106 protein-coding genes, 2 tRNA genes, 3 rRNA genes, 1 pseudogene and 1 riboswitch (1 of these 113 cut by a window edge) are annotated in these 112,422 nt (G+C 46.6%); of the genes and pseudogenes, 48 read left to right on the forward strand and 64 right to left on the reverse strand.

Features of this window, described 5'->3' with window-relative positions:
• The 3 genes from AC2T15_RS11545 to glmS form a co-directional block, all read right to left on the reverse strand.
• On the reverse strand, positions 1 to 303 hold the 5' portion of the coding sequence (locus AC2T15_RS11545) for a Mu transposase C-terminal domain-containing protein (RefSeq protein WP_486778364.1). 1,773 nt of this gene lie to the left of the window's left edge; only the first 303 of its 2,076 coding nucleotides appear in the window; it begins with the start codon at positions 301 to 303; its stop codon lies off the left edge, out of view.
• Entirely contained in the window at positions 287 to 1,105 is an 819-nt protein-coding gene (locus tag AC2T15_RS11550) for a TnsA endonuclease N-terminal domain-containing protein (RefSeq protein WP_286594622.1), read from the reverse strand. Before AC2T15_RS11550 ends, AC2T15_RS11545 begins: the two co-directional genes overlap by 17 nt.
• Positions 1,106 to 1,235: 130 nt before the next feature.
• Complete coding sequence (glmS, locus tag AC2T15_RS11555) at positions 1,236 to 3,080, reverse strand: glutamine--fructose-6-phosphate transaminase (isomerizing) (protein WP_486778365.1); 1,845 nt, start codon at positions 3,078 to 3,080, stop codon at positions 1,236 to 1,238.
• A 290-nt stretch (positions 3,081 to 3,370) separates the two neighbouring features.
• Between glmS and ilvD the strand changes: the two genes are divergently transcribed.
• Positions 3,371 to 5,215 carry a dihydroxy-acid dehydratase gene (gene ilvD, locus AC2T15_RS11560; RefSeq protein ID WP_486778366.1) on the forward strand — a complete coding sequence of 615 codons (1,845 nt, stop codon included), beginning with the start codon at positions 3,371 to 3,373 and terminating at the stop codon, positions 5,213 to 5,215.
• A 110-nt stretch (positions 5,216 to 5,325) separates the two neighbouring features.
• Here ilvD and AC2T15_RS11565 read toward each other — a convergent pair whose 3' ends face one another.
• The 3 genes from AC2T15_RS11565 to AC2T15_RS11575 are packed head-to-tail and all read right to left on the reverse strand — an operon-like array spanning position 5,326 to position 8,066.
• Positions 5,326 to 6,534, reverse strand: coding sequence for an IS256 family transposase (locus AC2T15_RS11565; protein ID WP_486777816.1), 1,209 nt, complete (start codon positions 6,532 to 6,534; stop codon positions 5,326 to 5,328).
• Positions 6,535 to 6,574: 40 nt separating this feature from the next.
• Positions 6,575 to 6,970, reverse strand: a complete 396-nt coding sequence (locus tag AC2T15_RS11570) for a hypothetical protein (RefSeq protein WP_486778367.1) — start codon at positions 6,968 to 6,970, stop codon at positions 6,575 to 6,577.
• 34 nt (positions 6,971 to 7,004) lie between these two features.
• Entirely contained in the window at positions 7,005 to 8,066 is a 1,062-nt protein-coding gene (locus AC2T15_RS11575) for a hypothetical protein (RefSeq protein ID WP_486778368.1), read from the reverse strand.
• A gap of 107 nt (positions 8,067 to 8,173) precedes the next feature.
• On the opposite strand from AC2T15_RS11575, the gene AC2T15_RS11580 reads away from it, so the two are divergent.
• From AC2T15_RS11580 to gcvH, 4 genes are all read left to right on the forward strand, one after another.
• Entirely contained in the window at positions 8,174 to 9,349 is a 1,176-nt protein-coding gene (locus AC2T15_RS11580) for a benzoate/H(+) symporter BenE family transporter (protein ID WP_486778369.1), read from the forward strand.
• 107 nt (positions 9,350 to 9,456) lie between these two features.
• Positions 9,457 to 11,073: an ABC transporter permease gene (locus AC2T15_RS11585; protein ID WP_486779048.1), complete on the forward strand. Its 1,617-nt coding sequence runs from the start codon at positions 9,457 to 9,459 to the stop codon at positions 11,071 to 11,073.
• A gap of 187 nt (positions 11,074 to 11,260) precedes the next feature.
• Positions 11,261 to 12,343, forward strand: coding sequence for a glycine cleavage system aminomethyltransferase GcvT (gene gcvT / locus AC2T15_RS11590; RefSeq protein WP_486778370.1), 1,083 nt, complete (start codon positions 11,261 to 11,263; stop codon positions 12,341 to 12,343).
• An 88-nt stretch (positions 12,344 to 12,431) separates the two neighbouring features.
• Complete coding sequence (gene gcvH, locus AC2T15_RS11595; protein ID WP_053100736.1) at positions 12,432 to 12,809, forward strand: glycine cleavage system protein GcvH; 378 nt, start codon at positions 12,432 to 12,434, stop codon at positions 12,807 to 12,809.
• Positions 12,810 to 12,919: 110 nt separating this feature from the next.
• Here gcvH and AC2T15_RS11600 read toward each other — a convergent pair whose 3' ends face one another.
• The 8 genes from AC2T15_RS11600 to AC2T15_RS11635 all read right to left on the reverse strand — a co-directional run bounded on the left by AC2T15_RS11600 (position 12,920) and on the right by AC2T15_RS11635 (position 21,015).
• Positions 12,920 to 14,224, reverse strand: coding sequence for a TRAP transporter large permease (locus AC2T15_RS11600; RefSeq protein WP_486778371.1), 1,305 nt, complete (start codon positions 14,222 to 14,224; stop codon positions 12,920 to 12,922).
• On the reverse strand, positions 14,221 to 14,721 hold the full coding sequence (locus tag AC2T15_RS11605; RefSeq protein WP_486778372.1) for a TRAP transporter small permease: 501 nt from the start codon (positions 14,719 to 14,721) through the stop codon (positions 14,221 to 14,223). The genes AC2T15_RS11600 and AC2T15_RS11605 overlap by 4 nt, the downstream gene beginning before the upstream one ends.
• Positions 14,722 to 14,773: 52 nt before the next feature.
• Positions 14,774 to 15,775 carry a DctP family TRAP transporter solute-binding subunit gene (locus tag AC2T15_RS11610; protein WP_486778373.1) on the reverse strand — a complete coding sequence of 334 codons (1,002 nt, stop codon included), beginning with the start codon at positions 15,773 to 15,775 and terminating at the stop codon, positions 14,774 to 14,776.
• 253 nt (positions 15,776 to 16,028) lie between these two features.
• Complete coding sequence (locus tag AC2T15_RS11615; RefSeq protein WP_486778374.1) at positions 16,029 to 17,060, reverse strand: amidohydrolase family protein; 1,032 nt, start codon at positions 17,058 to 17,060, stop codon at positions 16,029 to 16,031.
• Positions 17,061 to 17,130: 70 nt separating this feature from the next.
• Positions 17,131 to 17,580: a c-type cytochrome gene (locus AC2T15_RS11620; protein ID WP_486778375.1), complete on the reverse strand. Its 450-nt coding sequence runs from the start codon at positions 17,578 to 17,580 to the stop codon at positions 17,131 to 17,133.
• A complete protein-coding gene (rsmD, locus tag AC2T15_RS11625; RefSeq protein WP_486778376.1) occupies positions 17,577 to 18,203 on the reverse strand; it encodes a 16S rRNA (guanine(966)-N(2))-methyltransferase RsmD in 627 nt (208 codons plus the stop codon). The genes AC2T15_RS11620 and rsmD overlap by 4 nt, the downstream gene beginning before the upstream one ends.
• On the reverse strand, positions 18,203 to 19,648 hold the full coding sequence (locus AC2T15_RS11630) for a M16 family metallopeptidase (RefSeq protein WP_486778377.1): 1,446 nt from the start codon (positions 19,646 to 19,648) through the stop codon (positions 18,203 to 18,205). Before AC2T15_RS11630 ends, rsmD begins: the two co-directional genes overlap by 1 nt.
• A gap of 8 nt (positions 19,649 to 19,656) precedes the next feature.
• Positions 19,657 to 21,015, reverse strand: a complete 1,359-nt coding sequence (locus AC2T15_RS11635; protein ID WP_486778378.1) for a M16 family metallopeptidase — start codon at positions 21,013 to 21,015, stop codon at positions 19,657 to 19,659.
• Between the two features lie 213 nt (positions 21,016 to 21,228).
• On the opposite strand from AC2T15_RS11635, the gene ftsY reads away from it, so the two are divergent.
• From ftsY to rpoH, 4 genes are all read left to right on the forward strand, one after another.
• Positions 21,229 to 22,605, forward strand: coding sequence for a signal recognition particle-docking protein FtsY (gene ftsY / locus AC2T15_RS11640; protein ID WP_486778379.1), 1,377 nt, complete (start codon positions 21,229 to 21,231; stop codon positions 22,603 to 22,605).
• Positions 22,602 to 23,267 (forward strand): cell division ATP-binding protein FtsE, encoded by a 666-nt coding sequence (gene ftsE, locus AC2T15_RS11645; RefSeq protein WP_053106136.1) that lies wholly within the window; start codon positions 22,602 to 22,604, stop codon positions 23,265 to 23,267. The genes ftsY and ftsE overlap by 4 nt, the downstream gene beginning before the upstream one ends.
• Complete coding sequence (ftsX, locus tag AC2T15_RS11650; RefSeq protein WP_486778380.1) at positions 23,267 to 24,283, forward strand: permease-like cell division protein FtsX; 1,017 nt, start codon at positions 23,267 to 23,269, stop codon at positions 24,281 to 24,283. Before ftsE ends, ftsX begins: the two co-directional genes overlap by 1 nt.
• A 156-nt stretch (positions 24,284 to 24,439) precedes the next feature.
• On the forward strand, positions 24,440 to 25,303 hold the full coding sequence (rpoH, locus tag AC2T15_RS11655; RefSeq protein ID WP_053100747.1) for an RNA polymerase sigma factor RpoH: 864 nt from the start codon (positions 24,440 to 24,442) through the stop codon (positions 25,301 to 25,303).
• 93 nt (positions 25,304 to 25,396) lie between these two features.
• Here the strand turns inward: rpoH and AC2T15_RS11660 are convergent, their stop codons facing one another.
• The 7 genes from AC2T15_RS11660 to ahcY all read right to left on the reverse strand — a co-directional run bounded on the left by AC2T15_RS11660 (position 25,397) and on the right by ahcY (position 36,618).
• On the reverse strand, positions 25,397 to 26,323 hold the full coding sequence (locus AC2T15_RS11660) for a LysO family transporter (RefSeq protein WP_053106134.1): 927 nt from the start codon (positions 26,321 to 26,323) through the stop codon (positions 25,397 to 25,399).
• Positions 26,324 to 26,404: 81 nt separating this feature from the next.
• Positions 26,405 to 27,904 (reverse strand): amino acid permease, encoded by a 1,500-nt coding sequence (locus tag AC2T15_RS11665; RefSeq protein WP_486778381.1) that lies wholly within the window; start codon positions 27,902 to 27,904, stop codon positions 26,405 to 26,407.
• Positions 27,905 to 27,918: 14 nt separating this feature from the next.
• Entirely contained in the window at positions 27,919 to 29,928 is a 2,010-nt protein-coding gene (gene rep, locus AC2T15_RS11670; protein WP_053100750.1) for a DNA helicase Rep, read from the reverse strand.
• An 87-nt stretch (positions 29,929 to 30,015) separates the two neighbouring features.
• On the reverse strand, positions 30,016 to 31,980 hold the full coding sequence (locus tag AC2T15_RS11675) for a BCCT family transporter (RefSeq protein ID WP_486778382.1): 1,965 nt from the start codon (positions 31,978 to 31,980) through the stop codon (positions 30,016 to 30,018).
• Between the two features lie 155 nt (positions 31,981 to 32,135).
• The gene (gene rhlE2, locus AC2T15_RS11680) at positions 32,136 to 34,118 is read right to left on the reverse strand and encodes an RNA helicase RhlE2 (RefSeq protein ID WP_286594429.1); all 1,983 of its coding nucleotides are present in this window, start codon (positions 34,116 to 34,118) and stop codon (positions 32,136 to 32,138) included.
• Between the two features lie 139 nt (positions 34,119 to 34,257).
• Positions 34,258 to 35,109, reverse strand: a complete 852-nt coding sequence (metF, locus tag AC2T15_RS11685; protein ID WP_053100753.1) for a methylenetetrahydrofolate reductase [NAD(P)H] — start codon at positions 35,107 to 35,109, stop codon at positions 34,258 to 34,260.
• Between the two features lie 102 nt (positions 35,110 to 35,211).
• Positions 35,212 to 36,618, reverse strand: a complete 1,407-nt coding sequence (gene ahcY, locus AC2T15_RS11690) for an adenosylhomocysteinase (protein WP_486778383.1) — start codon at positions 36,616 to 36,618, stop codon at positions 35,212 to 35,214.
• Positions 36,619 to 36,651: 33 nt separating this feature from the next.
• Positions 36,652 to 36,742, reverse strand: a riboswitch (S-adenosyl-L-homocysteine riboswitch).
• A gap of 111 nt (positions 36,743 to 36,853) precedes the next feature.
• Between ahcY and AC2T15_RS11695 the strand changes: the two genes are divergently transcribed.
• Positions 36,854 to 37,237: an MAPEG family protein gene (locus AC2T15_RS11695; RefSeq protein WP_486778384.1), complete on the forward strand. Its 384-nt coding sequence runs from the start codon at positions 36,854 to 36,856 to the stop codon at positions 37,235 to 37,237.
• A gap of 46 nt (positions 37,238 to 37,283) precedes the next feature.
• On the opposite strand, the gene AC2T15_RS11700 is transcribed toward AC2T15_RS11695, so the two are convergent.
• The 9 genes from AC2T15_RS11700 to AC2T15_RS11740 form a co-directional block, all read right to left on the reverse strand.
• On the reverse strand, positions 37,284 to 38,243 hold the full coding sequence (locus AC2T15_RS11700) for a hypothetical protein (RefSeq protein ID WP_053100756.1): 960 nt from the start codon (positions 38,241 to 38,243) through the stop codon (positions 37,284 to 37,286).
• A 201-nt stretch (positions 38,244 to 38,444) separates the two neighbouring features.
• Positions 38,445 to 38,560 (reverse strand): 5S ribosomal RNA (gene rrf / locus AC2T15_RS11705).
• Between the two features lie 156 nt (positions 38,561 to 38,716).
• Positions 38,717 to 41,608 (reverse strand): 23S ribosomal RNA (locus tag AC2T15_RS11710).
• 265 nt (positions 41,609 to 41,873) lie between these two features.
• Positions 41,874 to 41,949 (reverse strand) — tRNA-Ala (locus AC2T15_RS11715).
• Positions 41,950 to 42,111: 162 nt separating this feature from the next.
• Positions 42,112 to 42,188: transfer RNA gene (locus AC2T15_RS11720), tRNA-Ile, on the reverse strand.
• 89 nt (positions 42,189 to 42,277) lie between these two features.
• Positions 42,278 to 43,823 (reverse strand): 16S ribosomal RNA (locus tag AC2T15_RS11725).
• The 16S, 23S and 5S rRNA genes sit together here with 2 tRNA genes alongside, the layout of an rRNA operon.
• 424 nt (positions 43,824 to 44,247) lie before the next feature.
• Positions 44,248 to 44,655 (reverse strand): PA0061/PA0062 family lipoprotein, encoded by a 408-nt coding sequence (locus AC2T15_RS11730; RefSeq protein WP_486778385.1) that lies wholly within the window; start codon positions 44,653 to 44,655, stop codon positions 44,248 to 44,250.
• Positions 44,655 to 45,881, reverse strand: coding sequence for a nucleoside recognition domain-containing protein (locus AC2T15_RS11735; protein ID WP_053100758.1), 1,227 nt, complete (start codon positions 45,879 to 45,881; stop codon positions 44,655 to 44,657). The genes AC2T15_RS11730 and AC2T15_RS11735 overlap by 1 nt, the downstream gene beginning before the upstream one ends.
• Positions 45,882 to 45,884: 3 nt before the next feature.
• Positions 45,885 to 46,661: an N-acetylmuramoyl-L-alanine amidase gene (locus AC2T15_RS11740; RefSeq protein ID WP_486778386.1), complete on the reverse strand. Its 777-nt coding sequence runs from the start codon at positions 46,659 to 46,661 to the stop codon at positions 45,885 to 45,887.
• 109 nt (positions 46,662 to 46,770) lie between these two features.
• Here AC2T15_RS11740 and AC2T15_RS11745 point away from each other — a divergent pair.
• Positions 46,771 to 47,174 (forward strand): annotated as a pseudogene (locus tag AC2T15_RS11745) (NINE protein).
• Positions 47,175 to 47,224: 50 nt separating this feature from the next.
• Here the strand turns inward: AC2T15_RS11745 and glmU are convergent.
• The 19 genes from glmU to rpmH form a co-directional block, all read right to left on the reverse strand.
• Entirely contained in the window at positions 47,225 to 48,586 is a 1,362-nt protein-coding gene (glmU, locus tag AC2T15_RS11750) for a bifunctional UDP-N-acetylglucosamine diphosphorylase/glucosamine-1-phosphate N-acetyltransferase GlmU (protein ID WP_486778387.1), read from the reverse strand.
• A gap of 93 nt (positions 48,587 to 48,679) precedes the next feature.
• The gene (locus AC2T15_RS11755) at positions 48,680 to 49,105 is read right to left on the reverse strand and encodes a F0F1 ATP synthase subunit epsilon (RefSeq protein ID WP_486778388.1); all 426 of its coding nucleotides are present in this window, start codon (positions 49,103 to 49,105) and stop codon (positions 48,680 to 48,682) included.
• A 79-nt stretch (positions 49,106 to 49,184) separates the two neighbouring features.
• Positions 49,185 to 50,561 carry a F0F1 ATP synthase subunit beta gene (gene atpD / locus AC2T15_RS11760; RefSeq protein WP_053100763.1) on the reverse strand — a complete coding sequence of 459 codons (1,377 nt, stop codon included), beginning with the start codon at positions 50,559 to 50,561 and terminating at the stop codon, positions 49,185 to 49,187.
• Between the two features lie 30 nt (positions 50,562 to 50,591).
• Positions 50,592 to 51,470 carry a F0F1 ATP synthase subunit gamma gene (gene atpG / locus AC2T15_RS11765; protein WP_053103187.1) on the reverse strand — a complete coding sequence of 293 codons (879 nt, stop codon included), beginning with the start codon at positions 51,468 to 51,470 and terminating at the stop codon, positions 50,592 to 50,594.
• 49 nt (positions 51,471 to 51,519) lie between these two features.
• The gene (gene atpA / locus AC2T15_RS11770) at positions 51,520 to 53,064 is read right to left on the reverse strand and encodes a F0F1 ATP synthase subunit alpha (RefSeq protein WP_053100765.1); all 1,545 of its coding nucleotides are present in this window, start codon (positions 53,062 to 53,064) and stop codon (positions 51,520 to 51,522) included.
• Between the two features lie 17 nt (positions 53,065 to 53,081).
• The gene (locus AC2T15_RS11775; RefSeq protein WP_053100766.1) at positions 53,082 to 53,618 is read right to left on the reverse strand and encodes a F0F1 ATP synthase subunit delta; all 537 of its coding nucleotides are present in this window, start codon (positions 53,616 to 53,618) and stop codon (positions 53,082 to 53,084) included.
• A 12-nt stretch (positions 53,619 to 53,630) separates the two neighbouring features.
• Positions 53,631 to 54,101, reverse strand: a complete 471-nt coding sequence (locus tag AC2T15_RS11780) for a F0F1 ATP synthase subunit B (RefSeq protein ID WP_053100767.1) — start codon at positions 54,099 to 54,101, stop codon at positions 53,631 to 53,633.
• Positions 54,102 to 54,184: 83 nt separating this feature from the next.
• On the reverse strand, positions 54,185 to 54,424 hold the full coding sequence (gene atpE, locus AC2T15_RS11785; RefSeq protein ID WP_053100768.1) for a F0F1 ATP synthase subunit C: 240 nt from the start codon (positions 54,422 to 54,424) through the stop codon (positions 54,185 to 54,187).
• Between the two features lie 71 nt (positions 54,425 to 54,495).
• Complete coding sequence (gene atpB / locus AC2T15_RS11790; RefSeq protein ID WP_053100769.1) at positions 54,496 to 55,308, reverse strand: F0F1 ATP synthase subunit A; 813 nt, start codon at positions 55,306 to 55,308, stop codon at positions 54,496 to 54,498.
• A gap of 15 nt (positions 55,309 to 55,323) precedes the next feature.
• Positions 55,324 to 55,722: a F0F1 ATP synthase subunit I gene (locus AC2T15_RS11795; protein WP_080995546.1), complete on the reverse strand. Its 399-nt coding sequence runs from the start codon at positions 55,720 to 55,722 to the stop codon at positions 55,324 to 55,326.
• A gap of 125 nt (positions 55,723 to 55,847) precedes the next feature.
• Positions 55,848 to 56,735 (reverse strand): ParB/RepB/Spo0J family partition protein, encoded by an 888-nt coding sequence (locus AC2T15_RS11800; RefSeq protein ID WP_486778389.1) that lies wholly within the window; start codon positions 56,733 to 56,735, stop codon positions 55,848 to 55,850.
• Positions 56,736 to 56,737: 2 nt separating this feature from the next.
• Positions 56,738 to 57,532: a ParA family protein gene (locus tag AC2T15_RS11805; protein WP_053100771.1), complete on the reverse strand. Its 795-nt coding sequence runs from the start codon at positions 57,530 to 57,532 to the stop codon at positions 56,738 to 56,740.
• Between the two features lie 9 nt (positions 57,533 to 57,541).
• Complete coding sequence (gene rsmG / locus AC2T15_RS11810; RefSeq protein WP_486778390.1) at positions 57,542 to 58,195, reverse strand: 16S rRNA (guanine(527)-N(7))-methyltransferase RsmG; 654 nt, start codon at positions 58,193 to 58,195, stop codon at positions 57,542 to 57,544.
• Entirely contained in the window at positions 58,195 to 60,093 is a 1,899-nt protein-coding gene (gene mnmG, locus AC2T15_RS11815) for a tRNA uridine-5-carboxymethylaminomethyl(34) synthesis enzyme MnmG (RefSeq protein WP_486778391.1), read from the reverse strand. The genes rsmG and mnmG overlap by 1 nt, the downstream gene beginning before the upstream one ends.
• A 475-nt stretch (positions 60,094 to 60,568) precedes the next feature.
• A complete protein-coding gene (gene mnmE / locus AC2T15_RS11820) occupies positions 60,569 to 61,936 on the reverse strand; it encodes a tRNA uridine-5-carboxymethylaminomethyl(34) synthesis GTPase MnmE (protein WP_486778392.1) in 1,368 nt (455 codons plus the stop codon).
• A gap of 95 nt (positions 61,937 to 62,031) precedes the next feature.
• The gene (gene yidC, locus AC2T15_RS11825; protein ID WP_486778393.1) at positions 62,032 to 63,786 is read right to left on the reverse strand and encodes a membrane protein insertase YidC; all 1,755 of its coding nucleotides are present in this window, start codon (positions 63,784 to 63,786) and stop codon (positions 62,032 to 62,034) included.
• Between the two features lie 2 nt (positions 63,787 to 63,788).
• The gene (gene yidD, locus AC2T15_RS11830) at positions 63,789 to 64,025 is read right to left on the reverse strand and encodes a membrane protein insertion efficiency factor YidD (protein WP_486778394.1); all 237 of its coding nucleotides are present in this window, start codon (positions 64,023 to 64,025) and stop codon (positions 63,789 to 63,791) included.
• A complete protein-coding gene (gene rnpA / locus AC2T15_RS11835; RefSeq protein WP_053100777.1) occupies positions 64,022 to 64,396 on the reverse strand; it encodes a ribonuclease P protein component in 375 nt (124 codons plus the stop codon). The genes yidD and rnpA overlap by 4 nt, the downstream gene beginning before the upstream one ends.
• A gap of 21 nt (positions 64,397 to 64,417) precedes the next feature.
• On the reverse strand, positions 64,418 to 64,552 hold the full coding sequence (rpmH, locus tag AC2T15_RS11840) for a 50S ribosomal protein L34 (RefSeq protein ID WP_486778395.1): 135 nt from the start codon (positions 64,550 to 64,552) through the stop codon (positions 64,418 to 64,420).
• Positions 64,553 to 65,103: 551 nt separating this feature from the next.
• Here rpmH and AC2T15_RS11845 point away from each other — a divergent pair.
• The 21 genes from AC2T15_RS11845 to AC2T15_RS11945 all read left to right on the forward strand — a co-directional run bounded on the left by AC2T15_RS11845 (position 65,104) and on the right by AC2T15_RS11945 (position 83,590).
• Positions 65,104 to 65,835: a beta-ketoacyl synthase chain length factor gene (locus tag AC2T15_RS11845; protein ID WP_053100779.1), complete on the forward strand. Its 732-nt coding sequence runs from the start codon at positions 65,104 to 65,106 to the stop codon at positions 65,833 to 65,835.
• Positions 65,822 to 66,610 (forward strand): lysophospholipid acyltransferase family protein, encoded by a 789-nt coding sequence (locus AC2T15_RS11850; protein ID WP_053100780.1) that lies wholly within the window; start codon positions 65,822 to 65,824, stop codon positions 66,608 to 66,610. The genes AC2T15_RS11845 and AC2T15_RS11850 overlap by 14 nt, the downstream gene beginning before the upstream one ends.
• Positions 66,603 to 66,866: a phosphopantetheine-binding protein gene (locus tag AC2T15_RS11855; RefSeq protein ID WP_486778396.1), complete on the forward strand. Its 264-nt coding sequence runs from the start codon at positions 66,603 to 66,605 to the stop codon at positions 66,864 to 66,866. The genes AC2T15_RS11850 and AC2T15_RS11855 overlap by 8 nt, the downstream gene beginning before the upstream one ends.
• 12 nt (positions 66,867 to 66,878) lie before the next feature.
• Positions 66,879 to 67,136, forward strand: a complete 258-nt coding sequence (locus AC2T15_RS11860) for an acyl carrier protein (protein ID WP_486778397.1) — start codon at positions 66,879 to 66,881, stop codon at positions 67,134 to 67,136.
• Positions 67,133 to 67,687, forward strand: coding sequence for a COG4648 family protein (locus AC2T15_RS11865; RefSeq protein WP_486778398.1), 555 nt, complete (start codon positions 67,133 to 67,135; stop codon positions 67,685 to 67,687). Before AC2T15_RS11860 ends, AC2T15_RS11865 begins: the two co-directional genes overlap by 4 nt.
• Positions 67,674 to 69,332, forward strand: coding sequence for an ApeI family dehydratase (locus AC2T15_RS11870; RefSeq protein WP_486779049.1), 1,659 nt, complete (start codon positions 67,674 to 67,676; stop codon positions 69,330 to 69,332). Before AC2T15_RS11865 ends, AC2T15_RS11870 begins: the two co-directional genes overlap by 14 nt.
• Positions 69,333 to 69,338: 6 nt before the next feature.
• Positions 69,339 to 70,085 carry a glycosyltransferase family 2 protein gene (locus tag AC2T15_RS11875; RefSeq protein ID WP_486778399.1) on the forward strand — a complete coding sequence of 249 codons (747 nt, stop codon included), beginning with the start codon at positions 69,339 to 69,341 and terminating at the stop codon, positions 70,083 to 70,085.
• On the forward strand, positions 70,075 to 71,022 hold the full coding sequence (locus AC2T15_RS11880) for a lysophospholipid acyltransferase family protein (RefSeq protein ID WP_486778400.1): 948 nt from the start codon (positions 70,075 to 70,077) through the stop codon (positions 71,020 to 71,022). Before AC2T15_RS11875 ends, AC2T15_RS11880 begins: the two co-directional genes overlap by 11 nt.
• Positions 71,015 to 72,550 (forward strand): HAL/PAL/TAL family ammonia-lyase, encoded by a 1,536-nt coding sequence (locus AC2T15_RS11885; RefSeq protein WP_486779050.1) that lies wholly within the window; start codon positions 71,015 to 71,017, stop codon positions 72,548 to 72,550. The genes AC2T15_RS11880 and AC2T15_RS11885 overlap by 8 nt, the downstream gene beginning before the upstream one ends.
• Positions 72,543 to 72,977 carry an acyl-CoA thioesterase gene (locus AC2T15_RS11890; RefSeq protein ID WP_486778401.1) on the forward strand — a complete coding sequence of 145 codons (435 nt, stop codon included), beginning with the start codon at positions 72,543 to 72,545 and terminating at the stop codon, positions 72,975 to 72,977. The genes AC2T15_RS11885 and AC2T15_RS11890 overlap by 8 nt, the downstream gene beginning before the upstream one ends.
• On the forward strand, positions 72,956 to 73,582 hold the full coding sequence (locus AC2T15_RS11895) for an outer membrane lipoprotein carrier protein LolA (RefSeq protein WP_053100789.1): 627 nt from the start codon (positions 72,956 to 72,958) through the stop codon (positions 73,580 to 73,582). Before AC2T15_RS11890 ends, AC2T15_RS11895 begins: the two co-directional genes overlap by 22 nt.
• On the forward strand, positions 73,566 to 75,920 hold the full coding sequence (locus AC2T15_RS11900; protein ID WP_486778402.1) for an MMPL family transporter: 2,355 nt from the start codon (positions 73,566 to 73,568) through the stop codon (positions 75,918 to 75,920). Before AC2T15_RS11895 ends, AC2T15_RS11900 begins: the two co-directional genes overlap by 17 nt.
• A complete protein-coding gene (locus AC2T15_RS11905) occupies positions 75,898 to 77,148 on the forward strand; it encodes an NAD(P)/FAD-dependent oxidoreductase (protein WP_486778403.1) in 1,251 nt (416 codons plus the stop codon). The genes AC2T15_RS11900 and AC2T15_RS11905 overlap by 23 nt, the downstream gene beginning before the upstream one ends.
• A gap of 5 nt (positions 77,149 to 77,153) precedes the next feature.
• Positions 77,154 to 77,666 (forward strand): hypothetical protein, encoded by a 513-nt coding sequence (locus tag AC2T15_RS11910; RefSeq protein ID WP_148561900.1) that lies wholly within the window; start codon positions 77,154 to 77,156, stop codon positions 77,664 to 77,666.
• Entirely contained in the window at positions 77,667 to 78,854 is a 1,188-nt protein-coding gene (locus AC2T15_RS11915; protein WP_486779051.1) for a beta-ketoacyl-[acyl-carrier-protein] synthase family protein, read from the forward strand.
• Complete coding sequence (locus AC2T15_RS11920; RefSeq protein WP_082238149.1) at positions 78,851 to 79,306, forward strand: hotdog family protein; 456 nt, start codon at positions 78,851 to 78,853, stop codon at positions 79,304 to 79,306. Before AC2T15_RS11915 ends, AC2T15_RS11920 begins: the two co-directional genes overlap by 4 nt.
• Positions 79,303 to 80,031 carry a 3-oxoacyl-ACP reductase FabG gene (gene fabG, locus AC2T15_RS11925; RefSeq protein WP_053100795.1) on the forward strand — a complete coding sequence of 243 codons (729 nt, stop codon included), beginning with the start codon at positions 79,303 to 79,305 and terminating at the stop codon, positions 80,029 to 80,031. Before AC2T15_RS11920 ends, fabG begins: the two co-directional genes overlap by 4 nt.
• Positions 80,031 to 81,266, forward strand: coding sequence for a beta-ketoacyl-ACP synthase (locus AC2T15_RS11930; protein WP_053100796.1), 1,236 nt, complete (start codon positions 80,031 to 80,033; stop codon positions 81,264 to 81,266). The genes fabG and AC2T15_RS11930 overlap by 1 nt, the downstream gene beginning before the upstream one ends.
• Positions 81,267 to 81,294: 28 nt before the next feature.
• A complete protein-coding gene (locus AC2T15_RS11935) occupies positions 81,295 to 81,738 on the forward strand; it encodes a hypothetical protein (protein WP_053100797.1) in 444 nt (147 codons plus the stop codon).
• Positions 81,735 to 82,166: an excinuclease gene (locus AC2T15_RS11940; RefSeq protein WP_486778404.1), complete on the forward strand. Its 432-nt coding sequence runs from the start codon at positions 81,735 to 81,737 to the stop codon at positions 82,164 to 82,166. Before AC2T15_RS11935 ends, AC2T15_RS11940 begins: the two co-directional genes overlap by 4 nt.
• Positions 82,167 to 82,300: 134 nt before the next feature.
• Complete coding sequence (locus tag AC2T15_RS11945; protein ID WP_486778405.1) at positions 82,301 to 83,590, forward strand: DUF2254 domain-containing protein; 1,290 nt, start codon at positions 82,301 to 82,303, stop codon at positions 83,588 to 83,590.
• Here the strand turns inward: AC2T15_RS11945 and cueR are convergent.
• From cueR to AC2T15_RS11960, 3 genes are read right to left on the reverse strand one after another with little or no spacing between them, the layout of a single operon-like run.
• Positions 83,587 to 83,985: a Cu(I)-responsive transcriptional regulator gene (gene cueR / locus AC2T15_RS11950; protein ID WP_053100800.1), complete on the reverse strand. Its 399-nt coding sequence runs from the start codon at positions 83,983 to 83,985 to the stop codon at positions 83,587 to 83,589. The genes AC2T15_RS11945 and cueR overlap by 4 nt on opposite strands.
• Positions 83,986 to 84,000: 15 nt before the next feature.
• The gene (locus tag AC2T15_RS11955; RefSeq protein WP_486778406.1) at positions 84,001 to 86,472 is read right to left on the reverse strand and encodes a heavy metal translocating P-type ATPase; all 2,472 of its coding nucleotides are present in this window, start codon (positions 86,470 to 86,472) and stop codon (positions 84,001 to 84,003) included.
• Positions 86,473 to 86,528: 56 nt separating this feature from the next.
• The gene (locus AC2T15_RS11960) at positions 86,529 to 87,062 is read right to left on the reverse strand and encodes a 2OG-Fe(II) oxygenase (protein ID WP_486778407.1); all 534 of its coding nucleotides are present in this window, start codon (positions 87,060 to 87,062) and stop codon (positions 86,529 to 86,531) included.
• 110 nt (positions 87,063 to 87,172) lie between these two features.
• Between AC2T15_RS11960 and AC2T15_RS11965 the strand changes: the two genes are divergently transcribed.
• Positions 87,173 to 87,862: a DUF2059 domain-containing protein gene (locus tag AC2T15_RS11965; protein ID WP_053103665.1), complete on the forward strand. Its 690-nt coding sequence runs from the start codon at positions 87,173 to 87,175 to the stop codon at positions 87,860 to 87,862.
• A 1-nt stretch (position 87,863) separates the two neighbouring features.
• Here the strand turns inward: AC2T15_RS11965 and AC2T15_RS11970 are convergent, their stop codons facing one another.
• Genes AC2T15_RS11970 through AC2T15_RS11980 form a run of 3 tightly spaced genes read right to left on the reverse strand, consistent with a single transcriptional unit; the run spans position 87,864 to position 89,615 of the window.
• Positions 87,864 to 88,058, reverse strand: a complete 195-nt coding sequence (locus AC2T15_RS11970; protein WP_053100803.1) for a hypothetical protein — start codon at positions 88,056 to 88,058, stop codon at positions 87,864 to 87,866.
• A gap of 29 nt (positions 88,059 to 88,087) precedes the next feature.
• Positions 88,088 to 89,002 carry an EamA family transporter RarD gene (gene rarD / locus AC2T15_RS11975; protein ID WP_053100804.1) on the reverse strand — a complete coding sequence of 305 codons (915 nt, stop codon included), beginning with the start codon at positions 89,000 to 89,002 and terminating at the stop codon, positions 88,088 to 88,090.
• Positions 89,003 to 89,060: 58 nt separating this feature from the next.
• The gene (locus AC2T15_RS11980) at positions 89,061 to 89,615 is read right to left on the reverse strand and encodes a gamma carbonic anhydrase family protein (protein WP_486778408.1); all 555 of its coding nucleotides are present in this window, start codon (positions 89,613 to 89,615) and stop codon (positions 89,061 to 89,063) included.
• 106 nt (positions 89,616 to 89,721) lie between these two features.
• Here AC2T15_RS11980 and prlC point away from each other — a divergent pair, with 106 nt between their 5' ends.
• The 5 genes from prlC to AC2T15_RS12005 all read left to right on the forward strand — a co-directional run bounded on the left by prlC (position 89,722) and on the right by AC2T15_RS12005 (position 95,057).
• Complete coding sequence (gene prlC / locus AC2T15_RS11985) at positions 89,722 to 91,767, forward strand: oligopeptidase A (protein WP_486778409.1); 2,046 nt, start codon at positions 89,722 to 89,724, stop codon at positions 91,765 to 91,767.
• Between the two features lie 23 nt (positions 91,768 to 91,790).
• Positions 91,791 to 92,063 (forward strand): YheV family putative zinc ribbon protein, encoded by a 273-nt coding sequence (locus tag AC2T15_RS11990; protein WP_053101951.1) that lies wholly within the window; start codon positions 91,791 to 91,793, stop codon positions 92,061 to 92,063.
• A gap of 128 nt (positions 92,064 to 92,191) precedes the next feature.
• Positions 92,192 to 92,446 carry a DNA-directed RNA polymerase subunit omega gene (rpoZ, locus tag AC2T15_RS11995; RefSeq protein WP_053103199.1) on the forward strand — a complete coding sequence of 85 codons (255 nt, stop codon included), beginning with the start codon at positions 92,192 to 92,194 and terminating at the stop codon, positions 92,444 to 92,446.
• Positions 92,447 to 92,493: 47 nt separating this feature from the next.
• On the forward strand, positions 92,494 to 94,608 hold the full coding sequence (spoT, locus tag AC2T15_RS12000) for a bifunctional GTP diphosphokinase/guanosine-3',5'-bis pyrophosphate 3'-pyrophosphohydrolase (protein ID WP_286594000.1): 2,115 nt from the start codon (positions 92,494 to 92,496) through the stop codon (positions 94,606 to 94,608).
• A 65-nt stretch (positions 94,609 to 94,673) separates the two neighbouring features.
• A complete protein-coding gene (locus AC2T15_RS12005) occupies positions 94,674 to 95,057 on the forward strand; it encodes a RidA family protein (protein ID WP_053100809.1) in 384 nt (127 codons plus the stop codon).
• Between the two features lie 58 nt (positions 95,058 to 95,115).
• Here the strand turns inward: AC2T15_RS12005 and AC2T15_RS12010 are convergent, their stop codons facing one another.
• Positions 95,116 to 95,418, reverse strand: a complete 303-nt coding sequence (locus AC2T15_RS12010; protein WP_286594002.1) for a c-type cytochrome — start codon at positions 95,416 to 95,418, stop codon at positions 95,116 to 95,118.
• Positions 95,419 to 95,529: 111 nt separating this feature from the next.
• Positions 95,530 to 96,165: an SCO family protein gene (locus AC2T15_RS12015; RefSeq protein WP_053100811.1), complete on the reverse strand. Its 636-nt coding sequence runs from the start codon at positions 96,163 to 96,165 to the stop codon at positions 95,530 to 95,532.
• A 136-nt stretch (positions 96,166 to 96,301) separates the two neighbouring features.
• On the opposite strand from AC2T15_RS12015, the gene AC2T15_RS12020 reads away from it, so the two are divergent.
• On the forward strand, positions 96,302 to 97,282 hold the full coding sequence (locus AC2T15_RS12020; RefSeq protein WP_486778410.1) for a serine/threonine protein kinase: 981 nt from the start codon (positions 96,302 to 96,304) through the stop codon (positions 97,280 to 97,282).
• A gap of 6 nt (positions 97,283 to 97,288) precedes the next feature.
• On the opposite strand, the gene mtgA is transcribed toward AC2T15_RS12020, so the two are convergent.
• Positions 97,289 to 98,071 (reverse strand): monofunctional biosynthetic peptidoglycan transglycosylase, encoded by a 783-nt coding sequence (gene mtgA / locus AC2T15_RS12025; protein WP_486778411.1) that lies wholly within the window; start codon positions 98,069 to 98,071, stop codon positions 97,289 to 97,291.
• An 80-nt stretch (positions 98,072 to 98,151) separates the two neighbouring features.
• On the opposite strand from mtgA, the gene AC2T15_RS12030 reads away from it, so the two are divergent.
• The 4 genes from AC2T15_RS12030 to trmB all read left to right on the forward strand — a co-directional run bounded on the left by AC2T15_RS12030 (position 98,152) and on the right by trmB (position 100,450).
• Complete coding sequence (locus AC2T15_RS12030; RefSeq protein WP_053100813.1) at positions 98,152 to 98,538, forward strand: DUF423 domain-containing protein; 387 nt, start codon at positions 98,152 to 98,154, stop codon at positions 98,536 to 98,538.
• Positions 98,539 to 98,630: 92 nt separating this feature from the next.
• A complete protein-coding gene (gene thiS, locus AC2T15_RS12035; protein WP_053100814.1) occupies positions 98,631 to 98,831 on the forward strand; it encodes a sulfur carrier protein ThiS in 201 nt (66 codons plus the stop codon).
• Between the two features lie 54 nt (positions 98,832 to 98,885).
• Positions 98,886 to 99,680, forward strand: coding sequence for a thiazole synthase (locus tag AC2T15_RS12040; protein WP_053100815.1), 795 nt, complete (start codon positions 98,886 to 98,888; stop codon positions 99,678 to 99,680).
• A 71-nt stretch (positions 99,681 to 99,751) separates the two neighbouring features.
• Positions 99,752 to 100,450, forward strand: coding sequence for a tRNA (guanosine(46)-N7)-methyltransferase TrmB (trmB, locus tag AC2T15_RS12045; protein ID WP_053100816.1), 699 nt, complete (start codon positions 99,752 to 99,754; stop codon positions 100,448 to 100,450).
• 51 nt (positions 100,451 to 100,501) lie between these two features.
• Here trmB and gmk read toward each other — a convergent pair whose 3' ends face one another.
• Entirely contained in the window at positions 100,502 to 101,128 is a 627-nt protein-coding gene (gene gmk, locus AC2T15_RS12050) for a guanylate kinase (RefSeq protein ID WP_053100817.1), read from the reverse strand.
• A 137-nt stretch (positions 101,129 to 101,265) separates the two neighbouring features.
• Between gmk and AC2T15_RS12055 the strand changes: the two genes are divergently transcribed.
• From AC2T15_RS12055 to nhaD, 4 genes are all read left to right on the forward strand, one after another.
• Positions 101,266 to 101,646 (forward strand): tetratricopeptide repeat protein, encoded by a 381-nt coding sequence (locus AC2T15_RS12055; protein WP_486778412.1) that lies wholly within the window; start codon positions 101,266 to 101,268, stop codon positions 101,644 to 101,646.
• Between the two features lie 85 nt (positions 101,647 to 101,731).
• Entirely contained in the window at positions 101,732 to 102,844 is a 1,113-nt protein-coding gene (locus tag AC2T15_RS12060) for a YcjF family protein (RefSeq protein WP_486778413.1), read from the forward strand.
• On the forward strand, positions 102,834 to 104,348 hold the full coding sequence (locus tag AC2T15_RS12065) for a GTPase family protein (protein WP_486778414.1): 1,515 nt from the start codon (positions 102,834 to 102,836) through the stop codon (positions 104,346 to 104,348). The genes AC2T15_RS12060 and AC2T15_RS12065 overlap by 11 nt, the downstream gene beginning before the upstream one ends.
• 52 nt (positions 104,349 to 104,400) lie before the next feature.
• Positions 104,401 to 105,630: a sodium:proton antiporter NhaD gene (nhaD, locus tag AC2T15_RS12070; RefSeq protein ID WP_486778415.1), complete on the forward strand. Its 1,230-nt coding sequence runs from the start codon at positions 104,401 to 104,403 to the stop codon at positions 105,628 to 105,630.
• A 68-nt stretch (positions 105,631 to 105,698) separates the two neighbouring features.
• On the opposite strand, the gene AC2T15_RS12075 is transcribed toward nhaD, so the two are convergent.
• The 4 genes from AC2T15_RS12075 to trxA form a co-directional block, all read right to left on the reverse strand.
• The gene (locus AC2T15_RS12075) at positions 105,699 to 106,673 is read right to left on the reverse strand and encodes a 2Fe-2S iron-sulfur cluster-binding protein (protein ID WP_486778416.1); all 975 of its coding nucleotides are present in this window, start codon (positions 106,671 to 106,673) and stop codon (positions 105,699 to 105,701) included.
• 28 nt (positions 106,674 to 106,701) lie between these two features.
• A complete protein-coding gene (ubiD, locus tag AC2T15_RS12080) occupies positions 106,702 to 108,168 on the reverse strand; it encodes a 4-hydroxy-3-polyprenylbenzoate decarboxylase (protein WP_486778417.1) in 1,467 nt (488 codons plus the stop codon).
• Positions 108,169 to 108,252: 84 nt separating this feature from the next.
• Positions 108,253 to 109,515 carry a transcription termination factor Rho gene (gene rho / locus AC2T15_RS12085; protein ID WP_053100824.1) on the reverse strand — a complete coding sequence of 421 codons (1,263 nt, stop codon included), beginning with the start codon at positions 109,513 to 109,515 and terminating at the stop codon, positions 108,253 to 108,255.
• Positions 109,516 to 109,777: 262 nt separating this feature from the next.
• Complete coding sequence (trxA, locus tag AC2T15_RS12090; protein ID WP_053100825.1) at positions 109,778 to 110,104, reverse strand: thioredoxin TrxA; 327 nt, start codon at positions 110,102 to 110,104, stop codon at positions 109,778 to 109,780.
• 194 nt (positions 110,105 to 110,298) lie between these two features.
• Between trxA and ppx the strand changes: the two genes are divergently transcribed.
• A complete protein-coding gene (ppx, locus tag AC2T15_RS12095; protein WP_286594010.1) occupies positions 110,299 to 111,801 on the forward strand; it encodes an exopolyphosphatase in 1,503 nt (500 codons plus the stop codon).
• 34 nt (positions 111,802 to 111,835) lie between these two features.
• On the opposite strand, the gene AC2T15_RS12100 is transcribed toward ppx, so the two are convergent.
• Positions 111,836 to 112,267: a DUF3301 domain-containing protein gene (locus AC2T15_RS12100; protein WP_286594011.1), complete on the reverse strand. Its 432-nt coding sequence runs from the start codon at positions 112,265 to 112,267 to the stop codon at positions 111,836 to 111,838.
• Between the last annotated feature and the right edge of the window lie 155 nt (positions 112,268 to 112,422).

Genomic DNA, 112,422 nt, shown 5'->3' on the forward strand with positions numbered 1-112,422 from the left:
TCTACCCGATCTATAATAAATATTAGGATGATTTATTAGTGTCTCAATGGCAGCAAGGCGCTTATCACGGACTTTCTGCGCAGCTGAACCCTGTTCTGGTAATTGTGCCGCAAGATACAAAAAAGGGTCCTCAACTCTTCTTAAGGTTTCAGATAATATTTCTGTGTCAACTTCTGATAAAGGTATTTGCTCTGGAAAAGCTTTATCAGAGTCAATATCTATCCAAGTATATTGAGTATCGGAGACGACAAGAATTCGATAGCGAATATCTGCATACATGACAACATCATTGATTCGCAGCATAGCGCTCCCTCAATGAATGTATGTCGGATGAGGCTTGCAGCTCACTAACGCATAAAGATGACCAGTGCTTGGTAATATCAAATAAGAAAACTCGTAAAGCTAATAGCGAGCGAATTTTTTGTAGTGATTCGCCGGGTGCCAGTGAGTATGCTTGGTCAAGGATCATTGCTGCTTGTGAAATCTGTAGGGTTGGATTCTGCAGGAAAAAATTTAAATAGAATGCCGCCATAGCTAATGTGCTTTCAAGTTCATCGAGGGCAACCTGCGCGGGATAAAGCCAAGCAATATTTTGTATGACTATCTTGGGTATTTGTTGTTCTGTTAGTAAATACCATGGGATATTTTTCTTAGCCCAATACCGTCGCTCAAGCTCTAGCTTCTCTATCGTTCTGGGGTTGTATAGTTCAGCTGATGTTTTAACTTGTATAGCTATTCTTGGTTGGCGCAACATATTCGTATCAATGAGAAAGTCACTAGACATAATCTGCACTTGCCCTTTAAGCGCGGGGTGGCGAATACCTGCTTGTTCTGCAAGCTCAAGGGTGTCTTCTAACCTGAGAGGATATTGCTCACGTATATCGGTAGCGAATGGGTTCCAGTCAAACAAAAAGAAAGCTGCTAACTCTAAATCTGAAAGCAGGTGGTGGGTACGCTGCGTTTGAAATCCCCAGATGCGATGGGAGCGGCCAGAAGAGGGTAAATCTCTGACCGTTAGCCAAGGTTGATAGTCTTTACCGGAGCCAGCTCCACGCCCTTGTTTTATCCATTTCAAAGAACGTGAGTCAAGTGTGCTGCTTGTCATGCTCCACACCTCAATTTTGAGCATTAAATGTATGGAGCAAGTTACCAATTATATTGTCAAGTTACCAACTTTATTGTTCAGTTACTAACTTTATTGTCATGCCACAGCCACCAAACAGCATAAAAACCTCCTACTCCACCGTCACACTTTTGGCTAAGTTTCTTGGCTGGTCGACATCAGTGCCTTTAATCACGGCAACGTGGTACGACAGTAGTTGCAAAGGAATAGTGTAAAGAATAGGCGCCAGTACTGGATGAATGCTGGGCATATTGATCTGCAGGGTGTTGGGTTCATTAGCGAGTTGGGTGCTGGCGTCGGCGAAAATCACCAGCTCACCGCCCCGAGCGCGAACTTCTTGCAGGTTGGATTTTAGCTTTTCTAACAGCTGATTATTGGGCGCTACCGTAACGACGGGCATAGTGCTATCGACCAGCGCCAGTGGGCCATGCTTTAACTCACCTGCTGGATAAGCTTCGGCATGGATATAAGAAATCTCTTTTAATTTCAGCGCTCCCTCTAAGGCAATCGGAAACTGCTCACCACGCCCCAAGAACAAACAGTGCTGTTTATCGGCAAAAAGCGCTGATAATTGCTCAATTTCGCTATTTAAGGCCAACGCTTCGTACAGCTTACTGGGTAGTTGGTGCAGCTCTTCGACGATTTCCTGCTCTTGCTCAGACAATAAACTGCCACGCGCACGGCCAATGGCTAACGTAAGCAACAATAAGCTAACTAACTGCGTGGTAAAGGCTTTAGTGGAAGCCACACCAATTTCCGGACCGGCTTTTGTCAGTAAGGCCAAATCTGACTCACGCACTAAGGAACTGCTCGCGACGTTACAAATCGTTAAGCTAGCCAAATAATGGGCTGAATCTAAATGGCGCAGGGCGGCCAAAGTATCCGCCGTTTCGCCCGACTGCGAAATACTCACAAATAAGGTATCCGGCTGTACCGCTACCTTTCGGTATCTAAACTCGCTGGCCACCTCGACTTGGCACGGGGTATTGGTTAATTCTTCTAACCAATACTTAGCCACTAATCCCGCGTGGTAACTGGTACCACAGGCGACAATTTGAATGTTTTTCACCCTAGAGAAAATCTGCTCCGCCCTTGCGCCAAAGCATCCTGTCTGCACCTGGGTTGCGCTAATTCGCTCAGCCAATGCTTGCTGCACCACCTTGGGCTGCTCATCTATTTCTTTTAGCATAAAGTGCCGATAACTGCCCTTTTCTGCTGCTTCCGCCGTTTCTTGTGCCTGCTCAATTGGGCGCTGTACTGAGCTAAAACTTGCATCCCAAATTTGATAGGACTCTTGCCTAATTTCGGCGATATCGCCTTCTGCCAAGTAAACAAAGCGATCAGTGACTTGGCGCAGTGCCAGCGGATCAGAGGCAATAAAGTGCTCGCCAATTCCCACCCCAATCACCAACGGACTGCCGCTGCGGGTGGCTAAAATTCGATCCGGTTGATCACTACTAATCACAGCTAAACCATAGGCGCCATGCAAACGTGGCAAGGCCTGTTGCAGTGCACTACGTAAATCAGGGGTGGACTGGCTTAAATAGTGCAATAAATGAGCGATGGTTTCAGTATCGGTCTCAGAACTAAAAACATAGCCCAAAGCTTCTAGCTCGGAGCGCAACTGAGCATGATTTTCAATAATCCCGTTATGTACCACCGCAATACTAGGCTGCGAGGAGGCTCTTGAAGTGTGGGGGTGAGCATTAGCTTCACTAGGAATCCCGTGCGTGGCCCAACGTGTGTGGGCAATGCCCAGCTGGCCAATTAAAGGCTCGGTATCTAGGGCATGGGCTAATTCCGCCACCTTGCCCACACGCCGACAACGTTCAAGCCCGCGCTCTGTTATCAGCGCCACACCTGCACTGTCATAGCCGCGGTACTCTAGTCGTTTTAAACCTTCAATTAAAATTGCAGCAACTGGACGCTGTGCAATAGCTCCAACAATTCCACACATATTGGCCCCATTAGGTATTGATTCGATACGCGATTTGCGCCGCATAATTATGCGGTAAAAGAGTGAAATTTCGCTTTTTCAGTTCAAAAAAAATGTAAAAAAATTAGATAACGGCAAACTCTGTGCCCGAAGCCCTGCAGCCTTTGCCGTGACTGCTAAGCTGGCGTATGATCAAAGCATTATTCGCCACTACCCAAGGCGGCCTTAGCAGCTTTATGCTGTCGCGGACATCCCGCCCACAGCCATAACTGTGCTTAATCCTGTTTGAATTATTTTTGCTGGAAACCGTCATGCCTAATTATCGCTCTAAAACTTCTACGTTCGGCCGCAATATGGCCGGTGCCCGTGCTCTGTGGCGCGCCACCGGAATGAAAGATGAAGACTTTCAAAAACCAATTATTGCTGTTGCCAACTCCTTTACCCAGTTTGTACCAGGACACGTGCACCTAAAAGATATGGGCCAATTAGTCGCACGTGAAATCGAACGGGCCGGCGGTGTTGCTAAAGAATTCAACACCATCGCGGTAGATGATGGAATTGCCATGGGTCACGATGGCATGCTGTACTCGCTTCCCAGCCGGGAAATCATCGCAGACTCAGTGGAATACATGGTCAATGCCCACTGCGCCGATGCGTTAGTCTGTATTTCTAACTGCGATAAAATCACCCCCGGTATGCTAATGGCTGCCCTGCGCCTGAATATTCCTGTGGTGTTTGTTTCAGGCGGCCCCATGGAAGCGGGTAAAACCAAACTAGCTAATCACGGCTTAGATCTAGTAGATGCCATGGTGGCAGCCGCAGATGATAGTTGCTCTGATGAGAAAGTCGCCGAATACGAGCGTAGCGCCTGCCCAACCTGCGGCTCTTGCTCGGGTATGTTTACCGCTAACTCAATGAACTGCCTCACCGAGGCCTTGGGTTTATCACTACCGGGCAATGGTTCGATGCTCGCCACCCACGCTGACCGCGAGCAGCTCTTTTTACAAGCGGGCCGCACCATTGTGGAACTGTGCAAACAGTATTACGAGCACAATAACGAAGCAGTACTACCACGCAGTATTGCTAACTTTAAAGCCTTCGAAAATGCCATGACGCTCGACATTGCCATGGGTGGTTCGACCAATACCATTTTGCACTTATTAGCTGCAGCCCAAGAAGCAGGCGTTGATTTTGATTTGCGTGATATTGATCGTCTGTCACGCCATGTACCACAGTTGTGTAAAGTAGCGCCGAATATTCAGAAATATCACATGGAAGACGTGCACCGTGCGGGTGGTATCTTCAGTATTTTAGGCTCCCTCGCCCGTGGTGGTTTGTTACATACCGATGTTTCAACCGTCCATGCCCCTACCATGGCTGATGCGATTGCCCAGTGGGATATTACCCAAACCACTGATCCAGCAGTGCACACCTTCTTTAAGGCAGGTCCTGCGGGTATTCCAACCCAAACCGCCTTTAGCCAAGCTACTCGCTGGGATTCTTTAGACGATGACCGCGAACAAGGCTGTATTCGTAGCGTAGAACATGCTTACTCCAGTGAAGGCGGTTTAGCCGTATTATACGGCAATATCGCCGAAGATGGCTGCGTAGTTAAAACCGCTGGAGTTGATGAATCAATCCTTGTCTTTGAGGGCAGCGCGAAAATCTTTGAAAGCCAAGATTCTGCAGTAAAAGGCATTTTGGCCGATGAAGTAAAAGCGGGCGATATCGTGATTATTCGCTATGAAGGCCCTAAAGGTGGCCCGGGCATGCAAGAGATGCTTTACCCAACCTCTTATCTAAAATCTAAAGGCTTAGGTAAGGAGTGCGCTCTGTTAACCGATGGCCGTTTCTCTGGCGGTACTTCAGGCTTATCCATTGGCCACGCCTCACCTGAAGCAGCTTCAGGCGGTGCGATTGGTTTAGTGCAAGAAGGGGATAAAATCCTGATTGATATCCCTAACCGCAGCATCAACCTGCTGATCAGCGATGAAGAGCTAGCCGCGCGCCGCGTGGAGCAAGATAAAAAAGGCTGGAAACCGGTCGAGCAGCGCACCCGTAAAGTTACCTCAGCGCTCAAAGCCTACGCCATGCTCGCCACTAGCGCCGACAAAGGTGCCGTGCGTGATACCAAGCTGTTAGATGAGATGATGTAACGGAAGCTAAGGAAAACCAAAGGCTTCTAGCACAAAATGCTAGAAGCCTTTTTTTATTAGTTAAGATTATTTATCGCGACCCTGTAAATGATTCTGTGTAACTGCCAAGGTTAAATATAATCTTTTAAGCGGTCTTCAAACTCAATCATAAATCGATTCAATGCCGGTTTCCAATCTCTGATCGGCATGGTCCACTTCTTGGACGCATTTTGGATTGCCAAATAGATGACTTTCTTAGCCGAGTCATCGGTTGGGAACAATTTACGTTTTTTGATGGCTTTGCGGATCACGCTATTCAGCGATTCAATGGCGTTGGTGGTGTAAATCACCTTTCTGATATCAGCAGGATAATTGAACAGGGTATTGAGGTTATGCCAGTGCGTCCGCCATGACTTGCTGATTTGTGGGTACTTGTCGTCCCAGTGCTCAGCAAATTGGTTCAGGGCGAGCAAGGCTTCTTCTTCGGTGACTGATTGGTATATTTGCTTTAACTCGGCGGTGACGGCCTTGTAGTCCTTCCAGGGCACATATTTGACTGAGTTGCGTACCATGTGAACGATACAAAGCTGAATTTGAGTCTCAGGGAAGACCGCATTAATGGCATCAGGGAAGCCTTTTAGCCCGTCAACACAGGCAATTAATATATCTTTTACGCCCCGATTTTGAAGCTCAGTGAGCACATTAAGCCAGAACTTAGCGCCTTCATTTTCAGACAGCCATAAGCCTAATAGCTCTTTTTGGCCTTCCATATTCACGCCTAGAGCAAGATAAACGGCTTTGTTGATAACATGCTTATCTTGGCGGATTTTAACCACAATGCAGTCCAGATAAACGATGGGGTAAACCGCATCCAGTGGCCGTGACTGCCACTCAACTACCTGATCAATAACGGCATCAGTGACTTTAGATATGAGGCTTGCAGACACATCTGCGCCGTACATTTCTTTGAAGGTATCGACAATTTCTCGTGTCGTCATGCCTTGGGCATAGAGAAAAAGGATTTTATCATCCATCGAGGTAAAGCGAGTTTGGTGCTTTTTCACCAGCTGCGGTTCAAAATCACCTTGTCGGTCACGTGGCGTATCCAGCTCAAACTGGCCGTCTTCAGTGCGCACGGTTTTGCGCGTGACACCGTTGCGGCTGTTTTCTGAGCTGGACTGCTCGTGCTTGCGATAGCCTAAATGTTCATCAAGCTCAACGCTAAGCGCTGCTTCAACCATCACTTTGGTGAGCATGGCTCGCATGTCTGTCAGGTCTTTTTCAGTTTTAATACCTTTTGCCGCTTCGCGTGCAAAGGCTTCGAGGTCTTTTTTGTTCATCGTCTGTTTATCCTTCCCGTTAGGGGTCAATGATAAACAGTTACACAGATTTAATTACAGTCTCTTTATCGCAGCGGACTAATCGCGAACCTGGTTCATAATTTTCGTAAGTAATAACTAAAAACTGTCCATCATAAAGCTTTAAGTTATCTGTTCTTTTATATTCTCCCTCTGCTTCAGAGCACATTAAATTCACAGTAACTTCATTCACGCCAACTTGGGTAACTTTTTCGACAGAACAACTGGCTTCGTAGCCACTGATGCTATCACTATCAATAATTGCCCCTGTATCTGGAACACCTATCTCCATAGCTGTTTCACACATTTCTGCTTTTTCCCAAAAGCCATGAAACTGACTGGGTATTTTATCTGCAGCCAATACTGGTGCACTTAAGCCAATGACGGCTAACCCTAAAGCCAAGGTTAACTGTTTCATTCTATTGCTCCTTGTTAATCTAACCTGTCTTACACTACCTAAAAACATGGCGTCCTAATTTAAACATATTCCACAACAGCAGTACGCTCCACAGCAAAGCATTGAGCAGGCTGGCCACTAACTCCAACATAACGCCAGATAACCAAGCCAGTTTTTTACCTAATCGAGGTAATAATTTCAGCGCTCCTACATAACCTTGTTTAAACTTTTGCGAAATTTTAGCTAAACGACTGACTTGTGCTACCGATTCAGCTCTATTTAAAGTTTCCAGCATGCCGCGCAAACCACTGTGCGTACTGATCGTACCGATATTGTTGCTCACTTTTTTAAAGTGCTTAACTACTTGTGGTTGAACTAGCTGGCCCAAAGGGGCTTTTAACTCTTTGAAGCTCGCCGTATTCAACTGGGTAAGCTTGAGTTGTTGCCACTGTTGCTTTATCGCCTGCACTGCAGCTGGGTTGATACTATTTTCACCCATACGGGTTAATTGCTGCATTAGTTTCTTATTCAGCTTTCCTGCTTTTTTAGCTGCTTTAATACTAGAAGCCCCTGCTGCGGCAATTGCACTGCTGCCACCACTAACAACAGTTCCAACAGATAAGCCAATACCTACGGCTGATAATCCTAGTACCAATTGATCAGAATCTGGCCAATTAGCTAACTCACGGCCTAAATCACGCACATCACCTATCAATAAAAAGTCACTCACAGTGCTGGCCGCCAAGCTATTAGCAGAGTGCACCTCACCTAACCAAAAACCGCGCCATAGCTCACTGCTTGTTCGCTGTGTAGCTGCCCACCAAGAGTTAGCTTGCGCCAGTTTAAGCTCAAGCTGCGACTGATTACTTAATCTAACTGCTTGCTGCTGGGCTAACTCAAACAGTGAATTGGCTAACTCAACATCTTCTTGTTCAAGTGCTGCTAAAATCGCTTGGGTATAGGTTTCTGGACTCACTTTACTTAGCTCAAATGCGGTTAAGTGCAGACTATCTTGATCAAAGCAAAAAATACTCGCGGCATCCAAAGCTTTACTGAGAAAAGGCAAGCTAACGACTAAATAGCTAACTAATAGCAGCCTGCTCATCCATCGATACATTCCTTAATTTCCTTTTAAGTTAAATCCAAACAAACGAAAAGCCTGTCGCAGTTAACGTAGTAAATTTGTTATAAACACTGACTTTAATTGTTCGGTCAGTGTACATCATGTCTTTTATTCGCCGCCTCCAACAAGACTTTAGCTTTTCTAGCCTAGTGGCTGGGTTTATTGCGGTGCTAACCGGTTATAGCAGCGCGGCGGTGATTGTGTTTCAGGCGGCGGAAGCGGCGGGTGCCAGTAGCAGCCAAATTAGTTCGTGGATGTGGGCCTTAGGCATTAGCATGGGGCTGACGACCCTTGGCTTATCTTGGCGTTACAAAATGCCCATTATCACCGCTTGGTCAACACCAGGTGCGGCGCTGTTGGTCACTAGCCTGCCTGGCCTCAGTATGCCGCAAGCCATTGGGGCATTTTTGTTTTCTGCATTGCTAATTACCCTTTGCGGCGTTACGGGGTTATTTGCACGCTTAATGCATAAGATTCCGGCGTCACTGGCGGCAGCGATGCTCGCTGGAATTTTACTGCAATTTGGCCTCAACTTATTTATCAGTCTTGAGCAACAACTCCTGCTTCCGTTGGCCATGATGGCGACCTACTTAATCAGTAAACGCTACCTGCCGCGCTACGCCATTGCGTTAAGTTTAGTGCTCGGAGTTGTACTCGCTGCCGCGCAACAACAAGTGCAGCTAGCGCAATTAACTCTCACCTGGGGCAAGCCGGAATGGATAACGCCTGAGCTACACTGGGCCAGTTTATTAAGCGTGGGATTACCGCTCTTTATCGTCACTATGGCCTCGCAAAACTTACCAGGAGTTGCAGTGCTGCAGTCTGCCGGCTATCGCCCACCGGTTTCAGCGATTGTAAGCTGGACCGGCTTAAGCAATCTATTACTAGCGCCCTTTGGTGCTTATGCTCTTAACTTAGCCGCTATTAGTGCTGCAGTTTGCACCAGCCAAGAAGCCCACGATGACCCTAGCAAACGTTATATGGCCGGCGTATTTGCTGGCTTATTTTATTTAGCTCTCGGCATTTTAGGCGGCACGGTGGCTGGACTTTTCGCTGCCTTACCTAAAGTACTGGTGATGGTGATTGCCGGCTTAGCACTGCTCAATACCATTGCTAATGGCTTAGTTGCTGCCTTACAGCAGCCACATCAACGCGAAGCGGCAGCCGTTACTTTTTTACTCACTGCCTCAGGGATCACCTTATTTGGCATCGGCGCCGCCTTTTGGGGGTTAATCGCGGGAGTGATTACTTTGATCTGGCTTAAAGCAAAAGATTAACATTTACATTGACTGCTGTAACCTAAGCCGCTGCCCGTTATACTGTGTCACTCGTGCTAGCGCACCTCTCGCTGGCAGCTTTATTGAATCCTGATCCCGAGGTTGCTGTGGCTCATCCTGCTCAACGCCGCTGGTATCCTATTACCAGTTTTTTTGCCATTTTAGTGTTACTGCCCATTACTGTTCTGCTGCTTAGCTGGCATCAGGTTGACACTGAAATTTGGACGCACCTATGGGATACCCAAATGCTTCGCCTGCTCGGCAATACTGCCACCCTGATGTTAGGCGTGGGACTAGGCGTTACCCTATTAGGCGTGAGCTTGGCTTGGCTGACCAGTTTGTGTGAATTTCCTGGCCGCAAATGGTTAGACTGGGCTTTAATGTTGCCGTTTGCAATTCCCGCTTATGTGCTGGCCTTTGTATTTGTAGGACTGTTGGATTTTTCAGGGCCAGTACAAAGTTTCTTACGTAACACCTTAGAGTTAAATCTCAACTTTCCTCGCATTCGCTCAACGGGCGGGGTGATTACCGTATTTGTCCTAGTGTTTTATCCCTATGTTTACCTACTCGCCCGCACAGCCTTTATGGTCCAAGGCAAAGGCTTAATGGAAGCCTCGCGAGTACTCGGCTGCTCTCCTTGGCAAGCTTTTTGGCGGGTAGCGCTACCGGTGGCACGGCCAGCGATTGGCGCCGGTGTCGCCTTAGCATTAATGGAGTCCTTAGCCGATTTTGGCGCGGTATCCGTATTTAATTTTGATACCTTTACCACCGCAATTTACAAAACCTGGTATGGCTTTTTTAGTCTATCCAGCGCGACCCAACTCGCTAGTTTGTTGCTGTTATTTGTTGCTTTACTCATTTTTGCCGAGCACAAAGCCAGAGGCGCGATCCGCCCTGCTAATGAACGAGCTCGGCGCACAGCCTTATATCGTTTACGTGGCTGGAAAGCCTGGGCAGCCAGCTGTTGGTGCCTGTTAGTCTTTGCCTGTGCCTTTGTAATACCAGTGTTACAGCTACTGGCTTGGCTCTGGCAGCGAGGACGTTTTGATCTAGATGAGCGCTACGCTGCCTTAATTACCCATACCCTATACCTAGGCTTAGCTGCCGCAGCACTCACAGTCAGCGGCGCTTTATTGCTGGCCTTTGCTAAGCGCTTAGCAGCTAATCGCTTTAACCGCGCCACTGTTGGTTTAGCTAATCTCGGCTATGCTCTGCCCGGCTCAGTGTTAGCGGTCGCGATCATGCTGGCTTTTAGTTACCTAGATAATGAGTGGATAGTACCACTTTCCAAGTGGCTCGGTGGAGCTGGTAAACCACTGCTGCTCGGTAGTTTAGGTGCCTTATTATTAGCCTATGTGATACGTTTTATGGCGGTCGCTTTTGGCCCACTCGAAACTGCTTTAGCTCGAATCAAGCCCTCACTGCCAGAAGCAGCGCGCAGCTTAGGTGTTAGCGGCAGTGGCTTATTTCGTCGCGTGTATCTGCCATTATTGCTGCCAGGTACTTTAACTGCCGCTTTATTGGTGTTTGTGGATGTGCTTAAAGAAATGCCAGCGACTTTAATTATGCGTCCCTTTGGCTGGGATACCTTAGCCGTACGTATTTTTGAAATGACCAGTGAAGGCGAATGGGCCCGAGCTTCATTACCCGCACTCACCTTAGTATTGGTTGGCCTACTGCCGGTTATTTTGCTCATTAGACGATCCGCCAAAACGACTTATTAATTGTTTAAGCTAGGTATAATTCACAGCCTGAGACAGTTCTAATCTGCTTTTTAGTTAAAAATCGTTTATTTTATTAGCGTTTTTGTAGCATCACCGACAACTTATCTGCGGTGGTTTACGTTTTTCAGCAAGCTGCGTCCTTGCTGCCTAGTCCAAGCTAACGCTCGTTAGCCTGTGAGGAGATCCTATGGGATTGCGCACTCCAATGTATGACATACATCTGGCTTTAGGTGCCAAGATGGTTGATTTTCGCGGTTGGGATATGCCGCTACATTACGGTTCTCAAGTTGAAGAACACCATCAAGTTCGTAATGATTGTGGTGTTTTTGATATCTCCCATGTGGCGGTTACCGATATTACAGGTGCCGATGCCAGCACCCTACTACGCACTGTACTGTGCAATGATGTTGCTCAACTAGCAACCGTCGGCAATGGTCACTACAGCGCCCTACTCAATGAACAAGGCGGAATTATTGATGAAGTGCTGGTATTTAAAAGTGCTAACGGCTTTCGCTGTCTAACCAATGCCGCTACTCGAGATCGGGTGCAAGATTGGCTGCAAAACCACGCCCAGTCGCTGGCAGTTGAGCTAAATTTTCACCGTGATTTGTGTGTGTTAGCGATCCAAGGCCCGCAGACCTTTGAACATCTTGCCCGTATTTTTAGCTCTAGCCGTATGGCTCAGTTGCAGCAATTAGACGCTAACTGTAGCTTTTTTGAAGAGCAGTGGTTCTTTTCGCGCACCGGTTATACTGGCGAAGAAGGCATTGAAATTATTCTGCCCCATGAACAAGCAGTCGCGTTATTTAATGAAATTGTGGGTGCTGGCATTGCGCCAATCGGCTTAGGCGCCCGCGACACGCTACGCCTAGAGGCAGGATTTTGCTTACAAGGTAATGACATGGATGAAAGCACCACGCCATTAGTTTGTGGCCTTGCTTCACGCGTATGCTTTGCTGATCAGCAACGCCAATTTATTGGCAAGGCCGCCTTACAAGCCCAACAAGCGGCTGGTAATTTGGATCGTATGGTGGGCTTGGTCTTAGAAGAACGCGGCGTCTTACGGGCCCAACAACCGGTGCGAATTAGCGGTTACCCCGATGGCATCATTACCAGTGGTAGCTTTTCCCCCACCTTAGGTAAAGCCATTGCCTTAGCTAGGGTGGCAGCCTGTGCAGATGAGCGTGGCGAAGTTGAAATTCGTAATAAATGGCATCCGGTACGGGTAGTTAAACCCTGCTTTGTAAAACACGGCGAAATTCTTATTTAACTCTCAGCATTCGATGCTATGTTATTAATCATCGAATGCTTATCGACCATCACTGATTAGCCTGTCCAGCTGCTGAGGAACTCATAATATGAATAACACCCCTGATCACCTGCGCTATGCCACCAGCCATGAATGGGCACTATTAAATGCAGACGGTACGGTTTCTGTCGGGATTACTGATCATGCCCAAGAAGCTCTAGGAGACATTGTTTACCTAGAACTGCCAGCACTTAATAGTCGCTTAGAGCGTGGTCAACAAGCCGGCATTGTGGAGTCAGTAAAAGCCGCGTCAGATATTTATGCCCCTATCAGCGGTACCGTCATCGAGGTGAATGATACCCTCACAGAGGCCCCAGAAGGCATTAATAGTCATCCTTACGACAGCTGGTTTTACAAACTACAGCCTACAGACGTAAAAGAGCTAGACCTGCTGCTTGATGCCGCCGGTTATCAAGCCAGCGTCTAGTTTCCTGCCTCTTCGAGGGTGCCAGGCTTAACGCTATTTACAATCTTGCACAAGCAAGCCTCGCTTCCCCAATCACTGCCCCTAGCCAATCAGGGGCAGTACAGCCTGTATTAGTCCAGCGCAAAGCCAAGATAACGCGGCAACCAGAGCGCAATTTCCGGGAAAATCATAACTAAAAGCAAGGCACTAAACATAGTTACCATAAATAGCATGGCCCAGCCAAAGGTGTGTTCTAAGCGAATATCGGCCACCTTAGTGGTCACCATCAGGTTGACCGCCACCGGTGGCGTAAACTGACCAATCGCAATATTCATTGCCAGTAAGATCCCAAACCACACAGGATTCCAGCCAAAGTGTTGAATCAGTGGCACCAATACTGGGGTTAAAATCAGATAGATAGACACCGCATCCAACAACATGCCGGCCAATAACACCAGCAGCATGACTAATAATAATAAGGTAATTGGGTTATCTGAAATCGACAACATAGCTTCGGCAAGACTGGTGAAAGTGCCTAAGGTAGTGCCTGCCCAAGCAAAAATTCCGGCTAAAGAGATAATTAACAACACAATGCCTGAGATTTTGGTGGCTTCGACAAACATATCCACTAACCCAGACCAGGTCAGCTGGCGATAGACTAAACTCCCAATCAGCAGACCATAGGTCACCGCAACCACAGCCGCTTCAGTTGGAGTAAACAATCCAGAACGTAAGCCACCCAAAATTAATACCGGAGCAAATAACGCCGGCAGTGCTTCAATAAAGCTTTTACGAATCGAGGGACGTTGCTCCTCATCCTCTTGTGGATTTTCCCAGTTATTTTTCTTGGCTAAAAAGTATGCTGGCACTAAGAGTGAACAACCGGCCAAAATCCCCGGAAATAATCCCGCTGCAAATAATGCCCGTAAATCAACGCCTGGCATCATCACTGAATATAAGATCAGCGCAATCGACGGTGGAATCAGAATCGCCGTCGATGAAGCCGCAGCAATCAAAGATGCCGAAAAAGGTCGTGGATAACCTGCTTTAGTCATACTGGGCAACATCACCATCGCTACCGCGGCCGCATCGGCTGGGCCGGAGCCACTCATGCCACCCATAATTAAGCAGACTAAAACTGCCACTAAGGCTAATCCACCATGGCGCCGCCCAATTAAGGACTGGGCGAACTTAACTAAGCTGGCTGCCACTCCTGCCCGCTCAAAAATAATGCCGGTTAAAATAAACAGCGGAATCGCGATCAGGGGGTATTTAGCAATGCTGTTATAGGTATTGCTACCTAAGGTCGCCAGCATATCTGGCGATAATCCTAAAACAATTCCAGCGGCGCCGCCTAAACCTAAGGCAAAGGCCACCGGCATACCAATCAATAAACAAATGCCGAAGATAATCAGCATCCACACATCAGGACTCATGCTGATTTTTCCTCAGTTGTGCTAGCAGGGGTTAAACGGTTATCACGAATCCTTTCCACTAAGTTTTGGGTGCTGCGCCAGACAATAAATAGGCTCAAAAAAGGTAGCCAAATCTGGTAAATCCAGGTGGGATAGCCCAATCCAGCAGAGGTCGACTCCCACTCGTATTCCTCATAGGTCAACACCCCGCCATACCAAATAATCAATCCTAAAACGACTAAACCACCCAGCCACTGCGCCACATATAACATGGGCCGTAAACGTGGGCTGAGCTTTTCTTCAAGTAGGGTAATTCGGATATGCTCATTGCTACGCGCGGCCACTGCAGCGCCAGCAAAGGCTAAAATCACCATAAACACCACAGAAAATTCTTCAGTAAAGGCAAAAGAAGCATTGGTGGTATAACGCACAATAACGTTACCTAAACTGATCAAACAGATTCCAGCTAAGGCGGCAACACCTAACCAAGACTCAAAACGTGCTTTAGGCTTAGACATAACACTCTCTGACCTAGCCCTGAGTAGGGCTAGGTATTACGGGCAGAATAAATTAACGGTTTTGGATCGCTGACTGTGCTTTTTCAACTAGGTCAGCACCAATTTTTGAGGTCCACTTTTTGTATACGCTCTGGGTTGCCTCAACAAAAGCTGCCCGTTGTTCTTCGCTCAGCTCGGTAATCTCTACATCACGCTCACGAATGCGCGCCAAGGTATCGGTTAATTCAGCCCGTGATTTTTTCACCTCCCACTGACCCGCTTCAATCGCGGTTTCAGTCAGTAACTGCTGATCTTCTTTGGATAACGTACGCCATAGACGTTGGTTAACACCAAAAATTAGTGGGTCATTCATATAGTGCCACAGAGTTAAATGGCTCTGACTGGCACGATCTGCGCGGGCTGCATCAAACACCGATAATGGGTTTTCTTGACCATCAACGGCACCAGTGGTTAATGCTGGTTGAGCATCGGTCCAGCTCATTTGCGTTGGATTAGCGCCTAGTGCATTAAAGGTATCTAAAAATAAAGGCGAACCTACTACTCGAATCTTTAAACCTTTGAGGTCTTCTGGCTGCGTAATGGGTTTACGCGAGTTAGAAATTTCCCGAAAACCATTTTCTCCCCACGCCAATGGCATCACGCCACGCTTTTCAATCGCGGCAAATACTTGTTTACCCGCTTCACCTTGAGTAATTGCATCAACCGCTGCATCATCAGGCATTAAAAAAGGTAAAGAGAACAAGTTAAGTTCAGGCACCTGCGTTGACCAGTTAATGGTAGAACCGACAGCCATATCAATCAGGCCGCTACGCATCGCAGAAAACTCACGAGTTTGGTCACCAGACACCAGTTGCGCATTGGGGTAAATTTTAAGTTTGATCTTACCTTCTGAACGCTCTTCAACCAGCTCCGCCCACTTCACCGCAGCCTGCCCCCAAGGATAGGCATCTGAGAGTACGGTCGATACTGAATACTCTTTGACTTCAGCAAAGCTCGTCGCTGCACCCATTGCCACAGTCGCTAAGCCAGCTAAGAACAGGTTCTTTAACTTCATGTAATAAACCTCAAAACATTTAATAATTATTGGTGCACGTTGCCCCTTTATTAACAGCCTTAGGCAAACGTGTGTGCTAAACAGAAGAGATGAGCGAATGAAAACAGCTCGCTTAAGCTCACTATTTTAGCCCAGCAAACCCAATAGTTATTGCTAATATTATTAGCAAGCTTTTTATATTTAGCGTTTTTAGCTGTTTAAACGATGATAAATGGCGATAGTTAATCGCCATTTGCAAATAATTACCCTGTTTTTAGTGTTTTTTTGCTTGACTGACCCACTGCGGCAATAAGTTTAAAAAGTTATCAGTCGCTACTTTCTGCGCAGTTTCTTCGCTTAAGGCATCAAGAAAGGGGGTAAAACTCGCAAGGGTTTTCTCTAGGCTGCCAAACTTACCCACCAAATCGCTGCCCAGCACAAAGCGCTCAGGGTATTGCTCAACTAGCTGTACCCACTGTTCATTAGGCAACCCTGTTGACTGATCAATTAAATAAGGGTCAACCAAGCTCCACGACAGATCCAAGGTAAGATTTGGATAGTTAGCTAACAGCTTACTTAAGGTTTCAGGCAAAAACTCTAGCTGTTGTTGACGTCGATGAATCTCTAAGCTCGTACCTGCATGAGCCCAAATAAAACGTACTCGTGGATGATCCTTTAAGACTTGTTCCATTTCCGTTAAATAAATAGGTTCTGGCTCTCGCTTAGAGGTGATATTGGAGTGCAACAACACAGGCAGATCATACTCTTCAGCCACTCGATACACTTTATACATGGCCTCATTATTGGCCCGTGGGGTACGCCCAAGGGTCAGTGCAGTCACATCATCATGGCGTAAAAATACCTCGCCAATGCCTTGCCAAAACTTAGAATGAGTATCTAGTAAATTACGAATATGCTGAGCAGCATTTTTATCGCTAGGATTAAAGCCTGATAAAAAAGGATGTAACCGCTGTTGTTGCTTAGGCGGCAACTGCTGGATCGCTTCGGCTAGGATAAAATCAGTAGCACTGTACCAATACACATCGCCATCATCGCCAGCATAGTAACGCGGCTGTTTGGGCTCATCCTCATCCCACTTTTTAGCAACTGGAATGCCCGATAACATTGCTTGCTGCACCTTGGCTTGATCCATGGCGCTAAATAATTTGGCCATACCCTCGGTTTCTTGAAAAAAATCGAGATAATGCAAATGAGCATCGGTAAATTGATAGTCTCGGGCCCAGCTTTGGCCGCTTAATAACAAGCTACAGGTTAAAACTAGGGTACTTAGACTCGATTTGCGCATGGTCACTCCTACTGATTTCTGAAGTAGAGGTGACCATTAATTGCCGTAAAAGTTGGCCTTGAATAGCGACTTAGTAAGCGCGGAATGCCTGATGGCAAGATTCGCAGCTATCTTCTACCGCTTGCATCCGTTGCTTTAACGCACTGCTGATAATAGGCGTGGCTTGGGTTGATGCGACTAAGTTCGCAGTGGCCTGTTCCATTTCACGCGCCAGCTGTTTAAACTTTTCTTGCTGCTCCCAAACATCGGCTTTAGCTGAGCTTTTATCCGCTTCAGGCAATTCGGGAAAGTACTGCCAAGGCGTGCGTCCAAGCTGGTCTAAATGCGCAGCTTGCTCAATAAACAGCGCTTCATCGTAGGGAACTCGGCCGCGTAACATCCCCCCTAAGTTTTCACTGACATTCAACATTTCTTTGAAAATCGCTTTACGCTTACCAACCGGCGAGTTCGGGTCAATGCCACTATCGCAGGCGACTAACGCCGATACGCTAAGAGCCAATAGCCCTAACTTTAACTTCATGATTGCTCCCCATCTATTGGCTGACGTTGCCAAAGTGCGTAATAAACTTGTCCTGTATGTTTTTCTCGATGTAAGCGCCAGTGGCTCGGCAGCCCTGCTTGCGAAGGCGCTTGCTCACTTTCGGTATACACCCAAGCAGCAGCCGTTAACCATTGCTGCTGTTCTAGTAAATGACAGGCATCAGCCAACAGGTTTTGATGAAATGGCGGATCTAGCAGCACAATATCAAACGGCTGCGCAGGTGACTGCTGCAGCAATTGTAATGCATTCCCTAGGCGAACGGCAGCCTGGGTGCAACCTAAAACCTGTAAGTTTTGCTGCACATTAGTCACCGCTGGCGGATGCAAATCAAAGGCTAGACCACTGGCAGCCCCACGAGAAAGCCCCTCAAGAAATAACGCGCCACTGCCCACAAAAGGATCAAGTAAACGTGCACCTTCAATATAAGGCGCCAGCCAGTTATACAGCGTTTCCCGCACCCGATCGGGGGTGGGTCTTAAACCCGGTGCATCAGGAAAAGTTAAACGCCGTGAACGCCATTGCCCGCCAATAATTCTTAACTGTCCAGTCCCCGCAAAGCCATTCGTTTTAGCTTTGCCGGCTGGTTTTATTGTCCGCGCCATCAGTGCTGACGCTCACTAGTAGTTGATGAAGCACGCTCAACCGCTGGTGGTAATGGTTGTTGCGCCACCTTAGGACCTGCAGTAACAATCACCCACTGCTCTGGTTGTAAATGACGCTGCATTGCCTCGGTCACCTGTTCTACGGTCAATGCTTGTACCTCTTGGGTAAAGTCTTGCAACCAGGTTAGAGGTAAATCATAAAAACCAATGGCTCCCAACTGCCCTACCACGGCTGCATTATTAGCTGCAGTGAGGGGAAAACTGCCTACAATCTCTTGCTTAGCGTCCGCCAGTTCTTGTTCAGTAGGCCCATCCTGAACAAACGTTTGCACTATTTTTTGCACCAGTGTTTGTGTCGCCTCACTTAATTCAGCACGAGTTTGCACGTTAATTAAAAAAGGTCCTGCTGCTTGCATCGGAGTAAAGCCCGAGTAAATGCCATAGGTCAGCCCACGCTTTTCACGCACCTCTTCCATTAGCCGAGAACCAAATCCACCGCCACCTAAAATCTGATTCCCCACATATAAGGCTGCATAATCTGGATGTCCGCGTTCAATGCCAAGTTGTGCCATTAAAATATGGGTTTGACTGGAGGGATAAGTGATTTCTGTTTTACTCGCCACAGGTTTTATCGCAGATGCCGTTTTTTCTGCAGCGCGCCCCACTGGCAAGGCACTGGATACTTGCTCGGCAATGGCCTCTGCTTCGGCGCGGGTTAAATCGCCCACCAAGGCAATCTGTAAGTTTTTTGCGCTATAAAACTGCTGGTGAAATTGTTGTAACTGTTGGCGTGTCAAAGCGGCCACACTTTGCTCAGTACCTTCACTGGGGTGCCCATAGGGATGATCAGCATAGAGTTTTTGATACAGTGCCTTACTGGCTAAAGCCCCAGGATTTTGCTTTTGATAATCAAAGTTGGCCTGCATTTGATTCTTTAAACGCTGCAACTCAGCCTGTGGAAAACTTGGTTTACTTAAAACCTCGGTAAACAAATCCAAAGCCGGCTGCCTGATACTGGGCTGACTTAAGCTGCGCAAGCTCAAAACCGCCATATCGCGATAAGCCCCTTTACTGAAACTGGCTCCCAAATCCTCAAAGCCGGCAGCAATTTGATCAACGCTTTTGCTTTGTGTCCCCTCATCCAGCATGGCACTGGTCATTGCGGCCAATCCATACTGAGCACCATCTTTACTACTTCCAGCAGCGAATGTCAGGCGTAAATCAACCATCGGTAACTCTGGCGCCACCATAAATAGCACGCGACTGCCTGAACGAGTGGTCCATTGTTCAATTGCTAACTCCCGCGGCTGGGCAGCGGGCTGCTCCAACAACGCCAAGCTTTTAATCGCGCTATTACGGCTCATGGTCGAACTCTGAGCTTCGCTTGATGCGGTATGCTGACAGCCGCTGAGCATGACACTCATACTGAGCATTGCGAGTAACATTTTCCCCTTCACTGTGCTGCCTCCTGTGGATAAACATACGCCACGACCATGCGTGAGGGTTTAAAGAATTGTTTAGCTGCTTGCTGAATATCTGCTGGGGTGACTTGCTCTAACGCAGCCAAATCTTGATCCATCAAACGCCATGACAACCCCACTGTTTCTAGCTGGCCAATGGTCGTGGCCTGACTCGTAATTGAATCACGCTCAAATACTTCACTGGCAATCACCTGAGCTCTTACTCGAGCTAATTCTTCAGCACTGGGCGGCGTTGTTTGTAGACGCTGCAGCTGTTGCCAGAATCCCTGCTCTAGTTGCTCCAAAGTAACCCCCTTCTGGGTATTAGGTGTGCCCGATAGCGTAAATAAACTACTGCCACGAGTAAAAGGGTTATACCAGGCCGCCGCGCCAGCCACTAATTGCTGTTTACGCTCTAACTCTGTGGCCAAACGTGCACTGCTGCCGCCATCTAGTAGCGCAGCTAATAAGCGCAGAGCATGGGCTTGTTTAGCATCTTTGGCGGTGGCCAAACTGGGCACGTTAAAGCCCATCAGTAAGTTGGGTAACTGGGTTTTAAGCTGTAACGTCAAACGGCGCTCGCCAGGCTCATCTAACTCTAAGGGTAATTTAGCCGGTGGAATCTCCCGTGCCGGAATCGCTGCAAAATGCTTAGTCACTAAACGCTTAACTTCTGCTAGCTGCACATCACCAACAATCACCAAGGTGGCATTGTTGGGCGCATACCAACGGTCATGCCAATCGCGCATATCAGCAATGGTCATCCGGTTTAAGTCATGCATCCAACCAATCGTCGGAATACTGTAGCCACTGGCGGGATAAGCTAAAGCTTTAAAACGCTCATAAGCTAAGGATAACGGCCGATCATCAGTACGCATTCGCCGCTCTTCTTTGACTACCTCAATCTCGCGTACAAACTCATCCTCTGGCAATGTTAAACTGGCTAAACGATCAGCTTCTAGTTCAAGGGCAATCTCTAAACGATCACTCGCTAACACCTGGTAATAAGCTGTGTAATCATCGCTGGTAAAGGCATTTTCTTCAGCTCCGATCTCACGCAAAATACTCGATGACTCACCCGGCCCAAGCTTAGCACTGCCCTTAAACATCATGTGCTCTAAGGCATGGGCCAAACCGGTGCTGCCGGGAGTTTCATAACTAGAGCCCACCTTGTACCATAGCTGGCTTACCACTACTGGCGCTCGATGATCTTCGCGCACTATCACTTTGAGCCCATTGTCTAGGGCAAACTCATGGGTTGGTTGACTAGTCGCTGCGCTGACCATTAATGGCCAACTAAAACTACAGAGCGTTAGAACCGCAAGCTGCAGCTGTCGAAACACTTTTTTCATGGATAATCCTTATGCGTTCAGGGTTTTGCTTTAGCGTTCAAGCCTTAGAAAATGCTAACATAGCCGCCTTACAGACGATTGATTATGACTGAAGCACGCAGTTTTTCATCCAACTACGCAATAGCAGCTTGAGATAACGTAAACTTACGCTTAGTTCCAGCCTCTACTTACCGCTTGCTCAGTTACTTTGCTTTAATTTAGGAGCTTATTCACGTGGAAAAAAAGCCTGAAAAAAAAGGTTGGTTTAGAAGTTTATTCTCCAAAAAGAAGCCTGAAGTTGCTCCTGAAGCCGATCATATCAAATCCAATGAGGCGCAAGAAAACTCTGTTGCTGCAGACAAAGCAGAGTTAGTGCCTGACCCTGCACCAACAGAAGTAGCACCTATCTTAACTGAACAGCGCCTAGAGCCAGAGCCAGAGCCAGAGCCAGAGCCAGAGCCAGAGCCAGAGCCAGAGCCAGAGCCAGAGCCAGAGCCAGAGCCAGAGCCAGAGCCAGAGCCAGAGCCAGAGCCAGAGCCAGAGCCAGAGCCAGAGCCAGAGCCAGAGCCAGAGCCAGAGCCAATCAGTGTGCCGGCGGTGGCCGCCTCTGAGTCAAGCCCTGAAACCCCAGAGCTTGATAAAAATCTGGCCGGCCAAGATAAGCCAGGAGTTAAAAAAGTAGGCTGGTTTGCTCGCCTGCGTGCCGGTTTATCCAAAACCAGCTCCAGTATCGGCGAAGGTATGGCCAGCCTATTTTTAGGCAAAAAGGTTATTGATGATGATTTACTCGATGAGCTAGAAACACGTTTACTGATGGCCGATGTGGGGGTTGAAGCAACTACCACAATTATGCAAAACCTAACCCAACGGGTCAGTCGTAAAGAGCTCGCAGACAGCGAAGCCTTATATAAAGCCCTGCAACAAGAGCTGGCGAGCTTATTGCAGCCCGTCAGCAAGCCTTTAGTCATCGATAATCAAGCCGCTAACCCCTATGTGATTTTAGTGGTTGGGGTAAATGGCGTTGGTAAAACAACCACCATTGGTAAACTCGCTTCACGTCTACAAAAAGAAGGCAAAAAGGTGATGTTAGCCGCTGGCGATACCTTCCGTGCGGCTGCGGTTGAGCAATTACAAGTATGGGGCGAACGTAACCAAATTCCGGTCATTGCACAGCACACTGGTGCCGATTCTGCCTCGGTTATTTTTGACGCCGTACAAGCTGCCAAAGCCCGAGGCGCTGATGTACTGATTGCTGACACTGCCGGACGTTTACACACCAAAGACAACCTAATGGAAGAGCTCCGCAAAGTACACCGAGTGATCGGTAAACTCGATGCCAGTGCCCCCCATGAAGTTTTACTGGTGCTGGATGCGGGAACTGGCCAGAATGCCATCAATCAAACCAAGCAATTCCATGAGGCGGTCCCCCTCACCGGCTTAGCCTTAACCAAGCTAGACGGCACAGCCAAAGGGGGCGTAATTTTCGGACTCGCTAAACAATTTGAGATTCCCGTACGCTTTATCGGTGTTGGTGAGGGCATTGATGACCTCCGCGACTTTGTCGCCGATGACTTTGTACAGGCACTATTCGCTGAAAAAGAGGTGTCATGATTCGCTTTGAGCAAGTGGGGAAAAAATATCCCAATGGACATATTGGCTTACACGAGCTGACCTTTCGCGTTCGCAAAGGTGAGTTCGTGTTTGTGACAGGGCACTCAGGCGCAGGTAAAAGCACCATGTTACGCCTATTACTCGCGATGGAACGCCCCACTAGCGGCAAGTTATTGCTAGCTGGCCAAAACTTAGGGCAAATCACCCGATCTCAAATCCCTTTTTTACGCCGCCAAATTGGCGTGGTGTTTCAAAATCACCAATTATTATTTGATCGCAGTGTGTTTGATAACGTGGCCTTGCCGCTTCGTATCCTAGGATTAAGCCAAGCAGAAATTAATCAACGAGTCAGCCTAGCTTTAGAAAGAGTTAGCTTAAAAGAGAAGGCCTTGCAAGCACCAGCAGACTTATCCACAGGTCAGCAACAACGGGTGGGGATTGCACGGGCTATTGTGCATCAACCGGCATTATTGCTCGCTGATGAACCAACCGGAAACCTTGATCCACGCTTAGCAGCTGAAATCATGAGTGTTTTTGAAGATATTAATAAGCTAGGAACTACCGTGGTGATTGCCAGCCATGACTTAGCTCTAATTGCCCGCATGCGGCATCGCATGCTGACCTTACAACGTGGCCGTATTATTGGCGATGGAGAGGCATAATGAGCAGCCAAATCACCCCTGATCAACCAGGCGTACGGATTGGCGCCACCGCCAAACATGCGCAGCACTTTGAACCTGCCCAAGGCCCTCAAGGCTTTCGGCAACGCCTGGGCGCTTGGTTAATTACCCATAAAGCCAGCATTGCCGATAGCTTCAGCCGCTTAATTAAGCAGCCGATTGGCAGTTTTTTTACCTGTTTAGTCATGGCTATTACACTTAGCCTGCCTACCGGTTTAGCTTTATTGCTCGAAGGTATCAGTGAGTTAGGCGGCTCTTGGCAGAAAGCCGCGCAAATTTCTTTATTTTTAGACTTAGACATTACCTACCAACAAACCCAACAATTGCTACAAGATATCCAGCAACTACCTAGTGTCACCGAAGCCTTAGTTATTAGTCGTGAACAAGCCTTAACCGAACTGCAAAATTTGGCAGGACTGGGCGATGCCCTCAAAGAATTACCCAGCAACCCTTTACCCGATAGCATTTTAGTTACGCCCCATGCTCTTGATAAACAAGCCCTCGCTCAACTAGTTGAACTGTTGCAAGACATGCCCCTCGTGCAACTTGCCCAGCTAGATCTGGCATGGGTAGAACGCTTAAGTGCAATTTTAAGCTTAGGTCAGCATTTTATTTTTGGCTTAGCGTTACTTCTGGTATTAGCTTTGCTGCTGATTATTGGTAACACCATCCGCTTGCATATTGAAAATCGCCGTGCTGAGATCGAAGTGATCAATCTGGTAGGGGGTACTGATGGCTATGTGCGCCGCCCATTTTTATACATGGGAGCTTTTTATGGCTTATTTGGCGGAGTACTGGCGTGGTTAATTTTGCGCCTAGGTTTTTCTAAGCTCAACCAACCTGTGATTGAATTAGCTCAGCTGTATGGCAGTGATTTTAGCTTTCCAGGCCTTGGTTGGACTGATGCAGGTTTATTAGTGATGCTAGCTATTATGCTTGGTTATCTAGGCTCTTGGTTAGCTGTAGCCCGTCACTTGCGTGACTTACGCCCGCAATAAAGGCAGGCTAAACTGCTTATTGCTAGGCGTAAATAAACAATTAATACTTGAGTGATTTACTCTGAAATAAGTTGCAAAACACGGAACTTATCCACAGGCATAACTTCTAATAAGTTATGCTAAACTGCGTGCTGCAGTAATCACTGGAGGATCTGAATGAACACTACAACATCACTACAACCGGTGAATATTTTAAGCCCAGGCGCCAACCTAGAGGCTTACGTACATTCTGTAAACAGTATCCCGCTCTTAACTCTTGAGCAAGAACGTGATTTAGGCGAGCGCCTGTATTACCACGAAGACTTAGAAGCCGCGCGTCAACTGGTTATGTCGCACTTACGCTTTGTGGTGCACATTGCCCGTAGTTACTCAGGTTATGGCTTAGCTCAAAGCGATTTAATCCAAGAAGGTAACGTCGGTTTAATGAAAGCGGTCAAACGCTTTAATCCAGAAAAAGGGGTACGCTTGGTATCTTTTGCTGTGCACTGGATTCGTGCGGAAATTCATGAGTTTGTGCTGCGTAACTGGCGCATTGTTAAAGTAGCCACCACTAAAGCTCAACGTAAGTTATTTTTTAATTTACGCAGCCAAAAGAAACGTTTGTCTTGGCTAAATAATGATGAAGTGAATGGCATCGCTGAGTCTTTAGGCGTTGAAGCCCGAGAAGTACGCGAAATGGAAAGCCGCTTAACTGGAGCAGATATGTCATTTGATCCTGCAGTGGATGAATCAGATGATGATCACACTTTCTATGCACCTGCCACTTATCTAGAAGACGATCGCTATGATCCAGCTCGCCAGCTGGAAATGTCTGACGCCACTGATAATGCCAATAACGCACTCTATGATGCTTTAGAAAGCTTAGATGAGCGTAGCCGTGACATTGTACAGCAGCGCTGGTTAGCCGAAGAAAAAGCCACTTTGCATCAGCTAGCTGATCAGTATGGCGTTTCTGCAGAACGGATTCGTCAACTAGAAAAAAATGCCATGAACAAAATCAAAGCAGCCATTGCCGCCTAAGCGTTGCTGTTTTGAACAGCACGTTAGGTTTTGTTCAAGCCAATACAGCAACGCCCGATACTCATCGGGCGTTTTTTATTGTCTAACCACCAACTAACCTAAACTTAAGAAGAACAACATAAAGAAAGGCGCCAGTACGGTTAAAATTAAACCACTGATAATCGCTGTAGGCACATAATGGTAATCACAGGCTTTACGTACAAAAGGCAAAGTAGTATCCATCGCCGTAGCTCCGCAGACGCCAATACTGCTGTTGGCATAGTTACGCCCTAGTAAAAACACTACCGTTAGCCCAATCAGCTCACGCATTAAGTCATTTAACAGAGCAACACTGCCATAAGCCTCGCCTAAATACTGCCCAGCTAAAGCGCCCGATAAACTAAACCAACCAAACCCTGTGCTTAAGGCAAGAGCAGTGGTTAAGCGTTCACCCGTTAACCAACTCAGTAGCACCCCGGCCAATAATGAGCCAACAATCACCAATAAGGGAATGACTAACACGCGTGGCGCTAGCCATGCACGACTGATGCTGACTTGGGCTAAATCCATACCAATCAATAACAATAATAGGTACAGCCAATAACTGATATTAAATGCCAGCTGTCCGATTGGACCGCTGTGCCACTGTAAACGATAAAAAAAAGCCCCACAAAGCACGAGGCCAAAGGCGATTAAACACTCCTTAATCGGATACCACAGCGCTTGCCAAGTGTTATCAATTGCTCCAACTCCCGCTCGCTTACGATTGAGTGGCCAAATTAAAATAAACACTACCAAACTAATGGTGAAAGCATAAATAGCAGCATGCTTTAACGTACTTAAGCCGCTTTTGAGCGAACTAAAAGCTTCGCCTGACTCAAGTCCAATCACAAATAAAATACCCCATACCACTGGGGTAATACCTTGGCTCAGCCAAGTAATCTGGGCTTTGTTTAAATATTTACCTAAACCATAACCAAGCACTAAGGCCAGCAAAATAGGTAAGACCGAAGAACTAATATTGGATAAAACACTGAGCACAATAAACCTTCATCAAATAACCTGCCCCCTGCTCCAATAGAAAAAGGCTCTTACGAGCCTTGTTCTACTACCTATTTACCTTTACGAGCGCGGTGATTTTACCGCCTCTGGAAACTGCATCTCTTGATAGGCCACAAAGCGAGTTTTTTTGGTTAGCTTATAACCCGCCCAAATCACTAAGAAAATAATGATGCCAATATAGGTCGCAATAAACTCACCCCAAACAATATTGCCTTGACGAAAGTTATCGTAATACTGGCCAAGAGTAATAATTAAACACAAGCCAAAGGCAAAAATAGGACCATAAGGGAAAAAACTCGACTGATACGGCAAATCGTTTAAATTACGACCTTGGGCAACATAACCTTTACGAAAGCGATAATGACTAACCGCAATCCCTAACCAAGCAATAAAGCCAGTCATCCCTGAGGCATTCAATAGCCATAAATACACGGTATTTTCACCGTAGATGTAGCTTAAAAAGCACAGCGCTGCAATTAGCGTTGTTGCATACAAGGCATTACGGGGTACACCTGAGCTCGAGAGCTTAGCAAACACTTTAGGTGCCTTACCTTCTTTGGCCAGCGCAAATAGCATACGGGTTGATGCATACATCCCTGAGCTACCCGCCGATAACACCGCTGTTAAAATCACCGCATTCATTAACGCGGCAGCAAAGGCTAAGCCTGCATTCTCAAAGACTAGGGTAAAAGGACTAACGCTAATATCACTGATTTCATTGCTTAATAAGCGGGGCGAGTTATAGGGAATAATTAAGCTGATAACCAAAATTGCAAAGATATAGAACAGCAAAATTCGCCAAAACACTTTGCGCACTGCGCTTGGAATATTTTTAGCTGGATCCGCTGACTCACCTGCAGCAATACCTATCAGTTCAGTTCCCTGAAACGAAAAGCCCACATACATCGCCACCCCAATCATCGCTGGCAAACCACCAACAAAAGGCGCATCACCAATAAACCAGTTCCCCCATCCCTTAGACTGGGCTAAGGCTTCGCCCCCATTGAGAATGCCAAAAATCATCAATGTACCGGTAATGATAAAGATAATTACCGTGGCCACTTTGATTAGTGAGAACCAATACTCAGCCTCACCAAAGCCTTTAACCGACACATAGTTAAGTAAGAAAATAATACTTAAAAAAATGGCACTCCAAATCCAACCAGACACATCGGGAAACCAGTAACTCATCACCAGCTGTGCAGCCACTAAGTCAACAGCCACCGTTACTGCCCAGTTGTACCAATAGTTCCAACCTAAAGCGAAACCAAATCCTGGATCAACATAGCGTGCACCATAGGTGGCGAAGGAGCCCGATACTGGCATATACGCCGCTAACTCGCCTAAGCTGGTCATCAAGAAGTACACCATTAATCCAATTAAGGCGTAGGACAGCAAGGCTCCGCCTGGGCCTGCTTCGGCAATGGTCGCGCCCGAAGCAACAAATAACCCAGTTCCAATCGACCCCCCAATGGCAATCATCGCCAAATGGCGAGATTTAAGGTCTCGACGTAATTCGGGCTGTTTTGCCGCCGTCGAAGATGTATATGTGTTTGACATAAAGCTCTCAGTAATTATCGTTTCAGCTGGGCGAAGATATTAGCCATAGCGGCATCTCCACGTGCTGTGTTTTCTTCTGCCGTGATCTCTTTGGTTCCTTCCCAGTCGAGATCTTCTTCTGGTAGTTCATATAAAAAACGGCTAGGTTGACACTCGACCACTTCACCATACTGCTTGCGCTTACTGGCGTAAGTGAAACTTAGCTGCTCCCTTGCCCGAGTAATTCCGACGTATGCTAAACGTCTTTCTTCCTCAATAGTATCGGCCTCGATACTGTTTTTATGGGGCAGCAACTCTTCTTCCATGCCCATAATATAAACAAAGGGAAATTCTAACCCTTTCGAAGCATGTAAAGTCATCATTTGTACACCATCTGCGCCATCTTGCTCTTCTTCTTGGCGTTCTAACATGTCTCTTAAGACTAGTTTTGCAATCGCCTCTTCAAAGGTGGTTTGTCCTTCTTCATCACGCTCTAAAGTGGTTTGAATCGAGTCAATTAAAAACCACACATTACTCATACGATAGGCGGCAGCTTTTTCACTGGAGCTGTTTTGGTTAATCCAGCCTTCGTAATCAATATCAGCTACTAACTCTTTTAAAGCAGTGATCGGATCTTCAGCATAACAACGCTCCCGCACCCGATCCATGTACTGCTTAAAGCGACTTAAACGCTCGACATAACGAGGGGCTAAATGCGCCTCTAAGCCCATTTCATCGCAGACACTGTACAAGGGCTTATCACGCTGCGCGGCATAATGACTAAGTTTTTCTAAAGTGCTAGAGCCAATTTCGCGGCGCGGTACATTAATCACCCGCAAAAATGCGTTATCGTCATCGGGATTAATTAATAGCCGAAAATAAGACATCAAATCCCGCACTTCTTGACGGGCAAAAAAACTGGTGCCACCGGATAAACGATAAGGGATTTTGTGGACTTGAAGCTTTAGCTCCATCAATTTGGCTTGATGATTGCCACGATACAAAATGGCAAACTTATTGTAGGCATGGCCAAAGCGTAAATGTTGCGACAGAATCTCCATCGCAATCCGTTCGGCTTCTGCATCTTCATTACGGCACTTGAGTACCCGAATTTTTTCACCAAAGCCCATGTCGCTCCATAATTGCTTAGTAAACACATGGGGGTTATTGCTAATAATCTGGTTAGCGGCTTTAAGAATGCGCCCAGTCGAGCGGTAATTTTGCTCCAACATAATGACTTTTAGCGCTGGAAAATCTTCCTTTAATAGCATTAAGTTTTCTGGCCGCGCTCCACGCCAGGCATAGATCGACTGATCATCATCACCTACTACCGTAAACTGTCCCCGTTCTTGCACCAGTAATTTAACCAGTAAATACTGACTGGCGTTGGTGTCTTGGTATTCATCCACCAGCATATAACGCACCCTAGCGCGCCATTTTTCTAAAACTTCTGGATGTTGCTGAAATAACTTAACTGGCTGTAAAATTAAGTCATCAAAATCTACCGCGTTATAGGCTTTTAAAGTCCGCTGGTAATGCGTATAGATCGTGGCTGCCGTCATTTCTTGAGGGTTACGCGCATTCAATAACGCCTGATCTGGCAGAACAAGATCATTTTTCCACTGGCTAATCTGTGCCTTTACCGTATCTACGCCATCATCGCCTGAGTACTCTTTGTGCATGATGTCAGTTAACAACCCTTTCACATCAGCATCATCAAAAATCGAGAAGCCCGATTTATAGCCGAGCACCTGATGCTCACGTCGAATAATGTTTAAGCCTAGATTATGAAAGGTCGATACCGTTAAGCCCGCACCTTCTCGTCCACGCAATAAACTGCTGACCCGCTCTTTCATTTCACGGGCAGCTTTATTGGTAAAGGTGACAGCTACAATATGGCGTGCCGAATAGCCGCACTGCTGAATTAAATAAGCAATTTTTCGGGTGATTACACTGGTTTTACCTGATCCGGCGCCAGCCAATACTAATAACGGGCCACCAATGTAATGCACCGCCTCTTGCTGACGGGGATTAAGTTTGGCCATAGGTCTAAACACTCTCTGTAAGCACTGACTCAACTAGAAATAATTAAGCGCTCCGTAGAGCGCTTAATATTAACAAGCGATTATAGGTTATCGAACCACATGTAAGAAGTGCATATGCTGTTCGTACTGATCAATGATGTCGTCAATCACTTCATCTTTCGACCACCCCATCACATCATAGTCTTGTCCACCTTCACGTAGATGCACCTCAGCCCGGAAGTATTTTTTCTCTTCCTGCTCCTCATCGGTTTCTACCACAAAGCTTGGCTGTAAGTACGCCCGCGGACGTACAATATACACAAAGTTCACTTCACCGCCGTGCTGTACTTCAAACAGGACTTTTTTATCCTCTCGGCACTCCACCGATACTTCTAACCCTTGTTTGCGTAGTTCCACGGCCACCTCTTCACACGCCGGCACCACCACTTCATCAATAAAGCGATTCACATGGGCCCGCCGTGGAAACATGGCCATACTACGAATCCGGCGCTGCCAATCACCGGCATGTTTTACTTGGCGGGAAGAACCACTTTGATGACGCAATTCACGCTTAGTGGAGTCCAATCGCACAGCTTTAAACAAACCCCACATCGAAACCAGCAAAATCACCGAAAAGGGTAAAGCACTGGCAATTGTGGCCGTTTGAAGTGCCTCTAATCCCCCGCTCATTAACAAGGTGATCGCCACCACCCCAGTAGACGAGGCCCAGAAGATACGCTGCCACAGAGGAGTAATACTTTTGCCGCCCGAAGCCAACATATCAATCACTAACGAACCCGAGTCCGCTGAGGTGACAAAGAACAACACCACCATCAGCACCGCAATTAAGGACAATAGAGTAGAAAATGGGAAATGCTCTAAAAAGGCAAAGAGCGCAATTGAGGTGTCTTGATTAACCGCATCGGCCAAGCTACGCAATCCATCTTGCATAATCATATGAATCGCGGTGTCACCAAACACAGTCATCCACAATAAGGTAAAGCCGGTTGGAACAAATAAAACCCCTGTTACAAACTCACGAATGGTTCGACCACGAGATACACGGGCAATAAACATACCGACAAAAGGTGACCAAGATAACCACCAGCCCCAGTACAACAATGTCCAACCACCAATCCAGTCGGTCGGCTCGTAGGCAAATAGGTTAAAGGTTTTATTCACAATATCGGATAAATAAGCACCGGTATTTTGCACAAAGGTCTTTAGCAAAAAGACTGTGGGCCCTAACACCAATATCAGTAACAGCAAAATCACCGCCAAGGAAAGGTTTAGCTCAGACAGGCGACGAATTCCTTTATCCAATCCCGTAGCAACTGATAAAGTCGCCAGCGCAGTAATTGAGATAATCAAAATCACTTGGGGGGTCACGCCAACTGGTAAACCAAACAGGTAGTTAAACCCAGTATTAATTTGCAAAACACCGTAGCCTAAAGAGGTAGCGACCCCAAATACGGTTCCTAAGATGGCAAAGATATCCACTGCATGCCCAATCGGGCCATAAATACGATCACCAATCAGTGGATATAGTGCTGAGCGTAAAGTGAGGGGTAAATTATGGCGATAACAGAAAAATGCCAAAATTAACGCCACAATTGCGTAAATTCCCCAGGCATGTAAACCCCAGTGGAAAAACGTTAACTTCAGCGCTTCTTTCGCTGCTTCAACGGTTTGCGGATCACCGACAGGGGGCGCAATAAAGTGCATCACCGGCTCAGCAACCCCAAAGAACATCAAACCAATCCCCATACCAGCGGAAAACAGCATGGCGAACCATGTAGTGTTTTTGTATTCCGGCTGACTATGATCTGGGCCCAGTTTTAAATCGCCATAGCGACTCACGGCCAAAAATACGGTAGCAATCAAAATAATCGCCACGGCTAATACATAAAACCAGCTGGCGTTATCCATAATCCACGTTTGCACCACCCCAAAAAAGGCTTTGACCTGTTCTGGCAATACGCTGGCAAATACCACTAACAAGGCAATTAATAAGGCTGAGCCAAAAAATACCGGTGGATTAATCGTGGATTTAGCTCGCTGAGAACTGTCCATAAATGCTCCAGAGTTTGCTGAAAAAATCGATTCTAGCATAGGCCGATTTGATTCAATAAATTACTCTTTTGCGTAGATTTACCGCTATCAGCTGAATTTTAAGGATAAAAAAAGCAGGTGGTTAAACCTGCTTTTAGTCTGGCTGGCTTTAGCCCTTATTCATCGCGCTTAAAAATCGCAGGCTTTTCACGACGATTACGCCGATCCAGTTGCTCTAGTTGTTCTAAACTCGGTAAGCGCTCGCCTTTACGAATAATTAAAGGTTTTGGCGTCACCGGCTCTGCCGCTGGGTAATTACGTGGCTCTGAGCGGGAATAACCGCTAGCCGGATAGCTTGGCGTATGTAACCCACGCTGCGCATTACGGCCTTTATAACCAGTAGCTCTGGGCTTTTGGGCGCGAGGGGCGGCAATTGGGGTACCGCCTACCGTGGTTTTTACTGCCGCCGGCGTATTACGTCCTTTAGAGTTACGCTTAGCCGGTGTTTTTTTACCAGCCTCACCACGTCCACCGGCAGTCGTTGCTTGGTATCCACGTGTATTGCGCTGACTGGCTGTCGTTCGGCCTTGATAAGGACTGACGTAATCGACACGGTTACCAAAGTTATCAATCTCATCATCGAGAAATACTTCTGGATCACGATTTGCCGGTACTTGTGGCGCAGCAGTGCGGCGATTATTACGCGGCTGTGAGCCACGTGCGGTACGTGGTGCTTGGCGCTCATTCGAAGTACGTGCAGATTTACGTGGAGTATTCACTTCACTGGCTGATTCAGTGGTGGCAGGTACGGCTTTTTGCGTATCGGCTAAGCCTTTAGCTTCGGCAATCGCAGAAGCTTTAGGTCGACCACGGCGCGCTGCTCCAGTTGCTGTTTTTTCATTGCGCTCATTTTGCTGCCTGCGTCCACGTGCCGTTGGATGGTTAGAACGCCGACCACGGGCTTTACGCTCGTCATCGTTGCTTTCGGCCACTTCTTCTGCTGGTAACTGCTCAGGACTAAAGCCCATTAAATCGCCCTCAGCAATCGTTTGCGCAGTGATCCGCTCAATGTTTTTCAGTAACCGCACCTCATTGGGCGCCACTAAAGATACGGCATGCCCTGCTCGACCCGCACGACCAGTACGCCCAATTCGATGAACATAGTCTTCTTCAACGTTGGGTAACTCAAAGTTAACCACATAAGGAAGCTGATCAATATCTAAACCACGGGCAGCAATATCGGTAGCCACTAATACGCGTAGATTATTGTCTTTAAAGTCGGCCAAGGCACGGGTTCGGGCATTTTGACTTTTATTACCGTGAATCGCAGCTGCTGGTAAACCATTTTTGCTTAAGTATTCAGCTAAACGATTGGCCCCGTGTTTGGTACGGGTAAAAACTAAAACTTGTTCCCAAGCTCCCAAAGTAATTAAGTGGGCCAGCAACGCACGCTTTTGTTGCGCGGGAATACGATAAACAAACTGCTCAATCCGCTCCACCGTGGTATTGGGTGGTGTGACCTCAATGCGCTCTGGGTTATGTAATAAGCGAGATGCTAGATCAGTAATATCTTTCGAGAAGGTCGCAGAAAATAGCAGATTTTGCCGCTGCTTGGGTAACTTGGCTAAAACCTTTTTCACATCATGGATAAAGCCCATATCCAACATTCTGTCAGCTTCATCTAAGACTAAGATTTCAACAGCGGATAAATCAATTTTCTGCTGATTTTCCAAATCCAATAAGCGGCCAGGGCACGCCACTAATACATCGACCCCACGTGCTACTGCTTTAATCTGCGGAGCCATACCGACTCCGCCAAAAATACAGGCGCTAACAAAGGGTAATTCGGTGGCATACAGTTTAAAACTATCATGCACCTGAGCGGCTAACTCACGAGTAGGAGCTAACACTAAGACCCGTGGCTGTTTACGCACATGGCGCTGCTCACGATCAGGTTGACCGTTAGGGAACAGCTGCTCTAATACTGGCAAAGCAAAGCCACCCGTTTTTCCGGTACCAGTCTGTGCAGCTACCATTAAATCGCGGCCATTAAGTACAGCGGGAATTGCTTTTTGCTGTACGGGAGTTGGCTGGCTATAACCGGCTGCATGCACAGCCTTAACCAGCGCCTCAGATAATCCGAGGGTTGCAAATGACATGGAGTCTTCCTGTGGTCGGCGACCCGCCGACTTTGGGGCGCGAAATTCTAAGGTAAAACATAAACTAAAGTTTTCTCACCAACAGTGCCCTGCGCTAGGCACTGTTCTGAGTGACGATGTTTTACAAATAAATACTAAGTTATGGCTTAGTTGAAAGATTTAAATTATCCCAAATTGCCAAACTTGGCTCGGCTTGGTTAAGCGTATAGAAGTGTAGGCTAGGCGCCCCACCGGCTAACAATTGCTCACACATTGAAGTAATGACTTCGGTACCGAATGCTTGGATACTTTGAGAATCATCCCCGTAAGCTTCGAGTTGCTTACGAATCCAACGTGGTAACTCTGCACCACAAGCATCAGAGAATCGCGCGAGCTTACTATAGTTAGTAATAGGCATGATGCCGGGGATAATAGGAATTTCGACCCCCAGTTTACGCACTCGCTCAACAAAATAAAAGTAGCAATCCGCGTTAAAGAAATATTGAGTGATGGCGCTGTTCGCTCCGGCCTCTACTTTTCGCACAAAATTCTGTAAATCCTCTTCAAAATTACGTGCCTGTGGATGCATTTCAGGATAGGCAGCCACTTCTAAAATAAACTGCTCACCAGTTTCTTGGCGAATAAATTCAATCAGCTCATTGGCATAACGTAATTCACTACTAGCCATCCCCATCCCTGAAGGTAAGTCACCACGTAAGGCAACAATTCGCTCAATGCCTTGGGTTTGATAGAAGGCTAATAGCTCTTTAAGCTCGGCTTTCGTATCACCTACACAAGATAAGTGCGGAGCCGTCGAAACCTGGGTGGTTTGCTTGAGCCCTAACACAGTTTCAATGGTGCGATCACGGGTAGAACCACCGGCTCCATAAGTACAAGAGAAAAAATGCGGATTACGGCTAGCCAATTGCTCTGCGGCAGCCATTAATTTTAAGTGCCCCACTTCAGTTTTAGTTGGGAAAAACTCGAAGCTACATCTTGGCGTTGTATTCATTGGATATCCTTATAGCAGGCTTATGCCTTTACGCTATCAATTTTAAAAATTTAGGAATATAGAAAGTAAAACGCCATTACTAGGTAATGGCGTTTGTCTCACTTAATAACGATAAGTATCGGGTTTAAAGGGCCCCGCCACCGGTACCCCAATATAATCGGCTTGGGTTTTGGTCAATTGTGTAATCACTCCACCAAAACCTTTAACCATTTCTAGCGCTACCTCTTCGTCGAGTTTTTTCGGTAACACTTCAACGGTCAACAGAGCAGCTTGTTGCTCTGCGCTTAAATCAGCGTACTTTTGCTCAAATAAGTGAATTTGTCCCAGCACCTGGTTAGCAAATGAACCATCCATAATCCGGCTTGGGTGACCAGTGGCATTACCCAAGTTAACTAAGCGGCCTTCAGCTAAGAGGATTAGATAATCATCGTTCTGTGGATCAAAGCCATCTTTACCGGTACGGTGTATTTTGTGTACCTGCGGTTTAACTTCTTCCCAAGCCCAGTTTTCACGCATGAAAGCAGTGTCAATTTCGTTGTCAAAGTGACCTATATTACAAACAATTGCACGTTTTTTTAGTGCTTTTAACATACCGGCATCACATACATTGACGTTACCAGTAGTGGTTACGATCAGATCAATTTTGCCCAACAGTGCCTGATCAATTGAAGCATCAGTGCCATCATTAATGCCATCAAGGTATGGAGAAACCAACTCAAAACCATCCATACAGGCTTGCATTGCACAAATAGGATCAACTTCAGTGACTTTAACAATCATGCCTTCTTGACGTAAGGATTGCGCCGAGCCTTTACCCACATCACCATAACCAATAACTAAGGCTTGTTTACCTGATAATAAATGGTCGGTACCGCGCTTGATCGCATCATTTAAGCTATGACGGCAACCATATTTGTTGTCGTTCTTACTTTTAGTCACCGCATCATTAACGTTAATGGCTGGAACTTTTAACGTACCTTTTTTCAGCATCTCTAATAAACGATGCACGCCAGTGGTGGTTTCCTCTGTAATACCATGAACGTTAGCCAGCACTTCTGGGTATTTTTCATGCAAAATCGCGGTTAAATCACCACCATCATCCAACACCATATTGGCATCCCAAGGCTGCCCAGCTTTATTAATGGTTTGCTCAATGCACCAAACGTACTCTTCTTCAGTTTCACCTTTCCAGGCAAAGACTGGAATGCCTGCCGCTGCAATAGCAGCCGCTGCTTGATCTTGAGTAGAGAAAATATTGCAGCTGGACCAACGTACTTCAGCGCCTAAGGCTACCAGCGTTTCGATTAACACTGCCGTTTGGATGGTCATATGGATACAGCCAAGAATTTTTGCACCTTTTAATGGCTGAGATGCAGCATATTTATTACGTAAGCCCATTAAAGCTGGCATCTCTGACTCAGCAATAATAATTTCTTTACGGCCCCACTCAGCAAGGGAAATATCGGCCACTTTAAAATCGGTAAAACCATTAGGAGCAACAGCGCTCATAGGAGAGTCTCCATTCGTCATTTAATTAATCTTCGCGAATGGGCGCCGTTTGAACGAGGCTGTAGCGTTACAGCGTGCCATTACGAGCCTGACAGAAACTTCTGCTGCAGCGCCCCTCGTAATAGGAAAATAGCTAATAGCTGTAAGAGATTATACCTCATCAAAGCGCTTTGTTAATCTGCTTATGTTACATATAGCCGAACCATGCTTTTACTGCCCTTCAATGGAGGTATTTATGACCCTTGCTTACTGGTGTGTGCTAATCGTTATGCTGCTGCCCTTAATTGCAGCAGCCTCAGCTAAACTTCTGGGTAAAATGCCCGCAAGCGATAATCACGATCCCCGTGCTTTTTTAGATCAAGTTACGGGTAAAGCCAAACGTGCCAATAATGCGCAGCTAAATAGCCATGAAATTGCGCCCTTTTTTGCAGCGGCCATCATTATTGCTCAGCAAATTGGCCAAATGGCGCAAAGCACAATTGATGTGCTTGCTATTAGTTTTGTGATTAGCCGAGTTTTATATTTAATTGCCTATATTGCTGACTGGGCAAGCCTTCGCTCATTAATTTGGCTAGCAGGATTAGGCCTATTAATTAGCCTATTTATGCTCAGCGCTTAAAGCAAAACGCCCAGCGCAATGTTTACGCAGGGCGTTTGTATTGCAGCTAGCTAATCACGCTATAGAACCAAGGTAAACCTAAGGCTAGCAGTACACTGATCGCCAGTCCTAACCCTGCCTTAGCCGCATCACTACGTACAATTTTAGCCGTGTCATGCACTGATGGATTAAACATGTGCATAGCAATCGCAAACTCTCGACCTGCCAGCAAGCCTAGGAATACCCAAGTAGTACTCATTGGCATATTGCTCCACTCTTTAAATACCAATAAAACTAAGGCATAGATAAAGTCGATAATAGTCGCTGCACGGATATCACGGGTACCGGTTTTACTAGTAACAATTCTTTGAATCGCTCCCCCGCTATGATAAAAGATCACTCCTAACAGAGCGACAAAGGTCACCACAGCAAAAATCATCCAATCAGCAGTCACTTGGCGAGGTGCATAAACAAAAATATTGGCTAAGTCTTGAATTAACCACTGGCTCCATAAAAAAGCGGTAGCAAGCCACTGTAAAATGATCCAATAACCAGGAGCAGGTTGTCCTGCGGTACGATCAAAGTGCTCAGTTAAGCCTCGAATAACAAAACGAAATAACAAAATAGCCACTACAAAAGCAACCGCATAGCCCATTAATGACTTAACTAACATTGAACCTAGGTTACTTGGTGCAAAAATGGTGAGTACTAAAAAAGTGGTACTCACCGGAATTGAAAAACGAGTCAGAATCAAAATAACGATCGGTGGGACGATGTACAGCCAGGTTAATCCTTCTTCTGGAAAAGGAATTTTCTCTAAACGTCCATAGGAAGCATCACCCGTAGTTGAGCTATACCAACCGTAGAGCAGTACTACCACCAGTACTGAACTGGCAAACAACCAAAGAATCCACCAGGGCCTATTGCTATTAGAAGAAATAAAGGTTCCTAGGGTTTGAATCGCATCGTTGGCAATAATTGAATAGGCCGCCAGCATGAAGCCTACAACCATGTAAATCTCAAGCATCGTTTCACCTAATAGTCGATAGTTAATAGAACTGCAGCTATTAAGGTAAATTCAGATGACAGCTTGATGTCACTACAAACCAATACAACTTAGATAAGAAACAACGACTATCACAGCAACTAGCGTTTAGTGGTTAAAGAAGGAAAAACAGGCAAAAAAAATCCCCTGTCGCGATGTGCGTACAGGGGATTTTTGTTTGGCGCTTGACGATGACCTACTCTCACATGGGGAAACCCCACACTACCATCGGCGATACATCGTTTCACTACTGAGTTCGGGAAGGGATCAGGTGGTTCCAACGCTCTATGGTCGTCAAGCAATTCTTTAGAAGGTCCGTTGTGGGCTGGGCAATTGTGCCTCGGCTTAGTCGTGCCTTCGAATTAGGTATGTAATAGTAGTTGATTCGGTGTTTTGAGTTCAACTAAATTTTCGTTGTTTTGGTATCAACCAAACCCAAATTGTTTGGGTGTTATATGGTCAAGCCTCACGGGCAATTAGTATTGGTTAGCTCAACGCCTCACAGCGCTTACACACCCAACCTATCAACGTCGTAGTCTTCGACGGCCCTTTAGGGGATTCAAGATCCCAGTGAGATCTCATCTTGAGGCACGCTTCCCGCTTAGATGCTTTCAGCGGTTATCGTTTCCGAACATAGCTACCCGGCAATGCCACTGGCGTGACAACCGGAACACCAGAGGTTCGTCCACTCCGGTCCTCTCGTACTAGGAGCAGCCCCTCTCAAATCTCAAACGTCCACGGCAGATAGGGACCGAACTGTCTCACGACGTTCTAAACCCAGCTCGCGTACCACTTTAAATGGCGAACAGCCATACCCTTGGGACCGGCTTCAGCCCCAGGATGTGATGAGCCGACATCGAGGTGCCAAACACCGCCGTCGATATGAACTCTTGGGCGGTATCAGCCTGTTATCCCCGGAGTACCTTTTATCCGTTGAGCGATGGCCCTTCCATACAGAACCACCGGATCACTAAGACCTACTTTCGTACCTGCTCGACTTGTTGGTCTCGCAGTTAAGCGCGCTTTTGCCTTTATACTCTTAGACCGATTTCCGACCGGCCCGAGCGCACCTTCGTACTCCTCCGTTACTCTTTAGGAGGAGACCGCCCCAGTCAAACTACCCACCATACACTGTCTTCGATCCGGCTTACGGACCTGAGTTAGAACCTCAAAGTTGCCAGGGTGGTATTTCAAGGATGGCTCCACTGCAACTGGCGTCACAGTTTCAAAGCCTCCCACCTATCCTACACAAACAACTTCAAAGTCCAGTGCAAAGCTATAGTAAAGGTTCACGGGGTCTTTCCGTCTTGCCGCGGATACACTGCATCTTCACAGCGATTTCAATTTCACTGAGTCTCGGGTGGAGACAGCGCCGCCATCGTTACGCCATTCGTGCAGGTCGGAACTTACCCGACAAGGAATTTCGCTACCTTAGGACCGTTATAGTTACGGCCGCCGTTTACCGGGGCTTCGATCAAGAGCTTCGCTTGCGCTAACCCCATCAATTAACCTTCCGGCACCGGGCAGGCGTCAGACCCTATACGTCCACTTTCGTGTTTGCAGAGTCCTGTGTTTTTAATAAACAGTCGCAGCGGCCTGGTATCTTCGACCAGCCAGAGCTTACGGAGCAAGTCCTTCACCCTAGCCGGCGCACCTTCTCCCGAAGTTACGGTGCCATTTTGCCTAGTTCCTTCACCCGAGTTCTCTCAAGCGCCTTGGTATTCTCTACCCGACCACCTGTGTCGGTTTGGGGTACGGTTCCTAACTATCTGAAGCTTAGAAGATTTTCTTGGAAGCATGGCATCAACCACTTCATCCTCATAAGAGGACTCGTCATCAGCTCTCGGCTTTAAGATCCCGGATTTGCCTAAGATCTCAGCCTACTGCCTTAAACACGGACAACCAACGCCGCGCTGGCCTAGCCTTCTCCGTCTCTCCATCGCAATAGTTAGAAGTACAGGAATATTAACCTGTTTCCCATCGATTACACTTCTCAGTCTCACCTTAGGGGCCGACTCACCCTGCGTCGATTAACGTGGCGCAGGAAACCTTGGTCTTTCGGCGTGGAAGTTTTTCACTCCCATTATCGTTACTCATGTCAGCATTCGCACTTCTGATACCTCCAGCAAGCTTCTCAACTCACCTTCACAGGCTTACAGAACGCTCCTCTACCGCACACTCAAAAGAGTGCACCCGTAGCTTCGGTGTATGGTTTGAGCCCCGTTACATCTTCCGCGCAGGCCGACTCGACTAGTGAGCTATTACGCTTTCTTTAAAGGGTGGCTGCTTCTAAGCCAACCTCCTAGCTGTCTAAGCCTTCCCACATCGTTTCCCACTTAACCATAACTTTGGGACCTTAGCTGACGGTCTGGGTTGTTTCCCTTTCCACGACGGACGTTAGCACCCGCCGTGTGTCTCCCATGCTCGCACTTGCTGGTATTCGGAGTTTGCATCGGGTTGGTAAGTCGAGATGACCCCCTAGCCGAAACAGTGCTCTACCCCCAGCAGTGATACATGAGGCGCTACCTAAATAGCTTTCGAGGAGAACCAGCTATCTCCGGACTTGATTAGCCTTTCACTCCGATCCACAGGTCATCCCCTAATTTTTCAACATTAGTGGGTTCGGTCCTCCAGTTAGTGTTACCCAACCTTCAACCTGCCCATGGATAGATCGTCCGGTTTCGGGTCTATACCCAGCGACTATTCGCCCTATTAAGACTCGCTTTCGCTACGCCTTCCCTATTCGGTTAAGCTTGCCACTGAATATAAGTCGCTGACCCATTATACAAAAGGTACGCAGTCACAGAACAAAGTCTGCTCCTACTGCTTGTACGCATACGGTTTCAGGTTCTATTTCACTCCCCTCTCCGGGGTTCTTTTCGCCTTTCCCTCACGGTACTGGTTCACTATCGGTCAGTCAGTAGTATTTAGCCTTGGAGGATGGTCCCCCCATATTCAGACAAAGTTTCTCGTGCTCCGTCCTACTCGATTTCACTTCTATAACGTTTTCGTATACAGGACTATCACCTACTATGGTCACGTTTCCCACCGTGTTTTACTAACGTTAAAGAAGCTTAAGGGCTGGTCCCCGTTCGCTCGCCACTACTAAGGGAATCTCAATTGATTTCTTTTCCTCCGGGTACTTAGATGTTTCAGTTCCCCGGGTTCGCCTCTTGCACCTATGTATTCAGTACAAGATACCTAACTTATGTTAGGTGGGTTTCCCCATTCAGAGATCTCCGGATCAAAGGTTATTTGCCACCTCCCCGAAGCTTATCGCAGGCTATCACGTCTTTCATCGCCTCTGACTGCCAAGGCATCCGCCGTATGCGCTTATTCACTTGACCATATAACCCCAAACAATCTGCTTCACAGCGATTATTCAAAGTCAGTCGTGAATGGTTTGATACTTTCGCCGAAAATTCGCTTGAACTCGCAAATTTTACCTTAGCCTAATCATTACCAGTGAAAGTAATGAATTAGTCTTTTTTACTTCTATCACATACCTAAATTTTTAAAGAACAGTTCTGATTAAAAAATCAGAAATCAATATTTCAATCAAGCAAAGAAATACTCATTTCTGATCTCTCGTCACAGTTACATGTAATGTATTGGTGGAGCCATGCGGGATCGAACCGCAGACCTCCTGCGTGCAAGGCAGGCGCTCTCCCAGCTGAGCTATGGCCCCAATACAACGTATTGAAGAACCGTTACCCCATCTGATAACTGACAGTATTTAAGCACTTATTAACAAGTACTTAGAACACTGAATTTTGTGTAAAGCAAGGCATTTTAGTGCGCCGCTTAGTAAACTAAGCAAGCAGTAAAATAACGACGATTTACGCAAAATTGGTGGGTCTGGGCAGAGTTGAACTGCCGACCTCACCCTTATCAGGGGTGCGCTCTAACCAACTGAGCTACAGACCCAATTATCACTTGGGTGTAGACCCAATCGCATTACATATACAAATCAAGCAATTCGTGTGGATGCTCATGAAGACGCTGATGTCTTCGATTAAGGAGGTGATCCAGCCGCAGGTTCCCCTACGGCTACCTTGTTACGACTTCACCCCAGTCATGAATCACACCGTGGTAACCGTCCTCTCGAAAGTTAGACTAGCTACTTCTGGTGCAACCCACTCCCATGGTGTGACGGGCGGTGTGTACAAGGCCCGGGAACGTATTCACCGCGGCATTCTGATCCGCGATTACTAGCGATTCCGACTTCACGCAGTCGAGTTGCAGACTGCGATCCGGACTACGATCGGTTTTATGAGATTAGCTCCACCTCGCGGCTTGGCAACCCGTTGTACCGACCATTGTAGCACGTGTGTAGCCCTGGCCGTAAGGGCCATGATGACTTGACGTCATCCCCACCTTCCTCCGGTTTGTCACCGGCAGTCTCCTTAGAGTGCCCACCATAACGTGCTGGTAACTAAGGACAAGGGTTGCGCTCGTTACGGGACTTAACCCAACATCTCACGACACGAGCTGACGACAGCCATGCAGCACCTGTGTTAGCGTTCCCGAAGGCACCGATCTATCTCTAGAAAGTTCGCTACATGTCAAGGCCAGGTAAGGTTCTTCGCGTTGCTTCGAATTAAACCACATGCTCCACCGCTTGTGCGGGCCCCCGTCAATTCATTTGAGTTTTAACCTTGCGGCCGTACTCCCCAGGCGGTCAACTTAATGCGTTAGCTGCGTTACTAAGTTCTCAAGGAACCCAACAACTAGTTGACATCGTTTACGGCGTGGACTACCAGGGTATCTAATCCTGTTTGCTCCCCACGCTTTCGCACCTCAGTGTCAGTATCAGTCCAGGTAGTCGCCTTCGCCACTGATGTTCCTTCCTATATCTACGCATTTCACCGCTACACAGGAAATTCCACTACCCTCTACTGTACTCTAGCCTGCTAGTTTTGAAAGCAATTCCCAGGTTGAGCCCGGGGCTTTCACTTCCAACTTAACAAACCACCTACGCGCGCTTTACGCCCAGTAATTCCGATTAACGCTTGCACCCTTCGTATTACCGCGGCTGCTGGCACGAAGTTAGCCGGTGCTTATTCTGTTGGTAACGTCAAAACTTAGCGGGTATTAACCGTAAGCTCTTCCTCCCAACTTAAAGTGCTTTACAATCCGAAGACCTTCTTCACACACGCGGCATGGCTGGATCAGGGTTTCCCCCATTGTCCAATATTCCCCACTGCTGCCTCCCGTAGGAGTCTGGACCGTGTCTCAGTTCCAGTGTGACTGATCATCCTCTCAGACCAGTTACAGATCGTCGCCTTGGTGAGCCTTTACCTCACCAACTAGCTAATCTGACCTAGGCTCATCTAATAGCGCAAGGCTCCGAAGAGTCCCCTGCTTTCTCCCGTAGGACGTACGCGGTATTAGCTTACCTTTCGGCAAGTTATCCCCCACTACTAGGCAGATTCCTAGGCTTTACTCACCCGTCCGCCGCTCGTCAGCAGAGAAGCAAGCTTCTCTCTGTTACCGCTCGACTTGCATGTGTTAGGCCTGCCGCCAGCGTTCAATCTGAGCCATGATCAAACTCTTCAGTTATATTCTGATCGAGTTTTGAGAAAACCCTAAACTTGGCTCAGCAATCGCAAATATCTTTTATAAAAAAGACAAAAATAACTCTATGAATTCACAGAGTAACTTGTGTTGCTGATAATCTTGGCGACTATCAGTCATTCATCACAAGCACCCACACGAATTGCTTGATTAACTATGTTAAAGAACGATTTGGGAGATCTAATCGAGCCACCCAAGCAACTCAGCAATCTCAACCAAGGCCGCGCATTCTACGCTAAACCCGAACTGTGTCAAGCGTTATTTTAAATTCTTTTTCAACCGAAACTCAGAAGAAACCTAATCAAAACAACTCTTTACCACCTGCCGCTGAAGCGATGCCCCGTCGACAGGTGGCGTATATTACAGCAATTATTTCCCTTGTAAAGCCCTAAAGTGAAAATAGTTTAAATTATTTACCACACTCGGCTTTATTGAAGTTTTTAAGGCGCTGTCCTGCCGCATCCTCTAACCAAGCACTGACAAACCATCCATTAGCCCGGGCTTTAATTTGATAGCGCTCTCCTGCCATAAAGCCATCATACTCCAGTACCGCATCACAACGCCGTTGTGAGTCCATGCCTTGGCCACCACGATCATAACTAATACGTACTGTTAAGCGTTGGGCACCAGGCGCTACTTGGAAATAGCGGGCATCGCGTAAGATCTGATTATTCAAGCGCATAGCAGCAACTCGCACCCCTGGTGCAGAGACCACATCAATCCACGCCAACTGAGGAACATGTGCAGGTACTGGCTCAGCACAGGCATTAAGCGCCAGCACACTGCATAACCAACCAAGTATAGATATTTTTTTCATTAGGTAAAAAACCAATAGCAGACACTAATTGCAGCAATCACACCAGCCAGCTCAGCTAAAAGTGCGCACCCTACAGCATGGCGTGCCCGTTGAATGCCCACTGCGCCAAAATAGACAGCCAACACATAAAACGTAGTTTCAGTACTACCTTGAATAGTGGCTGCCGCTAATGCAGCAAAACTATCCACTCCCTGAGCTTGCATGGTTTCAATCAGCATCGCCCTAGCAGCACTGCCAGAAAAGGGCTTCACTAGCGCAGTAGGGAGTGCGTCAACAAAGCGACTATCCCAATTAAACCATTCAACTAACCAACGAATACCTTCTAAACCAAACTCTAAAGCGCCTGATGCTCGCAGCACACCAACAGCACAGAGCATAGCTAATAAGTAAGGCAAAAGATTTTTAGCAACATCAAAACCCTCTTTCGCCCCTTCTATAAAAGCTTCGTAAACTGGCAGGCGTTTAATCGCCCCTAAAATTAAAAAACTGAGAATAATGCCAAATAGCGTGAGGTTTCCTAAGAGCGATGACAAGCTGGCCAAAGCTACCGCGCTCAATCCAGATAAGATGGCAATAAAGCCCCCTAACCCTAGTGCAGCAGGAATAAAGTAGGCAAGCACTACTGGATCCCAGACCCGCAAACGCTGCATAAAAGCAACTGATAATAAACCCACTAGTGAAGAGGCGCTGGTTGCTAACAAGATAGGCAGAAAAACTAGCGTTGGATCTGCAGCCCCCTGTTGCGCGCGATACATAAAAATTGAGACCGGCAACAAGGTCAAAGAGGAGGCATTTAGGACTAAAAATAAAATTTGTGCGTTACTGGCAGTGGTTTTTGAGGGGTTAAGCTCTTGCAAAGCACGCATCGCCTTTAAGCCAATCGGGGTTGCGGCATTATCTAAACCAAGACCATTGGCAGCAAAGTTTAACGTAATTAACCCAAGCGCGGGATGTCCTTTGGGAACCTCGGGCATCAAGCGGGCAAATAAAGGGCCTAATAACTTCGCCAGTAATTCAACTAAACCCGCTTTTTCGGCAATTTTAAGCAATCCAAGCCACAAGGTCAGGGTGCCAAACAATAAAATCATTACATCGACTGACAGTTTGGCCATACTAAATAAGCTTTCAACCATGGCGGCCCACACCTCGGGCTCACCACCTAGCCAACGTACTAAACCAGCTACCGCAGCAACCAGAAAAAAACTTAACCACAATCCATTTAACATGAGTTAGCCTTTGTGCTGATTCAGTACATAAAGCAGTGCTGCCGTCTGCGCATCTGGCTGACCATCAAAGTTTTGTGGACGATATTTCATTTGAAATGCCGCAAGTACTTGATGTGTCTCTTGATCCCACTCACCATGCTGCTCAACCTGATAGCCTACTTTAGCTAGCTGCTGCTGAAACCAAAGTGCGCTGGGCTGTTGATAAAACCTAGGAATGAGCGCATTTACTTGCTGCGTATCTGGCCAGCTGATTAAACCCTCATCGGCTAAACGCTTCCAAGGAAATAAAGGACCGGGATCAAATTTACGTAAAGGCGCTATGTCGCTATGGGCAATGATGCTGTCTTTACCTAGCTGATGGCGCTGCATAATATCTTTAAGTAATACAATTAACTGATCAATTTGCTGATCATTCCATGAGTACCAAGTCTTGTTACCTGCGGCATCTTCCGTAAAGCCCTTATTCACCATTTCAATCCCAATTGAATTAGCATTTAAAAAGGTTTTACCTTGCCAAGCACTCACCCCGGCATGCCACGCCCGACGATTTTCATCAACTAACTGATAAATTTTAGCCGTCCGATCATCAATTAAATAATGACTACTCACTTGCTCTTGAATTAGTAAATACAGTGAGCGATCAAAATCAGTCGCGGTATAGTGCAAAACGATGTACTGCACTCGACTATCCTGCCCTTTGGCCTGATAACTTCGATCAATGTTTAAGCCCGAACAGGCGCTTAACAATAAAAAACTAAAAATTATTAAGTATTTCTGCATTTTCGCCCTCTAATCCAGACTCAACTGACTTACGATTAAATTGTCCTAGGTAAAATATCAGACTTCTCGCTACAGATTCATACCTAGCAAATAAATAAGGTTAATTTTTATGACGTACGTACATCCTACCCATAGCCCTATTATTGGTTACGCCCTGTGGATTTTTGGCTTTCTAGGCGCCCACCGCTTTTATTACGGTAAACCCATTACTGGAACCCTATGGTTTTTCACCTTAGGTTTATTAGGATTGGCTGGATTATTGACTTATTGTTAATACCCGCAATGAATCGTGAAGCCGAGTCGCGTTTTACCTCTGGACGCTTTGACTACAATGTTGCTTGGTTGTTACTGACCTTTTTAGGGGTATTTGGTTTGCATCGCTTTTATCAGCACAAATGGATTACCGGGATTTTGTATCTATGCACTGGCGGCTTATTTTTATTAGGGATTTTATATGATTTCTGGACCCTAAATACTCAGATCTCAGAAAAGAACCGCTTACGCTTTGATTAATAGCAGTAAATAACCCAGCCAGTGTTCAGTACTGACTGGGTTGTATTTGGCTACTTGTTCTTCGTTGGACGTGGCCAGTTTTCACGAATCCGCTGATCGGCACGCTCGACAATTAAAGCCCCTGCAGGAACATTTTTACTCACAGTAGAACCGGCGCCGGTAGTCGCCCCTGCGCCAATCTCTAAGGGAGCAACCAGTGAGCTATTGGAGCCAATAAAGACATCTTCACCCATCACCGTCTTAAACTTATTAGCACCATCGTAGTTACAAGTAATAGTTCCAGCGCCAATATTGGTCCGCGCTCCTACTTCGCTGTCACCTAAATAAGTAAGGTGTCCAGCTTTTGCACCTTCACCTAAATAGGTGTTTTTGAGCTCAACAAAGTTACCTACATGGGCTTTTGCTGCCAAAACAGCCCCTTGACGTAAACGGGCAAAGGGACCACAGTCAGCTTCGGTTCCCACCTCCGCTCCCTCAAGCACACTATTAGCTTTAATGATCGCACCGGCACGTAATACGCTGTCTTTAATCATACAGTTAGGACCGATGTGTACGTTATCTTCGATTACCACTCGACCTTCTAGAATGACATTAATATCAATCAGCACATCACGCCCAACACGCACTTCACCGCGCAGATCAAAGCGCTGTGGGTCACGTAAAGTAACGCCCTGAGCCATTAGCTCACGCGCAGCGCGGTATTGATAATGACGCTCAAGTTCAGCTAACTGGATACGGTCATTCGCCCCCTGTACCTCCAGTGGATCAGCTGCAATTTCTGTGGCTACTGTGACGCCATCTGCTACCGCCATCGCAATAATATCGGTCAAGTAATACTCGCCTTGGGCATTGTCATTGGATAAACGCCCTAACCACTCAATTAACTGCGCGGTTGGTACCGCCAAAATACCGGTATTCCCCTCACAAATAGTTCGTTGCTGCTCAGTTGCATCTTTGTGCTCAACAATAGCCTGAACCTCACCTTGGCTATTGCGCACAATACGTCCATAACCCGTAGGATCATCAAGCTTAACGGTTAATAAACCTAGCTGCTCAGAACTCACTTTAGCTAACAAACGCTCTAAGGTTGCGGCAGTGATTAAAGGGACATCACCATACAAAATTAATGTGTTATCGGCCGTCAGTGCTGGAATAGCTTGGGCAACTGCGTGGCCTGTACCTAATTGTTGGGCTTGCTGCACAAAACTCAGGTTTTCACCTTGGATCAGTTCACGTACTTGTTCCGCACCATGCCCAATCACCACCTGAATACTGTTGGGCTTAAGTTGCTCGGCAGTATGGATAACATGCCCAAGCATGCTGCGCCCGGCAACCGGATGCAGCACCTTAGGTAAAGACGAACGCATACGAGTACCTTGTCCCGCAGCCAGCACCACAATATCAAGTGACATATAAAATTCCTTCGACACTAATCAAAAATAAACCCAATAAAAAAGGGTAGCCTAGGCTACCCTTTTTCATACTACAGATGAAGCTATACCCAATTAACGACCTACTTTTTTGCGTAGCTCGTGGATGGTACGTAATTGTGCAGCAGCTTCTGCTAAGCGTACCGCAGCAGCGGTGTAGTCAAAGTCAGCGCTTGCATTTGCAATCGCACGCTGTGCTTCTTCTTTGGCTGCTAAAGCAGCAGCTTCATCAAGGTCAGACGCACGAATCGCAGTATCTGCTAATACAGTTACCATGTTCGGCTGAACTTCGATAAAACCACCAGAGAGATAGAACATCTCTTGCTCGCCACCTTCTTTTATCACACGGACTGGGCCCGGTTTAATGGTGGAAAGCAGCGGCGTGTGGCCAGGTAAAACACCTAAATCACCCATGTGACCATGGGCAACGACCATTTCAACCAAACCAGAGAACAGCTCTTTTTCTGCGCTGACAATATTGCAGTGGACTGTCATGGCCATATCAATCGCCTCAGTTTGTGGATCAGGCAGATGCTAAACACATCTGCCTATCCTTTGCATTGCGCTAGGCGCGTGCAAGTTAGAGTTTGTTTGCTTTCTCAATGGCTTCGTCGATAGTACCTACCATGTAGAACGCTTGTTCTGGTAGATCATCATAGTCACCATTTAGAATGCCTTGGAAACCACGGATGGTTTCTTTCAGCGACACGTACTTACCTGGCGCACCGGTGAATACTTCAGCAACGAAGAATGGCTGAGACAGGAAGCGCTGGATTTTACGAGCACGAGATACTAACTGCTTATCTTCTTCAGATAATTCGTCCATACCCAGGATCGCAATAATGTCTTTCAGCTCAGTATAGCGCTGCAATACATATTGTACGCCACGGGCACAGTCGTAGTGCTCTTGGCCGATAACCATTGGGTCTAGCTGACGTGAAGAAGAATCCAGTGGGTCAATTGCTGGGTAAATACCTAAAGAAGCAATGTCACGGGACAGTACAACCGTCGCATCCAAGTGGGCGAAAGTAGTGGCTGGGGATGGGTCAGTTAAGTCATCCGCTGGTACGTAAACTGCTTGAATCGAGGTAATAGAACCAGTCTTGGTAGAAGTAATACGCTCTTGCAGTACACCCATCTCTTCCGCTAGCGTTGGCTGATAACCTACTGCTGAAGGCATACGGCCTAACAGTGCAGATACTTCAGTACCCGCTAGGGTATAACGGTAGATGTTATCCACGAATAACAGTACGTCACGGCCTTCGTCACGGAACTTTTCCGCCATGGTCAAACCGGTTAACGCTACGCGTAAACGGTTACCTGGTGGTTCGTTCATCTGACCGTAAACCAGTGCTACTTTGTCCAGAACGTTAGAGTCGTTCATCTCGTGATAGAAGTCGTTACCTTCACGTGTACGCTCACCAACACCGGCGAATACGGAGTAACCACTGTGCTCGATCGCGATGTTACGGATCAGCTCCATCATGTTTACGGTTTTACCAACACCGGCACCACCGAACAGACCTACTTTACCACCCTTAGCAAACGGGCAAACAAGGTCAATTACCTTAATACCTGTTTCTAGGATTTCATTGCCGCCTGCTTGGTCAGCGTAAGAAGGTGCTTCGCGGTGAATCGCCCAGCGCTCTTCTTCACCGATTGGACCGGCTTCGTCAATTGGGTTGCCCAGTACGTCCATAATACGGCCCAGGGTTTTAACACCCACTGGTACAGTAATTGGAGCACCTGTGTTTACTACATCTAAACCACGCTTTAGACCTTCAGTCGAGCCCATCGCAATAGTACGTACGATACCATCGCCAAGTTGCTGCTGAACTTCTAAAGTCGTTTCAACGCCCTGAACGTTCAGTGCGTCATAAATGTTCGGTACCTGCTCGCGTGGGAATTCCACGTCGATAACGGCGCCGATGATTTGAACGATACGTCCGCTACTCATATCTGGTTCCTCTGAATATTTGAACCGTTCTTAAACCGCGGCAGCGCCGCCGACGATTTCTGAAATTTCTTGCGTAATGGCTGCTTGACGAGCTTTGTTGTAAACCAACTGAAGGTTATCAATAAGTTCGCCGGCGTTGTCGGTTGCGTTTTTCATCGCAATCATACGCGCAGCTTGTTCACAAGCACTGTTCTCAACCACTGCTTGGTACACCTGGGACTCAACATAACGCACAATCAAATCATCAAGTAATTGCTGTGCGTTAGGCTCATATAGATAATCCCATGAACCCAAGCGAGGTGTTTCTACGCCTTCGTCATCTGCCGCATTAACCGCCAGTGGCACTAATTGCTCAACGGCTGGTTTTTGCGTCATGGTGTTGACGAACTTGTTAGAAACTAAATACACGCGATCAAGACGACCTTCTGCAAAACCATCCAGCATGATCTTAATACTACCGATTAAGTCACTTAATGCTGGAGCTTCACCTAAGTCACTCACGCTTGCAACAACGTTGCCGCCATAACTACGGAAGAAGCTAGCGCCTTTTTTCCCGATGACGCAGAACTCTGCTTCAACGTTGTCGGCTTGCCAGTCCTTCATGTTATTAATTAAGGCCTTGAACAGGTTAAAGTTCAGGCCACCGCAGAGACCACGATCAGTTGAAACGAGGATATATCCTACGCGTTTCACTGGACGGTCAACCATGAATGCATGCTTATACTCGCTATTTGCATCGGCTAAGTGGCCAATAACTGCGCGAATATGTTCTGCATAAGGACGGCCTGCTGCCATGCGCTGTTGTGCTTTGCGCATTTTACTGACCGCCACTTTCTCCATGGCGCTGGTGATCTTTTGCGTACTTTTGATGCTCGCAATCTTGCTGCGAATCTCTTTTGCGCCTGCCATTTGACACCCTTCAGGTTAGCAAGCGGGAACACAATGCTCCCGCTGCGGCTTACCAGCTCTGAGTGGCCTTGAACTTCTCGATACCTTCTTTAATCGCGGCATCGATATCGTTATTAAAGTCACCCTTCTCATTGATTTTCGCCATTAAATCAGCGTAATCACGTTTGAAGAAGGCTAACAAGGCTGCCTCAAAAGCACCCACTTTGTTAACTTCAACGTCAGTTAAGAAACCACGCTCTGCAGCGTAGAGAGATACTGACATTTCAGCGATAGACATTGGTGCGTATTGTTTTTGCTTCATCAGCTCAGTAACACGCTCACCATGCTCTAACTGCTTACGGGTTGCTTCGTCTAAGTCAGAAGCAAACTGGGCGAAAGCGGCCAATTCACGGTACTGCGCCAGAGCGGTACGAATACCACCTGAAAGCTTTTTAATGATCTTAGTTTGAGCTGCACCACCTACCCGCGATACCGAAATACCCGCGTTAACCGCTGGACGAATACCGGCGTTAAACATAGATGACTCAAGGAAGATCTGACCATCAGTAATAGAAATTACGTTGGTCGGTACGAAAGCAGAAACGTCACCTGCCTGAGTTTCAATGATCGGTAACGCAGTTAAAGAACCGGTTTTACCTTTCACTTCACCCTTAGTGAACTGCTCAACGTATTCTTCAGATACACGTGCTGCACGCTCAAGTAAGCGGCTGTGTAAGTAGAATACGTCACCTGGGTAAGCTTCACGTCCTGGTGGACGACGGAGCAACAGGGAAATTTGACGGTAAGCAACCGCTTGCTTAGACAGGTCATCGTATACGATTAACGCATCTTCACCGCGGTCACGGAAGTATTCACCCATCGTACAACCAGAATAAGCTGATAAGTACTGCAGAGCGGCAGATTCAGAAGCACTCGCGGCCACCACGATGGTGTTAGCTAAGGCGCCTGTTTCTTCTAATTTACGTACAACGTTAGCAATGGTGGATTGCTTCTGACCAATAGCTACGTATACACACTTAATGCCGCTATCTTTCTGGTTGATGATAGCGTCAATTGCTAATGCTGTTTTACCAATCTGACGGTCACCAATGATCAACTCACGCTGACCACGGCCGACTGGAATCATCGCGTCCACAGACTTATAACCAGTTTGTACTGGCTCGTCTACGGATTTACGCCAAATAACACCAGGAGCAACTTTTTCAATTGCATCGGTTTCTTTAGCGTCGATTGGACCTTTACCGTCAATCGGGTTACCTAGAGCATCGACCACACGACCTAAAAGCTCAGGACCTACCGGAACTTCAAGAATGCGGCCAGTGCATTTCGCACTCATGCCTTCGGTTAAACCTAAGTAGCTACCTAAAATAACCGCACCAACGGAGTCACGCTCCAGGTTCAGTGCCATACCGTAGATACCACCAGGGAATTCAATCATTTCACCGTACATCACATCGGCTAAGCCGTGGATACGTACGATACCGTCAGACAAGCTGACGATGGTGCCCTCATTACGGGCTTGAGCGGAAACATCAAGCTTAGCAATACGCTGCTTGATAATTTCACTAATCTCAGAAGGATTCAGTTGCTGCATGTGCCATGTCCCTCAAATCAGGATTTCAACGCTTCGGCTAACTTTTCAAGTTTGCCGCGGACCGAGCCGTCAATAACCAAGTCACCGGCGCGAATGTATAAACCACCAATTAACTCTGGGTTTACAGTCGCCTTCGGGGTGACGGTACGATCAAGCCGCTTGGATAAGGCGGCAGCCAATGTTTGGAGTTGCTCTGCGCTTAACTCGAAAGCCGACTGCACTTCGACATTTAATGAACGATCAGCTTCAGCTTTAAGCTGAGCATAGTTTTCGTACACTGCTGGCAACAAAGCCAGACGGTCGTTTTCGCCAAGTACATGAAGGAAATTAACAAACTCACCGCTTGTATTGCCTTCACACAATTGTGCTAAGAGCTCAACTTTGCCATCACGCGTTAACTCAGGATTGCCAAGCTGCTGGATAACCGCTGGCTCTTCCACTGCCGTAGCAGTCAGTGCCAACATGGCAGCCCACTCATCAGCTTGACTCGCTGTGGAGGCATATTCATAAGCTGCTTTCGCGTAAGGCCGAGCAAGCGTATTGGTATTCAGCATCGCTTGCCTCTCTTAAAGTTGTGCGGCCAATTGTTCGACCAACTTGTTATGCGCCTTAGAATCAATGCTTGATTCTAGAATCTTCTCTGCACCCGTTACAGCTAGCGCTGAAACCTGGCTACGGAGTTCTTCTTTGACGCGACTAACTTCTAGTTCAATCTCAGTTTTAGCACTGGCAATCAAGCGCTCGCCTTCGGCGCGGGCTTGTTGTTTAGCTTCTTCTACGATTTCGTTAGCAGTCTTATTTGCTTTTTCTAGAATTTCTGCAGCGGTCTGCTTGCTCTCACGTAATGTTTGTGAGGCTTTTTCTTGAGCAAGTTTTAAATCCTGCTCTGCGCGGCCTGCAGCATCTAAACCTTCAGCAATTTTTTTCTGACGTGCATCCATGGCTCCAGTAATTGGTGGCCATACGAACTTCATGCAAAACCAGACAAAAATAGCGAAGGCAATCAACTGACCGACTAGCGTCATATTAATATTCACTGATCAACCTCATGCTATTTGATTATTCACAGGGGCAACGCCCAAACGGCAGGCTCGCCTGCCGTTTAGTGAAACCAGTTAGATCAGCCAGCCATACCTGGTGCAACAACGAAGATCAGGTACATTGCAATACCAACACCGATCATTGGAACCGCGTCAAGTAGACCCGCCATGATGAAGGTTTTGGTTTGTAGCTGAGGTGCCAATTCTGGCTGACGCGCTGTAGACTCGAGCAGTTTGCCACCTAACAGAGCAAAGCCGATACCTGTAGCTAGTGCGCCCAGACCAATGATAATGGCGGCAGCGATGATTACAATTTCCATAGTAACTCCTAGGGTTTTTTAAGGTTTAAGGTTTAAGTCAAAGGTTTATAGAATTAACGCTCGCTTTCGCGTCAATGGTCTTCGTGGGCTGCGCTCAAGTAAACGATCGTCAGCACCATGAAGATAAAGGCTTGTAGCGGAACGACCAGAATATGGAAGATCGCCCAAGGCCCATATAGCGCCCACTGAACGTAAAACGGCAGTAGCGCAATCAGGATAAACACTACTTCACCTGCGTACATGTTACCGAACAGACGCAAAGCGAGGCTTAATGGCTTAGTTAACAGACCTAGGATTTCTAGGAATAAGTTAAAGGGCACTAAAGACCAGTGTTTAAATGGAGTAAAGGACAGCTCTTTGGCAAAGCCACCCACGCCTTTAATCTTGATGCTGTAGAACAGAATTAAGAAGAAGACGCCAATTGAGATACCAAAGGTACCGTTTGGATCAGCCGTAGGTACGTATTTGAACTCAGGAATTCCCATCCACGCAGCTAGACCTGGGATCACATCCACAGGAATCCACTTCAAGCTGTTCATCAGCAAAATCCACATAAAAATGGTTAATGCCAATGGAGCAATCAGCGCGCTACGACCGTGGAAGGTGTCGCGAACCATGCCTTGTACGAACTCAACTGCAACTTCTACGAAGTTTTGCAAACCAGTTGGAACACCAGCATTAGCTTTTTTCGCGACGCGACGGAAAAGATAAAGGAAGATACAGCCCATTAAAATGGACATAACCATGGTATCTACGTGAATTGCCCAAAAACCCATGGCTTGGGCTTCTTCAGCAGTTTGTGCAAACTGCCAAGTACCGTCCAATTTTCCATAGGTTAGGTTTTGTAAGTGGTGCTGGATATATTCAGCAGGGGTCTGTGCCATAAACGCCTCAAACGCTCAACGCTTTAGAAAGCTTTTAGTCAATAGAAGTACTGATGCGGAAGTTATCTGCACCAAAATATAACCCACGAATACCATTCCGATATTCAAAGGTTTTACTCCAATAAACAGCACTGCAAAGAGCACTGCCGTTAAAACCATTTTACCTGCCTCACCCGCCCAAAATGACTGGATGACAGCATTTACCGAACGCGCGCCAAAATAACGAAAGGCTTTATAGGTAAAGTACGCGTTAGGTATAACTGCAGCTAATCCGCCTAATAAGGCCGAATATGCTGCTTTAAAATCAATCACACCCCACAAAATGGCGCCTAGTATACAACAAGCGAGCACTTGAATTAAGAGCGCCCTCAGGAATACCTGTTTTCGGAAAGGTGTTGATTGATTTTGTCGCATATTTTCCCTTTCCTAGCTTGTTTCTGCAGTAGATTTTGTCCTACTACCGACTAAACGCGCGCAAAGTATAGGGTGCCCGCGCTAAGCATTCAACTAGAAACGCTTTTTTTTCAATGAATCCATCGCTATTTAGCAAAGTGCTGCAACACACCTTGCAGCTCATCAACGGAACTATAACTAATTACCAGCTGTCCTTTGCCCTTTTGTCCGTGCTTGATCTTGACGCCAGCTCCCAGTTTTTCAGCTAACCTCTGCTCTAAGCGCTTAATATCTGGATCAGCTTTAGTCGGCACTGGTACCGGCTTAGGTTGTTGTAATTGCTTAACTAAGGCCTCGGTTTGACGCACCGTCATTCCTTTAGCGACTACCTGCTGCGCAGCCTCTACCTGTTGCTCAAGGGGTAACCCTAATAACGCTCGCGCATGTCCCATCTCTAAATCGCCATGCCCGACAAAGGTTTTGATTTCTTCAGGTAAACTGACCAAACGCAGCAAATTAGCCACCATAGAGCGTGACTTACCAACTACTTCCGCCACTTCTTGCTGGGTTAACTCAAACTCCTTTTGTAAACGCTGTAACGCTAAAGCTTCTTCTATGGGATTAAGGTCTTCACGCTGAATATTTTCAATCAGCGCCACAGCAATCGCTGCCTCATCGGGCATTTCGCGAATAATCGCTGGAATTTCGACCAACCCAGCTTGCTGAGCGGCGCGCCAGCGTCTTTCCCCAGCGACAATTTCATAGCGCTCTTGACCAATCGCTCGCACAATAATCGGCTGGACTACGCCTTGCTGCTTAATCGAAGCAGCCAACTCTTCTAGCGCGGCAGGATCCATATCCTGGCGGGGCTGGTATTTGCCGCGCTGAATTAACTCAACCGACAACTCACGCAAACCTAACTGACTAGCTGCAGCTGCTTCTGTGACGGGCTCTTTGGCTTGCTCAAGGGATACTTTGGCATCTCCAAGTAAGGCGCCTAAACCGCGTCCCAACCCACGTTTCTTCACTGCCATGTTTATTTACTCCGCCCCGCTGCACGTTTATTCGCCCGTTGACGCCGAGTTAGCTCAGTAGCCAAAGCTAAATACGCCTCAGCTCCTTTGGACGCTTTGTCATACACCAGCGCTGGCATACCGTGACTGGGAGCCTCAGCTAAACGAATGTTACGTGGAATAATGGTGTCATAGAGCTCATCTGGAAAGTGCTCTTTTAATTGTTCAGAGACATCATTCATCAGACTTAAACGGGCGTCATACATAGTGCGTAATACGCCTTCAATTTTCAGCTGAGGATTAATCACCGCAGCAATTTGCTGAATGCTGCCAATTAAGTCGGTCAGTCCTTCTAGTGCGTAGTACTCACACTGCATAGGAATAATCACACCATCAGCTGCAGCTAAGGCGTTAATCGTGAGCATATTTAGCGAAGGCGGACAGTCAATCAAAATAAAATCATAGTTATCTTTAACCGGCGCCAGCGCTTCCACTAAACGTTGCTCTTTATTAGGCAACTCCAACAAGGCTACCTCTGCCGCCGTAAGATCTCGGTTAGCTGGTAACAGCTGAAAACCGCCATGCTCAGAAAAATGAATCGCTTCAGCAAAATTACACTCACCCACCAGCACATCATAAATTGAATGCTCAAGATGATGTTTATCAACCCCACAACCGGTAGTGGCATTGCCTTGTGGATCTAAATCTATTAGCAAAACACGACGGCGGGTAGCCACCAGGGATGCGGCTAAGTTTACGCAGGTAGTGGTTTTACCCACACCACCTTTCTGGTTGGCAATGGCAAAAATTTTACCCATTGTGTTTCTCTACTCCACTTCGCTACGACGAAGAATAACTAGGTGCCGTTGACCTTGACAGCCAGGCACCGTTAAAACGTGACAGTGTTCCACCGCAAAATCTTGGGGCAACTGAGCAATTTCATCTTCTGGCTCAACCCCTTTCATCGCCAACCACTGAGTGCTTTGATTACCGAGATGGCGGGTCCAGTTAGTAAAATCTTCTAAAGAACTAAAGGCGCGCGAGACAATGCCAGTAAAGGCCTCGGCCGGCTGCACTTGCTCAACTCGGCTGTTAATAACCGTAAGGTTATTTAACCCTAACTCCAGCTGGACTTGGGTTAAAAAGCGAGTTTTTTTCCCTACCGAGTCAACCAAGGTAAAGTGTTTTTGCGGAAACAAAATTGCCAACGGAATCCCAGGAATTCCACCACCTGTACCAATATCCGCTAAGTTATCCCCAGCTTGGGTCACGTAATGATGAATACTTAAACCATCCAACAGGTGGCGAGATACCATTTCATCAATGTTACGCACCGCAGTTAAGTTATAGGCTTTATTCCATTTAGCCAATAAACCAAGATAAGCCAATAGCTGCTGCTGTTGCTCTGTGGATAACATAATCCCTAATTGTTTGGCTCCTTGCAGCAATTCATCAGCATGGGCTTGGGTCACCTTTGACATTAGGACTGACTCTCCACTTGTGCATGCGCCTCACGCTTTTTCAGATGAATCATTAACAAGGAAATTGCCGCCGGGGTTACTCCTGGAATACGCGAAGCTTGTCCTAGAGTTTCTGGACGATGCTGCTCAAGCTTAGATTGGATCTCTTTCGATAAACCCGAAATTTTCTGATAATCCAAGCCACTGGGTAATTTAGTTTCTTCACTGGCGCGCAATTTTTCAATTTCTTCCAGTTGTCGTGAAATATAACCTGCGTACTTGGTTTTAATTTCAATTTGCTCGGCCACCTGATCATTTTCAATTTCCGTGCCTGTGGCTTGCATTAAACCACGGTAGTCCACTTCCGGACGGGCTAACAAATTGAGCAAATTATATTCATGGGTCAAAGGCGTACCGAATTTTTCCATAATGGCTTTACCCGCTACGGTGTCTGGACGTACCCAAGTACTACGCAAACGCTGCTCTTCCTGAATAATGCCTTCACGCTTGGCTTCAAAGACAGCCCAGCGCGCATCGTCGACTAAACCAAGCTCACGACCTATTTCTGTTAAACGCAAGTCGGCGTTATCTTCACGCAAAATCAGTCGATACTCAGCGCGGGAAGTAAACATCCGATAAGGCTCTTGGGTACCCAAAGTAATTAGATCGTCAATTAATACCCCAAGATAAGCTTGGTCTCGACGTGGGTACCACGCCTCTTTACCTAGTGCGCGGCGGGCAGCATTGGTTCCGGCTAATAAACCTTGCACACCGGCTTCTTCATAGCCAGTGGTGCCGTTAATTTGCCCAGCAAAGAATAAACCATCAATCACCTTAGTTTCTAAGCTGTATTTCAAATCCCGCGGATCAAAGAAGTCATACTCAATTGCATAGCCTGGACGCAAGATGTGAGCATTTTCCATACCACGAATCGAGTGGACCAAGTCCAGCTGTACATCAAACGGCAATGAGGTAGAGATGCCATTGGGATATAGCTCGTGGGTGTTGAGTCCTTCAGGTTCTAAAAACACCTGATGACTTGGTTTATCGGAAAACCGATGAATTTTATCCTCAATCGATGGGCAGTAACGAGGGCCAATGCCTTCGATAGCACCCGCATCTGAATACATTGGTGAGCGATCAAGGTTATTAGCAATAATTTCGTGAGTCCGCTCATTGGTATGGGTAATCCAGCAACTCACTTGGGCTGGGTGATCGGTTTGACGGCCCATATAAGACATTACCGGCAACGGCGTATCGCCAGGTTGCTCAGTCATCACCGAGTAATCAACAGTACGTCCATCAATTCTAGGAGGAGTACCGGTTTTTAAGCGCGCTACGGTTAAAGGCAATTCACGTAAACGTTTAGCTAACGCATTGGCCGGTGGATCACCGGCTCGACCGCCCGAATAATTTTCTAGACCAATGTGGATCAAGCCACCTAGGAAAGTACCAGTAGTTAACACTATGTTGTCACACATAAAGCGTAGTCCCATTTGGGTAACAACGCCTTTTACTTGGTCTTGCTCAACAATCAGATCATCAGCCGCTTGTTGAAAAACCCATAAGTTAGGTTGGTTTTCAACAATTTCCCGAACGGCAGCTTTGTATAACACACGGTCAGCTTGTGCACGTGTGGCTCTGACTGCAGGCCCTTTACGGCTATTTAAAATACGAAATTGAATACCGCCTTTATCGGTTGCCATGGCCATGGCACCACCGAGGGCATCAATTTCTTTAACTAAATGACTTTTACCAATACCACCAATCGCTGGGTTACAGCTCATTTGGCCAATGGTTTCAACATTGTGCGTTAACAACAGGGTTTTGACGCCTATACGAGCTGCAGCTAATGCAGCTTCAGTACCAGCATGGCCACCACCGATGACAATGACATCAAAACGGGAAGGATAATCCACCACGCACCTCAAGCTTGCTTGTTCGGGAATCTAATTAGAAGAAGGTGAATAGTATAGGAAATTTGTGTTTTTTTCAGAAGTAACTGCTTAAAGGCGATCAAGCTTGTAGTTTTCCTAGCTCAGGTTTTGTAGTTTTGCTACACAGTACATAGTAAACAATAATAGAATAGTTAATTCTTTTAAAAGATTATTATGGTTATTGTTATTAGTGTGTACTGTTTCTGTTACTAATCTAATAAATTCCTTCAAAAACATAGCTTTACAGTGTTTAAAAGTATGTGCTTATGCTTTTCAAATCAAGCGGATAGGCTCCTATTAAGCTGTGGGCAAACAGAACACTTACCCACAGCCCCTATCTGGCTACAGTTTATCGAACGATTATTGACCTAGCTTAGATCAGCTTATGCACAGGGTTTAAATCCAATAAACGAAAAAAAAGCCAACCTCTAGGATTGGCTTTAAATGCTTGATTGAGCTATTTACCGATACAAAAACTAGAAAAAATTCTTCCCAATAAGTCGTCAGCACTAAATTCGCCGGTAATTTCCCCTAATGCTTGCTGTGCCTGTCGTAAATCCTCAGCTAATAACTCACCAGCACTAGCATGGATTAATTGCTGATAACCATGGGCTAAATACTGCTGAGCTTGCTCTAATGCTGCTAAGTGACGCCGACGTGCACTAAAAGTGCTTTCTGCAGTCTGACTATAACCCATGCAGGTTTTTAAGTGTTCACGCAGTAAATCAACGCCAGCGCCTGATTTAGCTGATAAGTTAATGCTGACATGCCCATCAGCACTGCGTACTTCTTCAACGCAGCCTGCTGATAAGTCGATTTTATTTTGGATCAGCGTCACCTTATCCATAGCGGGCGCCTGCTCTAAAAACTCAGGCCACAAGGCAAAAGGATCGGCGGCCTCTGCGGCGGTAGAATCAACCACTAATAAAATCCGATCCGCTTGATCAATCGCTTGCAGGGCGCGTTTAACCCCAATTTGCTCTACCTGATCAGCAGTAGTACGTAAGCCCGCCGTATCCGTAATATGTAACGGCATGCCATCCAGATGAATATGCTCCTTCAACACATCCCGTGTAGTACCGGCTATATCTGTAACAATGGCTGCCTCATAACCTGCCAGGGCATTTAATAAGCTGGATTTACCGGCATTCGGGCGGCCAGCAATCACAACATTCATGCCATCGCGTAGCAAGGCACCTTGACCTGCTTCTTGTTGTACGGCGATTAGTTCAGCCTGCACTTTTTCTAATAACTGCTGAATATGGCCATCGGCTAAAAAGTCGATTTCCTCTTCAGGAAAATCAATCGCCGCTTCCACATGAATTCGCAGGGCAATTAATTGCTCGGTGAGCCCATGCACTCGTTTGGAAAACTCCCCTTGTAATGAACGCAAGGCATTACGCGCTGCCTGCTCAGAGCTGGCTTCAATTAGGTCAGCAATGGCTTCAGCTTGAGCCAGATCGAGCTTGTCATTTAAAAACGCCCGCTCACTAAACTCGCCTGGATTGGCTAACCGCGCACCCAAAGCAATACACAATTTCAGCAGCATATCTAATACCACAGGCCCGCCGTGGCCTTGTAGCTCCACCACATCTTCACCAGTAAAGGAGTGCGGATTGGGGAAGAATAAGCTCAGCCCTTGATCTAGCGGGTGCTGTTGCTGATCAAAAAATGGGCCGTAGTAGGCATAGCGCGGATTCAGCTGGCGCTGGGTGATTTGCTCACCAATCTGTCTGGCATTAGGACCGGATAAACGAATAATTCCAACGCCTCCACGGCCTTGGGCAGTAGCGATGGCGGCAATGGTGTCTTTATGATGACGCATAGGATACCTATAACAAAAGCGGCTTACGGCAAAATTATATGGGTTGCAATAAAAAAACGCTCCACAAGAGGAGCGTTTTTTATTATCCGTCCTGCTTAAGCACTAGCAGCAGCGGCTTTCTCAATTTTGCGCGTAATGTACCACTGCTGCGCAATTGAGAGAATGTTGTTAACTACCCAGTACAGTACCAGACCTGCAGGGAACCACAGGAAGAAAAAGGTAAAGATAATTGGCAGTAACTTCATCACTTTAGCCTGCATTGGGTCCGGCGGTGTTGGGTTCAGCATTTGCTGAATAAACATGCTGGCGCCCATAATGATTGGCAGAATAAAGTAGGGGTCTTTACTGGATAAGTCGGTTAGCCAGAACATCCAAGGCGCTTGGCGCATCTCTACGCTTTCGAGTAACACCCAATACAAGGCTAAGAAAACCGGCATCTGCAATAAAATAGGCAAGCATCCACCCAATGGGTTGATCTTTTCTTTTTTATACAGCTCCATCATGCCTTGGGATAACTTTTGACGGTCATCACCATACTTTTCTTTTAATGCTTGCATCTTTGGTGCAACTGCGCGCATCCGTGCCATTGAGCGATAGCTGGCGGCTGATAATGGGAAGAACGCCAGTTTAATTAGCACCGTCAACATAATAATTGACCAGCCCCAGTTCCCTAAAAGACTGTGGATTAAACTCAGTAACCAGAAAATCGGCTGAGCGATAAACCAAAGGAAACCATAGTCAACGGTTAACTCTAAACCTGGGGATAACTTTTTCAGATGCGACTGAATTTTAGGCCCCGCATACAAGGTAGCCGTTAAGCTTTGTTGCTGACCTGGCGCAATATTAACTGCATCGGCAGTATAGCCAACAATATAATTACCCTGACTATCTTTACGGGTTAAGTAGTTATTGCTCTGATTTGAATCAGCTATCCAAGCAGTAACAAAATAATGCTGTAACCAAGCAATCCAACCGCCTTGTACTTTTTCAGTAAAGCGTTTGTCGTCCATTTTACCCATGGACATCTTTTTGTAGGGCTCATCTGGGGTCCACATGGCCGCACCAATATAGGTTGCGGTACTGGCAGCGCCTGCAGATGACGGATCATCCGAGTCATCACGTTTTAATTGCGCAAAGAGATTACCTTGCCAAGTGCTTTGGCTTTGGTTATCCACAATGTAGGCCACATCAATTTGATACGCCTGCTGATTGACGCATTCTACGCGGCGTTGCTCAATTTGCGTAGCGGAACAACTTGCATTTAAACCACGATGAAAGGTAAAACGCTTGGTGTAATTAATCCCTTGTTCACTGAATAACAGATCAACTTGTAATTGTTCTTGTTGTTCTGTTAGACGGTAATCAGTCTGAGCTGCACGATACAGTGGACGTCCTTCGGCGCGCGCATCAGGTCCATTGGCACCGGCTAAACCACTTTGCGCCACATACAGGTGCTGTTGGTTATCAGTGAATAACTGAAAAGGAACCTCAGGATTTTTAGTGCTGCGCGGATACTGTAAAAGCTTTAGCTCAACAATATCGCCACCGACAGGGTTAATTGCCAGCGACATCACATCCGTTTGGACACGAATCAATTGCTGAGAATTAGCTTCGGTGGTGCTAGGTAAATCGCTAGGAGCAACGGCAGAGTCTGCAGTTTGACCTTGTGCAATAACCGGTAAGTCTTCGTTATCCACAGCGGCAATGCTAGGCACATCAGCATGCTGCTGAGTGACTTGAGCAATGTCTGTGGGTAACTGTTCGTGTCCGTAGTCTTCGTTCCACTTTAATACCATCACATAAGACACAATGGCTAGTGCAACGAGTAATACCGTGCGTTGGATATCCATGATTACTTGGCCGTAGAAGATGAACTGGGTGGAGGAACTGGGTCATAACCGCCAGCGTTCCAAGGATGGCAACGTCCAAGACGACGTGCCGATAACCATCCACCGCGAATAATTCCATGTTGTTCTATTGCATCAACAGCATAATGTGAACAACTAGGATAAAAGCGGCAATGGCTGGCCATCATAGGGCTAATGGCATATTGATAAAAACGAATAGGCAATAACACCAGTTTTTTCATGGTGATTGCTCAATACTGGCTTGTGTTCTACGCAGTAAGCGTTGCCAAAGCTTATCGAATTGCTTGTTCAACTCAATATTCTCTAAATCAGCAGCACCTTTTCTTGCAATCACCACTAAATCTAAGCCTGCAAGCTTAGCCTGATGATGACGGAAAGATTCACGTATCTGACGTTTTAAACGATTTCGTTCAACAGCTAGTTTTACGTTTTTTTTGCCTATAACCAACCCAAGTCGGGCATGACTGAGTTGGTTATAGCGCACAAGAATCAGAATAGTTTTATCTGAAACCTTGTTATCAGCCTTATCGAAAACTGCTTTGAATTGACTAGGCTTTAAAAGACGCTTGTCTTTTTCAAAACAGAAACTCACCGATAAATCCGATGAATAGGATTAAGCGCTTAAACGCTTACGGCCTTTAGCACGACGACGAGCAAGAATTGCACGACCGTTTTTAGTAGCCATACGAGCACGGAAACCGTGGTTACGAGCACGTTTAATAACACTTGGTTGGAATGTACGTTTCATAGTTTTGTTACCTGGTGACTTCTTTGGGCAAATGGGTCCCGAAGTGGTCCCCGATTTAAATAGACAGGCGATTCTATTGAAAGCAGCGGCTAAGGTCAATTCTCTAGTGATTAAAATTTGCCCAGCTCATAAGAATTAGTGGCATTTTGCCTGAAATCTTAACGAGCAAAAAATAATGAATTCACTGATTAACATAATAAAAATAGATAAATAAAATTTTTAAAGATTATTTTTATTGTTGTTATTAGGTTTCGATAAAAAATGTATAAATTAAATAATCTTTTTAAAATCAGTGGTTTGTTGGATTTTCAACTGTGCTGAAAACAGCTTCTCAACAGGTGCAAGTGGTGAGTGTAAGTTGTGGGTAAGATCTAAGCTTATGCACAGCCTAAAAAAACTAAAGGTTATACACAGCCTGGTGCAAAATGTTTAGGCTCAGTTGTGCACAGGGTTTAGGGGAGGGAGAGGAGTAAAATTTGCGCTAGGTAAACTGAAGCGCGATAATACAAAATTTTCTGGTTGTGCAGGTTTGCGCTATGGGTAACGAATAGATGCGGTTTACGATTAAGCAATGGAACGCTTACACACTAGGTTGCTCTAGCCCAAAAAGTTGGGAATGCTATCTCGCTGGAAAAGAGTTACCGCTAGATAGGGAAGAAATAGATGTTAGTTTTTTACCTGCATTACAGCGTAGACGCTTAACATCTTTAGCTAAAATGGTATTTCATGTTGCTTGGCCGCTAGGGCGAAGTGATGGACCTCAGCCACTGGTATTTAGTTCACGACATGGCGATAACATTAAAAATTTAGCGTTGCTTGTCGATGTTGCTAACAAAGAGCCTTTATCGCCTGCAAGTTTTAGTTTATCTGTACACAATGCCATTACTGGACTGTGGTCGATTTACCGACAACAAACAGCCGAAATGATTGCTGTAGCTGCAAGAAGGGATAGCTTGGAGACAGCAGTGATAGAGGCTTGTTTACTGTTGAATCAAGGTCACTCATCGGTCTTAGTTGTGGTGGCTGAAGACTCACAGCCAGAATTTTATCAACCATGGATTGATGATGTGCCTTATCCGTATGCATTGGCGTTAGAGATTGCTCCAGGAAATGACTGGCAGTTAACGCAAGAGGGCGCTTTAACTATTCTACCTTTTGAGAATCAGCCAAGATTACCCGCAGGTTTATCCATCATTTCTTTGTTATTAGGGAAGGTCACTGAGCAAATTAAGCGAGGAGCAACCAATCAAGCTTGGAGATGGAAGCATCATGTTAAGGGATAGCCAAGGACGAGCCAGTGCTCCGTATTGGTGGCGATTATGCTTCACGGCATTAAGTTTCACTTTGTTTGGTTTAGGTGGGCTTTTTTTACGATTGTTTTGTTTTCCTATTCTATTTTTATTTACGGATGATTTAGAACTTAAACAAAAACGTTCCCGCTACCTCATTCATCTCACGTTTAAAATTTTTATTGGATTTATGCGTTGGACTGGCGTTATTAGCTATCAGATAAAAAATGCTGAGCAATTAGGTCAGCCTGGACAGTTGATCATTGCCAATCATCCTTCGTTAATTGATGTGGTTTTACTCATAGCACAAACGCCAAATGCTAATTGCATAGTAAAAGAGTCGTTGTGGAATAATGTGTTTATGCGAGGACCGATTCGCGCAGCCGGCTACATTAGTAATAATGGCAGCGTAGAAATGCTAGATGAAGCTGTAGCTGCTTTACAAGCTGAGGAGACACTGATCATCTTTCCTGAGGGCACACGTACCACACCGGGACACGTACCAGAATTTCATCGAGGTGCTGCTGCGATCGGATTAAAAGGAGCAAAAGTAGTCACGCCAGTGGTTATTTCAGTGACTCCAAGCACTCTTACTAAGTCAGAGTCTTGGTATCAAATACCTAAGGTAACTCCTTTCTTTTTATTAGAAGTTAAATCGTCAATCAATCCAAGAAATTACACAAAAGAAGGCTCAACACCGAAAGCCTCGCGCCAGCTGAATAACGATCTGCATAATTTTTATTTACAGGAGCTCTTTGAGCATGACTAACTTAATTTCAGAGTTGAAACAACTCGTCATTGATTCTTTGGGGCTAGAAGATATCACCACTGATGACATTGAATTTGAAGCGCCTTTATTCGGGGATGGATTGGGCTTGGATTCAGTAGATGCACTTGAGCTTGGGCTAGCAGTACAGAAAAAATATGGCATTAAAATTGATGCTGAATCAAAAAATGTCCGTTTACATTTCGCTAGCATCAAAAGCTTGGCTGAGTTTATTCAAAGTCAACAAGCAGCAGGTTGAGAGGACTAAAAAATGCAAACGCGAGATGAAATTTTTTTAGCCTTAACTGATGCGTTGGTTGAGTTATTTGAACTGGAATCTGAGCAAGTCACTTTAGAAGCAAGCTTATATGAAGATCTTGAAATTGACAGCATTGATGCGGTTGACTTAATCGATTATATCAATCGCAAAGTGGGTAAAAAAATTGCGGTTGAAGAGTTTAAAAGTGTGCGTACCGTAGAAGATGTGGTGAACGCTGTGGATAAGTTGGTTAATAGCCCAGCCTCGTGAAAAAACTACTGCTAGGATTGTTATTACTCACGGGATTTCTTTATCCACTGATTGTTTATTTCGGATTACAGTATTTTTCTCCAGTAGTCATTGCTTTAGTGATTACTGGAGTTTGGGGCACTCGCTTAGTGTTGACTCAGCAACCGTCCTATCAACGTTTGATTGGCGTTGCGGTTCTTTTATTTTGTGCCGTGGTGATCTGGAAAAAAGAGCAATCTTGGTTGTTGTGGTATCCGGTTATTATTAACAGTCTACTGGCAGTATTTTTTGCTAACAGCCTAATACACGGTACCCCAATTATTGAGCGATTAGCTCGCTTAACCGAGCCTGACTTACCACTTAGCGGAATTATCTATACCCGAAAAGTAACGCAGGTTTGGCTGGTTTTTTTTATAGTGAACGGCTTAGTAGCAGCTATTTTAACTGTGCTTGCGCCACTCAGTTGGTGGACCTTGTATAATGGCTTAATTGCTTATGTGCTGATGGGGTGTTTAATGGCGGGCGAATGGTTCGTGCGAAGAAAGGTAAGGCATGCAAATGAAATGGATTGATTTATCCTCCTTGTTGCAGATAACTCAATACAATGCGGCAGATTATCGATTACCGCTAGCAAAGCAAGCCCTTGGATTTGCAGGTTACCTACAGCAGCAGCCAAATATTACTCAGGTGGCTGCGCATTTAGATGATGCCTTTGCATTAGCCGTGGTGTTATTGGGTGCATGGAATCAGGGAATTAAAGTCATTCTGCCAAGTAATGTGCAAAGTCATACGATAAGTCAGTTATCCACTGATGAATTGATGTGGGTAACCTGTAAGCAACAGCTGGAAAAAATATCAATAAATCCAGTCAAAGCCAATAAAATCAACACGGATAGACCTTTACTTGAGTTATCCACATCAGGCTCCACAGGCCAGCCAAAACGGATTGAAAAATCCATTGCGCAATTAGTTAATGAACTCAAGGTTTTACAAGAAACTTGGGGGCGTGATCTGCAGCCTGACACCTTAGTTATGGGTAGCGTCCAGCCGCAACATATTTATGGGTTGTTATTTCGCCTACTTTGGCCTTTATGTGCAGGGCGTCCGTTACTAAACGCTGCACTGCCGTTTCCTGAAGAATTACAACAGCATACGCTTAACAGTACAGCGAACTCTGTGATTTGGATTTCCAGTCCTGCATTACTCAAGCGTTTAGGTAGTAATTTAGATTGGGCAGCTTTAAGCAAAAAAGTAAAATGTATTTTTTCATCCGGTGGTCCGTTACCAGAAAAGGCGCGACAAGCGTTAATTGATGAATCAAACATCACACCCATAGAGGTTTATGGTAGTTCTGAAACCGGTGGTATTGCTTGGCGGCAAGGGGGAGCGTTATGGACGCCTTTTGCAGGAGTTACTTTAGCTGTTTCAGCGCAAGGTGCTTTGCAAGTGAGCTCACCTTGGATTACTGAAAATTACCAGCAAACGGCCGATGCGATCACTTTGCAGGCCGATGGACAATTTAGTTTAGGTCAGCGCCTTGACCGAATCGTTAAGCTAGAAGAAAAGCGCATTGCCTTGCCTTTTGTTGAGCAGTGCTTAGAGCAAAACCCATTGATTGCAGAAGCGCGTGTAGGTGTGATTAACCAAGGCCGTATGAGTCTTGGTGCGCTTATCGTACTAACTGCCCAAGGGCTGCATGCCTTGCGTAATCAGGGCCGAGCCGCAGTGGTGAAGCAATTTCGACAAGGCTTGCACGCGTATTTAGAGCCTATCGCCTTACCAAGACGCTGGCGCTTGGTGAGTGAGTTACCGGTGAATGCTCAAGGTAAGATTTCACAAGTCGTGATTAATCAATTACTGGCTGAGCAGCGAGCAAAACTACCGGAGATGACTGAGGTAACAACAGACGGCAACCAAGCGCAGTTACAGTTAATCATTCCGCCAGACTTAGTGTATTTTTCGGGCCATTTCCCTAAAGCGCCGGTTGTACCGGGTGTGGTGCAAATTGACTGGGCGCAGCAATTGGCTGCGACGCACTTAGGTTTATGTGGAGCTTTTCAGGGCATGGAAGTGATTAAATTTCAGCAGCTATTAAGGCCGGGTGATCGGGTGTGTTTAGATTTGCGCTTTGATCAGGCTAAACGAAAACTCTATTTTAAGTTTTCTGCAGAAACCAGCGTGTATGCCTCAGGCCGTATTTTGCTGAGCGATGAGTAGCCGTTAATGAGTACCTTTAAGCCCTGCGTGGTAATCCCTGTGTATAACCATGCTGAGCCGGTTAAAGCGGTGGTTAATTCCATTCTTAAGCTGAATTTACCGTGCTTACTAATTAACGATGCCTCTGATGCTGAATGCACGACGGTGCTGCGTCAGTTAGCAGAAAAAGCAGGCATTTGGTTGAAAGAGTTGCCAGTTAATCAAGGTAAGGGCGGTGCGGTGATGGCGGGGTTAAGTTATGCACAGACACTTGGATATACCCATGCGCTGCAGGTGGATGCCGATGGACAGCATAACTTGAGTGATATTACGCGCTTTATTCAGACGGCCGAGCAATATCCTGAACAATTGATTTGTGGTTACCCTGAGTACGATGCTTCAGTTCCTAAAGGGCGACTATATGCGCGTTATTTAACTCATATTTGGGTGTGGATAAATACCTTGTCGTTGTCGATTAAAGATTCTATGTGTGGTTTTCGGGTTTATCCCCTAGCACCAGCAGTGGCACTGATTGAACGAGTCAATTTAGGCAAGCGTATGGATTTTGATATAGAAATTTTAGTGCGATTAAATTGGCAAAATCAGCCGATGCATTGGCTGCATACTAAAGTGCATTATCCAGAAGATGGTGTTTCACACTTTCAAGGCTGGCTAGATAATAAGTTGATTTCTCAAATGCATGCCAAACTGTTTTTTGGCATGTTAATCCGTTCTCCGCGCTTAATTTTGCGCTGGTTTCGCCATGCCCGATAATTCTTCTCAGTCGCCGCAGCATTGGGCTAAACAGCAAGAGCGCGGCAGTTATTGGTTAATGAAATTTACAGCGATAGCGACTCGATTCTTGGGTCGAAGGTTAATGACTCCGCTGATTTATCTAATTGTGTGTTACTTCTTTATCACAGGTCGTAAAGCACGAAATAGCGCCCGGGAATATCAGCAAAAGCTGGCGCTGTGGTCGGGGAACAGCGAGTTATTACCTAGCACTCGCCGTATTTTTAAACAGTTTATGAGCTTTGCAGAGGCGCTACTGGATAAGCTGGATGTATGGCATGAGCGCATTGGATTGAATGATATTGAGGTGGAAGATCCAGCCGTTATACGCCCCAAAATCCACCAAGCAACAGAGCGTGGTCAGTTACTGGTAGGTGCACATTTAGGCAATCTTGAGGTGTGTCGAGCGTTGGCGGAAAAAGGCAAAAAAGTGCGAATGAATGTATTGGTTCATACGCGCCATGCTGAGCAATTTAACCGACTACTAGGTGAAACGGGCTCTGAAAATTTGCGTTTAATTCAGGTCAGTGAGCTAGATCCTGCCACTATGTTATTGCTGAGCCAGCGTTTAGATGCGGGTGAATGGCTAGCTATTGCTGGTGATCGTGTACCGCTGCAAGGGGCGCGCTATAGCGAGGTGGAGTTTTTAGGCGCGCTAGCTCATTTACCGCAAGGTCCATGGTTGTTAGCCGGTATTTTAAAATGTCCGGTTAACTTACTGTTTTGCTTAAAGCACGGTAGTCGCTATCGGGTGTGTTTAGAGCCTTTTAGCCAGCAAATTAGTTGGCAGCGCAGTACGCGCGAACTGGTGATTCAGCAATCCGCTCAGCGCTATGCCGATCGCTTAGCTGAGCGTTGCCTCGAAGCGCCTTATCAATGGTTTAATTTTTACCCTTTCTGGAATCGTAATGATCACTAAGCCCACAGCTACGCTGGTATTTGGACAAATGCCACTTACTATTGAGCAGATTAATGCATTAGCTCAGCAACGACTAAACGCTGATTTGCAATCCGATGCAGCTTACCTAGATAAAATTGCTCAAGGGGCGCGTTTTCTCGATACCTTACTGGATAAAGAAGGAGTCATTTATGGCGTTACCACAGGCTATGGAGATTCTTGCGTGGTGTCGGTGCCATTAGCACAAGTCGAGCAATTGCCTAAACAACTCTATACCTATCATGGCTGCGGCATGGGAGCGCTATTAAAGCCTGAAGAAGTCCGTGCAGTACTGGCCGCGCGCTTACAGTCGCTATGTTTTGGGATGTCAGGAGTTCGGGTTGAATTACTGCAGCGCTTAACCGAGTTTTTGCAGCACGATATCTTGCCGATTATTCCTGAAGAGGGTTCAGTGGGCGCCAGCGGTGACTTAACCCCACTGTCTTATGTTGCTGCAACCTTATCGGGTGAGCGTGAGGTGCTGTATCAAGGCAAAGTATGCACCTCAGCAGAGGTGCATCAGCAGTTAAACTGGCAGCCGCTGGTTTTACGTCCGAAAGAAGCTCTAGCACTGATGAATGGAACAGCAGTGATGACGGGCATTGCTTGTCAGGTTTTTTCCCGTGCGGAATATTTACTTCAGTTAGCGACCCGCATTACTGCAATGAACGTGGTGGCTCTTCAAGGTAATCCACAGCACTTTGATCAAGTGCTATTTAACGCCAAACCCCATGCAGGGCAAATGCAGATTGCGGCATGGATTCGGGGTGACTTACAGGGTTTAACCACTAATCAGTTAAGTCGCTTACAAGATCGCTACTCTATTCGCTGTGCGCCCCATGTGTTAGGCGTGATGGCAGACAGTATGGGTTGGATTCGCCAATTTATAGAAACAGAACTAAATAGCGCCAACGATAACCCGATAATTGATGCCGACAATGAGCAAGTACTGCATGGCGGGCATTTCTATGGTGGGCACATTGCTTTTGCTATGGACAGCTTAAAAAACCTGTTGGCGAATATCGCAGATTTGCTGGATCGACAGCTAGCGCTGTTAGTCGACACTCGATACAACCATGGGTTACCTAGCAATTTATCTGGCGCTGGACCTGAAACGGCGATGATTAACCATGGCTTTAAAGCTGTACAAATTGCAGCCAGTGCCTGGACTGCAGAAGCATTAAAAAACTGTATGCCAGCCAGCGTATTTTCTCGCTCAACCGAATGCCATAACCAAGATAAGGTGAGCATGGGCACTATTGCGGCACGCGATGCACGGCGCAGTCTAGAATTAACCGAACAAGTGGCTGCTGCTACTTTAATGGCAGCCAAACAAGCGGTCGGATTACGTTTGCAGCAAGAAAATAGCCGCAGTAGCGAAACCATTACTCAGTTTGTGTCGCAGTTAGCCGATACTTATCCGCCAGTGCTTGAAGATCGTGCACTTGAAGCAGAACTTCGTTTAATGGTGCAGCAGATTAACCAACGAGCGTGGAGTTTATATGCGTAAGAAAGGCGTACTACAGGCTGAAATAGAGTTGGAAATTCCATTCTTTGACGTGGATATGTTAGAAATTGCCTGGCACGGGCATTACGTTAAGTATTTTGAAATGGCGCGTTGTGTGTTATTGGATAAGCTGCAATACAACTACAGTCAAATGCGTGACTCAGGCTATTCCTGGCCAGTGATTGATCTGCAAGTTCGCTATGTAAACCCCGCCGTATTTGGTCAGAAAATTAAAGTAAAAGCAGACTTAGTTGAGTGGGAACAGCGTTTAATGATTAATTATTTGATTACTGATGCACAGACGGGGCAGCGACTGACCCGTGGTAGCACCAGTCAGGTTGCGGTAGAAATTGCTTCACGCGATATGCAGTTTAATTCCCCCTCTGTTTTATTAGAGGCAGTCAGTCAATGCTTAACCTCAAAGCCCTAGGTTGTGCGTTACTGCTTAGCCTTACCTGGCTTCCTCATTTAGCGGTTGCTGGCGTTCATACCAGCCCGCTAACTATTACGCAGTTAACCACTCAGCTTGCAACTTATCCGGTAATACAAGGCGAATTACTGCAAAAGAAACTAGTGGCAGGTCTGCCGATGCCTTTAGTTAGTGAAGGAAAATTTACCCTTGCTCAGTCCTATGGTTTGTTGTGGCAGTTAGAGACGCCCTTTGTTCAGCGTTATCGGATCAATCAACAGGGAGTAGCGCTGTGGCAAACCGATCATTGGCAGCTACAAACCCACCAAGGTGCAAGCCAACAGCAAAATAGGTTGTTACTAGCAGTATTGGCCGGTGATTACGTGCAGTTAAGTAATGACTTTGAGTTATCAGTCAGTGGAACGGCGGATCAGTGGCAGCTATTGCTGATACCCAAAACTGTCATTTTGAAAAAAATCTTTAGCCAGATTCGTATTCAGGGCGGCGAGTTTGTTAATCAGGTACGGATCAGCGAAGTAACCGGTGATGTGACCGAGCTTAATTTTAATCAGCAGCAGGTAAAGGATGCACTACAGGATGCTGAGCAGCATGCGTTTACTCAGTAAAACCCAAGCACTGTTTATTTTTACTGTTTTGCTGCTGGTAGTGGTTATTAGCAGTGGCTGGCAATGGCGTGGGGCAAGTCCCGTTTCGTCTAGTTTATTGAGCATTTTGCCGGTTACCGAGCAGTCAACCTTAGAGCATCAAGCGCAGCAGCAAGCACAAGCTGCGGTTGATCGTCATTTGGTGGTTTTGATTACTGGTGAGCAAGCGGCCGCCATGACCGAAGCAGTAGCGCAAGAATGGCTGGCAAGCGGTGTTTATCAACGCGTAGATTATCGCTTAGCGCAGCAAGCTAATCAGCTACGAGATACCTTACTGAATTATGCCAATGAGTTGGCTCCCCTTGAGTTGCGCCAACAGTTAATGGGGCAGTCTAGCGTGTTTATTCAGCAGCGTATTCAGCAACTGTATGGTGCGATTGCTACGCCTAGCTTGATTCAAACCCAAGAAGACTGGTTGGGTATCCTGCAGCAGATTGAGCAACAATTGCCACAGCCCAGTCGAGTCAGTATAGATATGCATGGCAACTTAGTGGTTAACAGCGCCCAGCAAACATGGCAGGTGCTGTTTGCAGAAACTAAGCAAAACGCCTTTGCTGGAAATATCGCGCAGCAAGTCGCTGAGCAAGTAGCAAGGGCAAGACAGCAGGTAGAAACGCAAGGTGGGCAATTATTAGCCAGCAGCGGATTATTATTTTCTGCCGATGGACAACAACAAGCCAGTCAAGAAATGCGCTGGTTGGGAAGTATTTCGATCATTGGATCAATAGCGCTGTTATTGCTGTTTTTTCGTTCACTGTCTAGCTTATGGGTCATGCTGCCAGTAGTAATAGGACTGGCCAGTGGCGTTACTGCCAGTATTACCATATTTGGTAACATTCATGTTTTAACCCTTGTGTTGGGCATTAGCTTAATAGGAGTTACCTTAGATTACCCGCTGCATTACCTATCTAAGGCTTGGCAAACTCAGCAGTGGCATGGCCCAAGTGTTTTACGTCAAACCTTGCCTGGGTTATCTGTTGGGGTTGTAACCAATATGATTGGTTACTTAGCCTTGGCTTTTACTCCGTTTCCCGCGGTTACCCAAGTGGCTGTGTTTTCAGTGGCAGGTTTGCTGGGGGCTTATCTCACTACGGTTTTACTCTTGCCTTATGTTTTAGAAAACATCCAGTTTAAGCCATGGCTTACCCCTAAGCGCTGGTTAGCTGGCGCACTTGAACAACATCAATTATTGGTTAAGCGTATTGGTAATAAAGCGTTACTTGGTATGTTGCTCGGATTTTGTGCTTTAGGTTTAGCCCAATTAAATATTAATGATGATTTGCGTAACTGGATTAGCAGTAATCCTGTACTGCTTACAGAAGCTCAGCAAATTGGTGAGCTCACTGGCATTGAGCCCACTAGCCAATTTTTTTTAGTGCAGGCAGCAGATAAAGCGGCGCTATTAACTGAGTTAGAACAACTCGGTAAAGAACTGGATAAATTACAATCAAAGCATTACTTAAATGGCTATTTATCAGTAACGCAATTATTAAAAGGTTATCTTGGGCAGCCTTCATTGGCTGAGGCGGTGCAGTCTTTAACGGTTAATGAACTTCAGCCATTCTTTGAGTTAGGAGTGGATCAAACCGTATTGCAGCAACAGTTACAGCAATTTGAAAATCCCAAACTACAGGCAATAGAAACAGTATTAGCCACACCATTGGCTAGACCCTGGCAAGCGTTGTGGTTGCAGAATAATCCACAGCAGCCCGCAGCGATTGTTAGCTTACAAGGAGTACAGCAGCTCGCTCCGATTGCCGCGTTAGCAGAAAATAATCCACAAGTGACGTGGGTTGATCAACCAGCGCGCTTGAATCAGTTGTTTAATCAAACCCAACGTGAAGCGGTATGTTTAAAACTAGGCGCAACTGCTGCCTTGTTGCTGGTACTTGGGCTGATGCTTGGTTGGCAAGGGGCAATTAAAACCTTAGGTTTATCCCTATTAGCCGCTACCGCTGCTGCCGCTACTTTAGGCTGGCTTGGTGTGACTTTAACTCTGTTTAGTTTATTTGGATTGCTATTGGTAACGGCCATCGGCGTGGATTACGCGATTATGATGTTTGAAGGGGTGGGTGGGGCAGTTGTCAGTTTATTAGGCACCTTGATTGCAGCTGGCACGACCTGGCTTTCTTTTGGATTATTAATGTTTTCAAGTACGCCGGCAGTGAGTAGTTTTGGTTTGGCAGTCACGCTGGGGTTGTTATTTAGCTTTATTTTAGCGCCGTGGGCACTGCGTTCACAGTCGGCTGAGTTGAGTATTAAGGCAGGGAAAGGTAATGATGCAAACAGAACAGCATAAAGTAGTGGTAATTGGTGCAGGTCCGTCAGGATCTATTGCAGCGGCTATTTTGCAGCGCAAAGGGCACTCGGTTTTAGTCTTAGAGCGCCAGCAGTTTCCCCGTTTTTCCATTGGTGAAAGTTTACTGTCTCATTGCTTAGACTTTATTGAAGAAGCGGGCATGTTAGACGCAGTTGAACAAGCAGGTTTTCAGCTTAAGCATGGAGCGGCTTTTGGATGGGGCGAGCGTTACGCTGAGTTTGACTTTAGGGATAAATTTACCGAAGGAAAGGGCACTACCTATCAAGTTCGCCGCGCTGATTTTGATAAATTATTGGCCGATGAAGCTGAACGACAAGGCGTAGAGATTCGCTATTTAGAAGAAATTATAGCGGTGGATTTTTCGGGGGATAAGCCGCAACTAACCGTACGCCGTTTAGCTGATCAAAGCGAATATGTGATTCGTTGTGAGTTTGTACTGGATGCAAGCGGTTATGGGCGCGTGTTGCCGCGTTTATTGGATTTAGAAGCGCCCTCATCGTTTCCGGTGCGTAAAGCAGTATTTACCCACGTGCAAGACAACATTACCGATCCGCAATTTAACCGTGAAAAAATTCTGATTACCACACACCCAGAGTTTCGTGATGTGTGGTATTGGAGTATTCCTTTCAGTGATGGATTTTGCTCGCTCGGAGTGGTAGCGCATGAATCACGTTATGCCGATCGTCCGGAAGACTTAGAAGCGTGCTTAAAAGAGTTTGTTAACGAAGCACCTAACTTAAAGCGTATTTTTAAAGATGCGGTGTGGAGCCAGCCTTTTCGCACCATGGGCGGTTATTCTGCCAACGTTAAGGCTTTGCACGGTAAAGGCTTTGCCTTGCTTGGTAATGCGGCAGAGTTTTTAGATCCAGTATTTTCATCAGGCGTCACTATTGGCATGTACTCTTCGAGTATGGCGGCGAATTTATTAGATAAACAATTGCGTGGCGAAAGCGTTGATTGGGAAAATCAATTTGCAGTGCCGTTAAAGAAAGGCGTGGATACCTTTAGAACCTATGTTGAAGGTTGGTACAGCACTGAGTTTCAAGACGTTATCTATTATCCACACGCGCAGGCGGATATTAAGCGCATGATCAGTTCGATCTTAGCCGGTTACGCTTGGGATACAGCAAACCCTTATGTGGCTGATTCAAGACGTCGTTTATCGGTATTGGCAGAACTCTGTGGCGTGCAGAAAGTTGAGGGCTAGTGTTAATGATTAAATGGCTAGGTCAATGTTTTGTGCTATTGGGTTTAATTAGTGTGCTAAGTGTTACCGGGTGCCTATCTAGGCATTCGATATTAACGCCGACTCAGTTTTCCCAAGTATTACCAGCATTTAATTATAAAGCATATTATTTAACCTATACGGATAATCAACAGCAAGAAATGCATGCCAGTTTAGTGATTAAACAAGACGTCACGCATAATAACAGTGAGTGGTTAATATTTAATCCATTAGGTATGCCACTGGCTCGTAAGCAGTTAACTGATAAAGGTTGGGCTAATAAAGGTTTTATTGCACCTAATACACAAATGGATCATTGGTTAGAAGTCATGCTGTTTAGTTTGACAGATGAAAAAAGTTTGTCACAAAACTACCCACAGGCTATTCATTCATTAAAAACACGTTATTTAGGCTCTGAATATATTATTACTTATCAGCCAAATATAATTACAATTGATTGGAATAATGGTAATAAATTACATATGAAAGAGGCACTGTAGATAATGGTTTATTTATCGGCGCTAGGACTAAACTGTGCATTAGGTGCTAATAAAAAGCAAGTAGCCAATGGCCTGTGGAAAGGCTCTACAGAAGGCATGCAGCATTTGAAAGGTTGGGTGCCTGAGCGTGAATTAACGTGTGGAGTTGTCAGCGCTGAACTACCCTCTATTGATAATAATATGGAGTTACATACGACACGTAATAATCAATTACTATTGCAGGCCGCCTTACAAATTAACTTAGAAATACAACAAGCCATCCAGCAGTTAGGCAATACGCGCATAGGGGTAGTATTAGGTACCAGTACCAGTGGAATACATGAATCAGGTTTACAAATAGCTGAGTTTATCAATACAGGAAATTTACCTGATGATTATAGTTATCTACAGCAAGAACTGGCTGATCCTGCAATGTTTTTATCCCACTGGTTTGGCTTAAAGAATATGGCCTATACCGTTTCTACTGCATGTACTTCTGGCGCACGAGCATTAATGAGTGCTAAACGCTTAATAGAAGCTGGAGTATGTGATGCGGTGTTATGTGGTGGAGTCGATAGTTTATGTAGGCTCACATTAAATGGGTTTAGCAGTTTAGAGGCAGTATCTGAATCATTATGTAATCCATTTTCAAAAAATCGTACCGGTATTAATCTTGGCGAAGGGGCTGCATTATTTTTAATGACTAAAAGCCCCTTGTTTGAAGCTATTCCTTTATTGGGGGTGGGGGCAAGTGCTGATGCTTATCATATTTCAGCGCCAGAACCTGATGGCAAGGGAGCGATTAAAGCTATGCAAGTGGCGTTAATGGAGGCTAATTTATTGCCAGAGGCGATTGATTATTTGAATCTACATGGCACCGCTACGCAGCATAACGACGCGATGGAGGCACGGGCAGTAAATCAAGAACTTGGTGTGCATGTTAGGTGTTCGTCTACTAAACCCTTAACAGGGCATACTTTAGGCGCGGCAGGAGCGTTAGAAGCAGCTTTTTGTTGGTTAACCTTACAAAACAATTATAATCCGCAGCATTTATTGCCATTACATCGCTGGGACGGTGAATACGATCCTGCATTGCCGAAGATTAATTTAGTGCAAGACCCATTAGCTCAACCTATTAATTACGCTATGAGTAACTCTTTTGCTTTCGGTGGAAATAATACCAGTCTTATTTTAGGGAGGCTTCCTTGAGCCATTGGAGCTTATCCGAATTGTTGCCCCATGCTGGTGACATGATTTTAATTGATGCTATTGAAGCCTGTGATGATAAATCCATTCGTGCCCGGATGAAAGTTACACCGGGGGGATTATTTAATTTGGCAGACGGCAGCTTACCGGCTTGGGTTGGGATTGAATTAATGGCGCAGACGGTGGCAGCATTTGCAGGTATTCAAGCCAAGCGTAATGGTCAGCCAGTGGAGCTTGGATTTTTACTGGGTACACGTAAATATGAAAGTACCGTTGCATCACTGGCGGCTAATCAACAAGTTGAGATTAAAGCCGCATGCTCATTACAAGATGAAACCGGTATGGGCGTATTTGAATGTACGCTGACTGCCGATCCAGACGTACAGATGAGCGCACGATTAAATGTGTATCGCCCTCCCAATGTCAGCAGTTACTTTGAGGAACCGACACCTTGAACTCCGCTATTTTAGTTACAGGATCAAGTCGTGGTATTGGCCGCGCTATTGCGTTGCGTTTAGCTCAAACTGGATTTGATATTACGCTGCATTGCCGAAGTGGTCGTGCTGAAGCTGAGCAAGTGGCAGAAGAGATTAAGGCGCTGGGACAAGCAGCTAGCATTTTGCAGTTTGATGTTTCTGATCGAGTCGCCGCTCGTGAATCCATTGAAGCTTATATCGAGCAGTACGGTGCTTGGTATGGCGTGGTATGTAATGCAGGGCTCACTCGTGATGGCGCATTTCCTGCTTTATCTGAAAGTGATTGGGACGATGTATTACGGACTAATTTAGATGGTTTTTATAATGTGCTGCATCCATTAATTATGCCGATGATTCGTCGGCGTAGTGATGCACGGATTGTGTGTATTACTTCGGTATCAGGCTTAATAGGTAACCGAGGGCAAGTTAATTACAGTGCATCAAAAGCTGGGGTAATAGGTGCAGCTAAAGCCCTAGCCATTGAATTAGCAAAACGTAAAATTACAGTGAACTGTGTCGCCCCAGGTTTAATAGATACGGCTATGTTAGATGAACATGTACCGGTCGATGAGCTACTAAAAATGATTCCTGCACAGCGCATGGGAACGGCAGAAGAAGTAGCAGGTGTGGTGAATTTTTTAATGTCTAAAGAAGCAGCTTATATTACGCGTCAAGTTATCGCGGTCAATGGCGGGTTGTGTTAATGAGTGGGTTTAAACGCGTTGTAGTAACAGGTGTAGGTGGTATTTGCTCGTTAGGCGATAATTGGCCACAAATTGCAGATAACTTTTTTAATGGCCGCAGCGGTATTCGCTACATGCCTGAGTGGGATACTTATGAGGATTTAAATACTCGTTTAGGTGGGCCAATAGAAGATTTTGCTGTGCCTAAACATTGGACCCGTAAGCAATTGCGTAGCATGGGCAGAGTATCCCGCTTAGCGGTCTATGCTTCAGAAAAAGCACTAGAAAGCGCTGGGCTATTAGCAGATGAGTCCATTCAAGATGGACGTATGGGCGTAGCTTGTGGATCTTCTACCGGTAGTACAGATGAAGTGAAAGCCTTCGGTAATATGCTGCTAAATGCCGATAGTAGTGGATTAAATGCTAACTCCTATGTGCGTATGATGCCGCATACTACGGCGGCTAATATCAGCATTTTCTTTAAGCTTAAAGGCCGCATAATTCCAACCTCAAGTGCTTGTACCAGTGGTAGTCAGGGCATTGGCTACGCCTATGAAGCAATTAAGTTTGGTCGTATTTCAATGATGTTAGCTGGTGGTGCAGAAGAGCTATGCCCAACGGAAGCTATGGTATTCGATGCGCTTTATGCCACCAGTTTAAAAAATGATACTCCTGAAAAATCACCTTCACCCTACGATGTCATGCGTGATGGTTTAGTAATTGGCGAAGGTGCTGGCATGTTGGTACTCGAAGAGTTAGAGCATGCCTTAGCACGAGGTGCAACTATTTTGGCAGAGGTTGTTGGTTTTGGTTGTAACTCTGATGGTGCACATATTACGAAGCCTGAAAAAGCTACCATGCAGCAAGCCATGCAGTTAGCCCTAGATGATGCAGGGCTTGAACCTTCGGCAATTGGTTATGTTAATGGACACGGCACTGCTACAGAGCAAGGAGATATTGCGGAGACATTAGCTACTGAAGCCTTGTTCGGATCACAGATGCCGATAAGCTCGCAAAAAAGTTTTTTAGGTCATACGTTGGGCGCCTGTGGTGGTTTGGAGTCTTGGTTTAGCATTGAAATGTTAAACAGTGACCGTTATGTGCCAACCTTAAATTTGCAGCAAGTAGATGAGCGCTGTGGAAAACTGAATTATTTTGTTGAGCCACGGGTTATGCATAATGATTATGTAATGAATAATAACTTTGCATTTGGTGGGGTTAATACCTCGCTAATCTTTAAGCGTTGGATGCAGTAAAATACGATTTATAAATTAAGGATTAATAATGATGAGTCGATTTAAAACAGGGTTGAAAATCATTTCAATTGTAGGCTTGAGTGGATTTATTTTAGCATGTAGTACCTCACAGCCATTGGTTAATCCACAGTCAGCTATTTATCAGCAGCCTGTCAGTGATGAAACCATGCAGCAAGCAATTTATGCTGCGTTAAAAAAATATGAATGGCAATTGGTTAAGCAGCAGCCAGGTGCTGTTTATGCATCTTATAACAAAAATAACAGGCATCTGGCGAATATTAAAATTACTTATAATAGTAGACAATTTAAAATTCAGCATGAATCAAGTACAGGACTTAATTATAAGGCTGAAAAAGGAAGTATTCACCGTAACTATAATCGCTGGGTGAGAAACTTAGTCAACGACATTAATAGTGAGTTGAGCTTTAGCCAGCCACATACAATCAATCTTCGTCAGGAGACGGAACGATGAAAAAATTTTTTTCTATGGCATTAGCTTGTGCACTTATTCCTACAGTTGCACAAGCTCGAGACACTACCCACTATTTGCCTGTACAAGCCGTTGTGCAAGAAGCGCTGAATGCTGGTCGCTTAGATGGCACAGTTAAGTTCTACTTTGCGACTCAACCAAAGGGTGCGCGTATTGTTCAATCAGGTGCTGCAACTAATAAAAAAACCAATGCATTTGGTAAGTCTGATGAAAAAGCGTGTAGTTGGGCGTTACAATCGGCATTAATTCAAATGCAAAATGCAGCTAAAGCAGCTGGAGCTAATGCAGTAGTTAACCTAACCAGTAACTATAAGCAAAAGCCTTATAAGAGTACTGATAAGTACGAGTGCCACGCAGGTGCAGTGATTGCAGGCGTTGCATTGAAAGGTGATTTAGCTAAAGTGCGTTAACTGTGTAAGCGAATTTATTTAGCTAAATTAAATCCCTTGTCGCTTACCTTGAGCAACAAGGGATTTTTTTTGTAGCAAACTTACAATATATCGGTCGTAATACAGCCATTTGATGAGATAAAGAGGGAGGTATTATGAAAGCCCACCTGAAATGGTCGCTAAAAAATCTACTAAAAGAAATTTGGGTACGGGCGACCTTGTACTCATTACTAGGGGTTGCAACGGCTTTGCTGGCGTTATGGCTGAACGATTATGTACCCGATTCATTGGCGGGTAAGTTTGGTAGTGAGTCTGTGGATAAGATTTTGAATATCTTATCTTCAAGCATGTTAGCTGTGACCACCTTTTCTTTAAGCACTATGATTGGTGCTTATAGTTCAGCCAGCGGTGGGGCTACACCTCGGGCTACTCAGCTATTAGTGCAGGATGCCACTACGCAAAATGTACTTTCTAGCTTTGTTGGCTCATTTTTATTCAGTGTGGTGGGGATTATTGCACTGAACATGGGCATTTATGGTGAGCGCAGTAAGGTGGTGCTGTTTATTGCCACGCTCTGCGTCCTGTGTTTTGTGGTGTATAACTTATTACGCTGGATTAATCATCTCACTAAGTTTGGGCGCTTAGGAGAGACCACCAGTCGCGTTGAAAAAGTCACTGAAGCTGCGTTAGAGAAACACGCTAAAATGCCGTATTTAGGCGCTTTACCTCTTAGCCAAGCGCCAGTTATTGCGGCTACAGCCGAGCAGATTTACTCACCTAAAGCAGGCTATGTGCAGTACATCGATATGGACGCTTTAGAGGCAATTTGTAATCAACCGGATAAATATATCTATTGCTTAGTTTTGCCGGGCAATTTTTGCTTGCCTAGCACTGTACTTGCTAAAACAGTGGGCTTATCGGCAAAAGAGCAGCAGTTAGTGGCGAATGCATTTGCGTTAGATATTCAGCGCTCTTACGAGCAAGATCCACGTTTTGGTTTGTGTGCGTTATCTGAGGTTGCATCACGGGCTTTATCACCGGCGGTTAATGATCCTGGTACAGCGATTGATGTTATTAGCCGAGGTACACGTTTGCTCGCTAAATATGCTAACGAGCGCCAAGATAGACTCGACTTACCCGTACGTAAGAACTGCACACAAATTTATTGCGGGCAGGCTACGGTAGAAGATTTTTTTGATGATTTTTTTACTCCGATTGCGCGTGATGGAGCCGCTTTGATTGAAGTGGATATTACCCTGCAAAAATCATTGCGGCACTTAGCGGAAACCGCGCCAGCACTGTATCAAGCAGTTGCTTATGGTCACGCCAAAATGGTCGTAAAGCGCGCAAATGCGGTGTTATTGGTCGATGAAGATAAACAGCGGCTGCAGCGCCAGCTTGATCGGTTTGAGCAGTTGGTTGCAGATACTAAGCACAGTGATTAATTTGGCTTAAGCGCCAAGTTATTAATAATCGGGCATTCTGGGTGCTGATCCCCGTGGCATTGCTCAGTTAAGTTTAATAGTTTTTGGCGCATGCTTTGTAATTGTTCGATGGATTGCTCTAACTCCTCAATATATTGCTCGGCAATGGCCTTTACATCAGCACTGTGCCGCTGACTGTTTTGCCAGAGGCTCAGTAGTTGCTGGATACGGGGTAGAGAAAAGCCTAATTCTCGAGCCTGCTTAATAAAGCACAGTTGCTCAATTGCTGCCGCTGAGTAATAACGATAACCAGACTCACTGCGTGAGGGCGCTGGCAGTAGGCCAATCTGTTCGTAGTAACGAATCATTTTACGGCTAATGCCCGACGCCTTAGCCGCAGCACCAATAGTTTTCATTTGGCTCTCCATTAATTAGTCCGCGAGATTGGGCTGAAAACTGCGTAAACGTAGTGCATTAGTAATTACAAAAATACTCGAGAAGGCCATCGCCCCTGCGGCAAATATGGGGGATAACAAGGTGCCATTGATCGGGTAAAGCACACCCGCAGCCACAGGAATCAGGGCGGTGTTATAGGCAAATGCCCAAAATAAGTTTTGTTTAATATTACGCAGCGTAGCAGCTGAAATTTGTAGCGCATTGACGACCCCAGTTAACTGCCCTGACATCAGCACCACATCGGCCGCCTCAATGGCAATATCCGTACCCGTACCAATGGCAATCCCAACTTCCGCGGTGGCGAGGGCAGGCGCATCATTGATTCCATCACCCACATAAGCGACTGGGCCATATTGTTGCTGGAGTTGTTGTACCGCGGCGACTTTTTCTGCCGGCATAACTTCAGCAATCACTTGATCAATGCCTAGCTGTTTGGCGATGGCCTGAGCCGTATGTTGGTTATCGCCAGTAATCATGGCTACTTTTAAGCCCTTTTGATGCAGGCTGTTGATAGCTACCGGGGTGCTAGATTTAATCGGGTCGGCTACGGCAAATAATCCAGCTAACTGATTATCAATCGCCACATACATAGGCGTTTTTCCTTGATTGGCGAGGGCTGTAGCTTGCTCAGAAAAAGAATCAAGGGAAATGTTTTGTTGCCGCATTAAGCGGTCAGCACCAATTACAATAGCGTGTTGCTCAATTGTGGCGCTAATACCCAAGCCGGTTAAGGACTGAAAATCTGTAATTGCTAGTAATTCTAGTTGTTGCGCCTGCGCCGCCTGCACAATGGCTTGCGCAACCGGATGTTCTGAGGACTGCTCAACTGAGGCCAGCCATTGCAATAGCTGATCTGCGCTAAAGCCTGGGCTGGAGATTAAGTCTGTTAGGGTCGGTTTGCCTTCGGTTAGGGTACCGGTTTTATCCACCGCCACCACTTGAGTCTGTTGTAGGCTTTGCAACGCAATCCCTTGGCGAAATAAGACGCCGAGCTGCGCAGCGCGACCTGTGCCGACCATAATTGAAGTGGGGGTCGCCAATCCCATGGCGCAAGGACAGGCAATGATTAAGACCGCAACGGCATTAACTAGGGCTAAGCTGAGCGCACTGGCTGGAGCGAAGATCAGCCAAGCCAAAAAGGTTAGTAAGGCGGCGAGCATAACTGCCGGTACAAACCACGCGGTAACTTTATTAACTAAGTCTTGAATGGGCAGTTTAGCCCCTTGAGCATGCTCGACCAGCCGAATAATTTGCGCCAGTACTGTATGTTCAGTGGTTTGCTGCACCTGCATCGTCAAATGCCCAGCCTGATTCACCGTGCCACTCATTAGTTGATCCCCAGCGGTTTTTTCAACTGGAATGGGCTCGCCACTGAGCATTGATTCGTCAACAAAACTAGTACCAGTTAAGACTAGGCCATCTAAGGGAATACGCTCGCCTGGGCGAATCGCTAGCTGATCACCCAGCTGTACTTGTTCAATGGGACACTGGCTTTGCTGGCCATCGGCTTGGATCAGCCAGGCGGTTTTAGGCTGCAGCTGAACTAAGCCTTGGATCGCTGCTGAAGTATTACTTTTGGCTTTAGCTTCTAAGAAGCGACCTAAGATAATCAGAGCAATAATGACTCCGACCGCTTCGTAATACACATTCACTGTGCCGCCGGGTAACAGCTGTGGGAAAAACGTAGCCACTAGGGAATAGCCAAAGGCAGCACTAGTACCCAAGGCAACTAAAGAGTTCATATCCGGTGATAAGCGCGACAGGGCTTGCCAGCCTTGCTTAAGTAGCTGACGTCCAGGAAGCAAAAGGGCAGCCGCGGCTAATAATCCTTGAATGAGCCAGAGTGTCGATTGCCCTATATTTTGATCAAGCCACTTAGCAAAGGATGGTATGAGATGTCCGCCCATTTCTAGAATAAACAGCGGCACAGCAAAGGTCAGCGCCAACCATAATTGCTGTTTGAGGTGCTGTAGCTGAGTACTGGTTTGCAGCTGTTGTTGCTGGTGAGTTGCGGTGATTGAAGCATTAGCGGTGAGCACCTGTGCGCTAAAGCCTTTTTGCTCAATGGCTTGAATTAACTTATCCACAGCGACCTGTCCGGTACTGATCTGGGCTTGTTGAGTGGCTAAATTAACATTAGCGTGAATCACACCTGGTACTGCCAATAAGGCATTTTCAATGCGGCGCACACAGGAGGCGCAACTCATTCCCTCAATCGCAAGTTCCAATTGTGCAGGCTTAGGTTCAAAGCCTAACTGCTTTAAGGTGTGGATAATTTGCTCGGCAGGCACCGGTGGCTTAGCCGTGACGGTGACTTCTTGGGTAACGAGATTGGCATTAACTGAGGTAACCCCAGGCAGTGTGGATAACTTACGTTCGATGCGTCCCACGCAGGAGGCGCAACTCATGCCATTAACCAAAAGGGTAAAGGGGATAGGTGCGTTCATGGGAAACTCCTTAACTGATCATGGGGTTCAGGATAAAGCTTCCCATGAGGTGAAGGTCAAGTATTAAACGAGCCAAGGATAGATAAATGTTGCCGAGTGGCAGCTAATAGCTCGCTGGAAAGTTCTGCCTTAAAAAACACTAAGGTTCCTGCCCGTGGTTGAATATCATGGCTGCGTTGTGCGGGTAAGTGTAAGCGTAGCTCACCAGCAAACTCTGGTAACCAGCCATCATTGAGTAATAACACGCTATTGATAGCCGCTGTCGGTGCGCTAGGGATTGAAAGGGCAGGTGCTGAGCTTGGTCTGCAGCAAAAATAGCTGTGGTAATGAGTCAGCGATAGTGCAAGGTGCTGATTAAAGGTCTGCTGCAGGTTGTGCATAATTGCTAGGTAGCGCGCTATAGCGGGACTCTGATTGCTTTGCAGTGAAAATTCAACTGAGAAGTTAGCCGTTTGTGCAAAGCGTTGGCACTCTTTGGCCAGTTCAGTGGTCAGATCAACCGGCATAAATATATTTTGTTGCGACCAACCATGGCTGGCTAAGTCATCGGCAACTCGAATAAATAAAGGGTGGGGCGCAACAGCATTCATTGGGTTCTCTCGTAGGTATTTAATTAATGATGCAACCTTTTTCAACTTTACGCTTAACATCTAGCTGGACTCAGTCGTGGCGCGCACTGGTACTAACGCTAGGTGGTTTAATGAGCAGTTCAGCCTTGGCCGACACTGTGGAGCAACTCTATCAACAGGCGGGTTGGGCACAACAGCGCACGCATTTTACCCAAGCTTTACAGCATACGCAGCAAGGCTTTAAGGGCAGTTTACCCGAGGTGGTTTATCAGGCTTTGTTAGAAAATAGTAATCAGCGCTTTGCGCCTGATAAGTTACGCCAGCAAGCGCTTAATACACTGCGCAGTCAACTTACTCAGGCAGATCCGGCATTAGCATTTTTTAGTAGTCCGTTAGGGCGTAAAGTAGTGGCAGCTGAAACCACGGCGACATCACCGTCCACCTTACGTCAATATCAACAAGGAATTCCCAAGCAGCCATTAGAAGTTTCGCGTCAGCTAGTATTGCGCCAGCTAGGTGAGCATATTCCTTTTGCCGAGGCGGGAGCCGAAGTGGCGCTGGCGCTAAGTAGTGTGGCCGCTAGTAGCTTAACCCAGATGATTCCTGGGGTATTTAGCTCAGCCCAGACTAATGATTTACTGGGTTCACAGCGGCAACATCTAGTTCAGCAAATGAATCAAGATTTAGATAATACCTTAGCCTTGGTTTATCGAGACTTAAGTGACGAAGAGTTAGAGCAATACTTGGCTTTTGCTCAGTCAGCCAGTGGTCAAGCCTATTTTAGCGCGGCCTTAAAAGCGGTACAGGCAGCGCTGCATTAAGTTAACGCTGAAACAGCTTACCCCACAGCTTAGCCAGAGGATTAGCGCGCTCGGTGCTAAGCTGTGGATTGCCACATTTGGGGCACTTAGAAAACACGGTGTGGCCTTCAACTACAGCATCTGATTGCGGCTGCACAGTTTGTTGCCACTGACATTGGTGGCAGCGGTAAGTGAGGGCTGGGGGCGCAATAGGCATGGAAGACTCCTGTTAGGTGCTATGCGAGTTTACTTTTTGGCTGGGGCAAGGGCGCGCTGATTGCGTTTAAAGGTACGCCATAAATCAAAACTGTAAATCACTAAGGCTACCCAGATACAACCAAAGGCCAGCATTGAGGTAGTAGAAAATTGCTCGTTATAGATAAAGATGGCTTGGAGCAAAACCAAAGTTGGCGCAATGTACTGCAAAAATGCCAGCGATGCATAGGGAATCGTGCGGGCAGCCATGTTAAAACAGATCAATGGAATCAAGGTCACTGGCCCTGCGGCAATCAGCCAAAAGGTTTCTGCTTGGCTAAAAAAGCTTAGCCCTTGGTGGGTGCTATTCGGGTAAAACACCAACCAAGCCAAGGTAATAGGAATTAACAACCACGTCTCAATTGCCAGTCCTGGTAACGCATCGACCGGAGCTTGCTTACGTAATAAGCCATAAAAGCCAAAACTAAAGGCCAGCACTAGCGATACCCAAGGCAAGGCGCCTAGTTGCCAGACCTGAATAGCCACACCCAGTGCTGCAAAGCCCATGGCAAACCACTCTGTTTTACGCAGACGTTCGCCTAAAAACAGCATGCCTAACAGCACGTTGACCAAGGGGTTAATGTAATAACCGAGGCTGGCTTCAACCATACGATCATGGTTAACCGCCCATACATACAGCAACCAGTTACAGGCAATTAACAGCCCAGATAAAGCCAGCACACCAATCCGTTTAGGATGCTGGCGCAATTCTTGCCACCAGTGTGGATGTTTCCATATCAGTAACAGTAGCCCTGCACCAATTGCCGACCACAACACACGGTGAGCAATGACTTCAATGGCGGGTACTGCTTCGAGATTTTTGAAAAATAAGGGGAATAACCCCCATAACACATAAGCCAACAGACCTAATAAATAGCCTTGTTTGGTTGAGAGTGGCGCTTGCATAAGATTAGCCTGCTAATAAATAGTGTTAGCTTAACAAAGCGTCAGATTTTTGGGCGATTCAAGGCGAACTATTTTCCTGATGGGCTTCAGCAAGGTACTGATCTTTTAAGTTCACGTAGTTCTGCGCTGTGTACTGTAAAAAAGCGTATTCTTGCTCGGTCAGGGCGCGTACCGCTTGAGCTGGATTACCTTTATAAACAAAACCGCTGGCTAAGCATTTATTCGGTGGCACTAGACTTCCGGCAGCTAAAATCAATTGATCTTCAAGGATCGCACCATCCATCACCGTTGCATTCATCCCAATTAGTACCTGATTGCCAATACGACAGCCATGGAGTAGGGCTTGATGGCCAATGGTCACGTAATCGCCAATGATTAACGGTTGTCCTGCACCGGTAAAAGGGCCCGCATGGGTGATATGCAATACACTGCCATCTTGAATACTGCAGCCTTTGCCTATACGTATACTGTGCATATCCCCTCGAATCACTGCCATGGGCCAGACCGAGCAATCGTCTCCTAAGTGAACATCGCCAATCACTACGGCACTGGGATCAATCATCACCCGCTGGCCTAAGCGAGGAGTACAATTTTGAAATGAACGCAAAGGCATATGGCTTCTCCTAACGGGGTACACTAGTTAACGATTAAACCTGTAACTGGGCGTAGCACAGCGTAAAACGATCCAGTACAGCATGAATTATTTTAAGGCAGAGATTATGACTACAGAGCTTAACCCATTACTTCAAGACTTTGACTTACCCCCGTACTCACAGATTCGTCCAGAGCATGTGCAGCCAGCGATTGAGCAGATTTTAGCTGAGAGTCGCCAGACCATTGCTGAGTTGTTGCCGCAGCAACAGCCTACTTGGAAATCGTTAATTCAGCCGATGGATGAGTTAGGGGCAAGGCTAAATCGGGCGTGGAGTCCGGTGAGCCATTTAAATGCGGTATGCAATAATCCTGAGTTGCGTGCCGCCTATGAAGCCTGCTTACCCTTGTTATCAGAGTTCTCGACGGAGCTTGGGCAAAATAAACAGCTTTTTGAGGCCTATCAAGCCCTAGCTAAGAGTCCAGCGGCGAGTGAGTTTGCCCAAGCGCAAAGCACTATTTTACAAAATGAACTACGTGACTTTCACTTGTCGGGAATTGATTTACCCACCGAGCAGCAACAGCGTTATGGTGAGATACAAATGCAGCTCTCCGAGCTGACTAGCCAGTTCGCTAACCAGCTGCTGGATGCTACCCAGGCCTGGACCAAGTACATTACCGATGAAGCTGAGCTAGCGGGGATTACTGACTCTGCTAAAGCCCAGATGGCGGAAGCGGCAAAAGCTAAAGGCTTAGATGGTTGGCTAATTACCCTAGAGTTTCCCAGTTACTACGCAGTGATTACCTATGCCGATAATCGCCAGTTGCGTGAGGAAATTTATCGAGCCTACGCTACCCGTGCTTCTGATCAAGGGCCTAATGCCGGACAGTTTGATAACGGCCCAGTGATGGAGCAAATTCTGACGTTACGCGCAGAACTGGCCAAATTATTAGGTTTTGCCAATTACAGTGAGCTGTCGTTGGCGACCAAAATGGCGGAAACCAATCAGCAAGTGCTGGATTTCCTGCACGACTTAGCCAGTCGTAGTTTACCCTTTGCCAAGCAAGATCTAGCCGAGCTGAAAACCTTTGCCCAAGAGCAAGGCTGCGCTGATTTTCAAGTATGGGATATGAGCTATTACAGCGAAAAATTGCGTCAGCAGAAATACAGCATCAGCCAAGAAGAGTTACGCGCGTACTTTCCAATTGATACCGTGCTTAATGGCATGTTTGAGATTGTGCAGCGGTTGTTTGGGATTGAGATTCAAGAAGTCACGGACTTTGATCGCTGGCACCCAGAAGTTCGCTTGTTTGAGATTCAAGAAAATGGCCAGCGTTTAGGGCGTTTCTTTTTTGACTTGTATGCGCGGGCGAATAAGCGCGGTGGCGCCTGGATGGATGGTGCCCGTGATCAGTACCGTAATGCCCAAGGCGAGCTCATCACCCCAGTGGCCAATTTGGTTTGTAACTTTACGCCAGCGGTAGAAGGCCAACCGGCGCTGCTAACCCATGATGAAGTCACCACCTTGTTCCACGAGTTTGGTCATGGGCTGCACCATATGCTGACAGAGATTGAGTTCTCTGGTGTTTCTGGAATTAACGGCGTGGCGTGGGATGCGGTTGAGCTACCTAGCCAGTTTATGGAAAACTGGTGCTGGGAGCCCGAGGGCTTAGCGCTGATTTCCGCCCATTACCAAACCGAAGAAGCTTTACCTAAAGCCTTACTGGATAAAATGCTGGCGGCGAAAAACTTCCACTCCGGTTTAATGATGGTGCGCCAGTTGGAGTTTTCGTTATTTGATTTTGAGCTGCACGCAACTCACGGTGATGGCCGCAGTGTGCTAGAGGTGTTAAATCAAGTGCGTGAGCAGGTTGCCGTTAGTGTTCCGCCCGCTTGGAACCGTTTTGCTAATAGCTTTGCCCATATTTTTGCCGGTGGTTACGCGGCAGGTTATTACAGTTACAAATGGGCTGAGGTGCTATCAGCCGATGCTTTCTCACGTTTTGAAGAAGAAGGTATTTTAAACCCAGCCACTGGCCGAGCCTTCCGTCAAGCAATTTTGGCTCGGGGTGGTTCCTTAGCACCGATGGATTTGTTTGTTGATTTCCGTGGTCGTAAACCTTCAATTGATGCATTATTGCGTCACAGTGGTTTAACTACCCAAGCCGCTTGATGAGAATTAACAACGGAACCAGCATGACAACTTCAGTAGTAAAGCGCTTTATTGCTGGCGCAGTATGCCCAGCCTGTGAAGTGCAAGATGGTGTAAGAATGTGGCAAGAGCAGGGCGTACAGCATCGTGACTGTGTGCACTGCGGCTACGGGGATACGCTGAATGCCCAAGGTAATGCGATACCGAAAGAGCTGCCAACCCGTGTGTCTAGTCAGGCCACGGTTAAGCCGGCGCCTAGTAGTCAGGCACTGCAGTTTTTTCCCAATCCTAAGTTAGCTAAGAAAACCGCAGAATAACCACAAATAATACACAGCTAAGCGCGGCGAAAGCCGCTTAGCTCTTCCTTTGTCGACGGTTATTTTTTAGACTATGCGCCTTGTGTGCTTATACTTGAGCGCCGTTTGTATAATTTAAGAGGAACACTATGGCCCGCGTAACAGTTGAAGATTGCCTTGAAAATGTTGATAACCGTTTTGAACTGGTGATGTTAGCCAGTAAACGTGCACGTCAATTAGCTACAGGCGGCCAAGAGCCAAAGGTGCCTTTAGAAAATGATAAGCCGACAGTATTGGCTTTACGTGAAATTGCCGAAGGCTTAGTGGATAAAGAAATTGTGGCTGCAGAAGAGGCCATGATGGACGAACAGCCTATTTTTGCTGCCTTTGACACTGAACGTTAATTTATGGGCAGTAAGGTTGCGAGTCAGTTAATCGTAAGGGGGGTGTTATGCCTGCCGTAGAACGTCTTGCACAGCAACTTGCAACCTATTTAAATCCCGACCAAGTTAACTTGGTGCGTCGTGCTTACTACTACGCCGAGCAAGCCCATGATGGGCAGCTACGCAGTAGTGGTGAGCACTACATCACCCATCCTTTGGCAGTGGCGCGGGTGTTAGCTGATATGCACATGGATCATCAAAGCCTGATGGCAGCGATGTTACATGATGTGATTGAAGATACTGGCATTCCTAAAGAAGCAATTACTGCACAGTTTGGCGAAAACGTAGCAGAACTGGTGGATGGCGTTACTAAACTGACGCAAATGAACTTTGGCACTAAAGCTGAAGCTCAAGCAGAAAACTTTCAGAAGATGGCGATGGCCATGGCCCGTGATATTCGGGTGATCTTGGTTAAGCTGGCGGACCGTTTGCATAATATGCGCACTTTAGGCGCGCTAAATGCTGAAAAGCGCCGCCGTATCGCCAAAGAAACCCTTGAGATTTATGCGCCAATTGCTAATCGCTTAGGCATGAATCGAATTTATGCTGAGTTTGAAGACTTAGGCTTCAAAGCCATGCATCCGATGCGTGCCGAGCGGATTCAAGTGGCGGTGCGTAAAGCCCGGGGTAATCGTAAAGAGCTGGTTAATCAAATTCAGCAATCGATCACCGACTGCCTAGCCCGCGAAGAGATTGCCGGTGAAGTCAGTGGCCGCGAAAAGCACCTCTATAGCATTTATCGCAAGATGCGCGGCAAGCGCAAAGCCTTTAACGACATCATGGATGTCTACGCGTTTCGCATTGTGGTGGATAAGGTGGATACCTGCTATCGCGTATTGGGCGCGGTGCATAACTTGTATAAGCCGATTCCTGGCCGCTTTAAAGACTATATCGCGATTCCTAAGGCTAACGGTTACCAGTCACTGCACACCACCTTGTTTGGTTTGCATGGGGTGCCGATTGAAATTCAAATTCGTACCAATGAAATGGAAGAGCTAGCCAACAATGGGATTGCAGCGCACTGGCTGTATAAATCCAGTGAAGAGGATATGCCCCGCAATAACCATGCACGGGCTCGGCGCTGGGTCAAAGGCTTGCTGGAGCTGCAGCAAAGTGCCGGTGACTCGTTAGAATTTATTGAAAACGTCAAAATCGATTTATTCCCCGATGAGGTGTATGTCTTTACCCCTAAAGGGCGAATTATGGAGCTACCTAAAGGCTCCACCGCGGTCGACTTTGCTTACGCGGTGCATACTGATATTGGTAATACCTGTGTCGCGTGCCGGATTAATCGCCGCTTAGCGCCCTTATCCCAAGCTTTAGAAAGTGGCGCAACGGTTGAAATTATTACCTCTGCTAATACGCGGCCTAGCCCTTCGTGGCTAAACTTTGTAGTGACTGGTAAAGCCCGTACCCATATTCGTCATGCCTTAAAGCATCAACGCCGTTCAGAATCGGTGAGCCTAGGTAAGCGTTTGCTAAATAAGGCCTTAGATAACTTATCGGCCACCTTTGAGCAAATTTCCAGCAGCCGTATCGCCACCTTATTGGCTGAATATCAGCAAGCGGAATTAGACGACTTGCTGGAAGATATTGGTTTAGGCAATCGCACTGCACACGTAGTGGCTTTACGTTTGTTGGCCGAGGAAGGCAGTGATCAACATCCATTGGCTGCAGAAGGGCCCTTGGCCATTCGTGGCACTGAAGGCTTGGTCCTCAGTTACGCCCGTTGTTGTACGCCGATTCCAGGTGATCCGATTGTTGGTCACTTATCTGCAGGTAAAGGCATGGTGGTACACCGTGAAACCTGTAAAAATATTGCCGAATTTAGACAAAACCCTGAAAAATGTATTCCCTTAACTTGGGCTAAAGATATTGAGGGTGAGTTTAATGTGGAGCTGCGCATTGAGCTGGCGCATCAGCGCGGGTTGATTGCCTTACTTGCAGGTTCTATCAGTGAAGCGGATGCCAATATTGAGAAAATCAGTGTTGATGAGCGCGATGGCCGGATGAGTGTGGTGCAGTTAGGAGTCAGTGTGCGCGATCGTGTTCATTTAGCTCAGGTTATTCGTAAATTACGTACACTTAACGGGGTGAGCAGAATTACTCGCGCTCGCACCTAAGGTTCTAGTAAAGGCAAGCTTGGCTTGCCTTTTTCTTTTGATAACAACAGCAGATCGAGGCATCCATGAGCAAAGAAATTATTAGTAGCCCGCAAGCCCCCGCCGCCATTGGTACTTACTCACAAGCGGTAAAAGTGGGAAATACGGTGTATATGTCGGGGCAGATTCCGCTCGATCCGCAAACCATGGAGTTAGTCTCCAGCGAGTTTGAGCCGCAAGCGGTACAAGTCTTTGAAAATTTAGCAGCAGTGGCGAAAGCTGCTGGCGGCTCTTTAGCTGATGCCGTGAAGCTGAATATCTCGCTGACCGATTTGGCTAATTTTGCCACCTTAAATGAAGTGATGGCGCGCTACTTTACAGCCCCTTATCCTGCGCGTGCAGCCGTAGGCGTGGCGGCTCTACCTAAGGGGTCACTGGTAGAAATTGAAGCGATTTTAGTGCTTGCGTAAGCATTGATAAAAACGCCTGATGCAATGAATAATCAGCATCAGGCGTATCTAGCTAAGCTTATTTGTGGCTTAAGACCCACTCGGCTAAGGTGTTGGCTTCGTCTTCGGTAACGTTATTTGGCGGCATAGGAATCGGGCCGTAGCTGCCTTGGCTACCATTTTTAATGCTTGCGGCTAAAGTGGCTGCATCTTTTCCGCTAGCTGCTACTTCTTTCAGTGCTGGCCCCACCAGTTTAGTTTCAACTGTATGGCAAGCAACGCAGGCTTTGGTTTTAAATAACTCTTCAGCATCAGCTGCCAGTGCAACTTGAGCACTGAACGCTCCCCCAATTAAAACGGCAGAAAGTAAGATTTTTTTCATTTTTAGTTTTCCTAGTTATCGCTCATCAAAAGCGCAGTAGTACAACGGCTTTATAAGTATCAGGGTCAGCCGTTTTGCTCATGCAGCCAGCGGTCTAAACCCAGACTGCGGTTAATCAATCAAATGCGGCAATGACTCAACTAGTCCTGAGATATTCAGCGGAGCACGGATCACTCCTAGCTGTTCTCCTTGGGGATTAATTAAGGCTAGGTTGCCACTGTGATCCACGGTGTAATGGGGTTTACTGGTATCGCCTGGGATAAACGGAATGCTAGTGGCATTACTTAATAATTGAATATCCTCAATCGCGCCGGTGAGTCCTAAAAACGATGGATCAAAGTAGTGTAGATATGCCTTTAATTGCTCTGGTGTATCCCGATCTGGATCAACACTTATCATTAAAATTTGGATTTGAGCTTGGATTTCTTGAGGTAATTGGCTTTTTATCCGTTTCAGCTCAGCCAAGGTAGTTGGGCAAATGTCAGGACAGAAGGTATAACCAAAAAAAACTAGGTGCCACTTACCTTTAAACTGATCGGCTTGGTAGGTTTGGCCATCACTGCCTTGCAGGCTGATAGCAGGCAGTTGCCGCGCCTTGGGAAACTGAATGATGCCAGCTTGTTGAAAATTGACCGCAGGAGCAGTGGGGCTAGGTAAGAGTTTAGCGATGACTAAGCCTAAAACCGCAGCTAGCACAATGGCGATTAGACTAACGCTAAGCGCTCGACCTTTAATAATGTAGGGCATGACAAACCTTATCCTCAGGAATGTGAGGTGCTATCATCTTATTTATTCACTAGTAGCGCAAACCCCTGCGGCAATTGACCGCCTAAAGCGCGGTGCTGAGGCTAAGTTCAGGTACACTGCAAAAAAAGGAGCCGCTATGTCTAGTCATCCATTTGCTGCATTAACCCCTGAGGTAGTTCTAGCTGCTGTTGAGCAGTTAGGCTTTTACAGTGATGCCCGTATTTATCCACTAAACAGTTATGAAAACCGTGTTTATCAGGTGGGTCTTGAAGAGGCCGCACCGCTGATTGCTAAGTTTTATCGGCCCAATCGCTGGACGCGCCAGCAGCTTTTGGAGGAGCATCAGTTTACCCAAGACTTAGCGGCGCATGACATTCCAGTAGTGCAGCCGTTAACAGTACAGGGGCAGAGTTTATTTGAATACGCTGGTTTTTATTTTGCGCTCTTTCCTCGGCAAGGAGGCTACGCTCCTGAGCCGGGTAACTTAGATCAGCTGTACCGTTTAGGTCAATTAGTGGGACGCTTACATGCGCTTGGCAGTAGCCAAACCTTTCGCTATCGCCGTGAGCTGACAGTCGCGCATTATGGCCTCGAGGCCGCCCAGCAAATTTTTCAAAGTGGTTTTTTGCCAACCAATTTAGCTAAGGATTGGAACCTACTTTGCCAGCAGTTACTGGAAAAAGTCGGGCAGATTTTTCAGCAGTATCCCTATCAGGCGATCCGAATTCATGGTGACTGTCATCCGGGAAACTTGTTATATCGTGATTCAGGCTTTTTTGTGGTGGATTTTGACGACTGCAAAATGGGGCCAGCAGTGCAGGATTTGTGGATGATGCTAGCAGGTGATAGGCAAGAACAAACTCTGCAAATTAATGAGTTAATTGAAGGTTACCAAGAGTTTCAGCGCTTTCCTACTACGCAGTTGCATTTGATTGAAAGTTTACGCACCTTGAGAATGCTCAACTACAGTGCCTGGCTAGCCCAGCGTTGGCAAGACCCTGCTTTTCCTCATAGTTTTCCTTGGTTTGCTCAAGAGCAGTATTGGTACGAGCAATTACAGAGTCTCACCCTGCAACTTGAGCAGTTAGGGCAACCGGCTTTAACTTTGTATAACTAGCCGATGCTAGAGGTCTTCAGGAAGCCGATTAATTTTTGGCAACTGCTGTTGTAGGCGCTGCCATAAGTCAGTGGCTGGATTGCGGCTAGGGGCGGGCTTAAGTTGAGTTAAATAATGGCTGCCACCTAGCTGCCGAATTTGTTGCTGAATCCAGCGCGCTGAATTTAACATCTGCGCCGTTGGTTGATCTGGCCGCCGAGTGAGTGGGCTGGGTAGGCTAGCGGCTAATAACGCCGACTGTTGAGGATTAAGATAGGGTGCTGGGTGTTGAAAATAATACTGAGCGGCCGCTTCTGCGCCAAACACGCCAGGTCCCCATTCAGCAATATTGAGATACACCGTTAAAATACGTTCTTTATTCCAAAATAGCTCGATCCATAGGGTGAACCAAGCTTCTAACGCTTTTCTTAACCAGCTGCGCGATGACCACAGAAATAAGTTTTTTGCTACTTGCTGGGTTAGGGTGCTAGCGCCGCGGACTGTAGCTGCGGTTTTATTATGGCGATAAGCTGCTTTAATGGCAGTTAGATCAAAACCACGATGTTGAGCAAAGCGTTGATCTTCAGCGGCAATGACCGAGAGTTTGAGATGATCAGGAAAGCTGTCAAAATCACGCCACTGATAATTTAATGCATAACTTTGGCCTTGGGTAATGGCGCTCAGCTTGCGTTCGAGCATCAACATACTGAAAGGTGGATTAATCCAGCGCACGCTAAGTACGCTTAAAATACTTAAACCCATCACTGCAAGGCTAGCTAAGAATAGCCAGCGGCTGATTTTTTTGAACATGTTTTGTTACCTTACCTCTGGCCTACGGCTGCCGATGGTGGCCCAAGGTATTATGTTAGCTGAACTAGGAGCACCGAACGATGTACCCATTAATACTATTAATAGCCAGTGTACTGGGATTAACCGGCGTTGGCTTGGGCGCTTTTGCAGCCCATGGCTTGCGTTCAGAGTTAACAGCCAGTGCGTTAGCCGTTTTTCAAACCGGTGTGCAGTATCAGCTACTGCATGCGCTGGTATTAGTCGCAATTGGCTTGGCTGCAATATCACAGCGCAATGCTTGGTTAAGCGCTGCGGCTAGTTTTATTGTGCTCGGGGTTGTGCTGTTTTCTGGCAGCTTATATTTGTTGGTTTTAACTCCGTTAAAATTAGGCTTAGTCACGCCTTTAGGTGGGTTATTGCTCATGTTGGGCTGGCTCTGTTTAGGCGTAAGTAGTGTGCGGCTAATGGGTAAAAAAACCGTTGGCTAACAATGGTAAACTAGTTTTTTTGCGTTGATAAGCTTGGTGCTTACAGCCTAATCTCGTTAAAATGTTCAGCTTGCAAAGGAGCGTGACGATTAATGGTTATTCAGCTAAATGGTGAGCCTTACACTGTATCTGAGGGCACGAGCATTGCGGACTTATTGATAGCTCTTGAGTTAACTGAGCGCCGAGTCGCCGTTGAGGTGAATCTTGAGATTGTGCCCCGTAGCCAGCATGCCACTACGGTGCTGCAAGCCAATGATCAGGTCGAGGTAGTACAAGCTATTGGTGGCGGTTAGTCGTGCGCTGCACTTTGTCGATTAAATTCTCTTACTCCTTATTAGGATGCCTATATGACGCACTCTCGCCTTGATACACCGCTGACTTTAGCGGGTAAAACCTATAACTCACGTTTATTGGTCGGTACAGGTAAGTATAAGGATTTAGAGGAAACCCGAGCCGCGATTGAGGCCTCTGGTGCAGAAATTGTGACGGTTGCAGTGCGCCGCACAAATATTGGTCAGTCAGCCAATGAGCCCAACTTGCTGGATGTGATTTCTCCCGATCGTTACACCATTTTGCCTAATACGGCAGGCTGCTATAACGCCGAAGAAGCGATTCGTACGTGCCGTTTAGCGCGGGAGCTTTTAGGCGATCATCGTTTGGTTAAGCTAGAAATTTTAGCCGATGATAAAACCTTATTTCCCAACGTAGTAGAAACCTTAAAAGCGGCTAAAACCTTGGTTGATGAAGGTTTTGAGGTGATGGTGTACACCAGTGATGACCCGATTATTGCCCGTGAATTAGAAGCTATTGGCTGCATTGCAGTTATGCCGTTAGCAGGCTTAATTGGCACTGGGTTAGGGATTTGTAACCCCTATAATCTGCGAATTATTTTAGAAGAAGCGAAGGTTCCAGTCTTAGTTGATGCAGGGGTGGGTACCGCTTCGGATGCCGTCATTGCGATGGAGATGGGCTGCTCCGCCGTGTTAATGAATAGTGCCATTGCTTTGGCTGAGCAACCGGTCTTAATGGCTGAGGCAATGAAGTATGGAATTGAGGCCGGGCGCTTGGCTTATTTGGCTGGCAGAATGCCCAAAAAACTCTATGCCAGTGCTTCTTCACCCTTGGAAGGCTTAATTAACTAAGCGATGGGTGAGCGGTTGATTTATTAGTTGCCGAGGCAGGTGCCTCGGCCTTTTTTATACATAGGTTGAACATGACTGATGCAGCTGCGCCTTCTGTGCGCCGTGAAATTAAGAGTTTTGTGATGCGTGCCGGGCGTATGACTCCGGGCCAGCAACGGGGATTAGATGAAGGTTTACCCAAGTTTGGGCTAAAAATCAGTGATGGAGCGATTAATCCAGCACAGGTGTTTGAGCGCCAAGCGCCCTGTACCTTAGAAATTGGTTTTGGCATGGGGCACTCACTGGTTGAAATGGCTGCCGCGGCGCCTGAGCAAGATTTTATTGGGATTGAAGTGCACCGCCCAGGAGTTGGCTCGTTACTCAGCGGTTTATTGAGCCAGAATTTATCGAATGTGCGGGTGTATCAGGAAGATGCAATTGAAGTGTTAAAACAGTGTATTCCTGATGCTAGCTTGGATCGTTTATTACTATTTTTCCCCGACCCTTGGCATAAAGCACGACATCATAAGCGGCGCATTGTGCAGCCTGAGTTTGCTCAACTGGTGCGCAGCAAGCTAAAAGTAGGCGGTGTGTTTCATATGGCCACCGACTGGGAGCCGTATGCTGAATATATGCTTGAGGTAATGCAGGTGGCAGCTGGCTATCAAAACTTATCGAGTAGCGGTAATTGGGTCGAGCGCCCAGCTGAACGCCCAGTGACTAAGTTTGAACGCCGTGGGCACAAGCTAGGCCACGGGGTGTGGGATTTAAAGTTTCAACGTACTGAATAGCGGGTTACAGACCTGTGCTGCAAGCTGTTAGCCTGCAGCACAGGCTACGGATTATCCGTCGTGGCGTAATAAGTCTTTAAATAATGCCATGTGCCGTGCAGTTTGTGGCGCTTGAGTCAGATGGTTGGCGCGCAAAATCGCTTTTAAATCTTCTAACGCAGTGGCAAAGTCATCGTTAACGATAACGTAGTCATACTCAACGTAATGACTCATTTCGCTAGTCGCTTCATCCATTCGCCGTTGAATAATAGACTCATCATCTTGTCCGCGATTACGTAACCGCTGCAGTAATGCTTGGCGGGTCGGAGGCAAAATAAAAATAGATTTTGCTTGGGGCATTAACCGCCTAACTTGCTGAGCGCCTTGCCAGTCAATTTCGAGAATTAGATCTTGGCCAGCAGCTAAAGTGTGCTCCACCCAGATTTGGGAGGTGCCATACCAGTTGCCAAATACTTCGGCGTGCTCTAAAAATTCGCCACGCTTTAGCATCGCAGTAAACTCAGCCACTGAAGTAAAGTGATAGTTTACCCCATCCTGCTCGCCAGGGCGCATGGCACGGGTAGTGTGTGATACTGAAACGCTCACTTCGGCAGTGCTATCTAATAGTGCTTTAACTAAACTGGTTTTTCCTGCACCGGAGGGGGCTGAAACAATATATAACGTGCCAGAGTGGGCCATGTTCTACCTGTAAAACAATTAAAAATATTTGCGCGCTAGTGTAACTAAAAAACAGCCTAACGTGGATGGAATTATCCAGAACGGGGCCTAGTCTATAACACAGTAAGCGCATGGTTGATAAATTAAGGAGAAACAGCATGACTCAGAACACCACCACCATGGTGGATCGTTTCTTAGCGATGATCGAAAAAGATCAGGATAATGCAATGGTAAGGCTGTCGTTAGGCAATGCTTATCTTGCAGAAAAGCTTTACCCCGAGGCGATTACTCACCTTAAAACAGCCATTGAGCATGATCAAAGCTATTCAGCCGCTTGGTTAAATTTGGCCAAAGCCTATGAGCTGGCAGGCGATTATGCCAAGGCCATTGATACCTACCAAAAAACCGCAGAGATTGCTGAAGAAAAGGGCGACTTACAGATTGTGCGGCAAGCAGAAGTATTAATGAAAAAAACGCAGAAAAAACTACACAATGTTGAAGCAATTACCACGGCAGAGGCGAAACACTCAGCCGACTAAGGTGAGCTGTCTTTACCCTGCAACAGGCGTAGAATAGCGGCAATTTACTTCTATTGAGCGCCGTTGCGGGGTGATGTGCCAGCCAATGAGCAGTTTTTTTTCACGGGTAGTTAAAACGCTTAATCCAGACCCAGATCCTGAGATCAGCGCTGCCTTTACCTACGCTGAGCAGCACTTGCCAACCTTGTGGTTATTGGGCAAAACCGGTGCAGGTAAATCCACGCTGATTAAAACCTTAACCGGTGATAGTCAGATTGAAATTGGCCGGGGTTTTAAGCCCTGCACCCAAACCGCAGCGCAGTATAATTTTCCCCAAGCTAAGCCACTGCTGAGTTTTTTAGATACTAAGGGGCTAGCTGAAGCTGGTTATGATGCAAAAGAAGATATTGCTTGGTGTGCAGCCCGTAGTCATGCCTTATTGCTGGTGGTGAAAATTGATGAGACCGATCAAAGCCAATTATTAAACGCCCTAAAAAGCATTCAGCAGTCGGCCAAAATCACCCAGGCTAGTTTATTAATTACTGGTATTGATCAAGTCACTGATGCGCAAGAGCAGGCGCGACTAATTAGCTATCAGCAACAGCAGTTTGCCCAGTATTGGAAAGAATTAACCTGCTTAGCTGTCGACTTTGTTTCAGCGCGCAAAGAGCAATCAGTTGCCGCGTTAGTGGAGCATTTAAGCCAGCAATTACCGGTCCTGCGCGAAGTCTTTGTCGAGCAAGCGGCCAGCGATCAAGAGCAGCAAAACTTTTTACGCTTAAAAACCGAGGTTTTATGGTACGCCGCAGCGGCCGCTGCAACGGATGCTTTGCCAGCGCTGGGATTAGTGGCAGTACCTAGTATTCAAACTAAGTTGCTGCATAGTTTAGCTAATCACTATGGTTTGCCTTGGAGTAAAAAACATCTGGCCAGTTTATTAGGCGCTATGGGCAGTAGTTTTGTGCTGAAATACCTGTCGCAGTTTGGTATCCGACAGCTGGTTAAATTAATTCCGGCCTATGGCCAGCTAGTTGGCGGCGCCACCGCTGCCGCTGCGAGTTATGCCAGCACCTATGCATTAGGACGTGTGGCCTGTTTGTATTTTTACCGGCAATTACAACAGGAGCCGGTTTCTCGTGAAGAGTTACAAAGCCTGTTTAAGCAGGCTTTGCTTGAGGTTGTGCCTTTAACTAAAAAAGAGCCAGACCATGCTGAGTAAAATTAAGCGTTGGTATTTATTCTCGCGCCGTGGCAGCTATTTTATGCTGTTAATGGTGTGTTTGCCGGTGTTGTTGCTGGCAGGCTTTGGTGGCTTTGCCATTATTAAGCATGGCTATGGGTTGATATTTATTGGCAGCTTGTTGCTCAGTACGCTGCTAGGTCTTTTGCCTTTGTGGTGGCGCCGCCGCCCGTTAACGCCAGTGCCTAACCAGCCGATAGCATTAGATTTACAGCAGGCGGTTACTACGCCTGAGTATTGGAGTGAATTTGATCAAGGGGTACAGCAGCAGCTGTTGCCAGTCATCAGTGGCTTAGTTCAAGCACCGATAGCTTGGTCACAGCTGCATATAGTGGGGCTTAAGGTATTACGCAGTACAGCAGAGCAATACCAACAGAATAACCAGCACGCTGAATGGGCCTTTACTGCGCCTGAGCTATTAACGGCAGTCGAGCAAGCCAGCCAGCGTTTGCAGCAATTACTGGATGAACATGTGCCAGGGGTGGATCAAGTGAAGCTCTCAGCGTTGCTTTGGGCTAATATCCAACGTCAGCGCTTACAACCTTTGTCACGCCTTTATCAGATATATCGTAAGGTGCGCATGGTGACCCCCGAGGGCATCATCGCCGAGTTACGTAGCCAATTTTTTGATCGCGCCTTTGCCGGCTTAAACGATGAATTGCAGAGCAAGCTTCAGCAGCTAATTTTATTAGAAGTATTGCAGCTGGCAATTGATTTATATGGCGGTCATTTACGTCACCTGAATCGCCCGCTGGCGCTGTCTAAGGCTGCAGCGCAAGATGCACAGCGCTTGGCGCTAGAGCCAGAACCAATCCGCGTGGCTTTTGTCGGCCAAGAAAATGCCGGTAAATCCAGTTTAATTAATAGTCTATTGGCGCAGTTTAAAGCTGAAACCGATGGTTTACCTGCCACCGATCAGGTGCAAGCCTATCCTTTTGGCAGTGAAACAGCACAGCCTATGCTGCTGTTAGATTTACCAGGACTACACGGGGCGCGTTTTCAGCAGCAGCTTAAAGAGTATCTTGAACTGCTGGCAGATTGCGAGGTGATAGTTTGGGTACTTAAAGCCAATCAGAGTGCAAGACAGCTGGATGTAGCCTTAAGGCAGGCGTTAGACGCTTGGCTGCAACAACGGCTTCAGCGTCAGCAGAAACTGCCGCTTATCGTGGGTGTGCTAACCCATGCTGATCGACTCGCTGATCAGCCTACCTTGCTCGAAGCGCAGCAATATAATCAGCAGCTGCTGGCGCTGCCAACGCTACTAGTGCCCAGTGCTACTACCTTAGCTGAGGCGCAGCAATCACTGGCCGAGCAATTGAGTGAGTATTTATTCGTTAACTATGCTGCTGCGCTGAATGTGCAATTGCAGCGGCGGCGTATAGAAGGTGCCGCATTTTCGTTTAAAAAAGAATTCCAACGATTCTCCAAAGGAGGCAAGCACATGGTCAAGACCCTTTTAAACTCTCAGTCACCACCTTCGTGAGCGTCAAGCGTTGATCCCCTTTCGCGTCTTACCTTATTAACTGGACTGACTTATGGCCTTTATTTTAATCACTATTGCGGTGCTGGGATTTTTATCCATTATTTTAGAAGATGTGATCCATGTGGATAAAGCACGCTCGACCTTGTTTTTCGGTACCTTAGCTTGGGTGCTGTACTTTATTAATCCGCCAGGGCACTTATCCACAGAGCAGTTGATGCATGCTCTGAATGAAAACTTGTTAGAAATTGCCACCCTGTGGTTATTTCTAATGGCAGCAATGACCTTTGTGGCCTATGTTTCTAGCAAAGGCGTGATTGATGCATTGGTTAACAAAGTGCTGCCAAGCCGTATGTCGGAACGTAAATTGATGTATGTGGTGGGCCTGTTTGCCTTTGTTTTCTCATCAATGGCCGATAACATCACCGCCACCTTGGTTTGCATTACGGTATTACTTAGCCTCAATTTAAGCACCGAAAAGCTGCTGCGCTATCTGGTTTTGGTGGTGTTTGCGGTGAACTCGGGAGGGGCGGCGTTAATCACCGGTGACGTCACCACCTTAATGATTTTCTTAGCCGATAAAGTCAAAATTGGCGACTTAATTTTACTCAGCTTGCCAGCGCTGGCGTCGGTCATTTTCCTTGCTTTTATCTTGTCTATTTCGTTAAAAGGCGAAGTGGTACTGGTTAAGCAAAAGATGACCATTGCCCGCGGTGATGTCTTTATTGCTGGGCTATTTTTAGCCACCATTCTTGGCACCATTGGTGCTAACGTCGCTTTTGGTATTCCACCGGTTTTATCATTTTTGTTTGGTTTGGGAGTAATGTTTATGGCGGTGCATTTCCTGAACAAAGACGAGGCCGTACTAGAGTACATCCGTAAAATCGAGTTCGATACGCTGCTATTTTTCTTAGGCGTGTTATTGCTAGTTGGCATCTTAAAAGAAATGGGGGTGTTGGCGCATTTCCCTCAACTGTATGAGCATTTGCCGACACTGGCGGCTAACTACACCGTGGGCTTAATTTCCGCCCTATTTGATAACGTGCCGCTGACCGCGGCTTTATTAAAGTCAGGCATTGATATGACAGAAGCTCAGTGGTTAACCCTGACTTACTCAGTGGGGGTGGGCGGTTCGTTACTGGCGATTGGCTCGGCTGCAGGAGTGGTGGCAATGAGTAAAATTGAGGCGCTGACCTTTATTACTTATTTACGCTTTTCCGGCTACCTATTAGCTGCCTATAGCCTAGGCTTTTTAGGCGTGTATTTAGTCAGCTTTGCTATTTAAGTTACTTAATTAACAGGCTGTAGCTCTGCGCTAACCTAATCCATGGGGCAGAGTTACGGTTTAAGAACTTAACTGCGCGGCGCGTAAGCGAACACATCAGACAGCATTTGCTCAGGGCGCATGCCAGCTGCAACTAACGCATCTTGGGTGGCATAAACCATAGCGGGTGAGCCACTGACGACCACTTGATACTGTGCCAGCTGAGGAATATCTTCACAAATGGCTTCAAATAACAGGCCTTTACGACCTAGCCAGTTTTGATCATGGCTGACAATTTTATGGTAGTGCAGGTTAGGTAAGCTTAACCAGGTATCCATATTGGGGACGTGATAAAAATCAGCTTCTTGGCGAGCGCCCCAATACAGGTGAATTGGCTGTTGAGCACCGAGCGCACGGTAGTGTTCTAAAATACTGTGCATTTGCGCCATACCCGTACCAGCAGCAATCAATAATAAGGGTTTATCTTCTACTAATTGCTGACTATGCACATTACCGTGGGGCAGCGAAAGGGTTGCACCTTGCTGGGCACTAATATAAGCCAACAGTGCTTGCGGGGCATTATCACGGGCTAAAATATGCAGCTCTAAATAGCGTGCTTGATGCGGTGCCGAGGCAATAGAAAAAGCAGCCACCTCGCCATCTTCACGCTCAACCAATGCATATTGCCCAGCGAAGTAACGTACGGGTTTTCCCGCGGGCGGTAATAATTGGACGCGAAACACATCGCCATCAAGGGCTTGAATATCCGTGAGCTGACAAAATACCCGACTGACGGGGAGTTCATTTGGTGCCAAAACAGAGTTCCAATTTAAAATAATATCTTCTACAGCAATTGCCCGACAGGTGTTAATAGTTTGTCGGGCACCGTAGGTTTGCGCTACACACTGGGCACGGCCCTGAATAATAGTGGCCATGCACAGATTACAGTTACCATTTCGGCAGCTGTAGGGTACTTGATACCCTAAGCGGATAAAGCCATCTAGAATCCGTTCATTTGGGCGTAGCTGAACGACATAGCCGGCAGGCTTAACGGTTACTTCCATGCTGCACTTATCCTCTGCTAAATGGCGGTTAATCGATTCCTAGTTGCTGCCAAATTTCATCGACCCGAGCTTTCACTGCTGGGTCTTGCTCAATCACTCGGCCCCACTCGCGGTCCGTTTCACCGGGCCATTTGTGGGTAGCATCTAAGCCCATTTTACTGCCTAAACCAGAAATAGGAGAGGCAAAATCTAGGTAGTCGATCGGGGTGTTATCAATCATTACCGTATCCCGCTTAGGATCCATGCGGGTGGTAATGGCCCAGATTACATCGTTCCAGTCACGGGCATTAATATCATCGTCAGTAACGATGACAAACTTGGTGTACATAAACTGTCGCAAGAAGCTCCACACGCCAAGCATTACCCGTTTGGCATGCCCTGGATACTGCTTCTTAATGGTGACCACCGCCATGCGGTATGAGCACCCTTCAGGGGGCAAGTAAAAATCAGTAATCTCAGGAAATTGCTTTTGCAGAATAGGGACAAACACCTCATTCAGCGCTACCCCTAAAATAGCCGGTTCATCCGGTGGACGGCCGGTATAGGTGCTGTGATAAATAGCGTCTTGGCGCTTGGTTATGCGCTCAACGGTGAATACTGGAAACTGATCCACTTCATTGTAGTAACCGGTATGGTCACCGTAGGGCCCTTCATCGGCCATTTCGTTGGGATAAATAAAGCCTTCGAGAATAATTTCAGCACTGGCCGGTACTTGCAGATCACTGCCAATAGCTTTTACCAGTTCAGTACGTGAACCGCGGAGTAAGCCAGCAAAGGCATACTCTGACAACGTATCTGGAACCGGAGTGACGGCTCCTAAGATCGTCGCAGGGTCTGCACCTAAAGCCACTGCCACTGGATACGGCTGATCAGGGTATTTCTCACACCAGTCGCGATAATCTAAGGCGCCACCACGATGACTCAGCCAGCGCATAATAACTTTATTACGGCCAATGACCTGCTGGCGATAAATGCCTAAGTTTTGACGCTCTTTATTAGGGCCTTTGGTAATGGTAAGCCCCCAGGTAATTAAAGGCGCAGCATCACCTGGCCAACAGGTTTGAATGGGTAGTTCAGCTAAGTCGACTTGCTCACCTTCAATCACTACGGCTTGGCAGGGCGCATCTTTGCGTACTTTGGGCGCCATGGCGATGACTTTTTTAAATAACGGCAGTTTATTCCAAGCGTCCTTTAGACCTTTAGGCGGCTCGGGTTCTTTAAGCTGAGCCAAGAGGCTGCCGATTTCACGCAATGCGCTGATACTGTCTGCTCCCATGCCAAGCGCGACGCGCTCTGGGGTGCCAAATAGATTACCTAACACTGGCATGTCGTAGCCAATCGGGTTTTCAAACAACAGCGCCGGCCCACCTTTACGTAAGGTGCGGTCGCAAATTTCCGTCATTTCCAGAACAGGAGAAACAGGGTGGGACACACGTTTCAATTCGCCCCGTTGTTCAAGGGCTTGGATAAAATCGCGTAAGTCTGTGTATTGCATGGAAGCTCCCGCTTAAAGCAGGCGGGAGGTTAATTCTGACTTGAGGAAGCAGGATTAACCACCACCTAAGGTCTGCGCTGTAGATTATTTACTGCGCTTCATCGACATAAAGAATTCATCATTGGTTTTGGTGTCTTTGAGCTTATCCAATAAGAATTCAATCGCTGCAATTTCATCCATTGGGTGCAGCAGTTTGCGTAGAATCCACATACGTTGTAGCTCTTCTTCCGAGGTGAGCAGTTCTTCACGACGGGTGCCCGAACGGTTAATGTTAATCGCAGGGAACACACGCTTTTCTGCCACTCGGCGATCTAGCTGCAACTCCATGTTACCGGTGCCTTTAAACTCTTCGTAGATCACTTCGTCCATTTTCGAGCCGGTTTCTACTAGGGCAGTGGCGATAATCGACAACGAGCCACCTTCTTCAATATTACGTGCCGCACCAAAGAAGCGCTTAGGCTTTTCTAAGGCGTGGGCATCAACCCCACCCGTTAGTACTTTGCCTGAGCTAGGAACTACGGTGTTATAGGCACGGGCTAGACGGGTAATGGAGTCTAAAAGAATCACCACATCTTTTTTGTGCTCGACTAAGCGCTTGGCTTTTTCGATCACCATTTCGGCCACCTGTACGTGACGAATAGGTGGCTCATCAAAGGTTGAGGCGACCACTTCACCGCGTACGGTGCGCTGCATTTCGGTTACTTCTTCAGGGCGCTCATCAATCAGTAATACGATCAGATGGCACTCTGGGTTATTGCGGGTAATGTTGGCTGCGATATTTTGCAGCATAATGGTTTTACCCGCTTTGGGCGGGGCAACGATTAGTCCGCGTTGGCCTTTACCAATGGGTGCACACAGGTCAATCACACGGCCGGTTAAATCTTCAGTCGAACCATTACCGGCTTCCATCAACAGACGCTGATTAGGGAAGAGAGGGGTGAGGTTCTCAAATAGAATTTTATTTTTGGCGTTTTCTGGGCGATCAAAGTTAATGGAATCAACCTTGAGTAACGCAAAATAACGCTCGCCATCTTTAGGTGGGCGAATTTTACCAATAATGGTGTCTCCGGTGCGCAGGTTAAAGCGGCGAATCTGACTCGGAGAAACATAAATATCGTCAGGACCGGCTAAGTAAGACGAGTCAGCTGAGCGTAAAAAACCAAAGCCATCTTGTAAAATTTCTAGTACGCCATCACCTGAAATTTCTTCTCCACTGCGTGCATGACGCTTCAGAATAGAGAAAATGATGTCTTGTTTACGTGAGCGAGCCATATTATCAAGGCCCATTTGCTCTGCCATGTGCAGAAGCTCTGCCACTGGCTTTTTCTTTAATTCGGTCAGATTCATAGGGAATGACGATGACATGATATTTTTAGATTTGATAAGTAATAGTAGAACAAGCGATAGGCTTGAAGAGGTGCATCACGTAGAGAAAATAACTCAAGGGCTACTTTAAAGTCTGATAGGGGTATCAGTAACGCTATGCAAAATACGATGATGGCTTGGGCATCACAGGAGGAAATCTATCACTTAGTAAGGCTAGCGTCCAGCGTTACAGGTAATTTACCGATCGCTGAACGCAGGCATAAGACTAAAGCCTAGGTCTGGCTTAGAGGTGGCTATCCAAGAATGCCGCCAGCTGGGTTTTAGTTAAGGCACCCACTTTTTGGCCTTCTTCATTACCATTTTTGAACAGCATTAAAGTAGGAATACCGCGTACGCCGTACTTGTTAGGGGTTTCTTGGTTGTCATCAATGTTTAACTTACAGATACTGACTTTACCCGCATAATCAGCCGCGATTTCTTCCAGTACTGGAGCAATCATTTTGCATGGGCCACACCACTCTGCCCAATAATCAACCAATACAAAGCCTTCTGCTTGTAAAACATCTTGCTCAAAGCTGCTGTCACTAATGTCTTTAATTAACTCGCTCACGAAATTCTCCTCAGTCTGCGGTTTGACGCATTTTAAGATAGGTGTCAATCATAATAGCTTGACTGGCAATAGAGCGAAAGTCGTAAAGTGGCTTTTGGCGGTAACTATTTTTTTCTGCTGGCAGCAGTAATTTTTATGGCGACTGCGGTATGAGCATGGCAGGATATGCTTATTGTTAGTATGGAATAATCGGAATGCCTAATTCGGTTGCGAAAAACTTTCCCATGATTGCTGCGATTGATCTTGGATCTAATAGCTTTCATATGGTGCTGGCTAAAACTGAACAGCAAGAAATTAGAATTCTTGAGCGAATCGGTGAAAAAGTACAGCTAGCTGCGGGTATTACGGAAGACTTAAAGTTACAAGAGGATGCGATTAAGCGTGGCTTAGATTGTCTGCGACGATTTGCTCAGTTGATTCATGGCTTGCCAGATGGTGCGGTGCGGATTGTTGGCACAAGCTCGCTCCGAGTGGCTCATAATCGGGAAAACTTTATTAGTCGGGCTGAGGCAATCTTAGGGCACCCAGTTGAAGTGGTGTCGGGTCATGAAGAGGCGCGTTTAATTTATTTAGGGGTATCCCATACCCTGGCCAATACCCCAGGTAAACGCTTAGTGGTGGATATTGGGGGCGGTAGTACTGAGTGTATTATTGGGCAGTTTTTTGAGTCTCAACTGCGCGGCAGTGTGCAAATGGGCTGTGTGGCCTACACTCGGCGCTTTTTTAACGAAGGCAAAATCACCCAAAGCCACTATAAAAAAGCCTATACCGCGGCCCGTTTAGAACTTATGGAGTTAGAACACGCTTTAACCCGTTTGGGTTGGCAAGACTGTGTGGGATCTTCAGGGACGATTCGCTCTATTGGCCATGCTTTAGCCGCTGCCGAGATTACCAATGGCGAAATTACGCCGCAAGGTATTGCCTGGCTGAAAGCTAAGGTGCTGAAATTTAAGCATGTAGATGACATTGATATCGCTGGGGTAAAACCGGAGCGCAGTGCTATTTTGCCTGCCGGTTTGGCCATTTTAGAAGCCATTTTTGATGCGTTAGCCATTCAGTCGATGAGTTTATCTGAAGGTGCTCTACGAGAAGGCGTACTCTATGATTTGCTTGGGCGCTACTCCCAAGAAGATGTGCGAGAGCGCTCAATCAAAGGCTTGATGGAGCGTAGCCATGTGGATGTGGATCAGGCGCTACGGGTTGAGCAGCAAGCCTTAAATTTATTAGCCCAAGTAAAAACTGACTGGCAGCTTGAGGATGAGTGGCTAGAAGAAATACTGAGCTGGGCCGCACGGGTGCATGAAGTGGGGCTTGATATTGCCCATTATCACTACCACAAGCATGGTGCGTACTTGGTGGAGCACTCTGACTTAGCTGGCTTTTCACGACAAGATCAGCAAATGATGGCCTTGTTAGTGCGCGGTCATCGGCGCAATATCCCAATTGAGCGTTTTAAAGAGCTGGGCGAAGACGGAGAGCAGCTATTAAAGCTATGTGTGTTATTACGTTTGGCGATTTTATTGCGCCATATTCGTGGCCCTGTTGAGCTACCTACGCCTAAGGTAAAGGTGAAAGGGCGCAATATTAGTGTCAGTTTTCCCAATAAATGGCTAAAAGAGCACTCCCTGACGGCTGCTGACTTTAAGAAAGAAGCCGAGTGGTTACAGCGGATAGATTTTATCTTAACTGCGCAGTAATAAACGTTATAAAAAACGGTGACTAGCTTGCCAGTTAGTCACCGTTTTTTTTATCAGAAGTCGTAGTGTTGTGGGTTCGCCACTGGGCTAATTCAACCACCTTAGATTGTGTGTAATTCTGTGAGTAAGTTGGTGGTGAGTTTGGGGTAGATTGTGGATAAGGGTGTGGAGCCAGTTTGCAAGAAGCAGGGCGAGAACCATACATAAAGACCAATCCTTGCAGTCTTTCTTGGGCCGTCACGGTGAACTCAAAGCGGTATTTTCTGGCTAGACGCCAGCGGCCATTGGCATCACGAAGTCGCTGCCAGCCGGCAAAGGCAACATTCTGATCAAGCAGCTGAACCCCTTGCTCAGTGCAGGTTTTTAGCGCATAAGCTAAGGCTTTTTCCCGCACGCCATGGGCACGCCAGAGCCAAGCAAAGGCCAATACCAGTAACAACCAAAAGGTGAGTTTAGCTAAGGTCATAGGGTGCTTCCTAACATCAAGTGCTGGTTGATGGAATAAGCCATAAGGTGCGGCATTTAGGCTGTGAATAAAGTTAAGTGTTCAGTGGATAACTATGTTGAAAGTTACTATAATACGCGACTTATTTTGCATTATTAACTGGTTGAGGGAACTCT

The sequence above is a fragment of the Thiopseudomonas sp. SA1F2-1K genome (assembly GCF_057443035.1).

Bases quoted from the DNA above. Each gene is read 5' to 3' on its own strand.
- AC2T15_RS11550 (WP_286594622.1), bottom strand. From the start codon at position 1,105: ATGACAAGCAGCACACTTGACTCACGTTCTTTGAAATGGATAAAACAA.
- glmS (WP_486778365.1), bottom strand. From the start codon at position 3,080: ATGTGTGGAATTGTTGGAGCTATTGCACAGCGTCCAGTTGCTGCAATT.
- ilvD (WP_486778366.1), top strand. From the start codon at position 3,371: ATGCCTAATTATCGCTCTAAAACTTCTACGTTCGGCCGCAATATGGCC.
- AC2T15_RS11565 (WP_486777816.1), bottom strand. From the start codon at position 6,534: ATGAACAAAAAAGACCTCGAAGCCTTTGCACGCGAAGCGGCAAAAGGT.
- AC2T15_RS11570 (WP_486778367.1), bottom strand. From the start codon at position 6,970: ATGAAACAGTTAACCTTGGCTTTAGGGTTAGCCGTCATTGGCTTAAGT.
- AC2T15_RS11575 (WP_486778368.1), bottom strand. From the start codon at position 8,066: ATGTATCGATGGATGAGCAGGCTGCTATTAGTTAGCTATTTAGTCGTT.
- AC2T15_RS11580 (WP_486778369.1), top strand. From the start codon at position 8,174: ATGTCTTTTATTCGCCGCCTCCAACAAGACTTTAGCTTTTCTAGCCTA.
- gcvT (WP_486778370.1), top strand. From the start codon at position 11,261: ATGGGATTGCGCACTCCAATGTATGACATACATCTGGCTTTAGGTGCC.
- gcvH (WP_053100736.1), top strand. From the start codon at position 12,432: ATGAATAACACCCCTGATCACCTGCGCTATGCCACCAGCCATGAATGG.
- AC2T15_RS11600 (WP_486778371.1), bottom strand. From the start codon at position 14,224: ATGAGTCCTGATGTGTGGATGCTGATTATCTTCGGCATTTGTTTATTG.
- AC2T15_RS11605 (WP_486778372.1), bottom strand. From the start codon at position 14,721: ATGTCTAAGCCTAAAGCACGTTTTGAGTCTTGGTTAGGTGTTGCCGCC.
- AC2T15_RS11610 (WP_486778373.1), bottom strand. From the start codon at position 15,775: ATGAAGTTAAAGAACCTGTTCTTAGCTGGCTTAGCGACTGTGGCAATG.
- AC2T15_RS11615 (WP_486778374.1), bottom strand. From the start codon at position 17,060: ATGCGCAAATCGAGTCTAAGTACCCTAGTTTTAACCTGTAGCTTGTTA.
- AC2T15_RS11620 (WP_486778375.1), bottom strand. From the start codon at position 17,580: ATGAAGTTAAAGTTAGGGCTATTGGCTCTTAGCGTATCGGCGTTAGTC.
- rsmD (WP_486778376.1), bottom strand. From the start codon at position 18,203: ATGGCGCGGACAATAAAACCAGCCGGCAAAGCTAAAACGAATGGCTTT.
- AC2T15_RS11630 (WP_486778377.1), bottom strand. From the start codon at position 19,648: ATGTTACTCGCAATGCTCAGTATGAGTGTCATGCTCAGCGGCTGTCAG.
- AC2T15_RS11635 (WP_486778378.1), bottom strand. From the start codon at position 21,015: ATGAAAAAAGTGTTTCGACAGCTGCAGCTTGCGGTTCTAACGCTCTGT.
- ftsE (WP_053106136.1), top strand. From the start codon at position 22,602: ATGATTCGCTTTGAGCAAGTGGGGAAAAAATATCCCAATGGACATATT.
- ftsX (WP_486778380.1), top strand. From the start codon at position 23,267: ATGAGCAGCCAAATCACCCCTGATCAACCAGGCGTACGGATTGGCGCC.
- rpoH (WP_053100747.1), top strand. From the start codon at position 24,440: ATGAACACTACAACATCACTACAACCGGTGAATATTTTAAGCCCAGGC.
- AC2T15_RS11665 (WP_486778381.1), bottom strand. From the start codon at position 27,904: ATGTCAAACACATATACATCTTCGACGGCGGCAAAACAGCCCGAATTA.
- rep (WP_053100750.1), bottom strand. From the start codon at position 29,928: ATGGCCAAACTTAATCCCCGTCAGCAAGAGGCGGTGCATTACATTGGT.
- AC2T15_RS11675 (WP_486778382.1), bottom strand. From the start codon at position 31,980: ATGGACAGTTCTCAGCGAGCTAAATCCACGATTAATCCACCGGTATTT.
- rhlE2 (WP_286594429.1), bottom strand. From the start codon at position 34,118: ATGTCATTTGCAACCCTCGGATTATCTGAGGCGCTGGTTAAGGCTGTG.
- metF (WP_053100753.1), bottom strand. From the start codon at position 35,109: ATGAATACAACGCCAAGATGTAGCTTCGAGTTTTTCCCAACTAAAACT.
- ahcY (WP_486778383.1), bottom strand. From the start codon at position 36,618: ATGAGCGCTGTTGCTCCTAATGGTTTTACCGATTTTAAAGTGGCCGAT.
- AC2T15_RS11695 (WP_486778384.1), top strand. From the start codon at position 36,854: ATGACCCTTGCTTACTGGTGTGTGCTAATCGTTATGCTGCTGCCCTTA.
- AC2T15_RS11700 (WP_053100756.1), bottom strand. From the start codon at position 38,243: ATGCTTGAGATTTACATGGTTGTAGGCTTCATGCTGGCGGCCTATTCA.
- AC2T15_RS11730 (WP_486778385.1), bottom strand. From the start codon at position 44,655: ATGAAAAAAATATCTATACTTGGTTGGTTATGCAGTGTGCTGGCGCTT.
- AC2T15_RS11735 (WP_053100758.1), bottom strand. From the start codon at position 45,881: ATGTTAAATGGATTGTGGTTAAGTTTTTTTCTGGTTGCTGCGGTAGCT.
- AC2T15_RS11740 (WP_486778386.1), bottom strand. From the start codon at position 46,661: ATGCAGAAATACTTAATAATTTTTAGTTTTTTATTGTTAAGCGCCTGT.
- glmU (WP_486778387.1), bottom strand. From the start codon at position 48,586: ATGTCACTTGATATTGTGGTGCTGGCTGCGGGACAAGGTACTCGTATG.
- AC2T15_RS11755 (WP_486778388.1), bottom strand. From the start codon at position 49,105: ATGGCCATGACAGTCCACTGCAATATTGTCAGCGCAGAAAAAGAGCTG.
- atpD (WP_053100763.1), bottom strand. From the start codon at position 50,561: ATGAGTAGCGGACGTATCGTTCAAATCATCGGCGCCGTTATCGACGTG.
- atpG (WP_053103187.1), bottom strand. From the start codon at position 51,470: ATGGCAGGCGCAAAAGAGATTCGCAGCAAGATTGCGAGCATCAAAAGT.
- atpA (WP_053100765.1), bottom strand. From the start codon at position 53,064: ATGCAGCAACTGAATCCTTCTGAGATTAGTGAAATTATCAAGCAGCGT.
- AC2T15_RS11775 (WP_053100766.1), bottom strand. From the start codon at position 53,618: ATGCTGAATACCAATACGCTTGCTCGGCCTTACGCGAAAGCAGCTTAT.
- atpE (WP_053100768.1), bottom strand. From the start codon at position 54,424: ATGGAAATTGTAATCATCGCTGCCGCCATTATCATTGGTCTGGGCGCA.
- atpB (WP_053100769.1), bottom strand. From the start codon at position 55,308: ATGGCACAGACCCCTGCTGAATATATCCAGCACCACTTACAAAACCTA.
- AC2T15_RS11795 (WP_080995546.1), bottom strand. From the start codon at position 55,722: ATGCGACAAAATCAATCAACACCTTTCCGAAAACAGGTATTCCTGAGG.
- AC2T15_RS11800 (WP_486778389.1), bottom strand. From the start codon at position 56,735: ATGGCAGTGAAGAAACGTGGGTTGGGACGCGGTTTAGGCGCCTTACTT.
- AC2T15_RS11805 (WP_053100771.1), bottom strand. From the start codon at position 57,532: ATGGGTAAAATTTTTGCCATTGCCAACCAGAAAGGTGGTGTGGGTAAA.
- rsmG (WP_486778390.1), bottom strand. From the start codon at position 58,195: ATGTCAAAGGTGACCCAAGCCCATGCTGATGAATTGCTGCAAGGAGCC.
- mnmE (WP_486778392.1), bottom strand. From the start codon at position 61,936: ATGCGTCATCATAAAGACACCATTGCCGCCATCGCTACTGCCCAAGGC.
- yidC (WP_486778393.1), bottom strand. From the start codon at position 63,786: ATGGATATCCAACGCACGGTATTACTCGTTGCACTAGCCATTGTGTCT.
- yidD (WP_486778394.1), bottom strand. From the start codon at position 64,025: ATGAAAAAACTGGTGTTATTGCCTATTCGTTTTTATCAATATGCCATT.
- rpmH (WP_486778395.1), bottom strand. From the start codon at position 64,552: ATGAAACGTACATTCCAACCAAGTGTTATTAAACGTGCTCGTAACCAC.
- AC2T15_RS11845 (WP_053100779.1), top strand. From the start codon at position 65,104: ATGCGGTTTACGATTAAGCAATGGAACGCTTACACACTAGGTTGCTCT.
- AC2T15_RS11850 (WP_053100780.1), top strand. From the start codon at position 65,822: ATGTTAAGGGATAGCCAAGGACGAGCCAGTGCTCCGTATTGGTGGCGA.
- AC2T15_RS11855 (WP_486778396.1), top strand. From the start codon at position 66,603: ATGACTAACTTAATTTCAGAGTTGAAACAACTCGTCATTGATTCTTTG.
- AC2T15_RS11860 (WP_486778397.1), top strand. From the start codon at position 66,879: ATGCAAACGCGAGATGAAATTTTTTTAGCCTTAACTGATGCGTTGGTT.
- AC2T15_RS11870 (WP_486779049.1), top strand. From the start codon at position 67,674: ATGAAATGGATTGATTTATCCTCCTTGTTGCAGATAACTCAATACAAT.
- AC2T15_RS11875 (WP_486778399.1), top strand. From the start codon at position 69,339: ATGAGTACCTTTAAGCCCTGCGTGGTAATCCCTGTGTATAACCATGCT.
- AC2T15_RS11880 (WP_486778400.1), top strand. From the start codon at position 70,075: ATGCCCGATAATTCTTCTCAGTCGCCGCAGCATTGGGCTAAACAGCAA.
- AC2T15_RS11890 (WP_486778401.1), top strand. From the start codon at position 72,543: ATGCGTAAGAAAGGCGTACTACAGGCTGAAATAGAGTTGGAAATTCCA.
- AC2T15_RS11895 (WP_053100789.1), top strand. From the start codon at position 72,956: ATGCTTAACCTCAAAGCCCTAGGTTGTGCGTTACTGCTTAGCCTTACC.
- AC2T15_RS11900 (WP_486778402.1), top strand. From the start codon at position 73,566: ATGCGTTTACTCAGTAAAACCCAAGCACTGTTTATTTTTACTGTTTTG.
- AC2T15_RS11905 (WP_486778403.1), top strand. From the start codon at position 75,898: ATGATGCAAACAGAACAGCATAAAGTAGTGGTAATTGGTGCAGGTCCG.
- AC2T15_RS11910 (WP_148561900.1), top strand. From the start codon at position 77,154: ATGATTAAATGGCTAGGTCAATGTTTTGTGCTATTGGGTTTAATTAGT.
- AC2T15_RS11930 (WP_053100796.1), top strand. From the start codon at position 80,031: ATGAGTGGGTTTAAACGCGTTGTAGTAACAGGTGTAGGTGGTATTTGC.
- AC2T15_RS11935 (WP_053100797.1), top strand. From the start codon at position 81,295: ATGATGAGTCGATTTAAAACAGGGTTGAAAATCATTTCAATTGTAGGC.
- AC2T15_RS11940 (WP_486778404.1), top strand. From the start codon at position 81,735: ATGAAAAAATTTTTTTCTATGGCATTAGCTTGTGCACTTATTCCTACA.
- AC2T15_RS11945 (WP_486778405.1), top strand. From the start codon at position 82,301: ATGAAAGCCCACCTGAAATGGTCGCTAAAAAATCTACTAAAAGAAATT.
- cueR (WP_053100800.1), bottom strand. From the start codon at position 83,985: ATGAAAACTATTGGTGCTGCGGCTAAGGCGTCGGGCATTAGCCGTAAA.
- AC2T15_RS11955 (WP_486778406.1), bottom strand. From the start codon at position 86,472: ATGAACGCACCTATCCCCTTTACCCTTTTGGTTAATGGCATGAGTTGC.
- AC2T15_RS11960 (WP_486778407.1), bottom strand. From the start codon at position 87,062: ATGAATGCTGTTGCGCCCCACCCTTTATTTATTCGAGTTGCCGATGAC.
- AC2T15_RS11965 (WP_053103665.1), top strand. From the start codon at position 87,173: ATGAGCAGTTCAGCCTTGGCCGACACTGTGGAGCAACTCTATCAACAG.
- AC2T15_RS11970 (WP_053100803.1), bottom strand. From the start codon at position 88,058: ATGCCTATTGCGCCCCCAGCCCTCACTTACCGCTGCCACCAATGTCAG.
- rarD (WP_053100804.1), bottom strand. From the start codon at position 89,002: ATGCAAGCGCCACTCTCAACCAAACAAGGCTATTTATTAGGTCTGTTG.
- AC2T15_RS11980 (WP_486778408.1), bottom strand. From the start codon at position 89,615: ATGCCTTTGCGTTCATTTCAAAATTGTACTCCTCGCTTAGGCCAGCGG.
- prlC (WP_486778409.1), top strand. From the start codon at position 89,722: ATGACTACAGAGCTTAACCCATTACTTCAAGACTTTGACTTACCCCCG.
- AC2T15_RS11990 (WP_053101951.1), top strand. From the start codon at position 91,791: ATGACAACTTCAGTAGTAAAGCGCTTTATTGCTGGCGCAGTATGCCCA.
- rpoZ (WP_053103199.1), top strand. From the start codon at position 92,192: ATGGCCCGCGTAACAGTTGAAGATTGCCTTGAAAATGTTGATAACCGT.
- spoT (WP_286594000.1), top strand. From the start codon at position 92,494: ATGCCTGCCGTAGAACGTCTTGCACAGCAACTTGCAACCTATTTAAAT.
- AC2T15_RS12005 (WP_053100809.1), top strand. From the start codon at position 94,674: ATGAGCAAAGAAATTATTAGTAGCCCGCAAGCCCCCGCCGCCATTGGT.
- AC2T15_RS12010 (WP_286594002.1), bottom strand. From the start codon at position 95,418: ATGAAAAAAATCTTACTTTCTGCCGTTTTAATTGGGGGAGCGTTCAGT.
- AC2T15_RS12015 (WP_053100811.1), bottom strand. From the start codon at position 96,165: ATGCCCTACATTATTAAAGGTCGAGCGCTTAGCGTTAGTCTAATCGCC.
- AC2T15_RS12020 (WP_486778410.1), top strand. From the start codon at position 96,302: ATGTCTAGTCATCCATTTGCTGCATTAACCCCTGAGGTAGTTCTAGCT.
- mtgA (WP_486778411.1), bottom strand. From the start codon at position 98,071: ATGTTCAAAAAAATCAGCCGCTGGCTATTCTTAGCTAGCCTTGCAGTG.
- AC2T15_RS12030 (WP_053100813.1), top strand. From the start codon at position 98,152: ATGTACCCATTAATACTATTAATAGCCAGTGTACTGGGATTAACCGGC.
- thiS (WP_053100814.1), top strand. From the start codon at position 98,631: ATGGTTATTCAGCTAAATGGTGAGCCTTACACTGTATCTGAGGGCACG.
- AC2T15_RS12040 (WP_053100815.1), top strand. From the start codon at position 98,886: ATGACGCACTCTCGCCTTGATACACCGCTGACTTTAGCGGGTAAAACC.
- trmB (WP_053100816.1), top strand. From the start codon at position 99,752: ATGACTGATGCAGCTGCGCCTTCTGTGCGCCGTGAAATTAAGAGTTTT.
- gmk (WP_053100817.1), bottom strand. From the start codon at position 101,128: ATGGCCCACTCTGGCACGTTATATATTGTTTCAGCCCCCTCCGGTGCA.
- AC2T15_RS12055 (WP_486778412.1), top strand. From the start codon at position 101,266: ATGACTCAGAACACCACCACCATGGTGGATCGTTTCTTAGCGATGATC.
- AC2T15_RS12060 (WP_486778413.1), top strand. From the start codon at position 101,732: ATGAGCAGTTTTTTTTCACGGGTAGTTAAAACGCTTAATCCAGACCCA.
- AC2T15_RS12065 (WP_486778414.1), top strand. From the start codon at position 102,834: ATGCTGAGTAAAATTAAGCGTTGGTATTTATTCTCGCGCCGTGGCAGC.
- nhaD (WP_486778415.1), top strand. From the start codon at position 104,401: ATGGCCTTTATTTTAATCACTATTGCGGTGCTGGGATTTTTATCCATT.
- AC2T15_RS12075 (WP_486778416.1), bottom strand. From the start codon at position 106,673: ATGGAAGTAACCGTTAAGCCTGCCGGCTATGTCGTTCAGCTACGCCCA.
- ubiD (WP_486778417.1), bottom strand. From the start codon at position 108,168: ATGCAATACACAGACTTACGCGATTTTATCCAAGCCCTTGAACAACGG.
- rho (WP_053100824.1), bottom strand. From the start codon at position 109,515: ATGAATCTGACCGAATTAAAGAAAAAGCCAGTGGCAGAGCTTCTGCAC.
- ppx (WP_286594010.1), top strand. From the start codon at position 110,299: ATGCCTAATTCGGTTGCGAAAAACTTTCCCATGATTGCTGCGATTGAT.
- AC2T15_RS12100 (WP_286594011.1), bottom strand. From the start codon at position 112,267: ATGACCTTAGCTAAACTCACCTTTTGGTTGTTACTGGTATTGGCCTTT.